The sequence below is a fragment of the Labrys miyagiensis genome (assembly GCF_030160835.1).
Classification (GTDB): domain Bacteria; phylum Pseudomonadota; class Alphaproteobacteria; order Rhizobiales; family Labraceae; genus Labrys; species Labrys miyagiensis.
This window is the reverse complement of the sequence record NZ_BSPC01000096.1, coordinates 56,341-167,114: the sequence shown is the minus strand read 5'-3', so window position 1 is coordinate 167,114 and position 110,774 is coordinate 56,341. Positions and strand designations below refer to the sequence as shown.

The 110,774-nt window shown below is 62.5% G+C and carries 111 protein-coding genes, 3 tRNA genes and 2 pseudogenes (2 of these 116 only partly in view); 26 read left to right on the top strand and 90 right to left on the bottom strand.

What is annotated here, in order from left to right:
* From QQL24_RS36045 to QQL24_RS35890, 32 genes are all read right to left on the bottom strand, one after another.
* Window positions 1-858, bottom strand: the 5' portion of a protein-coding gene (locus QQL24_RS36045) for a replication-associated recombination protein A (RefSeq protein WP_284317149.1). 453 nt of this gene lie to the left of the window's left edge; only the first 858 of its 1,311 coding nucleotides appear in the window; the start codon lies at window positions 856-858; the stop codon falls past the left edge of the window.
* 101 nt (window positions 859-959) lie between these two features.
* Entirely contained in the window at window positions 960-2,357 is a 1,398-nt protein-coding gene (locus QQL24_RS36040) for a Do family serine endopeptidase (protein WP_284317148.1), read from the bottom strand.
* 287 nt (window positions 2,358-2,644) lie between these two features.
* Complete coding sequence (gene rplQ, locus QQL24_RS36035) at window positions 2,645-3,058, bottom strand: 50S ribosomal protein L17 (RefSeq protein ID WP_284317147.1); 414 nt, start codon at window positions 3,056-3,058, stop codon at window positions 2,645-2,647.
* Between the two features lie 39 nt (window positions 3,059-3,097).
* Window positions 3,098-4,129, bottom strand: coding sequence for a DNA-directed RNA polymerase subunit alpha (locus QQL24_RS36030; RefSeq protein ID WP_284317146.1), 1,032 nt, complete (start codon window positions 4,127-4,129; stop codon window positions 3,098-3,100).
* 67 nt (window positions 4,130-4,196) lie between these two features.
* On the bottom strand, window positions 4,197-4,589 hold the full coding sequence (gene rpsK, locus QQL24_RS36025) for a 30S ribosomal protein S11 (protein ID WP_068292125.1): 393 nt from the start codon (window positions 4,587-4,589) through the stop codon (window positions 4,197-4,199).
* 60 nt (window positions 4,590-4,649) lie between these two features.
* Window positions 4,650-5,018, bottom strand: a complete 369-nt coding sequence (rpsM, locus tag QQL24_RS36020; protein ID WP_284317145.1) for a 30S ribosomal protein S13 — start codon at window positions 5,016-5,018, stop codon at window positions 4,650-4,652.
* Window positions 5,019-5,222: 204 nt separating this feature from the next.
* Entirely contained in the window at window positions 5,223-5,831 is a 609-nt protein-coding gene (locus QQL24_RS36015; protein WP_284317144.1) for an adenylate kinase, read from the bottom strand.
* Window positions 5,828-7,165: a preprotein translocase subunit SecY gene (secY, locus tag QQL24_RS36010; RefSeq protein ID WP_284317143.1), complete on the bottom strand. Its 1,338-nt coding sequence runs from the start codon at window positions 7,163-7,165 to the stop codon at window positions 5,828-5,830. The genes QQL24_RS36015 and secY overlap by 4 nt, the downstream gene beginning before the upstream one ends.
* 76 nt (window positions 7,166-7,241) lie before the next feature.
* A complete protein-coding gene (rplO, locus tag QQL24_RS36005) occupies window positions 7,242-7,721 on the bottom strand; it encodes a 50S ribosomal protein L15 (RefSeq protein WP_284317142.1) in 480 nt (159 codons plus the stop codon).
* Between the two features lie 11 nt (window positions 7,722-7,732).
* Entirely contained in the window at window positions 7,733-7,924 is a 192-nt protein-coding gene (gene rpmD / locus QQL24_RS36000) for a 50S ribosomal protein L30 (protein WP_284317141.1), read from the bottom strand.
* A 17-nt stretch (window positions 7,925-7,941) separates the two neighbouring features.
* Window positions 7,942-8,499: a 30S ribosomal protein S5 gene (gene rpsE / locus QQL24_RS35995; protein ID WP_284317140.1), complete on the bottom strand. Its 558-nt coding sequence runs from the start codon at window positions 8,497-8,499 to the stop codon at window positions 7,942-7,944.
* Window positions 8,500-8,511: 12 nt separating this feature from the next.
* On the bottom strand, window positions 8,512-8,874 hold the full coding sequence (gene rplR, locus QQL24_RS35990; protein WP_284317139.1) for a 50S ribosomal protein L18: 363 nt from the start codon (window positions 8,872-8,874) through the stop codon (window positions 8,512-8,514).
* Between the two features lie 12 nt (window positions 8,875-8,886).
* Window positions 8,887-9,420 carry a 50S ribosomal protein L6 gene (gene rplF, locus QQL24_RS35985; protein ID WP_284317138.1) on the bottom strand — a complete coding sequence of 178 codons (534 nt, stop codon included), beginning with the start codon at window positions 9,418-9,420 and terminating at the stop codon, window positions 8,887-8,889.
* A gap of 17 nt (window positions 9,421-9,437) precedes the next feature.
* A complete protein-coding gene (gene rpsH, locus QQL24_RS35980; RefSeq protein WP_284317137.1) occupies window positions 9,438-9,836 on the bottom strand; it encodes a 30S ribosomal protein S8 in 399 nt (132 codons plus the stop codon).
* Window positions 9,837-9,848: 12 nt separating this feature from the next.
* A complete protein-coding gene (gene rpsN, locus QQL24_RS35975) occupies window positions 9,849-10,154 on the bottom strand; it encodes a 30S ribosomal protein S14 (RefSeq protein WP_284317136.1) in 306 nt (101 codons plus the stop codon).
* 41 nt (window positions 10,155-10,195) lie between these two features.
* Window positions 10,196-10,780: a 50S ribosomal protein L5 gene (gene rplE, locus QQL24_RS35970; RefSeq protein ID WP_284317135.1), complete on the bottom strand. Its 585-nt coding sequence runs from the start codon at window positions 10,778-10,780 to the stop codon at window positions 10,196-10,198.
* Window positions 10,773-11,090, bottom strand: coding sequence for a 50S ribosomal protein L24 (rplX, locus tag QQL24_RS35965; RefSeq protein WP_284317134.1), 318 nt, complete (start codon window positions 11,088-11,090; stop codon window positions 10,773-10,775). The genes rplE and rplX overlap by 8 nt, the downstream gene beginning before the upstream one ends.
* Window position 11,091: 1 nt before the next feature.
* On the bottom strand, window positions 11,092-11,460 hold the full coding sequence (gene rplN, locus QQL24_RS35960; RefSeq protein WP_284317133.1) for a 50S ribosomal protein L14: 369 nt from the start codon (window positions 11,458-11,460) through the stop codon (window positions 11,092-11,094).
* 339 nt (window positions 11,461-11,799) lie between these two features.
* Entirely contained in the window at window positions 11,800-12,051 is a 252-nt protein-coding gene (gene rpsQ / locus QQL24_RS35955; protein ID WP_284317132.1) for a 30S ribosomal protein S17, read from the bottom strand.
* 11 nt (window positions 12,052-12,062) lie between these two features.
* Window positions 12,063-12,266, bottom strand: coding sequence for a 50S ribosomal protein L29 (rpmC, locus tag QQL24_RS35950; RefSeq protein ID WP_284317131.1), 204 nt, complete (start codon window positions 12,264-12,266; stop codon window positions 12,063-12,065).
* Between the two features lie 11 nt (window positions 12,267-12,277).
* The gene (gene rplP, locus QQL24_RS35945) at window positions 12,278-12,691 is read right to left on the bottom strand and encodes a 50S ribosomal protein L16 (RefSeq protein ID WP_284317130.1); all 414 of its coding nucleotides are present in this window, start codon (window positions 12,689-12,691) and stop codon (window positions 12,278-12,280) included.
* Window positions 12,692-12,722: 31 nt separating this feature from the next.
* A complete protein-coding gene (gene rpsC, locus QQL24_RS35940) occupies window positions 12,723-13,433 on the bottom strand; it encodes a 30S ribosomal protein S3 (RefSeq protein WP_284317129.1) in 711 nt (236 codons plus the stop codon).
* Between the two features lie 10 nt (window positions 13,434-13,443).
* Window positions 13,444-13,824, bottom strand: a complete 381-nt coding sequence (gene rplV / locus QQL24_RS35935) for a 50S ribosomal protein L22 (protein WP_284317128.1) — start codon at window positions 13,822-13,824, stop codon at window positions 13,444-13,446.
* Between the two features lie 3 nt (window positions 13,825-13,827).
* The gene (gene rpsS, locus QQL24_RS35930) at window positions 13,828-14,106 is read right to left on the bottom strand and encodes a 30S ribosomal protein S19 (protein WP_284317127.1); all 279 of its coding nucleotides are present in this window, start codon (window positions 14,104-14,106) and stop codon (window positions 13,828-13,830) included.
* An 11-nt stretch (window positions 14,107-14,117) separates the two neighbouring features.
* Entirely contained in the window at window positions 14,118-14,951 is an 834-nt protein-coding gene (gene rplB / locus QQL24_RS35925) for a 50S ribosomal protein L2 (RefSeq protein WP_284317126.1), read from the bottom strand.
* A gap of 28 nt (window positions 14,952-14,979) precedes the next feature.
* The gene (locus tag QQL24_RS35920) at window positions 14,980-15,276 is read right to left on the bottom strand and encodes a 50S ribosomal protein L23 (protein ID WP_284317125.1); all 297 of its coding nucleotides are present in this window, start codon (window positions 15,274-15,276) and stop codon (window positions 14,980-14,982) included.
* Window positions 15,273-15,893 (bottom strand): 50S ribosomal protein L4, encoded by a 621-nt coding sequence (rplD, locus tag QQL24_RS35915; protein ID WP_284317124.1) that lies wholly within the window; start codon window positions 15,891-15,893, stop codon window positions 15,273-15,275. The genes QQL24_RS35920 and rplD overlap by 4 nt, the downstream gene beginning before the upstream one ends.
* A gap of 10 nt (window positions 15,894-15,903) precedes the next feature.
* A complete protein-coding gene (gene rplC / locus QQL24_RS35910) occupies window positions 15,904-16,608 on the bottom strand; it encodes a 50S ribosomal protein L3 (protein WP_284317123.1) in 705 nt (234 codons plus the stop codon).
* 31 nt (window positions 16,609-16,639) lie between these two features.
* Window positions 16,640-16,948, bottom strand: coding sequence for a 30S ribosomal protein S10 (gene rpsJ, locus QQL24_RS35905; RefSeq protein ID WP_284317122.1), 309 nt, complete (start codon window positions 16,946-16,948; stop codon window positions 16,640-16,642).
* Between the two features lie 65 nt (window positions 16,949-17,013).
* Window positions 17,014-18,204, bottom strand: a complete 1,191-nt coding sequence (tuf, locus tag QQL24_RS35900; RefSeq protein WP_284317121.1) for an elongation factor Tu — start codon at window positions 18,202-18,204, stop codon at window positions 17,014-17,016.
* A gap of 140 nt (window positions 18,205-18,344) precedes the next feature.
* Window positions 18,345-18,418: transfer RNA gene (locus tag QQL24_RS35895), tRNA-Gly, on the bottom strand.
* 24 nt (window positions 18,419-18,442) lie between these two features.
* Window positions 18,443-18,527, bottom strand: a tRNA-Tyr gene (locus tag QQL24_RS35890).
* Window positions 18,528-18,740: 213 nt separating this feature from the next.
* Here QQL24_RS35890 and QQL24_RS35885 point away from each other — a divergent pair.
* Window positions 18,741-19,514: a TrmH family RNA methyltransferase gene (locus tag QQL24_RS35885; RefSeq protein ID WP_284317120.1), complete on the top strand. Its 774-nt coding sequence runs from the start codon at window positions 18,741-18,743 to the stop codon at window positions 19,512-19,514.
* A 205-nt stretch (window positions 19,515-19,719) separates the two neighbouring features.
* On the opposite strand, the gene QQL24_RS35880 is transcribed toward QQL24_RS35885, so the two are convergent.
* The 11 genes from QQL24_RS35880 to rpoZ form a co-directional block, all read right to left on the bottom strand.
* Window positions 19,720-20,241: a hypothetical protein gene (locus QQL24_RS35880; protein ID WP_284317119.1), complete on the bottom strand. Its 522-nt coding sequence runs from the start codon at window positions 20,239-20,241 to the stop codon at window positions 19,720-19,722.
* 66 nt (window positions 20,242-20,307) lie between these two features.
* The gene (recO, locus tag QQL24_RS35875) at window positions 20,308-21,039 is read right to left on the bottom strand and encodes a DNA repair protein RecO (RefSeq protein ID WP_284317118.1); all 732 of its coding nucleotides are present in this window, start codon (window positions 21,037-21,039) and stop codon (window positions 20,308-20,310) included.
* A gap of 18 nt (window positions 21,040-21,057) precedes the next feature.
* Window positions 21,058-21,972 (bottom strand): GTPase Era, encoded by a 915-nt coding sequence (gene era / locus QQL24_RS35870; RefSeq protein ID WP_284317117.1) that lies wholly within the window; start codon window positions 21,970-21,972, stop codon window positions 21,058-21,060.
* An 85-nt stretch (window positions 21,973-22,057) separates the two neighbouring features.
* Window positions 22,058-22,771, bottom strand: a complete 714-nt coding sequence (gene rnc / locus QQL24_RS35865; protein ID WP_284317116.1) for a ribonuclease III — start codon at window positions 22,769-22,771, stop codon at window positions 22,058-22,060.
* The gene (gene lepB, locus QQL24_RS35860; RefSeq protein WP_284317115.1) at window positions 22,768-23,427 is read right to left on the bottom strand and encodes a signal peptidase I; all 660 of its coding nucleotides are present in this window, start codon (window positions 23,425-23,427) and stop codon (window positions 22,768-22,770) included. The genes rnc and lepB (QQL24_RS35860) overlap by 4 nt, the downstream gene beginning before the upstream one ends.
* A 92-nt stretch (window positions 23,428-23,519) precedes the next feature.
* Entirely contained in the window at window positions 23,520-24,338 is an 819-nt protein-coding gene (lepB, locus tag QQL24_RS35855; RefSeq protein ID WP_284317113.1) for a signal peptidase I, read from the bottom strand.
* 113 nt (window positions 24,339-24,451) lie between these two features.
* Window positions 24,452-24,859, bottom strand: coding sequence for a holo-ACP synthase (acpS, locus tag QQL24_RS35850; RefSeq protein ID WP_284317112.1), 408 nt, complete (start codon window positions 24,857-24,859; stop codon window positions 24,452-24,454).
* Window positions 24,856-25,623: a pyridoxine 5'-phosphate synthase gene (locus QQL24_RS35845; RefSeq protein WP_284317111.1), complete on the bottom strand. Its 768-nt coding sequence runs from the start codon at window positions 25,621-25,623 to the stop codon at window positions 24,856-24,858. The genes acpS and QQL24_RS35845 overlap by 4 nt, the downstream gene beginning before the upstream one ends.
* Window positions 25,624-25,632: 9 nt before the next feature.
* Window positions 25,633-26,217, bottom strand: a complete 585-nt coding sequence (pyrE, locus tag QQL24_RS35840; RefSeq protein ID WP_284317110.1) for an orotate phosphoribosyltransferase — start codon at window positions 26,215-26,217, stop codon at window positions 25,633-25,635.
* A gap of 328 nt (window positions 26,218-26,545) precedes the next feature.
* Entirely contained in the window at window positions 26,546-28,738 is a 2,193-nt protein-coding gene (locus QQL24_RS35835) for a RelA/SpoT family protein (RefSeq protein WP_284317170.1), read from the bottom strand.
* A gap of 181 nt (window positions 28,739-28,919) precedes the next feature.
* On the bottom strand, window positions 28,920-29,297 hold the full coding sequence (gene rpoZ / locus QQL24_RS35830) for a DNA-directed RNA polymerase subunit omega (RefSeq protein WP_284317109.1): 378 nt from the start codon (window positions 29,295-29,297) through the stop codon (window positions 28,920-28,922).
* Between the two features lie 431 nt (window positions 29,298-29,728).
* Between rpoZ and QQL24_RS35825 the strand changes: the two genes are divergently transcribed.
* Complete coding sequence (locus tag QQL24_RS35825) at window positions 29,729-30,397, top strand: LabA-like NYN domain-containing protein (RefSeq protein WP_284317108.1); 669 nt, start codon at window positions 29,729-29,731, stop codon at window positions 30,395-30,397.
* A 48-nt stretch (window positions 30,398-30,445) separates the two neighbouring features.
* Here the strand turns inward: QQL24_RS35825 and QQL24_RS35820 are convergent, their stop codons facing one another.
* Window positions 30,446-31,312 carry an alpha-1,2-fucosyltransferase gene (locus tag QQL24_RS35820; protein ID WP_284317107.1) on the bottom strand — a complete coding sequence of 289 codons (867 nt, stop codon included), beginning with the start codon at window positions 31,310-31,312 and terminating at the stop codon, window positions 30,446-30,448.
* Window positions 31,313-31,494: 182 nt separating this feature from the next.
* Between QQL24_RS35820 and QQL24_RS35815 the strand changes: the two genes are divergently transcribed.
* Window positions 31,495-32,139 carry a uracil-DNA glycosylase gene (locus QQL24_RS35815; protein ID WP_284317106.1) on the top strand — a complete coding sequence of 215 codons (645 nt, stop codon included), beginning with the start codon at window positions 31,495-31,497 and terminating at the stop codon, window positions 32,137-32,139.
* Window positions 32,140-32,146: 7 nt separating this feature from the next.
* Here the strand turns inward: QQL24_RS35815 and QQL24_RS35810 are convergent, their stop codons facing one another.
* The 3 genes from QQL24_RS35810 to dapA all read right to left on the bottom strand — a co-directional run bounded on the left by QQL24_RS35810 (window position 32,147) and on the right by dapA (window position 35,112).
* Window positions 32,147-32,776, bottom strand: coding sequence for an FMN-binding negative transcriptional regulator (locus tag QQL24_RS35810; protein ID WP_284317105.1), 630 nt, complete (start codon window positions 32,774-32,776; stop codon window positions 32,147-32,149).
* Window positions 32,777-33,724: 948 nt separating this feature from the next.
* Window positions 33,725-34,195 (bottom strand): SsrA-binding protein SmpB, encoded by a 471-nt coding sequence (gene smpB / locus QQL24_RS35805; RefSeq protein WP_284317104.1) that lies wholly within the window; start codon window positions 34,193-34,195, stop codon window positions 33,725-33,727.
* A 29-nt stretch (window positions 34,196-34,224) separates the two neighbouring features.
* Entirely contained in the window at window positions 34,225-35,112 is an 888-nt protein-coding gene (gene dapA / locus QQL24_RS35800; RefSeq protein WP_431310814.1) for a 4-hydroxy-tetrahydrodipicolinate synthase, read from the bottom strand.
* Between the two features lie 446 nt (window positions 35,113-35,558).
* On the opposite strand from dapA, the gene QQL24_RS35795 reads away from it, so the two are divergent.
* Complete coding sequence (locus QQL24_RS35795; RefSeq protein WP_284317103.1) at window positions 35,559-37,628, top strand: lytic transglycosylase domain-containing protein; 2,070 nt, start codon at window positions 35,559-35,561, stop codon at window positions 37,626-37,628.
* 14 nt (window positions 37,629-37,642) lie between these two features.
* On the opposite strand, the gene QQL24_RS35790 is transcribed toward QQL24_RS35795, so the two are convergent.
* Together QQL24_RS35790 and QQL24_RS35785 are read right to left on the bottom strand one after the other, a co-directional pair.
* On the bottom strand, window positions 37,643-38,842 hold the full coding sequence (locus tag QQL24_RS35790; protein WP_284317102.1) for a porin: 1,200 nt from the start codon (window positions 38,840-38,842) through the stop codon (window positions 37,643-37,645).
* A gap of 331 nt (window positions 38,843-39,173) precedes the next feature.
* Window positions 39,174-40,289, bottom strand: a complete 1,116-nt coding sequence (locus QQL24_RS35785) for a PLP-dependent cysteine synthase family protein (RefSeq protein ID WP_284317101.1) — start codon at window positions 40,287-40,289, stop codon at window positions 39,174-39,176.
* 39 nt (window positions 40,290-40,328) lie between these two features.
* Here QQL24_RS35785 and QQL24_RS35780 point away from each other — a divergent pair, with 39 nt between their 5' ends.
* Complete coding sequence (locus tag QQL24_RS35780; RefSeq protein WP_284317100.1) at window positions 40,329-42,017, top strand: hypothetical protein; 1,689 nt, start codon at window positions 40,329-40,331, stop codon at window positions 42,015-42,017.
* A 328-nt stretch (window positions 42,018-42,345) separates the two neighbouring features.
* Here the strand turns inward: QQL24_RS35780 and QQL24_RS35775 are convergent, their stop codons facing one another.
* From QQL24_RS35775 to QQL24_RS35740, 8 genes are all read right to left on the bottom strand, one after another.
* Entirely contained in the window at window positions 42,346-43,737 is a 1,392-nt protein-coding gene (locus tag QQL24_RS35775; protein ID WP_284317099.1) for a porin, read from the bottom strand.
* Between the two features lie 1,155 nt (window positions 43,738-44,892).
* Window positions 44,893-46,230 (bottom strand): porin, encoded by a 1,338-nt coding sequence (locus tag QQL24_RS35770; protein ID WP_284317098.1) that lies wholly within the window; start codon window positions 46,228-46,230, stop codon window positions 44,893-44,895.
* Between the two features lie 512 nt (window positions 46,231-46,742).
* Window positions 46,743-47,624, bottom strand: a complete 882-nt coding sequence (locus tag QQL24_RS35765; protein WP_284317097.1) for a choline/ethanolamine kinase family protein — start codon at window positions 47,622-47,624, stop codon at window positions 46,743-46,745.
* Window positions 47,625-47,684: 60 nt separating this feature from the next.
* Window positions 47,685-48,851, bottom strand: a complete 1,167-nt coding sequence (locus tag QQL24_RS35760) for an iron-containing alcohol dehydrogenase (protein WP_284317096.1) — start codon at window positions 48,849-48,851, stop codon at window positions 47,685-47,687.
* Between the two features lie 88 nt (window positions 48,852-48,939).
* Window positions 48,940-50,325, bottom strand: coding sequence for an aldehyde dehydrogenase family protein (locus QQL24_RS35755; RefSeq protein ID WP_284317095.1), 1,386 nt, complete (start codon window positions 50,323-50,325; stop codon window positions 48,940-48,942).
* Window positions 50,326-50,472: 147 nt separating this feature from the next.
* A complete protein-coding gene (locus QQL24_RS35750; protein WP_284317094.1) occupies window positions 50,473-51,846 on the bottom strand; it encodes a glutamine synthetase family protein in 1,374 nt (457 codons plus the stop codon).
* A 93-nt stretch (window positions 51,847-51,939) separates the two neighbouring features.
* The gene (locus tag QQL24_RS35745; protein ID WP_284317093.1) at window positions 51,940-53,529 is read right to left on the bottom strand and encodes an amino acid permease; all 1,590 of its coding nucleotides are present in this window, start codon (window positions 53,527-53,529) and stop codon (window positions 51,940-51,942) included.
* A gap of 80 nt (window positions 53,530-53,609) precedes the next feature.
* On the bottom strand, window positions 53,610-54,380 hold the full coding sequence (locus QQL24_RS35740) for an N-formylglutamate amidohydrolase (RefSeq protein ID WP_284317092.1): 771 nt from the start codon (window positions 54,378-54,380) through the stop codon (window positions 53,610-53,612).
* A 120-nt stretch (window positions 54,381-54,500) separates the two neighbouring features.
* Here QQL24_RS35740 and QQL24_RS35735 point away from each other — a divergent pair, with 120 nt between their 5' ends.
* Window positions 54,501-55,373, top strand: a complete 873-nt coding sequence (locus QQL24_RS35735; protein WP_284317091.1) for a MurR/RpiR family transcriptional regulator — start codon at window positions 54,501-54,503, stop codon at window positions 55,371-55,373.
* 130 nt (window positions 55,374-55,503) lie between these two features.
* Here the strand turns inward: QQL24_RS35735 and pbpC are convergent, their stop codons facing one another.
* Window positions 55,504-57,621 (bottom strand): penicillin-binding protein 1C, encoded by a 2,118-nt coding sequence (gene pbpC, locus QQL24_RS35730; RefSeq protein WP_284317090.1) that lies wholly within the window; start codon window positions 57,619-57,621, stop codon window positions 55,504-55,506.
* 303 nt (window positions 57,622-57,924) lie between these two features.
* On the bottom strand, window positions 57,925-63,162 hold the full coding sequence (locus QQL24_RS35725; protein ID WP_284317089.1) for an alpha-2-macroglobulin: 5,238 nt from the start codon (window positions 63,160-63,162) through the stop codon (window positions 57,925-57,927).
* Between the two features lie 288 nt (window positions 63,163-63,450).
* On the opposite strand from QQL24_RS35725, the gene QQL24_RS35720 reads away from it, so the two are divergent.
* From QQL24_RS35720 to QQL24_RS35710, 3 genes are all read left to right on the top strand, one after another.
* Window positions 63,451-63,526 (top strand) — tRNA-Phe (locus QQL24_RS35720).
* A gap of 182 nt (window positions 63,527-63,708) precedes the next feature.
* Window positions 63,709-64,206, top strand: coding sequence for an integrase arm-type DNA-binding domain-containing protein (locus QQL24_RS35715; protein ID WP_284317088.1), 498 nt, complete (start codon window positions 63,709-63,711; stop codon window positions 64,204-64,206).
* A complete protein-coding gene (locus QQL24_RS35710; RefSeq protein ID WP_284317087.1) occupies window positions 64,097-64,864 on the top strand; it encodes a tyrosine-type recombinase/integrase in 768 nt (255 codons plus the stop codon). The genes QQL24_RS35715 and QQL24_RS35710 overlap by 110 nt, the downstream gene beginning before the upstream one ends.
* 94 nt (window positions 64,865-64,958) lie before the next feature.
* On the opposite strand, the gene QQL24_RS35705 is transcribed toward QQL24_RS35710, so the two are convergent.
* The 6 genes and pseudogenes from QQL24_RS35705 to QQL24_RS35680 form a co-directional block, all read right to left on the bottom strand.
* Window positions 64,959-65,513, bottom strand: a complete 555-nt coding sequence (locus QQL24_RS35705) for a hypothetical protein (protein WP_284317086.1) — start codon at window positions 65,511-65,513, stop codon at window positions 64,959-64,961.
* Window positions 65,514-65,628: 115 nt separating this feature from the next.
* Window positions 65,629-65,895: a hypothetical protein gene (locus QQL24_RS35700; protein ID WP_284317085.1), complete on the bottom strand. Its 267-nt coding sequence runs from the start codon at window positions 65,893-65,895 to the stop codon at window positions 65,629-65,631.
* Window positions 65,896-67,742: 1,847 nt separating this feature from the next.
* Complete coding sequence (locus QQL24_RS35695) at window positions 67,743-68,282, bottom strand: cytochrome b (protein ID WP_284317084.1); 540 nt, start codon at window positions 68,280-68,282, stop codon at window positions 67,743-67,745.
* A gap of 304 nt (window positions 68,283-68,586) precedes the next feature.
* Window positions 68,587-68,835: an ABC transporter permease subunit gene (locus QQL24_RS35690; protein ID WP_284317083.1), complete on the bottom strand. Its 249-nt coding sequence runs from the start codon at window positions 68,833-68,835 to the stop codon at window positions 68,587-68,589.
* Between the two features lie 10 nt (window positions 68,836-68,845).
* Window positions 68,846-69,598 carry an amino acid ABC transporter ATP-binding protein gene (locus tag QQL24_RS35685; RefSeq protein ID WP_284317082.1) on the bottom strand — a complete coding sequence of 251 codons (753 nt, stop codon included), beginning with the start codon at window positions 69,596-69,598 and terminating at the stop codon, window positions 68,846-68,848.
* A gap of 71 nt (window positions 69,599-69,669) precedes the next feature.
* A pseudogene (locus tag QQL24_RS35680) lies at window positions 69,670-70,293 on the bottom strand (substrate-binding periplasmic protein); the annotation flags it as partial.
* Between QQL24_RS35680 and QQL24_RS35675 the strand changes: the two are divergent.
* A pseudogene (locus QQL24_RS35675) lies at window positions 70,288-70,563 on the top strand (helix-turn-helix domain-containing protein); the annotation flags it as partial. The pseudogenes QQL24_RS35680 and QQL24_RS35675 overlap by 6 nt on opposite strands.
* 543 nt (window positions 70,564-71,106) lie before the next feature.
* The gene (locus QQL24_RS35670; protein WP_284317080.1) at window positions 71,107-71,475 is read left to right on the top strand and encodes a hypothetical protein; all 369 of its coding nucleotides are present in this window, start codon (window positions 71,107-71,109) and stop codon (window positions 71,473-71,475) included.
* Between the two features lie 414 nt (window positions 71,476-71,889).
* Here the strand turns inward: QQL24_RS35670 and QQL24_RS35665 are convergent, their stop codons facing one another.
* From QQL24_RS35665 to QQL24_RS35595, 15 genes are all read right to left on the bottom strand, one after another.
* Window positions 71,890-72,339 (bottom strand): CoA-binding protein, encoded by a 450-nt coding sequence (locus QQL24_RS35665; protein ID WP_284317079.1) that lies wholly within the window; start codon window positions 72,337-72,339, stop codon window positions 71,890-71,892.
* Entirely contained in the window at window positions 72,336-72,716 is a 381-nt protein-coding gene (locus QQL24_RS35660) for a 2Fe-2S iron-sulfur cluster-binding protein (RefSeq protein WP_284317078.1), read from the bottom strand. The genes QQL24_RS35665 and QQL24_RS35660 overlap by 4 nt, the downstream gene beginning before the upstream one ends.
* A gap of 4 nt (window positions 72,717-72,720) precedes the next feature.
* Window positions 72,721-74,124: a selenium-binding family protein gene (locus QQL24_RS35655; RefSeq protein WP_284317077.1), complete on the bottom strand. Its 1,404-nt coding sequence runs from the start codon at window positions 74,122-74,124 to the stop codon at window positions 72,721-72,723.
* Window positions 74,125-74,172: 48 nt separating this feature from the next.
* Entirely contained in the window at window positions 74,173-75,423 is a 1,251-nt protein-coding gene (locus QQL24_RS35650; protein ID WP_284317076.1) for an NAD(P)-binding domain-containing protein, read from the bottom strand.
* A gap of 25 nt (window positions 75,424-75,448) precedes the next feature.
* Complete coding sequence (locus tag QQL24_RS35645) at window positions 75,449-76,006, bottom strand: OsmC family protein (RefSeq protein ID WP_284317075.1); 558 nt, start codon at window positions 76,004-76,006, stop codon at window positions 75,449-75,451.
* A 595-nt stretch (window positions 76,007-76,601) separates the two neighbouring features.
* Complete coding sequence (locus QQL24_RS35640) at window positions 76,602-77,570, bottom strand: hypothetical protein (protein WP_284317074.1); 969 nt, start codon at window positions 77,568-77,570, stop codon at window positions 76,602-76,604.
* Between the two features lie 600 nt (window positions 77,571-78,170).
* The gene (locus QQL24_RS35635; RefSeq protein ID WP_284317073.1) at window positions 78,171-79,259 is read right to left on the bottom strand and encodes an ABC transporter ATP-binding protein; all 1,089 of its coding nucleotides are present in this window, start codon (window positions 79,257-79,259) and stop codon (window positions 78,171-78,173) included.
* Window positions 79,256-80,056, bottom strand: a complete 801-nt coding sequence (locus QQL24_RS35630) for an ABC transporter permease (protein WP_284317072.1) — start codon at window positions 80,054-80,056, stop codon at window positions 79,256-79,258. The genes QQL24_RS35635 and QQL24_RS35630 overlap by 4 nt, the downstream gene beginning before the upstream one ends.
* Window positions 80,057-80,959: an ABC transporter permease gene (locus tag QQL24_RS35625; protein WP_284317071.1), complete on the bottom strand. Its 903-nt coding sequence runs from the start codon at window positions 80,957-80,959 to the stop codon at window positions 80,057-80,059.
* A gap of 27 nt (window positions 80,960-80,986) precedes the next feature.
* Window positions 80,987-82,012 carry an ABC transporter substrate-binding protein gene (locus QQL24_RS35620; protein WP_284317070.1) on the bottom strand — a complete coding sequence of 342 codons (1,026 nt, stop codon included), beginning with the start codon at window positions 82,010-82,012 and terminating at the stop codon, window positions 80,987-80,989.
* A 61-nt stretch (window positions 82,013-82,073) separates the two neighbouring features.
* On the bottom strand, window positions 82,074-82,388 hold the full coding sequence (locus QQL24_RS35615; RefSeq protein WP_284317069.1) for an NIPSNAP family protein: 315 nt from the start codon (window positions 82,386-82,388) through the stop codon (window positions 82,074-82,076).
* 10 nt (window positions 82,389-82,398) lie between these two features.
* A complete protein-coding gene (locus QQL24_RS35610) occupies window positions 82,399-83,874 on the bottom strand; it encodes an aldehyde dehydrogenase (RefSeq protein ID WP_284317068.1) in 1,476 nt (491 codons plus the stop codon).
* A 12-nt stretch (window positions 83,875-83,886) separates the two neighbouring features.
* Window positions 83,887-84,921: an LLM class flavin-dependent oxidoreductase gene (locus QQL24_RS35605; RefSeq protein WP_284317067.1), complete on the bottom strand. Its 1,035-nt coding sequence runs from the start codon at window positions 84,919-84,921 to the stop codon at window positions 83,887-83,889.
* Window positions 84,918-86,678 (bottom strand): alpha/beta fold hydrolase, encoded by a 1,761-nt coding sequence (locus QQL24_RS35600; protein WP_284317066.1) that lies wholly within the window; start codon window positions 86,676-86,678, stop codon window positions 84,918-84,920. Before QQL24_RS35600 ends, QQL24_RS35605 begins: the two co-directional genes overlap by 4 nt.
* Window positions 86,671-87,261, bottom strand: coding sequence for an amino acid synthesis family protein (locus tag QQL24_RS35595; protein WP_284317065.1), 591 nt, complete (start codon window positions 87,259-87,261; stop codon window positions 86,671-86,673). Before QQL24_RS35595 ends, QQL24_RS35600 begins: the two co-directional genes overlap by 8 nt.
* Window positions 87,262-87,397: 136 nt before the next feature.
* Here QQL24_RS35595 and QQL24_RS35590 point away from each other — a divergent pair, with 136 nt between their 5' ends.
* A complete protein-coding gene (locus QQL24_RS35590) occupies window positions 87,398-88,105 on the top strand; it encodes a GntR family transcriptional regulator (RefSeq protein ID WP_284317064.1) in 708 nt (235 codons plus the stop codon).
* On the opposite strand, the gene QQL24_RS35585 is transcribed toward QQL24_RS35590, so the two are convergent.
* Window positions 88,062-88,865 (bottom strand): IclR family transcriptional regulator, encoded by an 804-nt coding sequence (locus QQL24_RS35585; RefSeq protein ID WP_284317063.1) that lies wholly within the window; start codon window positions 88,863-88,865, stop codon window positions 88,062-88,064. The two genes, QQL24_RS35590 and QQL24_RS35585, sit on opposite strands and share 44 nt — an antisense overlap.
* Window positions 88,866-89,057: 192 nt before the next feature.
* On the opposite strand from QQL24_RS35585, the gene QQL24_RS35580 reads away from it, so the two are divergent.
* The 7 genes from QQL24_RS35580 (at window position 89,058) to QQL24_RS35550 (ending at window position 96,009) form a co-directional block, all read left to right on the top strand.
* On the top strand, window positions 89,058-90,125 hold the full coding sequence (locus QQL24_RS35580; protein ID WP_284317062.1) for an ABC transporter substrate-binding protein: 1,068 nt from the start codon (window positions 89,058-89,060) through the stop codon (window positions 90,123-90,125).
* 30 nt (window positions 90,126-90,155) lie between these two features.
* Entirely contained in the window at window positions 90,156-91,664 is a 1,509-nt protein-coding gene (locus QQL24_RS35575; RefSeq protein WP_284317061.1) for a sugar ABC transporter ATP-binding protein, read from the top strand.
* Window positions 91,661-92,626 (top strand): ABC transporter permease, encoded by a 966-nt coding sequence (locus tag QQL24_RS35570; protein ID WP_284317060.1) that lies wholly within the window; start codon window positions 91,661-91,663, stop codon window positions 92,624-92,626. The genes QQL24_RS35575 and QQL24_RS35570 overlap by 4 nt, the downstream gene beginning before the upstream one ends.
* Entirely contained in the window at window positions 92,623-93,576 is a 954-nt protein-coding gene (locus QQL24_RS35565; RefSeq protein ID WP_284317059.1) for an ABC transporter permease, read from the top strand. Before QQL24_RS35570 ends, QQL24_RS35565 begins: the two co-directional genes overlap by 4 nt.
* Window positions 93,573-94,517: an amidohydrolase family protein gene (locus tag QQL24_RS35560; protein WP_284317058.1), complete on the top strand. Its 945-nt coding sequence runs from the start codon at window positions 93,573-93,575 to the stop codon at window positions 94,515-94,517. The genes QQL24_RS35565 and QQL24_RS35560 overlap by 4 nt, the downstream gene beginning before the upstream one ends.
* A 122-nt stretch (window positions 94,518-94,639) precedes the next feature.
* The gene (locus tag QQL24_RS35555) at window positions 94,640-94,984 is read left to right on the top strand and encodes a RidA family protein (RefSeq protein ID WP_284317057.1); all 345 of its coding nucleotides are present in this window, start codon (window positions 94,640-94,642) and stop codon (window positions 94,982-94,984) included.
* A 14-nt stretch (window positions 94,985-94,998) separates the two neighbouring features.
* Window positions 94,999-96,009 (top strand): succinylglutamate desuccinylase/aspartoacylase family protein, encoded by a 1,011-nt coding sequence (locus tag QQL24_RS35550; protein WP_284317056.1) that lies wholly within the window; start codon window positions 94,999-95,001, stop codon window positions 96,007-96,009.
* A 128-nt stretch (window positions 96,010-96,137) separates the two neighbouring features.
* Here QQL24_RS35550 and QQL24_RS35545 read toward each other — a convergent pair whose 3' ends face one another.
* From QQL24_RS35545 to QQL24_RS35535, 3 genes are all read right to left on the bottom strand, one after another.
* A complete protein-coding gene (locus QQL24_RS35545; RefSeq protein ID WP_284317055.1) occupies window positions 96,138-96,455 on the bottom strand; it encodes a hypothetical protein in 318 nt (105 codons plus the stop codon).
* A 72-nt stretch (window positions 96,456-96,527) separates the two neighbouring features.
* Window positions 96,528-96,716, bottom strand: coding sequence for a hypothetical protein (locus tag QQL24_RS35540; RefSeq protein ID WP_284317054.1), 189 nt, complete (start codon window positions 96,714-96,716; stop codon window positions 96,528-96,530).
* A gap of 123 nt (window positions 96,717-96,839) precedes the next feature.
* On the bottom strand, window positions 96,840-97,472 hold the full coding sequence (locus tag QQL24_RS35535) for a CDGSH iron-sulfur domain-containing protein (protein ID WP_284317053.1): 633 nt from the start codon (window positions 97,470-97,472) through the stop codon (window positions 96,840-96,842).
* 238 nt (window positions 97,473-97,710) lie between these two features.
* On the opposite strand from QQL24_RS35535, the gene QQL24_RS35530 reads away from it, so the two are divergent.
* Window positions 97,711-99,123, top strand: coding sequence for an MFS transporter (locus tag QQL24_RS35530; protein ID WP_284317052.1), 1,413 nt, complete (start codon window positions 97,711-97,713; stop codon window positions 99,121-99,123).
* Window positions 99,124-99,308: 185 nt separating this feature from the next.
* Window positions 99,309-99,620, top strand: coding sequence for a type II toxin-antitoxin system HicB family antitoxin (locus tag QQL24_RS35525; RefSeq protein WP_284317051.1), 312 nt, complete (start codon window positions 99,309-99,311; stop codon window positions 99,618-99,620).
* Between the two features lie 124 nt (window positions 99,621-99,744).
* On the opposite strand, the gene QQL24_RS35520 is transcribed toward QQL24_RS35525, so the two are convergent.
* Window positions 99,745-100,434 (bottom strand): outer membrane protein, encoded by a 690-nt coding sequence (locus tag QQL24_RS35520; protein ID WP_284317050.1) that lies wholly within the window; start codon window positions 100,432-100,434, stop codon window positions 99,745-99,747.
* 231 nt (window positions 100,435-100,665) lie between these two features.
* On the opposite strand from QQL24_RS35520, the gene QQL24_RS35515 reads away from it, so the two are divergent.
* Window positions 100,666-101,004: a Dabb family protein gene (locus QQL24_RS35515; RefSeq protein ID WP_284317049.1), complete on the top strand. Its 339-nt coding sequence runs from the start codon at window positions 100,666-100,668 to the stop codon at window positions 101,002-101,004.
* 157 nt (window positions 101,005-101,161) lie between these two features.
* Window positions 101,162-101,740, top strand: coding sequence for a hypothetical protein (locus QQL24_RS35510; RefSeq protein WP_284317048.1), 579 nt, complete (start codon window positions 101,162-101,164; stop codon window positions 101,738-101,740).
* Between the two features lie 189 nt (window positions 101,741-101,929).
* Here QQL24_RS35510 and QQL24_RS35505 read toward each other — a convergent pair whose 3' ends face one another.
* From QQL24_RS35505 to QQL24_RS35485, 5 genes are all read right to left on the bottom strand, one after another.
* Window positions 101,930-102,964: an NAD(P)-dependent alcohol dehydrogenase gene (locus QQL24_RS35505; protein ID WP_284317047.1), complete on the bottom strand. Its 1,035-nt coding sequence runs from the start codon at window positions 102,962-102,964 to the stop codon at window positions 101,930-101,932.
* Between the two features lie 267 nt (window positions 102,965-103,231).
* Entirely contained in the window at window positions 103,232-104,761 is a 1,530-nt protein-coding gene (locus QQL24_RS35500) for a sugar ABC transporter ATP-binding protein (protein ID WP_284317046.1), read from the bottom strand.
* Between the two features lie 3 nt (window positions 104,762-104,764).
* Window positions 104,765-105,724, bottom strand: a complete 960-nt coding sequence (locus tag QQL24_RS35495; RefSeq protein ID WP_284317045.1) for an ABC transporter permease — start codon at window positions 105,722-105,724, stop codon at window positions 104,765-104,767.
* The gene (locus QQL24_RS35490; protein WP_284317044.1) at window positions 105,724-106,743 is read right to left on the bottom strand and encodes an ABC transporter permease; all 1,020 of its coding nucleotides are present in this window, start codon (window positions 106,741-106,743) and stop codon (window positions 105,724-105,726) included. Before QQL24_RS35490 ends, QQL24_RS35495 begins: the two co-directional genes overlap by 1 nt.
* A 180-nt stretch (window positions 106,744-106,923) precedes the next feature.
* Window positions 106,924-107,949, bottom strand: a complete 1,026-nt coding sequence (locus tag QQL24_RS35485) for a sugar ABC transporter substrate-binding protein (RefSeq protein ID WP_284317043.1) — start codon at window positions 107,947-107,949, stop codon at window positions 106,924-106,926.
* Window positions 107,950-108,147: 198 nt separating this feature from the next.
* On the opposite strand from QQL24_RS35485, the gene QQL24_RS35480 reads away from it, so the two are divergent.
* The 3 genes in view from QQL24_RS35480 to QQL24_RS35470 are tightly spaced (at most 5 nt apart) and all read left to right on the top strand, a layout consistent with a single transcriptional unit that may run on beyond the window.
* Window positions 108,148-108,867 carry a GntR family transcriptional regulator gene (locus QQL24_RS35480; RefSeq protein WP_284317042.1) on the top strand — a complete coding sequence of 240 codons (720 nt, stop codon included), beginning with the start codon at window positions 108,148-108,150 and terminating at the stop codon, window positions 108,865-108,867.
* A 5-nt stretch (window positions 108,868-108,872) separates the two neighbouring features.
* Window positions 108,873-110,342 carry a mannitol dehydrogenase family protein gene (locus tag QQL24_RS35475; protein ID WP_284317041.1) on the top strand — a complete coding sequence of 490 codons (1,470 nt, stop codon included), beginning with the start codon at window positions 108,873-108,875 and terminating at the stop codon, window positions 110,340-110,342.
* On the top strand, window positions 110,339-110,774 hold the 5' portion of the coding sequence (locus QQL24_RS35470; RefSeq protein ID WP_348536520.1) for a zinc-binding alcohol dehydrogenase family protein. 473 nt of this gene lie beyond the right edge of the window; 436 of the gene's 909 nt are visible here — the first part of the coding sequence; its start codon is at window positions 110,339-110,341; the stop codon falls past the right edge of the window. The genes QQL24_RS35475 and QQL24_RS35470 overlap by 4 nt, the downstream gene beginning before the upstream one ends.

Here is a 110,774-nt window from a genome sequence, read left to right as displayed (position 1 = left end):
CCGGGCGATGAACAGCGGATCCTCGCCGGCATCGAACATGCGGGCGAGATAATAGAGCGAGGCATCGGGGTCCGACCCGCGCACCGATTTGTGCAGGGCCGAGATCAGATTGTAATGGCCGTCCGCCGACTTGTCGTAGATCGGCGCGCGGCGCTGCAACACCTGCTGGAGCACGGCGGCATCGAAGATCTCGCCGGGCTTGGCGGCGCGCCAGGCTTCCTCGGCCAGCGTGAGGCTGGCGCGGCCGTCGCCATCGGCCATGCGCACCAGCACCGCCCTCGCCTCCTCGTCGAGCGGCAGCTTCCTACCCTCGACCGCCTCGGCGTGGGCGAGCAGGCGCAGGATCGCCGCCTCGTCGAGAGCGTTGAACACCATGACGCGGGCGCGCGAAAGCAGCGCGGCGTTGAGCTCGAAGGAGGGGTTCTCGGTGGTGGCGCCGACCAGCGTCACCGTGCCGTCCTCCATCACCGGCAGGAAACTGTCCTGCTGGGCGCGATTGAAGCGATGGATCTCGTCGACGAAGAGCAGCGTGCCCCGGCCCATCATGCGGCGCGAGCGAGCGGCCTCGAACACTTTCTTCAGGTCGGCAACGCCGGTGAAAATCGCCGAGATCTGCTCGAAGGCAAGGTCCGTCTCGCCGGCCAGCAGGCGCGCCACCGTGGTCTTGCCGGTGCCCGGTGGGCCCCAGAAGATCAGGCTGCCCAGCGAGCCGGAGGCCAGCAGACGCGTCAGCGCCCCCTCGGGCCCGACGAGATGGTCCTGTCCGGCCACCTCGGCAAGCGTCTTCGGCCGCATGCGGTCCGCCAGCGGGCGCGGTGCGTCCTTGTCCAATCCTGCCGAGGAGAAGAGATCCGCCATCAGCACGTTCTACCTTCTGATCGAGCCGTCAAGAACCGCAAAATACGCTTGTGTTCGGCGCGTGAAGCGGGATGACCGTTGCGACTTGAACGCATTTTGCTCTAGCCACCCAGGATCGTCGAGATCTGCTGGCCGTCACGGTTGATCGTGATGCGCCAGAGGTGGCGCTGCTCCTGCGCCAGCTGGTTCAGCGTCTTGGGATCGGTCACCTTCTGGCCGTTGATGACCAGGATGATGTCCTTCTTCTGGAAGCCGAAATTGGCGGCGGCGCTGCCATCCTCGACGTCCGTCACGACCACGCCCGCGGAATCCATCGACATGCCGAGCGACTCGGCCACAGCCGGCGAGAGATTGGCGACCGTCGCGCCGGCCAGAGGGGAATCGCCCTCCAGCACGGTCTCGTCGCGCGGCGTCGTCTCCGGTGCCACAGTCAGCTTGACGGGAACGGTGACATGCTCGCCCTTGCGCAACACATCGAGCTGTGCCGTCCCGCCCAGCGCCTTGGTGGCGAAGCGGTAGCCGAACTCATCGGGATCGGAGACGGGCACGCCATCGACGCTCAGCACAACATCGCCGGTCGTGAGACCGCCATCGGCCGCCGGCCCGCCCTTGGCCACGTCGGTAACAAGAGCGCCGGTCGGCCGGTCCATCGAAAGGGATTCGGCGATCTCCGAGCTGACATTCTGCAGGCTGGCGCCAAGCCAGGGCCGGAGCACGCGGTCCGAGCCGGCCTGGGCTGAGGCAACCACCACCTTCACCATGGCAGCGGGAATGGCAAAGCCGATGCCGATATTGCCGCCCGAGCGCGAGACGATCGCGGTGTTGATGCCGACGAGCTTGCCGGACATGTCGACGAGGGCCCCACCCGAATTGCCTGGATTGATGGCGGCATCGGTCTGGATGAAGGACTGGAAGTCGGACTGGCCAACCTGGCTGCGCGCCAGCGCAGAAACGATACCGGAGGTCACGGTCTGGCCCACGCCGAAGGGATCGCCGACGGCGAGCACGAGGTCGCCCACCTGGACCTTGTCGGAATCGGCGATGTCGAGCGTGGACAGATCCCCCTTCACGCCCTTGAGCCTGAGCACGGCGAGATCGGCGCGCTGGTCCTTGAGGATGATGTCTGCATCGAACTCACGTTTGTCCGAGAGGGCAACGCGCACCTGCGTGGCATTGGCGATGACGTGGTAATTGGTGACGATCATGCCGTCCCTGGCCACGATCACGCCCGAGCCCAGCGAACGCTCCACCCTGTCGCGCGGGGCCCCGCCCCCGCCGCCAAAGAACTGGCGGAAGAAGGGGTCGTCGAACATCGGATTGGCCTGTTCCTTCTCGACATGGGTGGCGTAGACGTTGACCACCGCAGGCGTGACCGCCTTTACCACCGGCGCGAAGGAAAGCTTCACCTGCCCCGTGCTTTGCGGCACGGCGGCATCCTGCGCATGGGCCGGGACCAGGCCGGCAAGCAGGATGAGGGCGGCAGGGACGAGACGGCGCATGGGCAACTCCGGAAGAGACTGGTTTTGCGAAATCAGGAAGTCTTCTGGACCAGATCATGCGCAAAGCCAATGGTGCAAATGTGGTTGCTGGGAGCGCGGACTTCCAGTCCGCTCTTGAACCGCCTGTGCCTCCCGGGAAGTCGCGACCATTGTCGCGAGTGCAGGCAGCCGAGCCTTCTCATGAAACCGCTGTAGTTCAAGAGCGGACTGGAAGTCCGCGCTCCCAGTAAAAAAGGGCGGCGCTCGCGCACCGCCCTTTTCGAAAATCGTACCTGTAGCGAAACCGATCAGGCGGCTTCGGCCTGCTCCTGCACCGGGCCCGAATCCTGGCCCTTGGCCGAGACGTCGCGATCGACGAACTCGATCACGGCGACAGGCGCCGAATCGCCATGGCGGAAGCCGGCCTTGAGCACGCGGGTGTAGCCACCCTGGCGCGTCTTGTAGCGGCTCGCCAGCACGTCGAAGAGCTTCTTCACGATCACCTCGTCCTGAAGCGCAGCGAGAGCCTGACGGCGGGCGTGCAGGTCGCCGCGCTTGCCGAGGGTGACAAGCTTTTCGACGATCGGGCGAAGATCCTTCGCCTTAGGGAGCGTGGTGACGATCTGCTCATGCTTGATGAGCGAAGCCGCCATGTTCTCGAACATCGCCTTGCGGTGCTCGGCGGTCCGGTTGAATTTGCGATGAGCCTTGCCGTGACGCATTGCCCTGTTCCTTGTGCTTTGGCAGCGCGATGCGCCGGATCAATAATGTTCCTCGAAGCGCTTGGCGAGCTCTTCGATGTTTTCCGGCGGCCAGCCCGGCACTTCCATGCCGAGGTGGAGCCCCATCTGCGCCAGCACTTCCTTGATCTCGTTCAAGGACTTGCGGCCGAAATTCGGCGTGCGGAGCATCTCCGCTTCCGTCTTCTGGATGAGGTCGCCGATATAGACGATGTTGTCGTTCTTCAGGCAGTTTGCCGAACGGACCGACAGTTCCAGCTCGTCCACCTTCTTGAGGAGCGCCGGGTTGAAGGCCAGCTCCGGAATGGCCGGGGCCTCGGATTCCTTCTTGGGCTCTTCGAAGTTGACGAAGACTTCCAGCTGGTCCTGGATGATGCGAGCGGCGAAAGCCAGCGCGTCGTCCGGGGTGATCGAGCCATTGGTCTCGATCGTCAGCGTCAGCTTGTCATAGTCGAGGATCTGGCCCTCACGGGTGTTCTCGACCTTGAAAGCGACCTTCTTCACCGGCGAATAGAGGCTGTCGACCGGGATCAGGCCGATCGGCGCATCTTCCGGACGGTTGCGGTCAGCCGCAACATAGCCCTTGCCGGTGTTGACGGTGAATTCCATGCGGATCTCGGCACCCTCGTCCAGCGTGCAAAGCACGTGCTCGGGGTTGAGGATCTGGATGTCACCGACCGTCTGGATGTCGCCGGCGAAGACCTGGCCAGGACCCTGCTTCTTCAGCACGATGCGCTTGGGGCCTTCCGCCGACATCTTGACGGCGACTTCCTTGATGTTGAGGACGATATCGGTCACGTCCTCACGCACGCCGGGGATGGACGAGAACTCGTGCAACACGCCGTCGATATGTACGGACGTCACCGCTGCGCCCTGCAAGGACGACAGCAGAACGCGGCGCAACGCATTGCCCAAGGTCACGCCGAAGCCACGCTCCAGCGGCTCGGCAACGGCAGTTGCCTGGCTCTTCGGATCGTCTCCCGGAGTCACTTCGAGCTTTTGCGGCTTGATAAGTTCCTGCCAGTTCTTCTGAATCACGACGACACCCTTCAATCGGTCTCGGTGCTGCCAACAAGCCCGACACGCTCGAACAGCGGCCGGGCCATTTCAAATCGCGAAATTAGACGCGACGACGCTTGCGCGGGCGGCAACCATTGTGTGGAATTGGCGTCACGTCGCGGATCGACGTAATCGTGAAGCCCGACGCCTGCAAAGCGCGCAGGGCCGATTCACGACCGGAACCCGGACCGGAGACTTCAACTTCCAACGTACGCATGCCGTGCTCGCTCGCCTTGCGGCCAGCATCCTCGGCAGCCATCTGCGCGGCGTAGGGGGTCGACTTGCGCGAACCCTTGAAACCCATCGTGCCCGACGAGGACCAGGCAATCGTATTGCCCTGGGCGTCGGTGATGGTGATCATCGTGTTGTTGAAGCTCGAATTGACGTGTGCAACGCCAGAAACGATATTCTTGCGCTCGCGACGGCGAACGCGACCTGCGGCTTCCTTGGCCATGTATAAATCCTTCAAGCGCGCCCGTTGTACCAGGCGCTCGGGACAAAAAGAGAAAACGAATTACTTCTTCTTGCCGGCGATCGGCTTTGCCTTGCCCTTGCGGGTGCGGGCATTGGTATGCGTGCGCTGTCCGCGGACAGGCAGGCTGCGACGATGACGCAGGCCACGATAGCAACCAAGATCCATCAAACGCTTGATGTTCATGGCAACGTCACGGCGAAGATCACCCTCGACGATGTAGTCGCGATCGATCGTCTCGCGAATCTGCAAAACTTCCTGATCCGACAGCTGGTGGACACGGCGCTCAGGCGCGATGCCGACCTTGGCAACGATTTCCTTGGCTTTGGCCGCGCCAATGCCATGGATATATTGCAGCGCGATTTCGACGCGCTTGGCGGTGGGAATGTTGACACCAGCGATGCGGGCCAATTTCCGGTCTCCAAATCTTTGATCCGGCGAAGGGCCGAAGATCAGTCCAATCATGTCCGGCGAACCGGCAGCGCAAAAACGAGCCGTTCGCTCGAATGAGCGATCGGCCCGCGCGTCTTTGACGTGAGTGGCGCCTTGTAGAGATTCTCTGCGAAGACGTCAACTCGTAAAGACAAAGTTCATGCATAATCGGCCGAATGGCCGTTATGCGCTGGAAGCCGCCCCCAATTCAGGTGGCTCCAAGATATCATCGATCTCGGCGGTAACTTCCTCGATCGATTTCATCGCATCCACGGTGTAGAGATCCCCGCATTTGCGATAATAGTCCGAAAGGGGCGCCGTCTCGTTGCGATAGCTCTCGAGGCGGGCCTTGAGAGCTTCGGCATTGTCGTCCTTACGCGGCGTACCCCCGGCAGCGATGGTCTCGGCCACCCGCTTTTCGATACGCGACAGCAGGATGGATTCGTCGACCTGGAACTCGATCACGGCGTCGAGATGCATGCCCTTCTGGGCCAGCATCCTGTCGAGAGCTTCCGCCTGCGCGACCGTGCGCGGGAAACCATCCAGGATGAAGCCATTATGCGCATCCGGTTCCTCGATGCGATCAGCGACGATGCCGACGACGATGTCGTCGGACACCAGATTGCCAGCAGCCATCACCGCCTTGGCCTTCACCCCAACCGGCGTGCCGGCATTAACGGCCGCCCGCAGCATGTCGCCCGTCGACAGTTGAGGAATGCCATGCTTCTCAACCAATCGCACGGCCTGGGTACCCTTGCCCGCCCCCGGCGGACCCAGGAGAATGAGCTTCATCCGCGACGCCCTTTCAGCTTGGTCTTGCGCACCAGCCCCTCATATTGATGAGCGAGCAGATGTCCATGGATCTGGGCCAGCGTGTCCATTGCCACGCTCACCGTGATGAGCAGCGAGGTGCCGCCCAGGACGAACGGAACCGAGGGCACCAGGTAGTTCTGGATCTCCGGCACCATGCACACCAGGGCGATATAGACTGCACCGACCACCGTGATACGCGTCAGCACATAGTCGATGAACTTGGCGGTGTTCTCGCCCGGACGGATGCCCGGGATGAAGCCGCCATGCTTCTTCAGATTATCAGCCGTCTCGGTCGGATTGAACACGATGGCCGTGTAGAAGAAGCAGAAGAACACGATCAGGATCGCATAGAGCACCATGAACAGCGGCTTGCCGTGGTTCAGGTAGATGGCGACGTTGGCGAGCCAGGAATTCGGGTTGCCCGCGGCCACGAAGGTGGCAGCCGTGGTCGGCAGCAGCAGCAGCGAGGAAGCGAAGATCGGCGGAATGACGCCCGACGTGTTCAGCTTCAGCGGCAGATGCGAGGACTGGCCCTCATAGAGCCGGTTGCCGACCTGGCGCTTGGGATACTGGATCAGCAGGCGCCGCTGGGCACGCTCGAAGAACACGATCGCCAGCACCACGGCCACCGCGACGATCAGCGCCATGAACAGCGTGATCGGCGACATGCCGCCCGTGCGGGCCAGATCGAACATCTGGGCCAGGTGGGTCGGGAACTCGGCGACGATGCCGGCCTGGATGATCAGCGACGTACCATTGCCGATGCCGCGCGAGGTGATCTGCTCGCCCAGCCACAGCAGGAACATCGTGCCGCCGACCAGCGTGACGGTGGTCGAGAGCTTGAAGAACAGGCCGGGATCGGTGACGATGCCCTGGCCGCCTTCGAGGCCCACCGCGATACCCCAGGCCTGCGCCGTCGCCAGCACCACCGTGAGATAGCGGGTATACTGGTTCATGACCTTGCGGCCCTGCTCGCCCTCCTTCTTGAGAGCTTCGAGCTGGGGCACCACCGTCGTCAAAAGCTGAATGATGATCGAGGCGGAGATATAGGGCATGATCGCGAGCGCGAAGATCGCCATACGCGACACCGCACCGCCCGAGAACATGTTGAAAAGACCGAGAATACCGCCGGCCTGGCCGTTGAAGGCGCTCGCATAGGCCTCGGGATTGATGCCAGGCAAGGGAATATAGGTGCCCAACCGGTAGATGAGCAGCGCGCCCAGCGTAAACCAAATGCGCTTCTTAAGTTCGTCAGCCTTGGAGAACGAACTCCAATTGATGCTCGCAGCAAGCTGCTCCGCCGCCGATGCCATATCGTGCTCCGCCGTGTCGAAAGCGCGCCAATAAAGGTGCGGCCCGCCAGAACAGGCGGGCCGCTACTATATAATGTCAGGCCTCAGCCTTTGCAGAGGCGGTCAGGACTTTTACCGAACCGCCGGCCTTTTCGACAGCAGCCAGGGCGCCCTTGGTGGCGCCAGCGACTTCGAAGGCAACCTTGGCCTTGAGCTCACCCGAGCCGAGCAGCTTGACGCCGTCGAGAACGCGGCGGATCACGCCGGCCTTGACGAGGGCCTCGGCGTTCACCACGGCCTCGGCATCGAGCTTGCCTGCGTCGATCGCTGTCTGGATGCGGTCCACGTTCACTTCGGCGTAGTGCAGCGCGAAGATGTTGTGGAAGCCGCGCTTGGGCAGACGGCGATGCAGAGGCATCTGACCGCCTTCGAAGCCCTTCACGGCGACGCCGGTACGGGCCTTCTGACCCTTGACGCCACGGCCGCCGGTCTTGCCCTTGCCCGAGCCGATACCGCGTCCAACGCGGATACGGCTCTTGGTCGCGCCTTCATTGTCGCGAAGATCGTTGAGTTTCATCGTCGCGTCTCCTACTCGGCCCCGACCACGCGGACGAGGTGGCCGAGCTTGGCAATCATGCCCCGCACGGCCGGCGTATCTTCCAGCGTGCTCTGGCGGCGGATCTTGTTGAGGCCCAGGCCGACGAGAGTCGCGCGCTGGTCCCCGGTACGGCGGATCGGGCTGCCGATCTGCTCGACCGTCACGGTCTTGGTTTTAGCCATCGCTGTTCCCTTCCCGATCAGTCGGTCGACTCAGCGTCGATACCCTGACGCCGGCCCTGGATCTGGGATACCTTGAGGCTGCGGCGAGCCGCGACGGAGCGCGGGCTGTCCTCATGCTTCAAGGCGTCGAAAGTGGCGCGCACCAAATTGTAAGGGTTCGAGGAACCCAGCGACTTGGCGACGACGTCATGCATGCCGAGCGATTCGAACACGGCGCGCATCGGGCCGCCGGCGATGATGCCGGTACCGGCCGGAGCCGCGCGGAGCACGACCTTGCCGGCGCCATGACGGCCATTGACGTCATGATGCAGGGTGCGGCCTTCGCGCAGGGAAACCCGCACCAGGCCACGCTTGGCCTGGTCGGTCGCCTTGCGGATGGCTTCCGGCACTTCGCGGGCCTTGCCGTGGCCGAAGCCGACACGACCCTTCTGATCACCGACGACGACGAGTGCAGCAAAGCCGAAGCGCTTGCCGCCCTTCACCACCTTGGCGACGCGGTTGATGTGGACAAGGCGGTCCACGAACTCGCTGTCGCGCTCTTCGCGCTGACGGTCACGTTCACGTTCACGAGCCATAGAATCCGTTCCTTAGAAGTTGAGGCCGCTTTCGCGGGCAGCATCGGCGAGCGCTTTGACGCGCCCGTGGAAGATGTAGCCTCCACGATCGAAAAAGACGTCCTTGACGCCCTTGGCAACGGCGCGCTCACCCAGGAGCTTGCCGATTACCTTCGCGGCCTCGATGTCGGCACCCGTCTTCAAGCTGCCGCGCAGGTCCTTTTCGATCGACGAAGCGGCGACCAGGGTCTGGCCGTTCGCATCGTCGATGACCTGAGCGTAGATATGCTTGGAAGAGCGGAAAACCGAGAGGCGCGGCCGTCCGTTTGCCACCGCGCGAAGACTGCGGCGGACACGCGCCTTGCGGCGCTCAAGAGCTTGCCTTGCATTTGCCATTGATAGGCTCCGTTACTTCTTCTTGCCTTCCTTGCGGAAGATGAATTCGCCAGCGTACTTGACGCCCTTGCCCTTGTAGGGTTCGGGGCCACGATATTCGCGGATCTCAGCCGCGACCTGGCCGACCTTCTGCTTGTCGATGCCCGAAATCACGACTTCCGTCGGCTTCGGGGTGACGACGGTGATGCCTTCCGGGATCGGATAATCGACATCGTGCGAATAGCCGAGCGAGAGCTTGACGACCTTGCCAGCGACAGCGGCCTTGTAGCCGACGCCGTTGATTTCGAGCTTCTTTTCGAAGCCCTGGGTCACGCCGACGAAGATGTTCGAAACCATGGTGCGCGACATACCCCACTGGGAGCGTGCGAGCTTGGTTTCGTCTTTCGGGTCGACCTTGATGGCGCCGTCCTTGTGCTCAACCGAAATGAGGTCAGGAACCGTGAAGAACAATTCGCCCTTCGGGCCCTTGGCCTTGACGGTCTGGCCGTCCAGGCTGGCGGTGACGCCAGCAGGAACGGGAACCGGCTTCTTACCGATACGAGACATTGTGTTTCTCCTTCGGCTCAGAAGACGGTGCAGATCACTTCGCCGCCGACGTTGGCTTCACGGGCCTGATGATCGGCCATGACGCCACGCGGGGTCGAAACGATCGACACGCCAAGTCCATTGGCGACGCGGGGAATATTCTTGACGGACGCGTAAACGCGACGGCCAGGCTTCGAGACGCGAGCGATCTCACGGATCACCGGTGCGCCATCATAGTACTTCAGCTCGATTTCGAACTCGCTACGGCCATTGCCGTGATCGGTTACGGTGTAGCCGCGGATATAGCCTTCCGCCTGCAACACATCGAGAACCCGCGCACGCTGGCCGGAACCAGGCGTCGTAACGCTGGTCTTGCGGCGCATCTGCGAATTGCGGATACGGGTCAGCATATCGCCGACTGGATCATTGATCGCCATGACGATATCTCCTCACCAGCTCGATTTCACGAGGCCGGGAACCAGCCCCTTGGAACCGAGTTCGCGCAATGCGATACGCGACATCTTCAGCTTGCGGTAAACGGCGCGCGGACGGCCGGTCACTTCACAACGGTTGCGCACGCGCTCCTTGGCGGAGTTGCGCGGCAGTTCCGAGAGCTTCAGACGAGCGGTGAAGCGCTCTTCCATCGACAACGTTTCGTTGTTGGCGATGGCTTTCAAGCGGGCGCGCCGGCCAGCAAACTGCTTGGCAAGCTTCTCGCGGTGCTTGTTCTTTTCAATCGAACTTTTCTTGGCCATTTAGGTCTCCAACGTTCCGCGTTTGAGGGCGGATAACCGCCTCACTGCCGGAAGGGGAAGTTCATCAGTTTCAGAAGCGCACGCGCTTCGTCGTCGGTCTTGGCTGTGGTGCAGACGATGATGTCCATACCCCAGACCTGGTCGACCTTGTCGTAGTTGATTTCCGGGAACACGATGTGCTCCTTGAAGCCCATGGCGAAGTTGCCACGGCCATCGAAGCTGTTCGGGTTGAGGCCCCGGAAGTCGCGAACGCGCGGCAGCGCGATCGTCACCAGACGGTCGAAGAACTCATACATGCGGATCTTGCGGAGGGTGACCTTCGCGCCGATCGGCATGTTCTCACGCACCTTGAACTGCGCAATGGCCTTGCGTGAACGGGTCACGATCGGCTTCTGGCCCGCGATCAAAGCGAGGTCGGCAGCGGCGATCGCCACCTTCTTGGTGTCGGCGGTAGCTTCGCCAACACCCATGTTCAACACGATCTTGGAGATCGTCGGAACTTCCATCGGGTTCTTGTAGCCAAACTGCTCGATGAGCTGCGGGCGAACCACGTCGTTGTAATAGGCCTTCAGACGGGGCGAATACGCTTCGGTCTGCTCGGCCTTGGCCACAGGGGTCTTAGCCATCGATCTGCTCTCCCGAACGCTTGGCGACGCGAACCTTCTTGCCGCCTTCGAGAACCTTGAAACCGACGCGGGTCGGCTTGCCATCCTTGGGATCGGCAATAGCGACATTCGACAGGTTGATCGGCGCTTCCTTGGAAATCACGCCGCCCTCCTGGCTCGCCGTCTGGCGCTGGTGGCGGCGAACCATGTTCACGCCACGAACCAGAGCCCGGTTCTCTTCCGGGAAAACCCGGATCACTTCACCGACACGGCCCTTGGAGCTGCCGGTCATGACGACAACCTTGTCGCCCTTCTTGATCTTGGCGGCCATGTTACAATACCTCCGGCGCCAGAGAGATGATCTTCATGTGGTTCTTGGCGCGCAACTCGCGCGGAACCGGTCCGAAGATGCGGGAGCCGATCGGCTCCTTCTGGTTGTTGATCAGGACGGCCGCGTTGCGGTCGAAGCGGATCACCGAACCATCGGGGCGGCTGATCGCCTTGGCCGTACGAACGACCACGGCCTTCATCACATCGCCCTTCTTGACGCGCCCGCGCGGAATAGCCTCCTTGATCGAAACGACAATAATGTCGCCGACGGAAGCATATTTCCGCTTCGAGCCGCCCAAAACCTTGATGCACATCACGCGTCGCGCGCCAGAATTGTCCGCGACGTCGAGATTCGATTGCATCTGAATCATGACGTACCCTCTTATTCTTCGCAGGCTGGTATCCGCACGCGGCGGACCCGGCCCAACCTCGGGTTTAGCAGCAGGATTTTCACCCAACCGCCGTGAAGTTCGCTGCCTGCTCGGCTTTGAACCCACTTCGCCTGCCTTGCGACCGGCAAATCATTTTACAAGCACCAAAGCGCGGCCAAGGCGGCGGATCACTCCGCCCCTTTCGCCGACGCTCCGGGAAAGCGTGCCTTCTAGCGATTCCCAAGCCCAATCACAAGCAGAAAGCCGGCTTCCGCCGGCTTTATTTTCAGCGCGACTGGCAAAGGCGCTCCGGCCTTCCCTCTTGCGGGCCTGAACCGATCAGGCCTCGGCAGCTTCAGCAGCCTGGTCGACGACGACCCAGCGCTTCAGCTTGGACATCGGGCGACCTTCCTCGATCCACACGATATCACCCACCTTGTGGCCGTTGGCCTCGTCATGGGCATGGTAGTTCTTGGTGCGGCGCACCGTCTTCTTCAGCAGCGGATGGGTGAAGCGGCGCTCCACCTTCACCACAATCGTCTTGTCGTTCTTGTCAGAGACGACGACGCCTTGCAGGACGCGCTTGGGCATGGACTATCTCCTCAAGCCTTGGCTTTGGTCGCGGCCTTCTGGCTCTGAACCGTCTTGATCTTGGCAATGGTGCGACGAACAATGCGCACTTCCGCCGTGTTGCTCAACTGGCCGGTGGCCTTCTGGAAGCGCATGTTGAACTGCGACTTCTTCTGCTTGGCGAGTTCATCGGCAAGCTGGTCGTCGGACAGCACCTTGATATCTTCGATCTTCATGGGTGTCTTCCTCACTCAGCAATGCGCTGGATGAAACGGGTCTTGATGGGCAGCTTGGCCGCGCCGAGCGTCAGGGCAGAGCGGGCGATTTCCTCGCTCACGCCGTCCAGCTCGAACATGATGCGGCCAGGCTTGACGCGCGCGACCCAATGGTCGGGCGCGCCCTTGCCCTTACCCATGCGCACTTCGGCGGGCTTCGCCGAAACCGGCACGTCCGGGAACATGCGGATCCACACGCGGCCCTGGCGCTTCATTTCACGGGTGATCGCACGACGAGCGGCTTCGATCTGACGCGCGGTGATACGTTCGGGCTCCAGAGCCTTCAGGCCGAACTGGCCGAAGTTCAGGAGAGCGCCCGAAGAGGCCACACCGTGGATGCGGCCCTTGAACTGCTTACGGAATTTGGTGCGCTTGGGTTGCAACATGGTTTTCTTCTCTCAGATCCCCGTAAGCCGCTCAGGCAGCTTCGTGACGGGGGCGCGACGACGAGCGACCGGTCTCCGGCTCCGCCATGCGCTTGTCCTGGGCCATCGGATCGTGCTCGAGGATTTCACCCTTGAAGATCCAGACCTTGATGCCGCACGTGCCGAAGGTGGTGAAGGCCGTCGCCGTGCCGTAGTCGACATCGGCGCGCAGCGTGTGAAGCGGCACGCGGCCTTCGCGATACCATTCCAGACGTGCGATTTCGGCGCCACCCAGACGGCCCGAGCAATTGATACGAATGCCCTCGGCGCCCAGGCGCATGGCCGACTGAACGGCACGCTTCATGGCGCGGCGGAAAGCCACGCGACGCTCGAGCTGCTGAGCGATCGAGTCGGCGACCAGGGTCGCGTCAACTTCCGGCTTGCGCACTTCAACGATGTTGATGTGCACTTCAGAGGCGGTGAGCTTCGACACGGCCTTCTTCAGCTTGTCGATATCGGCGCCCTTCTTGCCGATCACGATACCCGGACGAGCCGAGTAGATGGTGACGCGGCACTTCTTGTGCGGACGCTCGATGACGATGCGCGAGACGGCGGCCTGCTTCAGGAGCTTCATCAGCGCCTGGCGGATCGCAATATCCTCGTGCAGCAGCTTGCCATATTCGCCCTTGGCGGCGAACCAGCGGGAATCCCAGGTCCGGTTGATACCCAGACGCAGGCCGATCGGATTGACTTTCTGTCCCATCGTTTGCTCCTTACGCCTTGGCTTCGACCTGGCGGACCACGACCGTCAGGTTCGAGAAGGGCTTTTCGATACGCCCTGCCCGGCCGCGGGCGCGGGCATGGAAACGCTTGATGACGAAGGCCTTGCCGACAAATGCCTCGGAGACGATCAGATCGTCCACGTCCAGGCCGTGATTGTTCTCGGCATTGGCAATGGCGCTCTGCAGCGTCTTCTTCACATCGGTCGCGATACGCTTGCGCGAGAAGGTCAGGTCGGCGAGAGCCGAGTCGACCTTCTTGCCGCGGATCATGGACGCGACGAGGTTGAGCTTCTGCGGCGAGACGCGCAGCATGCGCGCAACCGCCTTCGCCTCGTTGTCAGGCAGGGCCCGTTCGGACTTCGGCTTGCCCATCGCTTACTTCCTCTTCGCCTTCTTGTCCGCCGCGTGACCATAGAAGGTACGCGTCGGGGCAAATTCACCGAGCTTCATACCGACCATGTCTTCGTTCACCTGCACCGGAACGTGCTTCTGGCCGTTATAGACGCCAAAGGTCACGCCGATGAAGTGCGGCAGGATGGTGGAGCGGCGGCTCCAGGTCTTGATGACCTCGCTGCGGCCGGAGCCGCGCGCGGCATCCGCCTTTTTCAGGAGGTACCCGTCAACAAACGGGCCTTTCCAGACTGAGCGGGACACGTGTGGTCTCCTTACTTCTTCTTAGCGTGACGGGACGAGACGATGAACTTGTTCGTCGCCTTGTTCGAACGCGTCTTCTTGCCCTTGGTCGGCTTGCCCCAGGGCGTGACAGGGTGACGGCCACCCGAGGTACGGCCTTCGCCGCCACCATGGGGATGGTCGATCGGGTTCATGGCAACACCGCGGACCGACGGCTTGATGCCGAGCCAGCGCGAACGACCCGCCTTGCCGAGCGAGATGTTCATATGGTCCTGGTTCGAGACCGCGCCGACGGTGGCGAAGCAGCTCGACAGGATCAGGCGCTGCTCGCCCGAGTTCAGGCGCAGGATGACGTAAGCGCCATCGCGGCCTGCGATCTGGGCATAGCTGCCGGCGGAGCGGGCGATGGCACCGCCACGGCCGAGCTTGAGCTCGACATTGTGGACGATGGTGCCAACCGGCATCGCCGACATCGGCATGGCATTGCCCGGCTTCACGTCGGCCGAAGCCGAGGCGACCACCTTGTCGCCGACAGCCAGACGCTGCGGGGCAAGGATATAGGCCTGCTCACCGTCCGTATAGGAGATGAGCGCGATGAAAGCGGTGCGGTTCGGATCATACTCGATCCGCTCGACCGTACCCTCGACATCGAGCTTGCGGCGCTTGAAGTCGACGATGCGGTAGGCGCGCTTGTGGCCACCCGACTTGCGGAACGAGGTGATGCGGCCGGTGTTGTTGCGGCCGCCCGACTTGTTCAGGCCTTCGGTCAAGGTCTTGACCGGAGCGCCCTTGTACAAGGCGGAGCGGTCGACCAGCACAAGCTGGCGAAGGCCCGGCGTAACCGGCTTGAATTTCCTGAGAGCCATTGGTCTCTCTCCCTTTCCGGTCCGCGCCTCAGAGGCCCGTCGTCACGTCGATCGTGTGGCCTTCGGCCAAAGTCACGATCGCGCGCTTGACGTCGCTCTGGGTGCCCAAAATGCCCTTGAAACGCTTGGTCTTGCCCTTGCGAACGAGCGTGTTGACACCCGTCACCTTGACATTGAACAGCTTTTCAACGGCCGCCTTGATCTGCGGCTTGGTCGCATCGGGAGCGACCTTGAAAACCACCTGGTTGTGCTCGGAGTGAGCGGTCGCCTTCTCGGTGATCACCGGCGACACGATCACGTCGTAATGCCTGACATCGGTGCTCATTTGAAGCGCGCCTCCAGCGCATCGACAGCCGCCTTGGTCAGCACGAGGCTGTCACGGCGAAGGATGTCGTAAACGTTGATGCCCTGCACCGGCAGCACATCCACATTCGGGATGTTGCGGGCGGCCAGTGCGAAGTTCTGATCGACCTCTGCGCCATCGATGATGAGCACGTTGGCCAGGCCCCGCTTGCTGAAGGCTTCCTTCAGCGCTTTGGTCTTGACCTGCTCGACCGCCGCCTTGTCGACGATGATGAGCTGCTGCGTCTTCGCCTTGGACGAAAGCGCATGCTTCAGACCGAGCGCACGCACCTTCTTGGGCAGGTCATGCGCATGGGAGCGCACCACCGGACCGAAAGCGCGGCCGCCGCCACGGAACTGCGGAGCCGAGGCTGCACCGTGACGAGCGCCACCGGTGCCCTTCTGCTTGTACAGCTTCTTCTTCGTGCGGTTGATCTCCGAACGACCCAGCGTCTTATGGGTGCCGGCCTGGCGCTTGGCCAGCTGCCAGCGCACGACGCGCTGCAGGATATCCGTACGGGGCTCGAGACCGAAGATCTCGTCCGACAGCGTAACCGAGCCGGCGTCAGAGCCTTCGAGAGTGGTAATTGAGAGTTTCATCGGCTCCTCCTCACTCGCCAGCGGCTGCTTGAGCAGCTTCAGGCAAGCGGAACGCGCCGGGCTTCGGCGCCGCTTCCGGCAACTGCTTCTTCACGGCGTCACGCACCAGGATCCAGCCGCCCTTGGCGCCGGGAACGGCACCCTCGACCAGGATCAGGCCGCGCTCGACGTCGGTGCGCACAACCTTGAGATTCAAGGTGGTGACGCGCTCGTCGCCCATGTGACCGGCCATCTTCTTGCCGGCGAACGTCTTGCCCGGGTCCTGGCGCTGACCGGTCGAACCATGGGCACGATGCGTGATCGAGTTGCCGTGGCTGGCGCGGTGGCCGGCGAAGTTCCAGCGCTTCATCGAACCGGCAAAGCCCTTGCCGACCGACGTGCCCGTGACATCCACGAACTGGCCGGGGACGAAGTGGTCCGCGGTGATCGTGGCGCCAACCGGGATCATCTCGGCTTCCGGCACGCGGAATTCGACGATCTTGCGCTTGGGTTCTACGTTGGCGACGGCAAAGTGACCGCGCTGCGCGTTGGTCGTGTTCTTGACCTTGGCGAGGCCGGCACCGAGCTGAAGCGCGGTATAACCATTCTTATCGTTGGTCCTGTGGGCGACGACCTGACAGTCGTCGAGCCTGAGAACCGTGACCGGGACATGCTCGCCAGCGTCGTTGTAAACGCGGCTCATGCCGATCTTCTGTGCAATGACACCAGAACGCATGGCGTTCGTTCCTAACACTAGAGGAGCCTGATCAGAGCTTGATCTCGACGTCCACGCCGGCAGCGAGGTCGAGCTTCATGAGCGCGTCCACGGTCTGCGGGGTGGGGTCTACGATATCGAGCAGGCGCTTATGGGTGCGCATCTCGAACTGCTCACGCGATTTCTTGTCGACGTGCGGCGAGCGGTTCACCGTGTATTTTTCGATCCGCGTAGGAAGCGGAATCGGTCCGCGAACGGCGGCGCCAGTGCGCTTGGCCGTCGAAACGATCTCGCGGGTCGACGCATCGAGGATACGATGATCGAACGCCTTGAGACGGATGCGGATGTTCTGGCCGTTCATGCCCTGACTCCGAAAATAAGTGGCGCGCCGCCAAACACGGCGCGCCGGAAAGATGCGTTGAGCTCTTACTCGATGATGGCGGCGACGACGCCGGCGCCGACGGTGCGGCCGCCTTCACGGATGGCGAAGCGCAGCTTCTCTTCCATGGCGATCGGCACGATCAGGCTCACCGTCATGGCGATGTTGTCGCCCGGCATCACCATTTCCGTGCCTTCCGGCAGCGTCACGATGCCCGTCACGTCCGTGGTGCGGAAGTAGAACTGCGGACGGTAGTTGCCGAAGAACGGCGTGTGACGGCCACCCTCTTCCTTGGTCAGGATGTAGGCTTCGGCCTTGAACTTGGTGTGCGGCTTCACCGAGCCGGGCTTGCACAGCACCTGGCCGCGCTCCACGTCCTCGCGCTTGGTGCCGCGCAGCAGCGCGCCGATGTTGTCGCCAGCCTGGCCCTGGTCCAGCAGCTTGCGGAACATCTCAACGCCCGTCACCGTCGTCTTCTGCGTGGCGCGGATGCCGACGATCTCGACTTCCTCGCCAACCTTGACGATGCCGCGCTCGACGCGGCCGGTGACCACCGTGCCGCGGCCCGAGATCGAGAACACGTCCTCGACCGGCATCAGGAAGGGCTGGTCGATCGGGCGCTCGGGCTGCGGGATGTAGTCGTCAACCGTCTTCATCAGCGCCAGGATGGCGTCATGGCCGATCTCCGGCGACTTGTTCTCCAGCGCCATCAGCGCCGAGCCCTTGGTGATCGGAATGTCGTCGCCCGGGAACTCATACTTCGACAAAAGCTCGCGAACCTCGAGCTCGACCAGCTCCAGAAGCTCCGGATCGTCGACCATGTCGACCTTGTTCAGGAACACCACCAGCGCGGGAACGCCGACCTGGCGGGCCAGAAGGATGTGCTCGCGCGTCTGCGGCATCGGGCCGTCGGCCGCCGACACCACCAGGATCGCGCCGTCCATCTGCGCCGCACCCGTGATCATGTTCTTCACATAGTCGGCGTGGCCGGGGCAGTCGACATGCGCATAATGGCGGTTCTTCGTCTCGTACTCGACATGCGCCGTCGAGATCGTGATGCCGCGCGCCTTCTCTTCCGGAGCCTTGTCGATCTGGTCATACGCCGTGAACGTCGCACCGCCCGTCTCGGCTAGCACCTTCGTGATCGCTGCCGTCAGCGACGTCTTGCCATGGTCAACGTGACCAATCGTGCCGATGTTGCAGTGCGGCTTGTTGCGTTCAAATTTCTCTTTGGCCATAGCCCCGTTTCCAGCATTGGAGGATTGGGTATTTCGCCGGTGCGAAATATCGGGCGGGTCGATAGGGGTTTTTGGAGCGGCGCGCAAGAAAAGAATGGCGCCAAATCGTGTCCCCTGCTCGAAATCGGACCGGAAAGGGCTGGAGCGGGTGGAGGGAATCGAACCCTCGTATTCAGCTTGGAAGGCTGCTGCTCTACCATTGAGCTACACCCGCACTCCAAACAGATACAGTGGACGTTGGTGGAAGGGGTTGGATTCGAACCAACGTAGGCTGAGCCAACGGATTTACAGTCCGTCCCCTTTAACCACTCGGGCACCCTTCCAGCACGTCCTTCCGCAACGCTGTAAGGCCGTTGCGAAACCGCAGCGATCGAGTGGCGCGACCGCTTCGTTTGAGGGCGCCGTTATGGTGAGGGGAAACAGACCTGTCAACCCAAAAGGCGAAGTTTGCCGGTGACTTTCTGCACTTCGTGCATGACGGGGCTTTTTTTGCAGCGCCAGCCGTGCAATGGGCTCTCCTCGGTACGGAGAGAGAGATGAACGACAGGGATCGCAGGGGCCATCGCGGCCATCATCGGGGCTATGCGGAGCAGGCAACGCTGGACACGGTGGTGATCTATGGCTGGCATCCCGTGCGCGAGGCCCTGCAGAATCCCGCCCGCAAGCTCAAGCGCCTGCTCGCCACCGAGAACGCCGTGAAGCGGCTGGCCGACGAGAAGGTGCCGACCCGAATCAAGCCCGAGATCGTGCGTCCCTCGGAGATCGACCGCCTGCTGACGCCCGATTCGATCCATCAGGGGCTCTATCTCGAAACCGCGCCCCTGCCCGCCCCCGCCTTCGGCGATCTCGGCCCCAACGATATCGTGCTGGTGCTCGACCAGATTACCGATCCGCACAATGTCGGCGCCATCATCCGCTCGGCATCGGCTTTCAAAGTGGCGGCGATCATCACCACCGAACGCCATTCGCCGGCCGCCACCGGCGTGCTGGCGAAATCGGCCTCCGGCGGGCTCGAACACGTGCCTGTGGTCTCGGTGAAAAATCTCGGCGATACGCTGGACGAGATGGGCGAGAGCGGCGTGACCCGAATCGGCCTCGATTCCGAAGGCCCGGCTACGCTGGAGGGCACCGATTTCCGCGGCCCCCTGGCCCTGGTGCTCGGCGCCGAGGGCAAGGGTCTCAGGCAGCGCACGCGCTCGCTATGCGATGCCCTGGCTCGGCTGGACATGCCGGGCGCGATCAAGAGCCTGAACGTCTCCAATGCCGCCGCGCTGGCGCTCTATGTGGCGAGGACGAAAGTCCCGGCCTGAAGCCGCCCGGGATCGCAGGCATCCTTGCCTGCTCTTGGAAACGGCGCGTTGGGAGGAAGGGGCATTGCTTGGTGTGCCGGTCTTCAGACCGGCATCTTCCACCTAGACTAGGGTGAGGGCATGCCGGTCTGAAGACCGGCACACCGATGGAAGCCCTATGCCCTTGAGCGACGGGCAGGCAAGGATGCCTGCGATCCCAGGAATGCTATTTGCCAGCCGGCGCTGGTGCCGTCGGCGCTGGTACAGCCGCCGCCGCATCGAAATCCATGATCTCCAGATTCGGCCGCGGCACGGGGAGTGCCGTCGCCTCCTGTACGGGCGCGGGCTTGACGGCCGGCGGCACGGCCACCACCGTCCTCGGCTTCATCGGCGCCAGACGGCGCGGCTGACCGGGCACCACGACGACATTGCGCGGCGGGCGGATCACCCGCGGCCGCACGGCCGGCCCTCTGTCACCGGGACCGTAATAATCAGGCTCGTCGTAATAGGGGGCATAGGCCTGACGGCGGCCGGCCCAGGGGCGCTGGTCATAGCCGTAATCGGGCTGATACTCGTTGCGGTAGGCGGGACCGGGGCGATAGGCCCGAGCCGGCGGGTAGTAGTCGCCGCCCCAGCCATCGTCGGCGTAATAGGGGCCATCGCGCCAGCCGGCCAGGGCCGGCGCAGCCGGAAGCGCGGTAGCCAGAGCCAGGGATATCGCCAGAAGGCGCACGACAGGAACAGTCACGGGGTCCATCCTCTGGATGATCGTTTGACCGCTGGTAACCCACGATCTGGGCGGAATAAGGATTTCTTAACCCTTTTCCATCTGCGCCGACAAGGCTTCAACCAGCACGCGCCGCCCCTCGGGCATAACGAGACCCCGAGGCGCGAAGACATCGCGTTCGAGGAAATGGTGGGTAAGCCTGAGGGCATCGGCGATGTCGGCGGCATCGGGAATACCCTCCTCCCCACGCAGGAAGGCGGGCAGGGGCAGCAGCTTGTCATGCCAGGGCGCGCCGGCCTCCCGGCTCACGGCGCGCCCGGATTTGGGCGAGACATAGATGAGATCGTCCTGCCGGCCAGTGGCGGCGCAGATACTGAGATCGAGCCCGAAGCCAAGCTCGGAGAGGATTTCGAGTTCGAAGCGCGCGATCAAGGCGGGTGCCAGGTTGGCATCGGACAAGACCTCGATGACCTGGCCGAGCGCCTCGTGCAAGCCGGGATGGGGATCGCGCTCGGGCAGCAGCCGCACCAAGGCTGCGACATGGCTCATGGCGAACAGTGCCAGGCGCGAGGAGAGAAAGTCCGCCGCATGCAATGTGAGCCCCTCGACGGCGTAATTGCCGAGATGCCCGTCGATCCGTGCCCGCCAGACCAGTTGCACCGCGTTGCCGGGCTGCAGCACAGGTTGCAGCATGCGCGAGCGCCCGCCCCTCACCAGTCCGAGATGGCGGCCGTGATCCCGCGTCATCGCCTCGAGAATCACGCTGGATTCCCCGTGGCGCCTGACGCCGAGAATATAGCCGCTATCGGTCCATTCCATTTGAGATCAATGCGGCTTTCACCGCTTCTCGACCGGGAATTCCAGGCCCATCTCGCGATAGCGCTCGGGATCATCCGACCAGTTCTCGCGCACCTTGACGAACAGGAAGAGATGCACCGGCGCCTCCGCCATGGCGGAGATCTCCTTGCGGGCTGCCATCGAGATCGCCTTGATCGTCTCGCCGCCCTTGCCGATGACGATCTTCTTCTGGCCCTCGCGCGTGACATAGATGGTCTGCTCGATGCGGGCCGAGCCGTCGCTCATCGACTTCCAGTCGGTGGTCTCGACCGTTGATTCATAGGGCAGTTCGTCATGCAGGCGCAGGAAGAGCTTCTCGCGGGTGATCTCGGCGGCGAGCGAGCGCAGCGGTGCGTCGGAGATCTGGTCCTCCGGATAAAGCCAGGGGCCTATGGGCATGATGCCGGCAAGATGGTTGAGGAGATCCTCAACGCCGTTGCCGGTCAGCGCCGAGATCATGAAGGTAGCATCGAATTTCTGCTTGGCGTCGATGCGGGCCGCAAGGTCCAGCAGCGTCTCGCGCTTCACCGCGTCGATCTTGTTGAGGATGAGGATCTTGGTCTGCCTGGTGTCGGCGAGTTTTGCGAGGATGGCCTCGTTTCCCTCGTCGAGGCCGCGCTGGGCGTCGACCAGCAGGCAGATCGCGTCGGCATCGGCAGCCCCGCCCCAGGCGGTGGTGACCATGGCGCGGTCGAGCCGGCGCCTGGGCTGGAAGATGCCGGGCGTGTCGACGAAGATCAGCTGTGTCGTCCCGCTCAAGGCGATGCCGCGCACGATGGCGCGCGTGGTCTGCACCTTGTGTGTGACGATGGAGAGCTTGGCGCCAACGATGGCATTCATCAGCGTCGACTTGCCGGCATTGGGGGCGCCGATCAGTGCGACGAAGCCGCACCGGGTCTCAGAAATTTCGTTCATTGAATTTTCCATGAGCCGTCCCGATCGAATGCGGGAACGGCATTTTTCTCACTATAGCAGCGATTTGCGCGCTCGCGCGGGGAATTCAGGAGCCCTTCCCCTCGAAGCCGATGCCCTCGCGCGCCATGAAGGCGGTGGCGGCGGCCTGCTCGGCCAGGCGCTTCGACTTGCCCTCGCCTTCGGCCGGAACCTGCGTCTCCACATCGACGGCGATGACGAAGCGCGGATTGTGATCCGGACCGGAACGCGAAACCAGCCGGTAGGTCGGCGCCTTCAGCGCTCTTGCCTGCGCCCATTCCTGCAACGCAGTCTTGGCATCGCTCGGCGGGCGGATCGGGGCATGCAGGCGCTCCTGCCAGGCCCGCTCGACCATGGCGCGCGCGCTCTCATAGCCGGCATCGAGGAAGACGGCGCCGATCAGGGCCTCGCAGACATCGCCGAGCGTGGTCAGGCGCTTGCGCCCGCCCGACTGGGCCTCGCCCATGCCGAGCTTCACATGCGGGCCGACGCCCCAGTCAGCAGCCACGGCGGCGCAGGTTTCCTTGCGCACGAGATCTGACAGGCGGCGCGACATCGCCCCCTCCTCATCATCCGGGAAGGCGCGGAAGAGCATGTCCGCCACCGCCAGGCCAAGCACGCGGTCCCCCAGAAACTCCAGCCGCTGATAGCTGAGGAGGCGTCCCGGTCCCTCGAGAAAACTGATATGGGTCAGCGCCCGCTCCAGCAGGCCGCGATCGGCAAAGACATGGCCGATGGCGGTTTCCAGGCTCTCAAGCGGCGGCTTCTTCTTCACGCTCATTGGATCGGCTTGAACGTCCGTCCTGGTTCGCTACTGGTCGAATAGAGCACGGCCCAGGCCTTTGCGATGAAATTGTCGGCCGGCACGAAGCCGACACCCGAGGCTGTCATATCACGGGAATCTTCAGAATTGTCGCGATTATCGCCCATGGTGAAATACTGGCCGGGCGGCACGAGGAATTCTTGCGTATTGTCGTAGAAGCCGACGTCGCCCTGGATCTCGATGATGTCGTATTTCACGCCGTTGGGTAGGGTCTCGATATATTTCGGCACATCCTGTTTCCGGCCGAACATATCCTTTAGCGCATAGGTGCCGTCCTCCTGGCGTGGCACCATCGTGCCGTTGAGATAGAGGCGGCCTTCCTTCATCTGCACGCGATCGCCGGGCATGCCGATCACCCGCTTGACATAGATCACGCTGGGATCGTGAGGGAACAGAAAGAATGCGATGTCGCCCTGTTGCGGATCGCTGGCCAACAGGCGTCCTTTAAACAGGCCTGCTGGGAAGCCCAGCGAGCCCGCTGATACGCCATAGCTAAAACGTCCCGCCATGATCACGTCCCCCACGAGGAGCGTCGGGATATTGGAACCGGAGGGAATCGAAAACGCACGAGGCTGGGCCGCAGCGACCACAGCGGCCAGGACAAGAATTGCCATGAGAAATTTCTTCACGGACGAATCCCGATATCCCACCACTCCGACAGCTGCACATCGGGCTCCTCAGTCCGAGGTACGGGATAAGATTGATCTTAGTGGATGAGCGAGAACAGGCGGCTGCCGCGGACGGTCCAGGGCCACTGCCAGAAGGCGAGCACGGAGGCGCTCTTGTCTTCCGGACCATCGCCGACCGAGAAGAAGATGACCTGGGCCTTGCCGACGAAATTGTCGAGCGGCACATAGCCGACGCCGCTGTTGGTCATGTCGCGGGAATCGTCGGAATTGTCGCGGTTGTCGCCCATCATGAAGTAATGGCCTGCCGGCACCACGAATTCTTCCGTGTTGTCGTAATAGCCCGTATCGCCGCTGACTTCGATGATGCGATGCTTCACGCCATTGGGCAGCGTTTCGAGGTAAGTTGGCACGTCGACATCGCGGCCGAAGGAATCCTTCATCTGGAAGGGCTTGGCTGCCTCACGCGGCACTATGGTGCTGTTGATGTAGAGCCGGCCTTCCTTCATCTGGATATGGTCGCCCGGCAGGCCGATTACGCGCTTGATATAGTCGGTCGAATTGTCGCTGGGCAGCTTGAAGACGGCGACGTCCCCGCGCTGCGGCCCGTCGCCGGACCAGATGCGGCCCGCCGGCAGAATGTCCGAGATCAGGGGTACCGAGTAACGCGACCAGCCATAGCTGTATTTCGACACCATCACATAGTCACCCACAAGCAGCGTGGGGATCAACGAGCCTGAAGGAATATTGAAGGGTTGGAACAGGGCCGTACGCACCACAAGTGCGATGATCAGAGCATGAACAATGATCTTGATGAGTTCGACGATGCCACCGTCTTTAGTCTTCGTCACGGCGCCACTGGAGTTGGGCGTCTTGTTTGGTTCGCTGGCCACGCTCATCGATCTTCCATCTTTGGAGGCTGTCTTTCGGAACAACCCTGTCGCGGCTGCTATAACCTTTGGCGACTCCGGGCGCAACGACAGACCCGGTTTCTATGGCAGCAATGGGGCGTTCACCCTCGCGGACGGGCTTCTATGAGCACAAAAGCCTGCGCAAGCGGGTGCTCGTCGCTCAAAGTCAGGTGAATGACGGCCTCGTGCCCCGCCGGAACGAGGGTATCGAGCAGCGTCCGTGCCGCGCCGGTAAGGGTCAATGTCGGACGCCCGGCGCCATCATTGCCGACCTCCATGTCGTGCCAGTGGATGCCGTGCATGCCATTGACGCCGCTGCCCAGAGCCTTGGAGCAGGCCTCCTTGGCGGCGAAGCGCTTGGCCAGCGTACCGGCCTTGTCGGCCCGGCCGGCCGCCTTGGCCCGCTCGATCTGGGTAAAGCAGCGCTCCTCGAAACGGCGGCCGAAACGCTCCAGCGCCGTTTCGATCCGCTTGATGTCGCAGAGATCGTTGCCGATGCCGATGATCATACGGCCCGGCTCCGGCCCGCCGCCATGGCTGATTTCACCGTGCGGATGCTCTCGGCAAGCCCCACGAAGATCGCCTCGCCGATGAGGAAATGGCCGGTGTTGAATTCGGCGAATTGCGGCACGGCGGCCAGCGTCTCGGAGGTTTCGAAATCGAGCCCGTGGCCGGCATGCACTTCCAGGCCGAGGCCGGCAGCGATGCCCGCGCCAAGCTTCAGGCGCTCGAACTCGGCTGCGGCGTGACCGCCCTGCCCCCCCGTCACCGCTTCGCACCAGGTGCCGGTGTGCAATTCCACGATGTCGGCGCCGAGCGCCGCGCAAGCCTCCAGCACGGCCCTGTCCGGCTCGACGAAGAGCGACACGCGGATGCCGGCATCCTTGAAGCGGGGGATGGCATTACGCAGGTTCGCCTCGCCGCCGCGCACGTCGAGGCCGCCCTCGGTGGTGCGCTCCTCGCGTTTCTCGGGGACCAGGCAGACCGCATGAGGCTTCACCTTGAGGGCGATCTCCAGCATATCCGGCGTAACCGCCATTTCGAAATTGAGCGGCGCCGGCACCTCTGCCCGGATGCGATGGATATCCGCGTCGCGGATATGCCGCCGGTCCTCACGCAGATGCGCGGTGATACCGTCGGCGCCCGCCTCGATGGCAAGCTGGGCCGCCCGTACGGGGTCCGGCCATTTGCCGCCGCGCGCATTGCGCACGGTGGCGACATGGTCGACATTGAGGCCGAGGCGGATCTGGTTGGAACGCGTGTTACCGGACATGGGTGTCTCTCAACTGGAAAGCGCGCGGCTGCCGGGCTTGACCACGGGAAGCTTGGCAAGCTCTGGCGGCAGCTGGTCCGCTGGGAAGGCGGGAATGTCGAGGGTCGCAAGCGCCACCAGTGGCTTGCCGAGATCGGCCTTGCCACCGGAACGGTCGATCAGGCAGGCGGCGCCCACCACCTCGCCCGGGTGCTCGGCGATCGCCGCCAGGCATTCGCGCGAGGACAGGCCCGTGGTGACGATATCCTCGACCATGACGACACGGGCGCCAGCCGGAATCTGGAAGCCGCGTCGCAGCTGGAACTGGCCGTTCTCACGCTCGACGAACACCGCCTTGGCGCCAAGGGCACGCGCCGTCTCGTAGCCCGGCACAATGCCGCCGACCGCGGGCGAGACCACCATGTCGATCTTGCCGAAGCGTTCGGTGATCTTGGCGGCCAGGGCCTTGCACAGGCGCTCGGTGCGCACCGGATCCATGAAGATGAACATCTTCTGCAAGAACACCGGCGAATGCAGCCCGGAGGAAAGGATGAAATGCCCTTCGAGCAGGGCGCCCGCATCCTTGAACTCGGCCAGCACATCATCCTGCGTCATCATCGGCTCCTTGCGATTTTCCGGCTGTAGGGGCTACGCCGACCGGCAGCGCAGATCAATGGCCGATCCAGCCGTCGGTATCAAAATTTCGGAAGTGCAGCCTGCGGCGCCACAATGGGAGCACTCCCTTCACACGGGAGGGTTCGCAGGCTCGGCCAGGCTTTGAATTCGGGTTAACAAGGGCGCCACCGTCATTTCGGCTGTGGCCTATCCTCCCAAGCTTGGGCTTGGGAGTGGGAACGCCGGAATCCATGAACACAGTTCTTCGAAGGCTGTGTTCATGGATTCCGGGGTCTCACCATGTTCGCCCGGAATGACGATGCCGCGCTCACACGATGCGCGTGACCTCGCTCACCACCTTGCGAGCGCGCAGGCCGTCGATGATGGCGAGCAGATGCTTGAGGTCGTAGACCTCCAGATCGATGATCATCTCGGTCATATCGAAGGAGCGGCGCTGCATGGCGAGGTTGTCGATATTGCCGTCCGTCTCGGCGATGACCTGGGCGATCTGCGCCAGGGTGCCCGGCTCATTGATCGAGACGACCTGGATCCTCGCCGGGTAGCGCTCGGCCCGCGTCGCTTCGAGATCCCAGCGCACATCGAGCCAGAGTTCGGGACGATCCTCGAAATTGGCCAACGCCGGCGACTGGATGGGATAGATGGTGATCGCCTCGCCCGGGGTGAGGATTGCGACGATGCGGTCCCCCGGCACGGCGCCGCCGTCCGAGAAGCGCACCGGCAGATCGCCCATCAGGCCACGCACGGGAATGGCAGCCGAGGCGGGATCGCCCCCGCTCGGCAGCTTGAAGCGCAGGTTCTGGCCGCCTTGCAGGCCGAACCAGGTCTCGTCGAGGCCAGCGGCCGCGTGGCTCGATTGCTCGACCTTGAAATCCGGAAAGACGGCCCGCACCACGTCCTGCGAACGCATCTCGCCGCGGCCGACCGCTGTCAGCACGTCCTCGACGCTCTTGCGGGCGAGCCGCTTCAAAGCGCCCTGCAGGGCATCCGGCGAATAGGTCTTGTCGAGGCGCTCGAAGGCACGCTCGATGATGCGCTGCCCCAGCCCCGCATATTGGGCGCGCACGGCGCTGCGCGTCGCCTTGCGGATGGCGGCGCGGGCGCGGCCGGTGACGACCAGCGTCTCCCAGGCAGCGGGCGGCGTCTGCTCCTTGGCGGTGATGATGGCGACTTCGTCGCCGTTGTAGAGCTCGGACACCAGCGGCGCCGTGCGGCCGTTGACGCGGCAGCCCACCGCCGTATTGCCGACATCGGTGTGCACGGCATAGGCGAAGTCGATGGCATTGGCGCCGCGGGGCAGGGTGATCAGCTTGCCTTTGGGCGTGAAGCAGAAGACCTGGTCCTGGAAGAGCTCGAGCTTTGTATGCTCCAGGAACTCCTCGGGATTGTCGCCTTCCGCCAGCATGGCCATGGTGCGGCGCAGCCAGGCGAAGGCGCGGCTCTCGCCTTCGAGGCGCTGCGTGTCGCCTGCCTTGTTCTCCTTGTAGAGCGCATGGGCGGCGATGCCGAATTCGGCGATGCGGTGCATGTCATCGGTGCGGATCTGCAGTTCCACGCGCTGCTGGCCGGGCCCGATCACCGTTGTGTGCAGCGAGCGATAGTCATTCTGCTTGGGCGTCGAGATGTAGTCCTTGAAACGCCCCGGCACGAGCGGCCATTTGGTGTGGACGATGCCGAGCGCGCGATAGCAATCCTCCACCGTGCCAACCAGCACGCGGAAGGCGAAGATGTCGGAAAGCTGCTCGAAGGCGACCTGCTTCTGCTCGGTCTTCTTGAAGATCGAATAGGGTCGCTTCTCGCGGCCCTTGACGGTGGCCTCGATCCCCCGTTCGCGTAGTTGCTCACGCAGATCGTTCTCGATCTCGGCGATCAGCGCGCCGTTGCGGCGCTTCAGCCCCTCAAGGCGGCGAACGATGGTCTCGTAATGCGCGGGCTGCAGTTCGTGGAAGGACAGATCCTCCAACTCCTCGCGCATGTCCTGCATACCCATGCGACCGGCAAGCGGCGCATAGATGTCGAGCGTCTCCTGGGCGATGCGGGCGCGCTTCTCCGCCTTCATGAAATTGAGCGTGCGCATATTGTGCAGGCGATCGGCGAGCTTGACGAGAAGGACGCGCACGTCCTCCACGATGGCCAGCAGGAGCTTGCGCAGGTTCTCGGCCTGCTTGGCCTCCTTGGAGACGAGATCCAGCTTCTTGATCTTGGTCAGGCCGTCGACAAGGGCGGCGATCTCCTTGCCGAAACGCCGCTCGATCTCGCCGCGGGTGGCGTCCGTGTCCTCGATGGTGTCGTGCAGAAGCGCGGCCGCGATGGTGGCATCGTCAAGCTTGAGGTCGGTGAGGAGCGAGGCGACCTGGAGGGGATGGGAGAAATAGGGATCGCCGGAGGCGCGGAACTGCGCGCCATGTTTCTGCATGGCATAGACATAGGCGGCGTTCAGGAGATCCTCGTTCACGGCCGGATTATAGGCCCGGACCTTGTCGACGAGTTCATATTGCCGCATCAGGCGGAAAGGCGCCGTCACTCACATTCTCCCGCCGGGATGGTTTTCACCCCTGGCAAACTCAACGTTTCGCCGCCACGCTCCATGGCCAGCCACGGCCCTATTCAATACGGGCAGTGCACAAAAGAAAAGCGGGCCGGCATCGCCGACCCGCTTAATCTTGTCTGGAAGGGCGAAGAGCTTACTCTTCGTCGTCCGAACCGTTATTGGCCGGGGGCACCAGACCCTCCAGGCCGCGCAGCAGGTCCTCTTCGGACATGCGGTCGAAGGCGATGTTGTCGTCGGAATCGCTGGCGGCGAGCGCGGCAGGATCCGATTCGGGCTCGTCCACCTCGACATATTTCTGCATCGAGTGGATGAGGTCTTCCTTCAGATCATCCGGCGTGAGCGTCTCGTCCGCAATCTCGCGCAGAGCCACAACGGGATTTTTATCACGATCGCGCTCGATGGTCAGCGCCGCACCGCCCGCAATCATGCGCGCACGATGGCTGGCGAGCAGAACCAGCTCGAAGCGGTTCTCGACCTTGTCGATGCAATCTTCCACCGTGACGCGGGCCATGGCGAAGCCTTTCTGTACCGTGTTTTGGGATCAAGCGCGCCAACTACACCGAGCCGGAACTTTCTGCAACCCCTATCGCGGAACCATGATATGATTGTCACCATAAGCTTCACCGCACCGAGCAAGACTTTCGGAGGAGACAGCACAATAACGAGCCTTCACGTCTCGATATTGCAATAAACCAAACATGTTCCTGGCTGAAGAACGCCAATGTAGCGACACAGATCGCAGACTTGACTTTCTATACCGTCCTAGGCACAAGCGGATTGCGACAAGCTTAAGCTTGTCGTTGCTGGCTTTTCGTTGGGATTAGACACGAAGCACGCGCTTTATGTTATCTCGGCGCTCAATACTAAACTTAAATTTAGACACAAATTTTCGCTATGCTTCAGAAGCCGGCTTTAGCACAACGAACCCTGACTGGCAGAAGAATGAACAACATCCAGGAACGCATCGCCCTCTTTATCGATGGCGCCAACCTTTACGCCACAGCGAAAAGCTTGGGGTTTGATATCGACTATCGGAAGATGCTCAAGGAATACCATAGCCGCGGTTATCTCGTCCGAGCCTTCTATTACACCGCTTTGGTTGAGGATCAGGAGTACTCCTCCATCCGTCCGCTGATCGACTGGCTGGACTATAACGGTTATGCGGTCGTCACCAAGCCGACCAAGGAATTCGTGGATTCCACCGGCCGCCGCAAGGTCAAGGGCAACATGGATATCGAGCTAGCCATCGATGCGATGGAGCTGGCCGATCACATCTCGCACATGATCCTGTTCTCCGGTGACGGCGATTTCCGTTCGCTGGTGGAAGCCATGCAGCGCAAGGGTGTCCGCGTCTCGGTGGTCTCGACCGTCTCCACCCAGCCGCCCATGGTGGCCGACGAACTGCGCCGCCAGGCCGACGAATTCGTCGACCTCGTCACCTTGCAGAGCAAGATCGGCCGGGACCCCTCCGAACGGGCCGTGCGCAACCAGTCCGGCCCGAACTACCCCGCCGGCGCCGGCGCCCCGCGCCAGCCGGCACAGCAGGGCTTCGCCGGACAGACGCCCGGCTTCATGGCCGCGGGCGCCGGCAATCAGGGCGACGAGGAGTGAAGCGCCCTCGGGTGCACGTCGTGGGCTGACCGGATTGTCGGCCCTCCCTCACAGAAGAATCCACCCCTCGGGATGGAGATCACCGCAATAGGTCGAGAGCATCGTCTCCCGCGCGAACCAGTTGCGTGGCGCTACCGTCATGCCGCCCTCATGCTGGCCCAACCAGGCTCCCCACCAGCTGAAGGTGCTGTTGGCGATGACATGGTGCCGGCAATGCTGCATCAGATACATGTCCTCGAAATGAGAGGCCCCGCGCGCTATCTGCCATGGCCCCAATCCCTCCAGGACATTGCCGATGGCGGAGGGTTCGTCTGAGAAGACCAACAGGGGCACCCCAGGACAGGCGCGACGGATCAGCGAGATGGCGTTGCGGTAATAGGCGGCATCGAGGCGGCCATGAAGTGCAAGCGCCTCGGGATTCGACACGTAGTCTCCTCGCCTCACATGCACTGAGATGGCGTCGTTCGCTTCGAGCGTCGCGGCGCGGCTCCTGACGTCGTCTCCGACCAGCGGATCGAGGTCGAAGACCGCCCTGATCCTGTCCTCGATCCCGGAAAAATAACGCGGCGACTGGAAATAGCCGCGCAGCAACATCTCGCCCGACAAGGCCTCCACGGCTTGATCATAGTGAAAAACGGATTCGACAAAGCGTTTGCCTTGCCAATGCGGGTCGGCCGAAGGGAAAACGCCGACCTTCGCACCGTGGGGAAACCGGCTGAGCTCATATTGGCGCTGCCGGTCTCGGAGCAACTGAACGACATCGAAATGAAGCTCATTGCCGGCGCGGGCGGCGATTGCCATACCGGCGGCGGCTTGGAAAAGCTGATTGCCGAACCCTCCGTGGAGTTCGACATAGGTCGAGGCACGCGAAGCCACCAAGGCGTCCGGCTCTGTTGGTGACGTGGAGATCGACATGGACTGAGTGCCTCTGAAATCCGCCCAAAGAACTGCCCGCCGCACGCAAAGGTCCAAAGCGTTGGACACTGTTGCAAGGGCGGTTGAAAACACACTGACGCAGCCTTGTAATTCGCTCCGGTTTGGCGTTTCAACACATCAGTTGCAGTTCTTCCTACCTCATAACGCAAGATAAGTTTCCGATGCCTGTCCCATCGACAACCGAGCCTGGCCGAGACTGCCCGCTTTGCGACCGTCTCGTTGCCTTCCGCCTGCATTGGCGGGCCAAGGAGCCGGGCTGGCACAATGCCCCCGTGCCGAGCTTCGGTTCAATGACCGCGCGCCTGCTGATCGCGGGGCTAGCGCCCGGCCTGCAGGGAGCCAATCGCACCGGCCGTCCCTTCACGGGCGACTGGGCGGGCGACCTCCTCTATGAAACGCTGGGTGATTTCGGCTTTGCCACCGGCACCTATGACGAGCGGCCGGATGATGGGCTGGAACTCATCGATTGCCGCATCACCAATGCGGTGCGCTGCGTGCCCCCGGAAAACAAGCCTGTAGGCAGCGAGATTGCCGCCTGCCGGCCGTTCCTCACCCACACCATCGAGGAGATGGAGGGGCTCAAGGTCATCCTGGCGCTCGGCAAGATAGGCCATGACAGCGTGGTCACGGCCCTCGGCGAGAGACCGGCGCGCTACCGTTTCGCCCATCACGCCCAGCACAGGATCGGTAAGCTCATCCTCGTGGATAGCTATCACTGCTCACGCTACAACACGAACACCGGCCGGCTGACGACCCAGATGTTCAGGGACGTGTTCCAGACCATCCGGGGCCTCCTGCCCGCCTGAACGGCCGTCAGCCCTCCGAGGCGCGCTTCACCAGGTCCGCCATTGCCAGATCGCCCCGTTCCGACAGGCCGGCATGGACGCCGTCCCGGTCGGCCTCCGGCCGGTTCTGACTGACCTTCCACTTGCCCTCCAGGCTGGCGATCTCGATCTCCAGACCGACAATGCCCTTGATCTGCGCCTGCAGGAACGCCTCGGGCGCATCGTCGACATGCCAGGGCAGGAAGCGGCTCGCCTCTTGGGTGTTGGTGAGCGCGGTGATCTGCGCCCGCAGCCAGGCCGGATCGTCGAGGATCCTGAGCCGCCCATGCGCATGTACGGTGACGTAGTTCCAGGTCGGCACCACCTTGCCCGTCTCACGCTTGGTCTCATACCAGCTCGGCGTGATATAGCCCTCGACACCCTGGAAGATCACCAGCACCTCTGTCTCGGGGTCATGCTTGCGCGCCAGATCGTTGGCCCGCGCTATATGGGCGAGCAACGTGCCTTGCGGGCCCCGGTCAGCGTCCAGCAACATCGGAATGTGGTTGGCGTCGAGCCGGCCATCGGCCAGCGTCACCAGGGTCGCCAGCGGGTGGGTGCGCATGAGGGCATGCAGCACTTCCGGGCGTTCTTCGCGGAAATGAGGGGGCTGGTACATCGGCAGCTCCGTGAGAGAATCGAGTGATCGGCGCGTTTTACTCTCGAATCGAAGCGCAAGAACCAAAAATATAGTTGGCGCCAGCCAGCCAATCTGGGGATCCCTGGGATCGCAGGAGAGTGCCTCCGCCGAAGCGTCATACTCGTTGAAGTGCGGGGGAGAAAAAAGAACAAATATTGATTTTTGTTCCTTCCCGTGTTCTCATCCGTCTTGGAACGAGGCGTCAGCAGCCGGCGAAGGAACGACCCGGCTCCGAACCCTCCATCCACCCCGACAGCCTATCCTGAGCGATAGGCGCACGGCGGTCCTGCTTCTCTTGAAGCCGGCTTCCGGGGGGTGACGAGCGGGACAGACGGGATCGGCACACCATGGAAGTGCCTCGCGATGGCAGGACCACGCGATCAAAGATCCCGGGATGGAGCGGGACGGGCAACAGCCCGCCAACGCCTTCGTCCCATCTCCCGCCGATGCGGTGAAGACGGCTCATGCCTCCGTCCGGCCGGATGGAAACGCTAGGCCCCTTTGCCGAGCCGGCGTGCCTGGGTCCGGATGGTCCGTGCCATCCGCCTTGGCCCGCCTCCGCCTTCTCAGGCGGAAAAACAGGTGGCCTTGCGCGCCTTGTCAGCGTGCCCGGCAGCCGGAACAGGGCGATGGCGTCTGGCCGACAATGCGGCCTGCCATCTTCCATGATCTATGCTTTCACGGCTGCTCCGCAGCCGCCATCGCCCGGTTTCTCTTCATCAACCCAGCCTGACAAGGCGTGGGAACGAGAGCGTTTGCGTAGGGCGCCGAGAAGGCGGCGGATCGGCAAGCCGGTGTTCAGGGAACAGGAGAGGCACACAAGCATCGTGTTTGAAGAACTTGTTCCTTAAGATCCCTTAATACTTTGTTTTGTCTAGGATTTTTGTCAGGAAATTGCGAGACGCTTTTCCGGAATCTGCTCGGCGATCAGCCCTTGTCGCGCAGCAGGCGGCCTTTCTCGCGCTGCCAGTCGCGCTTCTTCTCGGTTTCGCGCTTGTCGCCCATGGTCTTGCCGCGGGCCAGGGCAAGCTCGATCTTCGCCCTGCCCTGCTCGTTGAAATAAAGCTTGGTCGGCACGATGGTAAGGCCGTCGCGCTGCACGGCCCCGATCAGCTTGGCGATCTGGCGCCGGTGCAGCAGCAATTTGCGCGGGCGCTTGCGCTCGTGGTTGAAGCGGTTGGCCTGCAGATATTCCGGGATGTCGGCATTGAACAGCAGCAGGTCGTCGCCCGACGGCCCGGCATAGGATTCGCCAATCGTCGCCTTGCCGAGACGCAGGGATTTGACCTCCGTCCCAGCCAGCACGATGCCAGCCTCGAAGGTATCGAGCAATTCGTAATGGAACCGCGCCTTGCGGTTATCGGCGACCATCTTCTGGGCGCCTTTCTTTTCGGACACGTGTCTCTCGCTTTCAGCTCAACAGAGCCTCAGTTCAGGAGGCCTGCATGGACCATGGCCTGCCGGATCTGGCCACGGGCACCCTCGGTGACCGGCAGCAGTGGCAGGCGGACTTCCTCCTTCACGCGGCCCAGAAGGGCCAAGCCGCATTTGGCGCCGGCGAGGCCGGGCTCGAGGAAGGTGGCACCATGAAGTGGGATCAACCGGTCCTGAATTTCAAGGGCCGCGGCATAATCGCCGCGCAGGGTGGCGTCCTGCAGCTGGGCGCACAGGCGCGGCGCAATGTTGGAGACCACGGAGATGCAGCCCTGTCCACCGGCGGCGTTGAAGGCGAGCGCCGTCATGTCCTCACCCGACAGCTGGATGAAATCCGGGCCAAGCTCACGGCGCTGTTGGGAGACGCGGGCGAGATTGCCGGTCGCGTCCTTGACGCCGACGATGTTCTTCAGCTCGAACAGGCGCTTCATCGTCTCCACCGACATGTCCACCACCGAGCGCGGGGGGATGTTGTAGATGAAGATCGGGATGTTGATGGCATCGTTCACCGCCTTGAAGTGCTGGTAGAGCCCTTCCTGGGTCGGCTTGTTGTAATAGGGCGTGACCACCAGCACCGCATCGGCGCCGGCCTTCTCGGCATGCCTGGCGAGGTCGATTGCCTCAACCGTGTTGTTGGAGCCGGCGCCGGCGATGACAGGAACCCGGCCCCTGGCCTGGGAGATGCAGATCTCGACCGCCCGGCGATGCTCGGCATGGCTCAGCGTCGGGCTCTCGCCCGTGGTGCCCACCGGCACGAGGCCGCTGGTGCCCTCGGCAATCTGCCAGTCAATCAGGTCGCGGAAGCCTTTCTCGTCCAGAGCGCCGTCACGAAACGGCGTCACCAGCGCGGTGAGCGAACCTCTGAACTTGGCCTTCGACATGATCTCAACTCCGCAACCGCCAGAGCAAAACGCGTTTTCGAGAAACGCTGTTTACTCTAACTCTCTGTTTCGACGCGTCTTTGCGATTCTTGACGATGCCGTCGAATCGCAAAAACGCTTTAGGTGACGGACAGCTTCGTCGCAACACCGTCGCTGGCCAGACATATACGAGCGTATCAGCCGCGAAAAGAGCGGGAGGGCGGATTCTCGGCTGAAAATACCCGGTTTCGAGCCCAGGATTTTCGCATCCATCTGGTTAATGAAGTGCGTCCGCCCTGAGAGCTGTAAAATTAGGCCGTGAATCGCGAATCCGCCGTTATCAGGTCATGAAAATCGCTATTTTCTCCCGCCTGTGTGATGGCGAGAGTGTGGCATTACGATGGAGTAATTCACGCTTCCTCAATGAGGAGACGCGAGAATAGCCAGTCTGGAATTCCTGGGTTGGCATGGCGGCAATGCTCGTGCGGTTTTTGAGTGGAACATCCCTGTTTGTTGCCGTGCTGACGGGGGCTGTCGCCGCCCCCCTCACCCCGCCCGGCGATGCGACGCTGAGCCGTTCGCCCGCCACGCTCATCAGCACCGACAGCGATATCACCGGCTCGATCGGCGCCGCTTCGCCCGTCGCACCACAGCTCCAGACGCTTCGTCAGGCCATCGATGCCTATGAACGCGGCGATCTTGCCGGCGGCGACGGTCTCGCCCACTCCCTGGACGATCCTGCCAGCCGCGCCACGGCGGAGTGGATTGCCCTCCGCAACACCTCGCGGCAGGTTGGCTTCCAGCGCATCAATGCTTTCCTGGCGGGCTATCCAAGCTGGCCCGGGAACGGACTGCTGCGCCGGCGCGCCGAGGAAGCACTCTACAATGATGGCGCCGATGCCGGCACGATCAGGGCCTTCTTCGCCTCCTCCCCGCCCGAGACCGACGAGGGCAAGGTGGTGCTCGCTTCCGTGCTGCTGCGCTCGGGCGACCAGGGTGGCGCCACGGCCCTGATCCGCGATGCCTACCGCAACAACGCGCTCTCCGGCCAGCTCGAATCCGACATCATCAGGACCTATGGCAACCTGCTCTCGCGTGCCGACCATAAATTCCGGGCCGACCGCCTGATCTATGACGGCAATTACAGTGACGGGCTGCGCGTGGCCGCCCGCGCGGGCAGCGATGTCGTGGCGCTCGCCAAGGTGCGTATCGCCGTAGCCAGGGGAGCCGGCAATGCCGGCACCCTGCTCGCTTCCAATGCATCGAGCGACCCCGCCTATGTCTTCGCCAAGGTGAGTTATCTGCGCCGCCTGGACAAGGACAAGGACGCGGCGGCGCTGCTGGGGCGCGCCCCGCGCGACGCTACGTCCCTGGTGCGGCCGGACGCATGGTGGACGGAACGGCGTCTGGTGGCACGCGCCCTGCTCGACCAGGGCGATTTCCGCACCGCCTATGCGGTGGTGGCCGGCTATACGGCCGAGAGCGACAACACGCGCATGGAAGCCGAATTCCACTGCGGCTGGATCGCCCTGCGTTTCCTGGGCGATGCCCGCACCGCAGCGCGCCATTTCTCCACTCTCAGCGCACAGTCGCAGCGGCCGATCAGCATCTCGCGCGGCGCCTATTGGCAAGGCCGCGCGGCCGAAGCGCTGGGGGACAAGGGCGCCGCCACGCGCTTCTACCAGCTCGCCGCGCGCTACCCGATCACCTACTACGGCCAGATCGCCCGGGCGCGTCTGGGCATACGAACACTGGATCTTCGCACCGTGCCGGAAGCCTCGGCGGCCACGCGGGCGGCCTTCAGCAACCTCACGGCCATACGCGCCATCACCCAGCTCTACGCCATGGACGAGCGCAATTATGCCCGTTCGCTCGTCAGCGACATGGGCAAGGGCCTGCAGGACACCCAGCAGCTCAGCCTGCTCGGCCAGCTCGCCCTCGCCAATCGTGACGCCAAGGCGGCGCTGGGCGTCGGCAAATCGGCAACGCAGCGCGGCCTGCCGCTCGACGCGATCGCCTTTCCGACCGGCGCCATTCCCGGCTACCAGGGCTCGGGCAATGTCGAACGCGCCGTGGTCTATGGCATCGCCCGGCAGGAAAGCGAATTCGGGCATGATGTCGTGAGCGGCGCCGGCGCCCGCGGCCTGATGCAGATGATGCCTTCCACCGCCAGGGCCACCGCCAAGGCCGCCGGCATGGCCTTCGACCCCAAGCGCCTCGCCACCGACCCGGCCTACAACGCCATGATCGGCGAGGCGCATCTGGGCGAACTGATCGACCGCTTCCGCGGCTCCTACATCATGACCTTCGCGGCCTATAATGCCGGTCCGTCCAAGGTCGCCGATTGGGTGAAAACCTATGGCGATCCGCGCGACCCCAAAGTCGATCCCATCGATTGGGTGGAGCGTATTCCCTATATGGAGACGCGCAATTATGTGCAGCGCGTGCTCGAGAATGTGCAGGTCTACCGCTCGAGGCTCGGCGACAAGAGCGCGCTGCTGATCGACTCGGACCTGCGCCGCGGCGAAGGGCGGTAACCGCCTGGCCCCCGTCAGAAGGTGCGCCGCACCCGCAGCACGCCCGTCCAGCCCTTCTGCTCCTCTTCAAAGGCGAAGAAGCCCTGGCCGCCCTTGCCGCGGTAGGAGGAGTAATAGGCCTCCGCCCCGAAAGAGAGGCCGCGTGTGACGGCATAGACGGCATTGCCGCCGGCCACCCAGCCCTGGATGTCGGGCGCCTGGGGAACGAAGATGCGCGTGTCGACACTCGCGGCGCTGTAGTCGAGATAGCTGCCGAGCAGGTTCACCGTAAGGGCGGGCGTCAAATTGAGACCGAACTCGCCCGTCGCCGTCCAGCCATTGCCGAGATCCGTCCTGTCGTTGAAGCGGTCGAAGGCCGCGTCGAGCTGCTGCCAACCGAGATAGGAGGACGCACCGTTCGCATAGGTGCCCTCGGCCACGATATGTCCGCCGGAAAGCACGGGTATGTTGAGGCCGAGCGCACCGCCGAAGGCGTAGCCATAATCGGAGCCGCCCAGGGGCTTGGACGGCGCCGGATAACGGATCTGGTGTGCAGCCGCGAACACGGAGGCCTCGCCCCAATCGGCGTCGTAGCGCAGATTGCCGACGATATCGGGCACCACGGATCCACCGGACGAAACCACATTGCTCGGAAAACCGAAGGTGTCGAACAGGCTGCTATGCGTGCCGCGGGCGTCCTCAATCGACAAGGTCGCCGAGAGGCCATTGCCGAATTCCAGCGTATAGGCAAGTAGATTGGTGGTCGCCGCATAGCCGAAATAGGGCTGCAGAAGATCATTGGCGTAGTCGAGATCGTAAATGCCGAAGTAGCTGTGCGCGTAGCCCGCCGTCAGGCCACCGATCTGCAGATAGGCCTTGTCGACCACGAAGCTCGTCGTCTGCCCGGGCCCGACATAGGCATCGAGCAGGAAATAGGAGCGCAGCAGGCCGTAATCGGTGTTGGTGCGCGCATCGAAGCCGACCTGCGCGCGCGTGAAAAAGCCGGTGGCATCGTCATTGCGGCTGGGCTGGTGCTGGAGCACGTAATCCGCCCTCACCTCGCCGCTGACCCGCAGGCAGGTATCGCTACCCGGCAACGCCCAGAAGCCGACACCCATCATGACACAGGCCTGCAGCTTCTCATCCGGCCCGGCCTTGCCCACAGGCAAACTCTGCGCCGCAGCGGCACAGGAGCCCATCAGCAAGACAGCAAGGCTGAAGATGCCTGCCTTCATTACTCCCCCTCGGCTGGGACTCAGAATTCCCGGACGTAGACGCCAACCTAGACTTGGCAGGATGAGGCAAAAATCGGTGTGACTCAATGGATGGCGGCAAAAACCGATCGAAACGGGGCATATTCACAGCCAGAGTTGCATAAAAGGCACGCAAACAAGGGCGGTGATGCCAGACTTGTCATAGGTCAAAATAGGTACGGCACTGACATTCGCTCGCCGACAACCTGGCCTGCGTTAATGGATCTGAGTCTTGAAGCTCGCCTGGCCCTGCTGATCTTCGTCAATGCTGCACGCCTGGTGGGAGGCTCGCTTTCACCGCACGCACCGTGCGCTACTCCCACAAACCGGAGATTGCCATGAGGCTTGCTTCGTCGGTTTGGATATAGGCTTCGATGTCGGCTGCCAAAGTCGGATTCTGCCGGCAGGCGGCTACATGAGCCGAATACTTGCCGCGGCCGTCCACGCCCAGCATGGCGACCTTGCAGGGCTGCTTCTGAAGAGACAGCCAGCGCAGGGCACCGGCCAAGACCCCGCAACTCGACAGGCCCAATGACAGGCCCGCACCCGCCTCGAGCAGGGAGTAGCAGGCAAGCGCCTGGCTGTCCGGGATCCTCAGCAATTGATAATCACCACTCTCCGGGACAAAGCTTGTCCGGCGCTTCGAACCCATACCGGGAACGAGCAATCGGCCCTCATTCATCGGCTTGGCAAGTATGTTCGAGGCAATGGAATCGACCACGATCAGTGGAAAGGACAGTTTCCGATCCCGCACATAGCGGGAGATCCCTGCTGCTGTTCCCCCCGATGACGCCGAGACAAACATTGCGTCGGGCAAGAAGGACTCAAAGGTCTCGGCTGCCGTCCATCGATAATGCGTGTTGGGGTTTCCCGGATTGTTGTACTGATCGAGAAAGGTCGCGCCCGTCTGAGCTGCAATCTCGCCTGCAAGCGCGATGCGCCCCTGATGCAGCGTCTCCCCTTGCACAGGTTCAGCGACATGAATTGATGCACCTGCGGCGCGGATGAGATCGACAGTCGCTGCAGGCGTCCCCGCCGAGACGACGATATCGACCTGCACATCGAGCATGCGGCCCAGCGATGCCAGCGCAATGCCGTAATTTCCCGACGAAGCATCGATCACGTGGCCATGCGGCCCAAGGGAACCGGAACCAATGGCTTCGGCAAGTAGCGCCCAGGCAACCCTGTCCTTGATGGATCCGAAGGCGTTCCGGTATTCCTCCTTGATTCGAATCTCGTGCTCCATTCCTCCCATGCTGACCCGTAGATGGCGCCAGGGCGTGTTCCCGATCGCAACGGGCGGTGCAAGCAGACGAGGGTGAGCAGGCCAATCCAAAATCAACGACTTCCTCTGAAGCGAGTCTTTCTGAAGCAGGATTCCTCGCTCAGCGAAGGGGGTAATGCAAGGAAACTTCTTGCTGCCCCACATGGGAATTCTTAAGAGTCCGGCCGATCAGGAGATATGTCGATGGGCGCAGAGCAATGGATGAACAGGGATGATGCGGTCGCATTGCATCGCAGCGGAGAAGTCGCGGCGGCAATCACCGCCTACAAGGGCTTGCTGATCAAGGATCCCGATGACGCCGACATCCTCGGGTTGCTGGGCGTGGCGACAGAGCAGAGCGGCGATCTTGCCGGAGCCGAGACGCTGCTGCGCCGCAGTCTGTCGAAGCCCACCACCACGGCCCTTCTTTATAGGAACTTCAACAATCTGGTCGGTCTTCTCATCGAGGCGGGGCGAGAAGAGGATGCTGGCGCGTTGGCTGCTGAGATCGAACTGCCCGACTGGCCATCGGCGCTCGTCCCGGATGCCGTACAGAGAGATACTATTGTAAGTACAGTCGAGGCATTGAAATCACTGGATGAACCAGCGAAAGCTTTACGCATTTCAAATTCAGCGGCTCCATTCTTCAGCGCAAACCTTGTATTCAGCACGCAGCGAGCAGAGTTGCTTCACGCGGACGGACAGTTGGAGAAGGCCCGCACCGAGTTGGCGCAGGACTTCGGGCCGGAAGAGGAAAGCCCGAACTTACACGCCCTTCGCGCGGCGCTTGCGTTCGAGGCACAGGACTACAAGACAAGTGCCAACTCGACGGCGAGGTTTGCGTCGACACTCCCCACCCTTCTGTCACCAAGGCAAGCCTCCCAGAAGTTCGTTCTAGCCATCTTGAACCCAGCTCCTGAAGTCATTCAAGAGCTGCGATCAACCGAATTTCTTCATTATAGTGGAAACTTTCCGTCACAACTGGCGACAGAGTTCGCAGATCGATATCGGTTTCTTTCCATCTATCCTGACTCTCCCACGGTCGCCGACGCCTTGAAAGACCTGCCGCGTCCGGCCTTGGCCCTGAACAATTTCGTCAATGCGGAGAAATTACTTGTTGAGGGTAAGTTCGCTGAAGTCTGCGCTCTGGTCGACCAACTCAGCGTTCCTGTCCTTAATCATCCGAAACTTGTGGCTCAGGTCACCCGCCAGAAAAACTCCGAGCGGTTTGCAAAGGTTGAAGGCATCATCGCGCCCCGGATCGTTCGCTATCAGAGTTCTAAGCCGCTGCGTGGTCTCCTGATTGACGACATCGAGTCTCGCTATGACTATCCTATGATCTTGCGCACAGTCTTCCAGCAGATGGGCAAGGGAACATGGCTCATTCATGATCGGAAAGAGTTGCACGAAGCGCTCGATGCGACCGATGAGCAACAAGTCTACCTGATCAACTACGTCGATCTACGTCATGAAAACGGCTTTTTTCGCCGGATACGCGCTGCATTCGTGAACAAGGTCTGGACGATCTTGCGCATCGACTACGACGGCTATTGGAATGTGAGAGGACGCAGAGAACATCACATCGTCGAGTTCTATCGCAACCATCCTGATTTGATGGAACTGTCCGACAGGATGACACTCGATCCCCAGGCCCTGCTGGACGCTTCGGCGCTCGCCAAGCTGGACGACATCGCAAAGATCATACCGTTGGACATCTTTGGCATGGATTTCGATATTACGGATGACGGCCAGATCGCAGTCTTCGAGGCCAACGCGACGATGAACCTTCTCAGCAATGCCGAAGGCGGATTGATTTATCCGCAAGAGGCTCAACGTCGTCTCACCCAAGCGTTGCATGCATTGTTCGAGAGAACGGCGGTCTCCCCGATTTGAGCATCGGGTCTGATTGCGAGCACTTGTCAGGTAGGTCCAAGCTTAACTTTATAAGCTGTCGCTACAATCTCAATCGGGGCCTCCTTTATTGAAGGACATCTCCGACCAATCCACATACGGCCTGTCAGATGCTTACAGCCCATACGGCTCGCGATAACTGAACAGAAGGCACCATAACCTCCATACTTTGACACCTCGCAGTCCAAGCACTGGTTTTTTTATACCGCGTAGGTTCTTCCACACCTCCACCATACGTAGAGGGTTTTTTGTTTGTAAAAAAAGGCCCGGCTTTCGCCGGGCCTTCCATGACTTTGCGATCGAGATTCGATCAGAAAGTGCGCTTCAGGCGGATACCAGCCTGCCAGATGTTGGACTTGATGTCGCGAAGAGCAGGAGTCGTCTCCGCCGCAGTAGGAGTCAGATTGGTCAGAGCATTCTTGGCTTCGACACGGGTGTAGGCAATTTCACCCGCAACCGTCAGCCCCTTCACAATCGTGTAGGTCAGGTTGCCGGCGACCGTGAACTCCTGGACCGTGAAGTTCGCGTTACCAAGGGTTACCGGATTGATGAAGGCATTGTCATACTTCGTGTCGATGTAGCTGGCGACCAGGTTGGCGTTCAACACCGGAGTAATGTTGCCACCGAGTTCGCCGACGATCGACCAACCCTTGCCCTTTTCAGACCGAAGGCCAGCCCCAGTGCCGATGAAGAGATCCGAACTGCCAAGAACAGTGTTGCCAGCACCAAGGTAGTCGGTCGCGGCGTCGGCATACTGACCTTCAACGATGAAGTGGCCACCGTCGATCACCGGGATCTTGATCAGTACGGTACCGCCAACGGCGAAGCCGTACGTATTCTCATGTGGGATGCCGCCGGCACCAGGGCCGACCACAACGCCACCCACGACCGTCTCGCCAGAGCGGTTCTGGTGACCGGCAGCCTGCAGCGCCAAGGATCCCCAATCGGCGTCATAGCGCAACTGACCGACGACGTCAGGAACCTGCTGGCCACCAGCAACAAAAGTGCCAGTACCAACTATACCGTCAAAGGCATCCGCGCGATGGTCGAGCCCATCTTCGATCGACAGCGTGGCGCTGAAGCCACCGCCGAACTGGGCGGTGTAGGCAATCAGGTTCACCGTGTTCGATTCAGCGTAGTACGGAGCCCAGATGGTGTCGCCATACTCGTTATCGTAGAAGCCGAAGAACGAGTGGGCGTAACCAGCCGTCAGGCCACCGAACTGGATGAAGGCCTTATCGATGGAGAAGGTGTTGCCATTGAAGGCGTTGCTGCGGCCGCCGGCGCTGATCGGATGGGAGTCAGCGTTGATCTGGAAGTAGGAACGCAGCAGACCCCAATCGGTCTGGGTGCGAGCGTCGAACCAGATGCGGCCCTGGGTGTTGAAAGCCGAACGGTTGTCATTGCGATTGAAAGAGTTCTTGGTAAAGAACGTACCGCCCGCTGTTCCCCCAGCCACCGGAGCTATAGTATAGAAACCAGGCCGATCGCCGCCGAAGACGCGATAATCAGCGCGGATTTCGCCGCCGATCTTGAGGCAGGTGTCGCTGCCGGGGATGTAGAAGAAGCCGGGGCCGAAGGTCGAGCAGACCTTAACATACTCGACAGCTTCGCCCTTGGTCATGGGCAGATCGGCAGCCTGGGCAGCGCCGATAGCAGCGATACCAGCAGCGGCGCCGAGGAGAAGAGACTTCATCGTCATTAGATGACCTCCAAGACAGTTATTATTTGATCGAGAGCGCCGCTTGGTGCTTCGACCGACTCGCGAGACCCCGATCACACTCAGAACTTGTAATCCGGACACGACGCATCATCTGTGTCGTTGGAGAAACATTGTCGGACTCTTCTCGGTTGCACAATAGAGATTGTGCTCGGCAACCCCGAGTAGAGGCATTTTGAAAAAGTTGTGTAGCAAAAAAGACACAGACGCCTTATTCGCAGATCTCAGCGTGAGGAAAGCCATATTTGGGGGATTTTCAGACAAATTCCGCCACAATTCCCGGCGGCGCAGGCCACTTGGAAGCTTTTGTCGGGAGTAGCCGACACGTCACTCGCACAAGGCATCCCGTGTGGAAGCGTCGCCCGATTGCGGCATCGAGTAGGGAAGCGGGGGCCGAATCTGTGGCACGTTCGAGAACAACATCGCCCACATTTCGGAAACGCGACGAGGAATCTGACCGGGTGAGGTGCTCGAATCGGCCTGCTTTGCCGGCGTGCAATCCGACAGCACTTGAAAGTGGCCGGCACACCCGACCGCCGCATCCTTCCAAGGCCAGGCACTGGTCTTGCGCTGCAACGGTGTGACCACCGAGGTCGCAAACTCAGCCGGCGCCATCCTGCGTCCGCCAGGGCAGTGATCCGCCAGGGCAGTGACATGGGCGGTCCAAAAAACGGAACAGATTTCACTCGTTTTGAAACGAAAAGACCGAGACGCCGGTCACCGCCGCTCTGACCTCGAGAGAGTCTGACAGACTCCCGACCGCCGGCCTCTCGGATCAGGAGATCTGGGTAGCTATCGGATCGTCAGAGCGCGGTTCGGGATCAGGGCAACAAGGCCTGCCATCACGCGGCCTCGGCTGGCATGGAGATTACTCCCGCACCAGCAGGTAGGGCCGACAGCCCCTTCGTCAATCGCGATCGATATCTCCCGACACTAAAGCAAAATACATTCAGGTAGGAGCGGATTCCAGATTAACTCGTTGGCCCCGAGTGCACTTTTATGTTCCTGGAGATTCGATTTGAAGGCTCAATGCCCTCGGTTATCGTTGCGGCCTCATGGAGAGCTTATTGCAGGGCACGCAATGAAAAGGCCCGGCTTTCGCCGGGCCTTCAATCTTTAGAGGTGGCTCAGACTAGATCAGAACACCCGCTTGAGGCGGATACCAGCCTGCCAGATGTTGGACTTGATGTCCCTAACGCCGAGAACCGGCGCTTCGGCAGTGCCAACGTTGGTCGCGGCGTTATCAGCCTGAACACGGGTATAAGACACTTCGCCAGCGACCGTCAGGCCCTTCACGATTGTATAAGTAAGGTTGCCCGCAATCGAGAACTCCTTGAGCGAGAAGTCCTGGCCCGCGACGAAGAGGTCGCTATATTTGGTGTCGATATAGCTGCCCACCAGGTTGGCATTCAGCACCGGCGTTATATTGCCGCCCAGTTCGCCGACGATCGACCACCCCTTGCCCTCCTCGAAGTTGGGAGTTGCGCCGGTCTTGATAAAGACATCCTGGGTTCCGAGCACGCTGTTGCCCGCACCGAGGTAATCGGTAGCGCCGTCAGCATACTGACCTTCAACGATGAAGTGGCCGCCGTCGATCACCGGGATCTTGATCAACACCGTGCCGCCAACCGCAAAGCCATACTTGTTGGCATGCGGCCCTGCGATCGTGTTGCCAAAAGCGTCGACAGCAACACCACTGCGGGACTGATGACCGGCAGCCTGAGCAGCGACAGAGCCCCAATCACCGTCATAACGCAGCTGACCGACGACGTCGGGAACCTGCTGGCCGCCATAGATGTAGCTGTTCAAGCCGAGGCTGGAACGATGATCGCGACCGTCTTCGATCGACAGCGTGGCGCTGAAGCCGCCGCCAAACTGAGCGGTGTAGGCGATCAGGTTGGTGGTGTTGGACTCAGCATAATAAGGAGCCCAGATGGTATCGCCGTACTCGTTGTCGTAGAAGCCGAAGAACGAGTGGGCATAACCAGCCGTCAGGCCGCCGAACTGGATGAAGGCCTTGTCGATGGTGAAGGTGTTGCCGTTATAGACGTTGCTGCGGCCGCCGGCGCTGATCGGATGCGAGTCAGCGTCGATCTGGAAATAGGAGCGCAGCAGGCCGTAATCGGTCTGCGTACGCGCATCGAACCAGATGCGGGCCTCAGTGTTGAACGCCGAACGGTTGTCATTGCGGTTGAAACCGTGCTTCTCGAGAAGAGTATCACCCGCCAGAGCGCCCGTCCCTGGGGTGAAAGCAGGCCGGTCGCCACCGAACGCGCGATAGTCAGCGCGGATTTCGCCGCCGATCTTGAGGCAGGTGTCGGTGCCGGGGATGTAGAAGAAGCCCGGGCCGAAGGCCGAGCAGACCTTCACATATTCAACGGCTTCGCCCTTGGTCATGGGCAGATCGGCGGCCTGGGCGGCGCCGATGGCGGCGATACCGGCGGCAGCGCCGAGAAGAAGTGACTTCATCGTCATGAGATGACCTCCAAGACATTTTACTGCGGCCGCGACATTTGCGTCTTCGACCGGTGCGCGAGACCCCGGCCCCAACCTCAGGTCGGCGGTCCGGATACGACCCATCGGGTGAATCGTTGGAGTGACACTGCTTCAGCCGCTTTTTTAACACAATGCAGATTCAGCGACGATGAATGTATTCGCATCGTTTTGCCAAAGACATGTCACCTAAAAGACACAACATCATCGTCGCTCACAGAGTTATTTTGGAATATAACAATCTATAATAGCAATAATAAAATTTGACAACTAAAGGTTTAGCTTGAAATACGCCACATTTGACTCCGATACACGCACAGGTATTACACGCAATGGTTTTGGTGCGCAATTAAAATTATATCAATACTTATGATTGCTCAATCAAATGAATACAACTTCTGATTCCCCCTGCCGGTCGAGAAGCGCATGACAACAGGCGCCGCGGGTTTGTGACCGGCAGCTTCTCGGCTCTGCAGCAAAGGAGGTTCCGTCCGTTACAGGCGGGCGATGGCGACCTTCACGCGGTCTTCGTTGATCCCGATATAGCCAACGAGATCGGTCTGTGACTGGTCGCCAGACCCTTCCTGGGCACTGTCCTGGGCATACCCCCAGAAGAGATCGCGCAGGGCCGCGGCAAGGCGCATCGCGGCGAAGGAAGCACGGTCCCGATCGTTTGCTGTACGCCCAAGCCAGAGCTCCAAGGCGGCGTTAGCGGCGTTCTCCGTCATCAGCGCGTTGTTGGCGAGGCTGGCGATGTCGGCCAGCGGCTGCCCCTGCCCCGCATATTCCCAATCGACCAGCCAGAGCCTGCTGCCGTCGTCGATCAGGTTGTCGCCATGGACGTCATTATGGGCGAAGCCTTGGGGAATGTCGGCAAGGCGGGGCGCCAGCATGGAAAGCAGCGGGCGATGGCTCTCGACAGCCCCGCGCCAGCGACCGGGTCCGCGGGTGAGTGCATCGGCGTAACGGACCAGGATTGTGATCAGGCGCCGATCCTGCTTCGGTCCTTCATAATACAATGGAAGTTTTCTGTAAGTATTTCGAAGCAAGTCGACCGTCTTGGACAGCGTATTCTTGTCTTCGAAATTCGCCCTGCCCAGCGTATGTCCGGCGACATGGCGCAGGACCATCAGGTCCGGTTCTGCCCAGAACAGCTCGGGGCAGAGGCCGGCCATCGCGGCGGCGCGGGTTGCCGCCTGCTCGGCGGAGCGATCGATGTCATGCGCCGCGTTGTCGCCGACGATGCGCACCACGAAGCGGCCCTGCGGCGCGCTGACCAACAGATTGCGGTTGGTCATGCCACCGGGCAGCGGCTCGATATGGACCGGCCCGGACCAGATCGGAAGAGCGGCGAGACGGACCTCGAGATCGTGCATCGCCGCTCCTGCGGGAGAAGGCACGGAGGGATCCCCTTCCGCGCCCCTCAGTCCCGAAGCTTACACCGTGCCTTCGAGCGTCTTGCGGTAGAGCTTGAGGGCACCGGCCTTGGTCAAGGTCACCGGATTGCCGCCGGCCGTCGGATCCTTCGGCGCCATCTTGGACATCAGGTCGAACTTCTGGTCATCCACCTTGAGGCCGGCCAGCGTATGCGGCACGCCGAGCTCCTCGCGCAGCGCCAGCGTCCAGTCGAGGAAGGCCGAGTAGCGTGGCTTGAGGCCGATAAAGGCGGCCAGGCGCTCGATCTTCTCCTTCACCGCCTTCTTGTTGAAGGCGATCACATAAGGCATGAACACCGCGTTGGTCAGGCCGTGATGAGTGTCGTAGAGCGCCCCGACGGGATGGGAGAGCGCGTGGATAGCCCCCAGCCCCTTCTGGAAGGCCGTGGCGCCGATTGCAGCGGCCGACATCATATGGGCGCGGGCTTCGAGGTCCGTGCCGTCCTTGTAGGCCCGTGGCAGATATTCCTTGACGAGGCGCATGCCTTCCACCGCCATGCCCTCGGCCATGGGATGGTAGAAGGGCGAGCAATAGGCCTCCAGGCAGTGGGCCAGCGCGTCGAGCCCGGTGCCGGCGGTGATGTGCTTGGGCATGCCTACCGTGAGTTCGGGGTCGCAGATCACCACTTTCGGCATCATCAGGGGATGGAAGATCACCTTCTTGGTGTGGCTCTTCTCCTGGGTGATCACGCCGGCGCGGCCGACTTCCGAGCCGGTGCCTGCCGTGGTCGGCACGGCGACGATCGGCACGATGCCCTTGGGATCGGCGCGGGTCCACCAGTCGCCGACATCCTCGAAGTCCCACATCGGCCGCTTCTGGCCGGCCATGAAGGCAATCACCTTGCCGGCATCGAGCCCGGAGCCGCCGCCGAAGGCCACCACGCCGTCATGCCCACCTTTCCGCAACACCTCGAGGCCGGCATAGACATTGGACTCGATCGGGTTGGGCTTCACATCCGAGAAGATGGCGGCATGCAGGCCGGCGGCCCTGAGGCTGTCGAGCGCATCCTTGGTCATCTTCTGGGTGGCGAGGAAAGGGTCCGTCACCAGGAGCGGCGCCGTGATGCCGGCGGTCTTGCAGGCGTCGGCGAGCTCGGAGATGCGGCCGGCGCCGAAGCGGATGGCGGTGGGGTAGCTCCAATTGGCGCGGGGGGACGTGGCGGTCATGGGCGGGTTCCGTTGGGGGGCGGGTCTTCAGACCCGCCTTCTTGATTGAGCGATACAAAGAGGCGGGTCCGAAGACCCGCCGCCCGATTCAGATCGTCCTCAGATGATAGCTCTTGGGCTGCGTCAGCGAGTCATAGCCCAGGCGCGAGAGACCCGTGCCGCGGCCGGTGTCCTTCACGCCCGTCCAGGTCAGGCCGGGATCGAGATAGTCGCAGCGGTTCATGAACACGGTGCCGGTCTCGATCTCGCCGCCGATGCGTTCCGCCGCATCGAGATCCTGCGTCCAGATCGCGGCGGTGAGGCCGTAGGGCGAGTCGTTCATCAGCTTGATCGCCTCCTCGTCGGAGGTCACCTTCATGATGCCGACGACCGGGCCGAAGCTCTCCTCCATCATCACCGACATCGAGTGATCGACATCGGTGAGCACCTGCGGGGCGAGATAGGCGGTGCTGCCGACATCGGCCGCGTACTTGGCGGTGTTGATATGAGCCTTGGCGCCCTTGGCGATCGCCTCGGCGGTCTGCTTCCTCACCCAATCGGCAAAGCGGACATTGGCCATCGGGCCGAGTGTGGTCTTCTCATCCAGCGGATTGCCCAGCACATATTGGCTGGTGAGTGCGGTGAAGCCATCGACGAAGCGGTCATAATGGCTCTCGTGCACATAGATGCGCTCGATGCCGCAGCAGCACTGGCCGGAATTAAAGAAGGCGCCTTCGACGAGATTCTCGATAGCATGCTCGACATTGGCATCCGCCCGCACATAGGCCGGATCCTTGCCGCCGAGTTCCAGGCCGAGCGACATGAAGCTCCCGGCCGCAGCGCGCTCGATTGCCTGCCCGCCAGCCACCGAGCCGGTGAAATTGGTATGATCGACCAACCCCTTGGAGAGGATGTCGCTGGTCTGGTCATGTGTCAGCACCAGGTTCTGGAACACGCCTTTGGGCAGGCCGGCCGCGTCCATCGCCTTCTGGAAGCGCTCGCCCACCAGGATCGTCTGCGCCGCATGCTTGAGGATCACGGCATTGCCGGCGATCAGGGCGGGCGCAACGGTGTTCACCGCCGTCATGAAGGGATAGTTCCAGGGCGCCACCACAAAGACCACGCCCAGTGCCTCGCGCTTGATCATGCGCTTGAAGCCGGGCCGGTCGTCATCCGGGGTGGTGGGCGCCAGACTGTCCCTGGCGATGCGCACCATGTAGCGCACGCGCTCCTCGAAGCCGCGGAACTCGCCGCCATAACGAACCGGACGGCCCATCTGCTGGGCAAGCTCGGGCACGACTTCCTGGTTCATGCCCAGCATGATGTCGAGGAATTTCAGCACGTAAGCGCTGCGCTCCTCGATGGAGAGCTTGCGCCACTCCTTCTGGGCCGTGCGGGCGGCCTTGAGCGCACTGTCGATCTCGGCGGCGCTGGCGGCCGGACGGCGGACCAGTTCCTTGCCATCGATGGGAGAAATACAGACGATATCGGACATGATTGGGAACCTCTGGCGGACTCCAGCCCAAACCAGGCCGGATTCGCCTTAGTGAATACGACGCTTCCTGTCAGGGACCTGGACACACGGTCCCCAGACGGCAGGTGAAAGCCTATACAACAAGCCACGGCATTTTGTGATCACATTTTATATGATCTCGAAATAGCGCTCCAGTTGCCAGTCGGAGATGGTACGGCGGAACTCGCGCTCCTCCCATTCGCGCGTGGCAGCGTAGTGCTCGACAAAGGCGTCGCCAAACAAGGAGCGCGCCGCCTTGGACGCCTTGAGGCGCTGGGCGGCTTCCCACAGGCTGCGCGGCAATTGGCGAACCTTGGGGAACTTCTTGTCATAGGCGGAACCCTGCACCGGCGCATCGGGCTCGATCCTGTTCTCGATGCCCCACAGGCCCGAGCCGATGGCCGCCGCCAGGGCGATATAGGGATTGATATCGGCCGCCGCCACGCGATACTCGACCCGCTGCGACTTTTCCGAGCCGGGAATGACGCGCAGCGCGCAGGTGCGGTTCTCCACACCCCAGCTCGCATCCGTCGGCGCCCAGAAGCCGGGGATGAGGCGGGTGTAGGAATTCACCGTGCAGGCGATCATCGCCAGCAATTCTGGCATCAGTGCCTGCTGGCCGCCAACATACCAGCGCATCTCGTCCGACATCTGGTGGGGCTTGGCTTTGTCGTAGAACGCGCCCTTGCCTGATTTGAGGCTGGTGAGAGAGGAGTGCAGATGGCCCGATTGTCCCGGCCAGTCATGCGACCACTTGGCCATGAAGGTCGTCATCCAGCCGCGCTTCTGGGCGAGGATCTTGGTGAAAGTCTTGAACAGGGCCGCCTTGTCGGCCATGGCCAGAGCCTCGTCCACCCTCAGGGCGGCCTCAAGCACGCCCGGGCCGGTTTCGGTATGGAGTCCTTCGATCTCCATGTCCATCTCGCGGCACATCTCCAGGAGATCCTGGTAGAAATCGGCGTGCACGCCGGCGCGCAGCATGGAATAGCCGAAGTAGCCCGGCGTGATGTTCTTGAGATTGCGGTAGCGCTTCTCTCGCACGCTGTCCGGCGTCTCGTCGAAGACGAAGAATTCGAACTCGGCCGCTGCCGAGACCTTGTAGCCCATGTCGGCGGCGCGGGAGAGCACGCGGCGCAGTGTGCCGCGCGGACAATAGGCCTCGGCCTCGCCGGCGAACTCGCCGATGAAGAGTGGAATGCCGTTCTCGAAGGGGATGGTGCGCATCGTCTCCGGCGCGAACCGAGCCTCCGCATCACGATAACCGTTGTGCCAGCCGGCGAAGGAGGTGTTGTCGTAAAGCTGGTCGTTGGAGTCCCAGCCGAGCACCACATTGCAGAAGCCGAAGCCTTTTTCGAGCGAGCTTTCGAACTTGTCGCGAGCCATGTATTTGCCGCGGAAGACACCGTCGATATCGAAGACGCCGACCTTTACGTCCGCAAAGCCCTTCTCACGCACATAGGCAATCGCTTCGGCTGCATTCTTGGGTCTCGCTGGGGCTGCCATGATCCGCTTGTTCCCGACTGTCTGGAGTGTTCTTGAAACTGCAATGAAAAGGCCGGCCCCGGTGCAAAGCGGAGCCGGCCTGTGTGTTTATCGTCAAGCCGTCTCGCCGACGGCCTTTTCGGCCTGCGCGATTTCGCTGGCACGCTGGGCGATAGCGGCCCCGATCGGCGGCCCCTTGAAACGCCGCGCCTCGATGCCGAACCATAGCACGAGGAGAAGCACCACGAGGCCGATGGCGTAGTTGATCAGGATGTCGAACGGCGGTTGAATGCCGGCATACATCAGGACCAGAACACCCAGCACCGCGATGATGCCGAGCGGCTTCGACCAGATGCCAAGGCGGAACGGACCGAACTCCGTCCAAGTCTTGCCTTCGGCGAGCAGGCCCGCCGCAATCGGCATGGCGTAGGAGACGTAGAGGAACAACGCGCACCCTGCCGCGAGCGCCGCGAAGGCCGGCGAGTAGAGCGTCGCCGCAACCGAGAGCACCGCGCCGAGCCAGATGGCGGCAACGGGCGTACGCCAGGTCGGGCTGACGCCCTTCCACAGCGAGGAACCCGGAAGCCCACCATCACGCGCAAAGGCATAGATCATGCGCGAGGTCGAGGTCAGTCCGGCCAAGGCGCAGATGAAGTTGGCAACCACGATACCGATGGCCAGGATATCCTTGAGGATGCCGGGCGCCGGCAGATTGCTGAAGAGGTTGAACCAGGCGGCGGCGCCATCCTTGGCCGTCTGAGCGAGATCCGGGCTGGCCATCACGAAGGAAACAGCCATCGCGAGACCGAAGACCAGCGACCAGAACACCGAGTGGATCATGCCGCGCGGCACCGCCACGCGGGCATTCTGCGTTTCCTCGGAAGTGTGAGCCGAAGCGTCGAAACCCGTGATCGTATAAAGCGGGTAGAGCAGGCCGATGAGGAAGGCAATGATCACGGGGCGCGGCGAGGGAACATAGCCACCGCCCGGATCACCCGTGGTGTTGACGAAAGTGGTGATGCGGGAGAAATCCCAGTGGCCGCCCCAGATCAGGAATGTCGCCGTCAGAAGCACGGCGATGACGAGGATGAGATAACCGGAGAAGTCGGTCAGCAGCGTGGTGAGCTTGATGCCGAAATGGTTGATCAGCGCCTGGGCAATGGTGATCAGGCTAACGGCAACGACCTGCGTGTAATAGGCCGAGCTGTTGATGGTTGCGGCCTGATCAGCGGTCATGCCGCTCGGCAGCGGATCGCTGACGGCCGTCCAGTTGGTGACGTCGACATGGAAGACGCCGGCGAGGACGAGATCCCGGAACAGCTGCCACACACCGACATTGACCGACGCGACGACGAAGATCAGGCCGAGCAGGTTGAACCAAGCCGTGGCCCAGCCCCACCCGCGTCCACCGAGAATCGAGGACCAGTGATAAAGGCCGCCGGCCGTGGGATAGGCCGAACCGATCTGGCCAAGACAGGCCGCGACGACGAGCGCGAAGACACCACCGACAACCCAGCCGATGGTAGCCTCGAAGCCGAGGCCCGTACCCATGGCGAGCGGGAACGACGTGATGCCGCCCGCCAGGATGCAGATGATGGAGAAGGAGATGGCGAAGTTGGAAAATCCGCCCATGCGGCGCGCCAACTCCTGTGCGTAGCCCATGGAATGGAGGACCCTTACGTCCTCGTCAGTCGATCCACTCATTGTAAGTCCCCCGACTTATCGCTTTGTGAGGATGGATAGTGCCTTTCAGATCGTTACGTCCCTGGCCGGTCGGCCAGCATTCATTCTTGAGGAGGTCCCTCCTGAAATGCGATGCCTTTGAGAATAGAGGCAAGTTTCGTGCCCCACCCAGCTTCCTGCTCCGGCGTCGTGAGGAGATCGTTGCGGATCTCCACCATGACGCTCGCCAGCCCCTGGCTTTGGCCGTGGCGATCGAGCGTGTGGTAGACCCGGTCGCCGGGACTGTAAGGCTCGTTGGCGCCGACGACGTTGGTTGCATCACGGCGCAGCGCCGCCAGCATCGGGGCAGACAGGCTCTCGTCGCGATCGAACAGGATGCCGATATGCCAGGGGCGCACCGCCCCATTATATACCGGAGTGAAACTGTGAATACCGATAACCGCGACAGGCCCCTTCGCCCGCTTGGCGGCCACCACGGCTGCGACACCGGCATGGAATGGCTCGTAGATCTCTCTCACGCGAGCCTGACGCTCCTCAGGCGAAAGCCCGGCATTGCCGGGAATGACTGTATCTTCGCTCTTGGCCGTGATGGCGTCAAATACGGAAGGATCGCGATTGCAGTCGATCAACAGGCGGCTGACGGCGCAGGACACCAGCGGCGAATCGAGCTCCCGCGCCAACATGCGGGCAACACCGAGCGCGCCGGGATCCCAGGCGATATGGCGCTGTAGTTCGGTCTCCGGCAAACCGAGATTGCCGAAGCGTGCCGGTATGAAGTTGGAAGCATGCTCGCAGATGATGACATAGGGGCCGGCCCCGTCGGCATTGTCGACGACGGCGATGGTGGCCATCTCAGCGAGTGAGTCTAACATTCATTACGTCCGGCCAAAAACTGGAACACTGTGTTATAGTGAGTACAGCATCGCCCGACTTGTCAATTACGAAAATAACCGCCACCCTCGGTTTCGTACCTTTTGAGACGGAGCCGCGCGATGATGACAGAGCCGGATCAGCCGACCACCACAGGCGATGAGACCCTCGCGACGCTGATCCGCAGCCGGCTGGGCGACCTCACGCCGACCGAGCGGCGAGCCGCTCACGTACTCTTGTCGAACTACCCCTTTGCAGGCCTTGAGACTGTTGCACAATTTGCCGCTCGGGCCGGCGTTTCAGCGCCCTCGATCCTGCGGTTCATCGCCCGTCTCGGCTTCGGCGCCTATGCCGACTTCCAGCGTCATCTGAAGGATGAACTGGAGGCGCAGTTGCAGTCTCCGCTGATGAAGCAATCGCAGGAGTCGGCCAGCACCACCCCGCTTTCGGGCTTCGCCGCGGCCGTGCTGACCAATGTCAAGCAGACTTTCGAATCGGTCGCGCCGGCTGAATTCGAAGCCATTCTTTCCATCATGACGGATACCAAGCGGCGGCTTCACATCGTGGGCGGCCGCCTCACCGAGGCAATCGCGCTCTATGCCGTCAGGCATCTGCGTGTGATCCGCCCCGAAGTGACGCTGGTCGAGGGCCAGGCCGCGACCTGGCGCGACCAGGTCATCGATTTCGGCAAGCGCGACGTGCTCATCGTCTTCGATATACGCCGCTACCAGGACGACATCATCCTGCTGGCGCAGGAGGCGGCCGAGCGCGGCGCCACCATCGTGCTCTTCACGGACCAGTGGCTCTCGCCCATCGCCCGCTTTGCCCGCCACGTGATCTCGACACGTACCGCGGTGCCCTCGAACTGGGATTCGAACGTCGCCATCCTGGCGGTGGTGGAAGCGCTCATCGCCGGGGCGACGAAGTCGCTGTGGGAGCTCTCGAAGGCGCGAATGGAGGCGCTGGAGATGCTCAGGAAGGGCGGGCCAAGGTAGCGCTGGGAGCGCGGACGTCCCGTCCGCTCTTGGAATCACCGGCGTTTCGAGACTCGTTCTGACGATCTGTACAGCGTGCTTCTGCTATGCTTGCGGTTCAAGAGCGGACAGGATGTCCGCGCTCCCAGCATCATTCCAGCCTGATCTGCACGCTGGCGGTATGCCCCTTGGCGTCGATCACCGACAGCCGCGCAAAGCCCTTGCCGGGATTGTCCCACACCGCCTCGCGCCGCTCCTCGCCGATGGCGATCGGCAGGCCGTCCGCGAGCCAGGTGAAGGGCGGTGCGCCGCCCATGGCCTTGAGGGCGAGCGTTGCGTCGGGCTCGTTCGAGGAGATGTCCACGCGGGCGCCGTCCGGCGGGAAGGATATCGCCAGCGGCGCGTCGCCTGGGCCGGAGGTCGCGACTTCCGGAAGGCTGCCGGGCCGGAAACGCTGCAGGGCCGGCGGCAGGTCGGCGGTACGGGCGAAGACCACGCCGGGCGGTGGCGGCAGCAGCGGCGTGCGCTTCTCGCTGATGCGCTGAAAGGCGTCGAACAGGATCGGCGCCGCAGCCTTGCGGCCGATTAGATCCGACACCGGCGCGCCATCCGGTCGGCCGACCCAGACGGCCACCGTATTGGCGCCGTCATAGCCCACCGCCCAGGCATCGCGGTAGCCATAGGACGTGCCGGTCTTGTAGGCGATCTTGCCCGCGATGGCGTTCTCCGGCGGCGGGGCGCCGATCAGCACATTCCCGACCTGCCAGGCGGCCGCCTTCTCGAACAGGCGATGCGGCTGGACAGCAAGGGCCCGGTCCTGCGGGCGCCAGATCAAGGGCAGCGCCTCGCCGTCGCGTGCCAGCGCGAGATAGAGAGTGGCGAGATCGGTGAGCTTCACCCCTGCCCCGCCGAGGCCCACGGCAAGGCCGGGCGCGGCGTCGAGGGGCAGTTCCGGCTCGGCGCCGGCATTCTTCAGGCGCGCGATCAGCCGGGTCGGCCCCACGGAATTCAGCAGCATCACCGCCGGCACGTTGAGCGACTGTTGCAGGGCGCGGCGCATGGTAACCGTGCCCTGGAAGGCATCGTCGAAATTCTCGGGCTTGTAAATGCCGAAGCGGGCCGGCCTGTCGTCGACCAGCGTCTCGGGGTGGGCGAGCCCATCCTCGAAGGCGAGGCCGTAGATGAAGGGTTTCAGCGTGGAACCCGGCGAGCGCAGGCTTTCGGCCAGATCGATTTGCCCGGCCCGCGCCTTGTCGAAATAGCCGACGCCGCCGACATGGGCGCGCACCTCGCCGGTGGCATTGTCGACGGCGATGATCGCGACCGAGACGCCGCCGCCGAGCGCCGTGGCGCGCTCGCGCGCCAGGTTCTCGAGCTGCTCCTGCAGGAAACGAGAGATCGTGGTGGTCTCCACGAGATTGGCCTTCTGGGGCATGCTCGGGTTCTGGGCCTGGTCCTGGCGGGCGAAGCGTTCCGCCACATGGGCGGCGAGGATCGGGAAGAGCCTGCGGCCCTGGGGTGCGGCTTCGAGGGACGCGGCCTTGGCCTGGTCGGTATTGATGATGCCCTTGCACGTAAGCAGGGTCAGCACGCGGTTGCGCGCCGCCTTGGCCGCCACCGGCGCCCGATCGGGCCGGCGCGTCTCGGGTGCCTGCGGCAACGCGACCAGCATGGCAGCCTCGGCCGTCGACAGACGCTTGGGCTCCTTGCCGAAATAGGCGAGCGAGGCGGCCCGCACGCCTTCGAGATTGCCGCCATAGGGCGCCAGCGCGAGATAAAGCTGCAGGATCTGTTCCTTGCTGAGCCGGTTCTCGATCTGCACCGCCCGGATCATCTCGGCCGCCTTGTCGGCGAAGGTGCGGCCGGGGCGCGGCTCCAGGAGGCGCGCAACCTGCATGGTCAGGGTCGAGCCGCCTGAAACGATATGGCCATGGCGCAATATCTGCCAGCTCGCGCGCAGCATGGCCACCGGATCGACGCCGTGATGGGAGTAGAAACGCTTGTCCTCATAGGCGACCAGCATCGAGATGTAGCGCCGATCCACCTCCTCGGGCTTGGCCGGCAGGCGCCAATAGCCGTCCGCCGTGGTGAAGGGGCGCAGCAGCTTGCCGTCTCGATCGACCACCAGGGGCGAATAGGTGATGGCCTCGCCCAGAGGCACAGGGCCGAGGCGGCGGATCGCCTCGGAGAGCGCAAAGCCGCCGGCATTCACCATGATGATCGCCGTGAAGAAGAGAGCGCAGAGGATATGGGTGCGGCGGGCGGTCATGGGGTGGTCCAAGCTCCCTGCATGCGAGATGAGCCCTCACAAGCAGGGACACGACGTCGAAGTCCCCTCGCCCCGTTCTTACGGGTGTCGTCCACTCCTTTGGAGTGGACTAGGGATAGAGGTGAGGGGCAGCACCGCCCTCTGTCATTATCACGCTGGGATTGGTTTACTTGCACGGATGCGGCTGCCTTCTCGTCCGATGTTGCGTAGCCCCTCACCTCTATCCTCTCCCCGTAAGAACGGGGCGAGGGGACACACACGACTCGCGCCGGTCTTCATCGCCTCATCTCGCTCAACCGGCCCTCACCTCTCCGTCACGGACATCGTCGTCGTCGCGAGCGTGGCGTTGCGGTCGGGCTGGTACATGTCCTCCACCGTGGTGCCGGGCAGCGTGTAGTGACCGGGCGCGATGGCGCGGACGATATAGGCAACCTTCATCGCCTGATCCGTGAACGCGGCGACAAAGCGGTCGTCGCGGAACTCGGAATGGGTCACGTCGGTGAGATCCTTCAGCCAGGACAGGCTGCCGGTCTCGCCCGTGGCGACCAGGTTCGGGTTCTCGATCTCGAAGCCGGCGGGCAGCCGGTCGACGAGAAGGAAATTGCCGGTCTGGTCGTCACCCGGGCGGCTGGCGCTCAGCACCACCACGAGTCGGGTGTTCTGCCGTACCTGGGTGGGATCCGCCGGCTTGCCGTCCAGCGTGAAGTAGTCGCGCGTCAGGTTCATGCCGTTGGAGGATTGCGGCTCCGGCACCGTCGGCGAACCGGAGACCGCCACCACCGCCTGCAGCTGGGTAGCGCCCGGATTCTTGACCGTATGGGGCGCCGCCAGCGCACCGCCGCGATAGACCTTGTAGAAAGCGCCTTGCTGGGCCGAGCCATCGACACTGAGTTCGATGGAACGGGCCTGGTCGACCACGGAACGCGCCGCCAGCACCATCCAGGTCATCTCCTGGGTCGAGCTGTAGCGCGTCTTGGCACGGGCGTCGGAGATGACCTGCAGCGCCGACTTGATCACCGGCACCCCTGCCCCGCTATCGCCAGCCAGCGCCACCATGGCGGCTGCATCGCGCAGCGGCGAGCCATAATTGCGATAGCCCGAGACAGTCCCTGCGGCTTCGGCCTGGAGGGCCTCGGCGGCCGAGGCGAAGGCCTCGTTGGCGCGCGGCTTGTCGCCGAGCATGCCGAGCGCGGCCGCGATCTGCGCCCGCGCCATGGCGGTGCCGAATTGACCGATCTTGGTGTCGGCGAAATATTTCAGATCACCCGCCGGCGCCCGGCCGGCGCGCGCCAGGGTGTAGAGCGCATAGGCGATATCCTCGCCCTTGCCCTCTTCCACCTCGGGCGCGTTGCCGACGCGGTTGCGCAGATAGTCGACTGCCTGGTTGAGGGCCTGCTCGGGCACGGCGAAGCCCTTCTCGCGGGCCCGCAGCAGGAAGTCGGTGACATAGGCGGAGAGCCAGAGCTCGCCGCTGTCGGCGCTCCACAGGCCGAAGGCGCCGTTGGAGTCCTGCCGGGCGAGCAGGCGCTGCACCGTATCGGCCAGGCGCTCCTTCACGGTGCCGTCGAGGTCGAGATTGTTGCCGCCGAGCTCGGTGAGATAGAGCAAGGGCAGCGCACGGCTGACGAGCTGTTCCGAGCAGCCATAGGGATAGCGGTCGAGATCGCGCATCAAGCTGGGCACGTCGAGCGCCGAATAGGGCCCGACCGAGAGCGAGACCGCCCCGGTGCCCTGCACCATCTCCGCCACCAGATCCGAGTTGACGGTGATGGCGCCGCCATTGGCCGCAACGTTCTGCACCACACGGCGCGTCACCGGCGGATTGGCCGGCAGCACACCCAGTGTGAAGCTCTGGTCGATCGCGACATTGCCCGGCCCGGCAAGCGAAGCCACGAGCCGCGCCGTGCCCACACCCGTGGCGGTGATCGGGATGTTCACCGGCGTGCGCGAGCCCACCGGCCCGATCTTCACCGTCTGGTAAAGAGCAGCCGGGGCAGCGCCGATGGGACCGTCGACATTGACGGCGAGCGTGTAGTCACCCGGCGCCGCCTCGGCATTGACGAGGTCGAGCCGGAAGCGCGACTGGTCGCCGGAGCCGAGGAAGCGCGGCAGCGTTCCCGATATCACCACAGGATCACGGGCGATGACATCCACCGAGGCGTGGCCGACCTTGGTCGGCGTCCAGGCCACGGCCATCACGCGAACGGAGCCGTTGAAGGCCGGGATATCGAAATTGACCGCGGCCGTGCCGTCGGAGGCGACTTCGACAATGCCCGAGAACAGGGCAAGCGGCGCCTGGGTGGGGGGCGGGCTGTTGAAATTGCCGCCCTGGTCGCCACCCGTGCGTATGTGCCCGCGCGTGCCCTCCATGCCGTCGATGAGCTGGCCATAGATGTCATGCAACTCGGCCGAGAGGCGCTTCTGGTTGTAGTAATAGCTCTCCGGTTCCGGCGGCTTGTAGCCGGTGAGGTTGAGGATGCCGACATCCACGGCCGCCAGGGTGACATAGGCCTTCTCGCCGCTCAGGCCCTCGATCTTCACCGGCACCTTGAGGGGTTGGCGCGGCTTCATCGTGTCGACCGGCGAGAGCGAGACCTTGAGGGTGCGCTCGTTACGGTCGATGCCGAACCAGGCGAGACCGATGGCGCGCGTGGGCATGCGCTTGGCTTCGACGTCCATCGGGCGGAAATGGGTGACCACGACATAGGCGCCGGTGCCCCAATCCTTGCCGACGGTGACGGGAACCGTCGTGCCGTTCGCCGGCACATCGATCAGTTGCGAGGACAGGAGCTTCTCGCCCACGACCTGCACCGAGGCCTTGCCGGCAAAGCGCGCATCGATCTTCACCTGCAGCGTATCGCCGGATTTCACGCTGGAGCGGTCGAGCGCCACCGGCAGCATGTCGGGCGTATCGGCCTTCTCGCTGGTGTAGTAGCCGGCGTAGAAGCTCGAGGAGGAGGATGCGAGTCCGTCGGCCGCGATCTCGAGGCGGTACTGGCCCCATTGCACCGGCGCGGTGATCTGCACCGGCTTGTCGGCAAGGAGATCGACCGTGCCGCCGCCCACCTTGCGGGCCGTGGTCACGGCTTCATAGTTCCAGCGATTGTCGGACTTGTACCATTGATAGGTCGTGCTCAGGCGCTTCAGCGTCCAGGTCGCGCCCTTGGCAGCCACCTGCTTGCCCTGCGGATCGACGGCGATGGTGTCGAACAGGGCCTGCTGGCCCTCCGGCACCGTGCCGTCGTCGAAGCGTGGCTTCAGGCCGAGCATCGAGCCAGCGGAGGCGATCGGCAGCGAGGTGGTGCGCACTACGCCGCGGCCGCCGCCTTCCTTCATGCGGATGGTGAAGTTGGCCTTCAAAGGCCGCGTCGTGGTCGGCAACTGAGGCAGCGGCACGGTGAAGTCGGCATGGCCCTTCTCGTCGGTCTGGGCGAGATCGTCGATGGTGTTCTGCACCGCGTCGACGTTCTCATCCGTGAGACCAAAGGCATAGTCCTTCCATTGCGGGAAAGGCTGGTCGTCGACGGAGACGGAGACATCGCCCTCGACATCGAGGCCGGCGGCCGGGGCGCCGAAGAGATAGCGCCCGTCCACCTTCAGGCTGGCGCCGCTGGTGCGGTCGATACGCGTGCCGTTGGCGGTGAGGTCGAACTCGATACGATCCGGCACATAGTCTTCCACCAGAAAGGTGGTCTCGCCCACCGGCGCGCCCTTAGGATCGGTATAGGCCTGCACGCGCCAGGTGCCGCTGGCGGCCGAGGAGATGATCGGGACATCCGACGTGCGCCCGCCGGCGCCCTGGTCATTCAGCACGGTGCGCGAATATTCGACGCCATCCGGACGCTGCACCACGAGCGTAACGGGGACATTGCCGAGCGAATTGGCGTTGCCGTCGCGCAGCAGCACGGCGGCATGCACCGTCTCGCCGCGGCGGTAGACCCCGCGCTCGACATAGACGAAGGCATCGGCCGCGCCGGGCGGATCACGCCCGGTGACGCCGCGATCCGTGAGGTCGAAAGCTTGCTGCGAGAGGTCGATGAAGGCGTAGTCCTGCTTGTCGTCGGAGGCGACGACCAGAGCCGGCTCCTGGCCGTCCGTGCCCTTGGTGAGGCCGGCGTCGAACCAGGCCGAGCCGTCGGCGCCCGTCTTCACCGTGCCGAGGATCTCGTTGTCACGGGCGATCAGGCGCACGGTGACATTGGCGAGCGCCTCGGCCGTCGCGATCGAGCGCAGAAAGACGTGCAATCCGTCCTTGCCCTTCAGCGTGGAGAGGCCGAGGTCGGAAACCACGAACCACTGGGTGGCGAGTTGGCCGGAATCCTCATCGTCCTTGTCGCTGCTCACCTCGCCCGCCTGGGCCGTCATCACATAGAGCCCCGGCTCGATCTTGCCGAGCGCCTCGTCCACCGGGAAGGCGGTGGTGACGTCCTCGTTCGGCGGGGTCGCCAGGTCCATGGTGCCTTCCCAGACCTTCTGCCCCTTGCTGCGGGCGAGCTCGCTGGCCTGCGAACCATAGATCTGGTCGAGGAAGCTCGAATCGGCCACGGCCGAGAGCAGGCTGCGGTCGCCCACACGATAGAGCTTCAGCTTGGCCTGCTTGGAGTTGACCGAAACCAGCGGGATGCCGTTCTGGCCGGTGCGTGGCAGCACATAGGACTTGCCGACGAACTGCACCGAAGGCGCGCGGTCGCGCACATAGAACTCGTAATCGGCATCCTTGAGGAGGCTCTCGTCCACCGCCGAGGGCAGGCCCTGGCGCACCGTGACCTTGTAGCTTCCGCCATGCTTGAGGCCTTCGACGCAGAGCTTGGTGCCATCGACCGTCACGGCCGAGACCAGACCGGGATCCTCAGTGAAATATTGAGCGAAATCGCTGACCGAGTTCGAGAGCGGATCGGAGAACTGGAAGCACACGCGCGGCTGCGGCGCATCGCTTTCCACCGTGTAGTCGGTGATGCGGAAGCCATGCTCCTTGCGCACCTGCTCGTAGGTATCGCGGATCGTGGCATCCTCGACGAGGTCGAGGCTGGCCCTGTAGGCGGTCAGGGCCGGACGCCAGTCCTCGCGCTTGACCAGGGCCTGCGCCACGTCGTTCAGGGCGGCAGCCTTGTCCTGCGTGGTCGAAGCGAGCTGATAGGCGCGGATCGACGCGCCAAGCGCCTTGTAGGGCAGCTCATAGCCATCCTGGTTGTTGAAGGGCTCGGCCACGAGGAGGAGATCGGCAAGCTGCTTCCAGGACGCGAACTCGTTGGGCCTGAGCGCCAGCACCTGCTCCACCGCGACGGCGGTATTGCGGGCATTGTCGGCCTGCTCCGCCGCCTGCAGCTCCTGCTGCACCTGCGGCAGCCCCTTCTTCATCGTCTTGGCGAGCTTGGCGAGCGTGTCCTTGTAGTTGTCGGCCGCATAGGCATAGCTGTCGGCCTGGAACGGCGGCGCTGCATGAGCCGGCATGGCGGTCTGCCAACTCAGCAAGGCGAGCACAATCATGAGTTGTACAAAATACCGAACGGCGCCGTTGATGCGCGCTGTCTCGCCAAGCATGCTGCCAATCCTCATTCACGCCAAAGCCTTGCCAATGCTAGCACCCTCGCGTGACACGCAAGCGGCACATTCAGGCTTGCAAGGCCCTCCCAAACGTCACACTAAGTGCGGGCCGGGCCGGCTGCAATGAGGATTTATCAAGTTTTTGCCACCTGTTCCGGCCGTAACACCTTGGCGCAGCAGCCACTTTGACCAGCACGTCACTTTTTTGGCGGCAGGGCTGGACAACCCCAGAACCCATGGCTATAAGCCGCCGTCTCGCGTCGGCCCCGGCTGACTCGACCAGATGCCTAGGTAGCTCAGTTGGTAGAGCATGCGACTGAAAATCGCAGTGTCGGTGGTTCGATTCCGCCCCTAGGCACCATCTCCAAGTTCAGCAACGTTTCTGGGCGTTCAAAATTCATATAAAATCAAATACTTAGCTACAACTTCCATTCGGTGCGGTCCGCCTTTGTGTGTCTGCAGCCACTCCACACGGTGGTAGGGATGGCGGTATCGGAGGCGGATTCTGCTAACATGTGGTGGTACTTCCACCCGGACGCCACCATGCCGCTGACAGACATCGAATGCCGAACGGCTCGAAACTTTGGCGGCAGGACTAGCGTTTCGCCGGCAAGCGCAAGCTTTCGGCGATCGGCCCCCTATCCGGCGATCACGCTGGTGGCGGCCCGCAAGGCCCGCGATGAAGCTCGCGCCCTGGTTGCCGGTGGCATCGATCCCTCCGAAGCCAGGCAGGAAGCCAAGGCTGCTCGCATTATGCAGGAAGCCGCCGCAGACAGCTTCAAGGCGGTGGCGGAAGGCTATGTCGCCAAGCTCAAGCGCAAGGGTCGCGCTCCCACGACTATGAAGAAGATCGAATGGCTGCTCGACTTCGCTTTGGCTGATCTCGGCAAATTCAAGATCGGTGAAATCAGTTCGGCCAGGGGTGCTTGCCGTGTTGCGCAAGGTGGAGGCACGCGAGGCCTATGTGAGCGCTCACCGCCTGCGCTCCACCATCGGCGCCGTTTTCCGCCATGGCATCGCCAGTGCCCTTTGCGAGAATGATCCGACACAGGCGCGCAAGGGCGCGCTGACGACGCCCACCGTCACGCCTCGCGCGGCTCTTCTCAAACCGGCCGCCTTCGGCGCGCTTCTCCGTTCGATCGAGGATTTCGACGGTCAGGCCACGACACAGGCCGCGCTGCGGCCGATGGCCTATCTGTTTCCTCGGCCGAGCGAGTTGTGCATGTCTGAATGGGCCGAATTCGACCTCGAAGCAGCAACCTGGGAGATCCCGGCGAGCCGCATGAAAATGCGCCGGCCGCATCGTATCCCGTTATCGCGGCAGGCTGTCCTCGTTCTAAGAGACCTCCAGGACATTACCGGAAGAGGCAAACTTCTGCTGCCCTGTGTCCGCACATTCGCTCGCCCCATCAGCGAAAACACGCTGAACGCTGCGCTGCGCCGACTCGACTATTCCAAGGAAGAGGTCACGGCGCACGGTTTCCGCGCCACGGCTTCGACATTGCTCAATGAAAGCGGGAAGTGGCGCGCCGACGCGATTGAGGCGGCCCTCGCCCATGTCGGAGCTGATGAGATTCGTCGCGCCTATTTGCGTTCGGATTTTTTGGGAAGAGCGCAAGGCGATGATGCAATGGTGGGCGGATTACGTGGACGCCCTTCGGGAGGGAGGCAAGGCAAGAAATCCCGGCTCATTTGGTGAGCCGGGGAAGGTTGGTCTTGTGTGAGGAATGGAATCCTAGTTGGCCGGAGATGGATTAACTCAGCCCGTCGGGCGTCGAGAGTTGTGCCAATGGTCAGATGGCATTGGAGATATCTGTCGCGAGGCCAGTCGCCCCACCACTGTAACCCGATATCGCCGTAGCAAGCGTTGGGTTCGTAGCGGCTAGCTTGGCGTTGATGGCCTGAATGATATCAGGAGAGAGTGGCTTGTTTGCAGCTGCCTTTAGGGCCGCAGCCACCTCCGCGGCCGTTGGAGCTGTAGTGCCTTGCGCGGGCGAAAGGTAGTTTTGCAGTAGGCCTGCATAGACGACCGCCACCTTGCCAATTTCGGACTTAGCCGATGCGTGCTTGAGCGCCGAGGGCGACGCATGCAAGAAGCCATTCAGCGAACCGAGGCTACTGGCCGAAAGTTGGGTTGTGCCCTGATCCGTATCGTCCTGCCTAGACGAACCGGCGGCCCCAGAGGCCGAGGCGTGGCCGTTGGCATGGGAACCACTATTGCCATTGCCGCCTCCATTTCCTCCTCCCTTGCCATTGTTTGCAAGGGTGGGAGAGGCGACAAGCGCAATACCCACCAAAACAGCGGAAGCATATTTGGTGACGGTGGTCATCTTAAGGGTGAGAAACATGAATCTCTCCTTTGAGCGCCCGAAGGCCGGGTTGCGGTCATCCCACCCGTTAATGACCACAGTGTGGCAAAAGGATACCGGAACAACCATTGGTAGAGCACGACCATGCCGGCGCTCACCCCATCCTCTCCACATCCGCTGGCGTCTCGCCGTAGCGTCCCAGGATATTGGCGCCATCGAAATCTCCGGTCGCCGGGTCGCCCGACCGCGAGAACGCAATGGTACCAACCACCGTTTCGGATCTCCTGACTTTCCCCACCATGTTGAACGCCCGGAAGTTGGCTCTGGCCGCGTCCGGCACCTCTTCCGGCCCGAGACCCAACAGTTCTCCATGATGATCGCGGGTAAAGGGAAGGACTAGGTAACGGGTGACGCGCGGCATGACCATAACCTATGTGCCAATGCATCAGCGTATCGCCCCGCTATTAGCTGTCTATTAGGTGTCCGCAGAGGGGCCGCGCAGACAGGATAAGTATTTGGCTGTAGTGGTGGTATGGTGGAAGGGTACCAGCAGGTGTAGGAATTTGGATAAGAAGAAGGCATGAGATGATGGGGTTGACAGAGGAAGCTAGACCTACCGGCGAGCGAGAAGGCGCGTGAGGATGAATTTCTGTAGCCTGCCGGCCTATTGTTGAGATAACCGCTCACGATTGCCTAGTAGATTGTGCTTACTGATCTACTGGGCGGCATACCGCGAAAGAGTGGTCCACCACGCCGGCCTTACCTGGATCGAAGACAACAGGTTGCCCGGTCATGCTCGGAGCCCGAACTCTGTATAGCCGGCGATACGTTCCGCCGGTGCCACGCTGCCGCCTAGGTGATGGCGCTCTCATGAAAATGGGTATTAGATCCATGTTGGCACAATGATACCTAATGGAGATGATGATGCGATTTTCGGTTAGAACGTTGCTTGCAATGGCTTTGCTGGCGATCGGATGGGCAATGGCGCCGGCGCCGTCCTCTGCCTTGCCAATCGCCCCCGTGGAGCATGCCGCACCATCGGGGACAGTCGGCAATCAGCCGCTGGCGCAGAAGGCCTACTACTACTATCACCACTATTACCGGCACCACTACTATTATCGGCCCTATTATCGACCCTATCATCGGTACTATCGGCGACACTACTATTACGCCCCACGCTATTATTACAGACCGTACTATCGGCCGCGATATTATTATCGTTACTGATCGTTGGCCATAACCATGTTTCGGCGAGGTTTGTGATGCGCCGCTTGCGCTCATGAGGCTGGCTTGTTGTTCCGGCTCACCGAAGCGCATTAACCCCTCGGGCTTTCGGGCCGGGGGGGCACTTTCAACGTGTTTGGGGCTATCTATCGGGGTGCGGCCGGAGCCCCCATGCCAGGCGGCGGCTGCAGATGGTCTGGCGTCTGCTTCTGAAAGTTCGCACACCCAGCCAGCGAAATAGCGATACCAAGTAGAATGACGAGCCTCATAGTGTCCTCCATCTACGAAGGCTGATAATGCACAAATCTGGTGGTTCTGCGCCTTTGTTCGCTTGAACCGACACTGCTCTCAGCCGAGCCGAACTCGGCGGCCTTCTCGCTCCCTTTTTTCACGAAGCGGGTGGCATGGTATTTCGCCTGCTCCCAACGCGCGGTATCTTGCCTCGGGTTCGCACTTCGCGGCTTATGGCGTGCCTCATCATAGGCCAAGTCCCTGCCTATCGTGGCCTCGCCGATTCCCTCAATTGCCCTAATCGAGATCGGGCACGCTCGCCTCATCTGCTGTCGCACAGCCCCGAGAACGATGCGTGCCGCTGGGTCTTGTCCCAGGTCCAACCGCGGGACTCGCTCTCGGCGAGCGTGAACGCCGAGGAACCTCTTCGTTCAGGTGGAATTCAATCCTCGAGGTGGCAACGTACCTTATGGCGGGCGGCTTCCGGATCGAGCCGACGCACAAGGCGCGGCGCCAGGCAGAGGAGCGTTTGAAAGCAGAGCATGGTCAAGCAAACGCTCGATAGGAGATGGCGGCGGGCCCGAAAGCCCGGATCACCTTGGGCTCGCATTTTCCTGGGCCAGCCGAAGGGGAGGCCCGGCTGGGGCTGGGGGCTTGAAGTGCCGGGCCTCCTGCTTCCCGGGACTCGATGTGATTGGGAAGCGCAACACCGTTCACACCCGTCTGAATTAGCCGAGCATTAGGAGCCGACCGTCAAACTCATCCTCGTACGAAAACACTTCGGCGCCAGCCTCTGAGATTTTGCCGACCATTTCAATCGGGACTGTTCGATCGAAGCGACGGTAGCATGCGCAAGAGGGTTCCGTCCTTGAAAATGAACTGATGCCACAAGGCCATCAATGCGTGCAGGCCAGCCAGTATAAGGATCGCATTGCCGCCGAGTTGATGGAGATCAGCCAAAAAGCCAGGAGGGCCATCGACGGCGATCGACGGGAGTTGAAAGCCGAGAAAGGAGACGGCCAAGCCCAGGCGGGAGGCTGCATACCATCCAGAGAGCGGTACGAACAAGATCAGCGCATAAAGCGCCCAATGGCCTGCCCTTGTAGCAAGCGCCAGCAACTCGCCATGACTATTGTCGGCTGGCGGCCCTCCTTGAACAAGCCGCGAGATGAAGCGCGGGACGAACAGCGCCAAGACGGACATGCCAAGCCAGAAATGGAGTGTTGGCGGATTGGTTCGCACATGAGGCCCTCCCTCGGAAGTCAGGTATGCAGCAAGGATAAGCAAGGCCATGGCCCAGTGAAGCGCAATGACGACCGATGGATATCGGCGCATCAGAATTTCCTTTTTCAAGAAGCCCCGCCTCCACATTGTTTCGTAAAGCTATTCTTTCCGGTAACGCCAAAATTGCCAGAATAAACAAATAGCCTGCGTACGCTGAGAGACTACACACACTGAGCCCGGCGATGCCCCCGATTCCGATGGCTACAAGGCTGCGAGAGCGGCGCACCAAGCGCACAACTCTCGCCTTGCGGTCACGGCTTTGGTCTCTCCAATGACCGCGGCTTTCGCTGGCTCTGCCCGTACGACGGCACCAGCAAACGAGGTATTAAAGAAGAAGCCGAAGCACCACCTTAAAGGCGCCGGCCCGGCATTGTCACGACAGCCGGAACCCGATGCTGGCCAGCCCGAAATAGAGGATGAAGAGGTGGGTCAGCGCCGGAATGTTGCGCATAATCTCGCAATAGGCGTCGATCAGGGCATGGAGCACTTGGTTATTTCCGTACTGCCGCATGAGGGCGAGAAGGAAACCGAGGGAAACGCTGAGGAGAAGCGAAGCTAGCGTAACGGCTACGGTGGCGCCGACGCCAGCGATCGGGCCTTCCAGGATCATGGTGAAGGTCATGGCGCGCCTCTCAATGCCGGGTCTGCCGGAGGAAGGCCTGCGTGCGTGCCTCGCGCGGCGACAGGATCAGCTGGCGCGCTGGTCCCTGTTCGACGATCCGGCCACCATCGAGAAACATCACGCGGTCGGCGACGTCCCGCGCAAAGGCGATTTCATGCGTCACGATCAGCATGGTGCGTCCTTCCGCGGCGAGCTCCTCCATCACCTTCAGCACCTCGTGAACCAGTTCCGGATCGAGCGCCGATGTTGGCTCGTCAAACAGCATCAGCTTGGGCTTTTGGGCGAGCGCCCGGGCGATCGCCACCCGTTGCTGCTGGCCGCCGGACAATTCCAGCGGTGAGGCGTCGGCGCGGTGTGTCATGCGCACCTTCGCCAGCATCTCCAGGGCGAGCTCGCGCGCCTCCTTCGCCGGTAGGCCGCGTACCTTGCGCGCGGCGATCGCGACATTCTCGGTCACCGAAAGATGCGGCCAGAGATTGAAGAGTTGGAAGACCAAGCCCATTTCGGACCGTTGCGGGGCGAGCTGCCGGTCGCTCATCGTCCGACCGAGGCGAACGCCGATCCGCTCGCCATCAAGGTGGATCTCCCCGCCACTTGGCTTTTCCAGAAAATTGAGACACCGCAGGCAGGTCGATTTGCCTGACCCGGAGGGGCCGATGAGAGCGATCTTTTCGCCTGCGGCGACCTCGAAATCGATACCCTTCAGGACCTCGACCGTGCCGTAGCTCTTGTTGAGGCCCGTCACGTTCAGGAGCGGGTTCATGGCGTTTCCCTTTGATGTGCTTGTTTATCGGACGATGCGAGGTGGCCGACAAAGCGCCGCCCCGGCCTGCATCAGCCGCCGCTGGCGCAGGCGGGCAGTTTGTAGTCCGCCGGGCGGTCGATACCGGCGCGGAAATTCTTGCCCGCCGGCGTGTACCAAACATCGGCGGAAAGACCGTAGCGCGTACCGCTCGCCTTCATCTCGCAGTTCCTCCACATTTCCGCGAGGATGGCGTCTACCTTCTGGCGTAGGTCGTCGTTCTTCTTGTTGAAGCCGTAGACGACCTGTCCGAGACCCGTGAGCAGCGGGAAATCGGGATTGGTGTCGGTGAACGCAAGAAAGTGCATGTTCCAGTCGGGATTCTGCTTGATCGCGTAGGCGACGACCGGCGGATCGCCGATGACGGCATCGATGCGGCCGGCGATCAGGTCGCGCACCGCGGCGTCAGAGGTGTCATAGAGCGAGAGCTGCAGTTCCTTGATCTTCTTGAGCTCTGGCACGCAGGAGAAGCCGGTGATCGTACCAACCTTCTTGCCTTCAAGGTCGGATAGCTTTTCCCAGTTCGTTTTCGACGGCTGCATGATGCCGTTCTTGAAGTAGTGGATCGGCTCCGACAGCGTCATGATTTTAGTGCGCTGCTCGGTCCAGCCCATTGTGCCGAGCATCACGTCGACGCGGCCCGCCTGGACCGAGGCCGCGACGTATCCCTCAACAAGATCGCCACCACCATCGGCCTGTCACCCCGCCAGTTCACGCGCCTGTTCCAGGCGCATATCGGCATGACGCCGAAGCATTTCATCCTGGAAACCCGCCTGCGCTACGTGCGCTTCCTGCTCGACAACAGCGTGCTCTCCGTCACCGCGATCGCCCAAGAAACGGGCTTTTCCGATTCTGCTCATCTCGCGACGGCCTTCCGCAAGAAGTATCAAAGCTCACCGAGTGAGTTCCGCCACAGGCGCAACTAAACGAAGGCATGCTTCCATGTCCTGCTCTATTCTCACCCTCTTCGGCGACCAAAATAAGCAGTTTATGACTTGCCTCTATCACAATGGCCACTTCGCGCCGTACCATATCCACGACGATAGTCCCGTAGGTGCAGCCCTCACGCCAGCTCCAGTCATCGGTGCCTGCGACGCGAGCCGTCGTCATTGTGCCGCGAGATTGTGTCGTCGCTGACAAATATGTCCACGCGCTTCAACAGTCATTCTCCGGGCAGGCCACCAGCGACATCATCAGGAAGGGTGCCCGAATTCAGCGGTCCGATGAGTCCGCCTGGCCCTCGAGCGCAACCTTATTTCGTTTGCATGCCTGTGGATATTTACGGGCACGCTCCCGTTCCAGCTACGCAGCACGAAAAGCGACGAAACCCGATTAAATAGCTTCTCTCAAATTGCCTGTTTTCGCTTAACCCGTTGATATCGCACAGGTCGGATTCTCGCCGCTAGATGTCCTCCGATACTGATTGTGATAGTCTGCGTTCAGTGGGGTAAGGCAATGGAGCAAGACCGATGTCATACCGTTTGCTGACTCTTGCAGCGTTGCTGATGCTCCTGCCGGCCGCCGCACGCGCGGGCTGTCTCTACAAGCCTTTCGACTTCCACCCTGAGAAGAATGACGGCGTGGTAGTCGACGTGATCGTCGATGGCGGTTCGTCCTGCACGCATAATTTTGGCGAGGGCCCAGGCTACGCCTTTACGGGCCTCAGAGTCGAGCGCGAACCAGAGAACGGAAAACTGATAAAGACCGGCGCCAATCGGTTCCTATACACGCCCGATAAGGGCTTCATCGGCAAGGACGCCTACATTCTCAAGATCTGCGCCAGCAAGGGCGCACGAAGGGGCTGCTCGACAGTCGCATTTGTCTCGCAGGTGAAGTAGACGAGGAGCAGTCAGCTAGAGCAAAATGCGTTTGGGTGAAAACGCTATTTTTCTCTAACTCTTTGTTTCGACGCGTCTTTGCGATTCTTGCCGATTCCGTCAAATCGCAAAACGCTTTAGGCGCTGTCAAACTAACTCCAAGCGGTCTCCGCCGGGTGCACGAAGGCCAATTCGAGCCTCGGTTGGGCCGCGCGCTCCACTCGGCTAGGGCGGCCGAGCGTCTCTGCTTGTAGATTTCCCCGCCGACGAGGTGGCGCTCCGAATTAAAGTGGTTGTGGATCTGGCGGTGGACGGCAACGAACTTTTGAAGTGCCTTCGTCCTGCGGAATTCGAGCACCGCCGCCTCTCGTCGTCGAAACGGTTGATGGGAATTCTCGGCCCAGAGAATCCATCATTGCAAACGGCGCCAACAAGTCAGATCGGCAGATCAAGCCGAGGCTTCCAGAATGGCCTAAACAGCTCGATCTTCGGGCAGCGGTTCATCACAACCTTCAAATCGGCGGCCTCCGCCAGTCGCGCGGCCTCATCGTTGCGAACGCCGATCTGCATCCAGACCACCTTGGCGCCGATTTTTATGGCCTCCTCGGTGACGGCATAGGCCGCTTCCGAGGTGCGGAATATCTCCACCATATCCACCGGCCGGTCGATCGCGCTGAGCGAGGCGTAGACTGGCAGGCCACGGATTAGGCTGCCGGCTTCGTTCGGGTTTACCGGGATCATGTCATATCCGGTCTCGTGAAGAACCCGCAGAACGCCGTAACTGAACTTCGTCGGGTCCGAGCTGGCACCGACCATCGCGATGGTCTTCACAGACTTGAGAATGCCGGCAAGATACTCCGGCGAGTAGGCTTCGTCATGGTTCATGGCCGGTCCTCCATGCATCCCGGCTGCCTGCGAAGGTCAGGCTTCAATTCGTCAGGCCTGAGGGGGCTTTGGAACGGATTTCTATAGAGCTTGTCATGGCTTTCAACGCCGACATCGAACGTGCAATCGCTTCTGGGGCGGGCGATGCAAAGCAACACATAGCCATCCGCGAGTTGCCGGCCATTCAGCGCGACGCCGGCACGCTGATCGACCGCGCCTGACAACAGCTTGGCGGCGCAGGAAATGCAGCCGCCATAGCGGCAGCCATAGGGCAGCGAAACGCCCTGCCCTTCCAGGCTGTCGAGCAGCGGCTTTCGCCGATCGACCGCAAAAATCTGCCCATTCCGGTTTGCCAGCGTTATCTCGACGGTGTCCACGCGCCTATGTCCATATGTCCGAGGTACAGTCACCTCCCGGATAGCGAGTCTCGTGGCAGCGCGCCGGGCCTCCCGGCTCCTTGCCGAAATCAACAAAGAATTCCTTATTGATCGACATGCCGCCATTTTCCGCGTCGCAGTCGACCATCAGCATGCAGCCACCGTTCTGGCGGATTTCGGGATAGAACTGGTTGTCCCAGGTCGAGAACAGCGAGGTGGTCACATAGAGCCGCCTACCGTCGAGCGACAGCTGGATCATCTGCGGCCCTCCGGTGATAGTCCGGCCATTGACCTGCGGCGCCTCGCCGAGCAGGCCGCCCATCCAGACCTGGCCGGTGAGAATCGGGTTGGACGGATCGGAAATGTCATACTGGCGCAAGTCGCCATGCAGCCAGTTTGACAGGTAGAGAAAGCGGTCATCCATCGACACGAGGATCACGCTGATAAGGCCGGGCACCGGAATCGGCCAGTCCGGGTGGCGCCGGTTCTCGATGTCGATGATCTTCTCGACGACCCACTCGCCTTCTTTCTTGTACCAGTGGATGATGTTCGAGGAGAGCGCGGCGCCGACAAAGCCGTGGCTGCTGTCGGGGTTGTGGTGGAAGCGCACCTCCAGCGGGATCAGGCCATCCTCTCCCAGATAGACCGTCTTCACGACGCTCTTCTCGGCAAAGTCCCAGAAGTGGATTTCTCGGCCGTATTTGAGGAGGCCGACCTCCTCGAGATCGAAGCCCGGCATGAAGGTGTTCGGCGCCGCCCACTCGCTGGAGACCATGACGTTGTGGCGGGGCTGGTACCAGAAGTCATAATTGAACTTCATGCCGGCCAGGTCATTCTCCCAGCGGCCGACAATGTTGAAGTCCTGATCGAGATGCAGGAACCCGCCGGGCGCTTCGCCCTTCGCATCGCCGAGCATCGAGATGATGATGTCCGAGCCGAGGCAATGCACCGTATGCGGCGCCGACAGGTTGGTCTTGGCCTTGATCTCCCTGCCCTCGATCACCTTGTACAGGCTAGGGTTTTTGGGGTCGGTCGCGCAGTCGACGATGTGGAGATTGGAGCTGCGGACCCCGGGCACGATTAGATACCGCCGTTCGCGGGTGACGTCGCCATGGCAGGACGCACAAGCGTTCCATCCCATGTGGTGCAGCTCATCACCGATGCCTGGCATCTCCAGGCGGCTGACAACCTTACTGTAAGTCGGGCTCTCGGGATCTGCGTCGATCGTCGCCAGGTAATCTGGCTTCTGGATGCCGGTGCCAATGTAGAGGGCCACCGTATACAGCAACAACTCACGCGGCGCCTTCATCGCCTCCGCCGGCGACGCATAGCCGGGACCGCTGCGCTCCGGTGTGCAACACTCGGCCATGGAGTCTCCTCCCGTTTGTGCTCTGGGGCACCAAGCCATCCTACGCCGGGCTTGATGCGTCCGCGATAGGATTTCCTCGTTCTCCCATCAGGCTGAATTTTGCCTCAGGTACGATGCCAGATGGTCGCTGAGATCCCGTGCATCGTCGCCAGCGCCGTCGATTAGGGCAGACTTGCGACGGCGCAGAAACTGCATCCCCATCAGGTATAGGCCAGGATGCTCGGTGACCCCGCCGTCGTGACGGATCTGACCCTTGCGATCGAGAACCGGTATCTGAAGCCAGGAGTAGTCCGGACTGTAGCCGGTGGCCCAAACGATCGTCCTGATCCGCCCGGTGGTGAGATCCATGCTGAGGGGCGGCGCGCTCTCCACCTCGGTTGGGGCGAGGCGGTGCGGCGCATCGACCTCGCCGTCAAGGCCATTCGCGGTTGCCCATTCGTCGATCGTGCCCAGGAGCCGGTTCATCTTGAGGTCGGCCATCGTGCAATTGTTGAGCAGCGAACCCGAGAATTGCGCCTTGCCGTCAATAATGCCGGCGATTCGGCCGACCAGTCTAACGCCGATGCCGGTCAGCGCGTTGAGGTCCAAGGTCCTGCGCTCGGGCGAGCCGGCCAATTGGAGGGAGGGCACCCGCCGCGCCCGGCCAATGTCGTCGACCTCGTCATAGCGTTCGTCGTGCACGCCGGCGACGTCCATCCACCACTCGATATCTTTGCCCCGGTAGAGCCGTGGTGCCCGCACATGCTCGCCCACGGCGAGGATAACCGGACGGCCCGAGCGGTGAATCTCGTCGGCAAGCTGGGTTCCGGTTGCTGACGCACCGACGACCAGCACGCCGCCGTCCTCCAGTTGACCGGGGTTGCGGTAATCCATCGAGGTGATGGTGGCGATCCCCGACGGCACCGCTGCGGCGATGGCGGGAACCCGAGCGACATTGCAGGCGCCGGTTGCAAGTACGACGGTTCGGCAGCGCCAGCTGCCCTGGTCGGCGGCCACGACGAAGCCGCTTTCCGCCGCAGACAGCGACGTCACCTTGGTATTGGTCTGGACCGGTGCCGAGATCACGCCCGCGTAACGGGTGAGAAAATCGATGACCTCCGGCATCGTTCGGTAGCCATCGGGATCGTCGCCGTCATAGCCAAAGCCTGGCAACCGGCTTTGCCAGTTAGGCGTCAGCAGTCGAAGCGAGTCCCATCGCTCTGTTCGCCACGAATTGGCGACCTCGCCGCGCTCGATCACCACATGGTCGATCGAGCGGTCGGTGAGGCACCGGCTCATCGCCAACCCGGCGTGGCCGGCACCGATCACAACAGTTGTTATGGTGCGAAAACTAGCCAACGCACTGATCGCGCAAAAGCATCAGTCAGTTCACTGTGACGCTGACGTTGGTCGGGTTGGTGACGATATCATAGACGGCAGAGCGTTTCTGCGATTGGGCCACCAGTGCCTTGATTTCATCCTCGCTCGCGTCCGCATCGATTTTGAAGGCAACCTTGATGCCGTCAAAGCCGTTCCGGACGTCCTTGTCGATGCCGAGGATGCCTTGGATATTCATTCCACCTTCCAGCGTCGCCGTGACCGAGCGCAGCTGAATTTGCCGCAGCTGGGCAACCGAAGCCACACCGGCTGTCAGGCAACTGGCGAGACCGACGAGCACCATCTCGACCGGTGTGGCGCCCTTGTCGTCCGAGGCAAAAATCTCGGGGTGGTCTGCGTCGAAAGTGAAGGTGGTCTTGTGCTTTTGCTCCTGGCCAAGCCCGTAAAAACCCTCGACGGTCGAGCGGCTATGCGTGCCGTTCTTCCATGTGCAGGTAGCCCGCCAAGTGAAATTGGCGGCCTCCGGAGCATCGGTCAGCGCCGTACGGGCGGCGAGCAGGGCAGCTACGTTGACGCCATTGTTGGTTTGAACCTCTGAGGCCATTGGTCTTCTCCCTGTTTTGCGCTTTGAAGCAAAGCGTCTTCATTTTCAGCGATCTTACCGCCGATCGCTGACGGGTGGTATGCGCACCCAGGCATTTCTCCGTACTCTTTTAGGCTGATCCACGTGGAATATAGTAGTCCAACGAAAGTCTCACATTAGGTACAAATTTGTGGACTAACTGCAAGCCTAAATCTTTGATTTCGTTAGTTCTCAGATAAGTTGTCCTTATCTAACTTCTTTCCCGGATTGAGAGGATTTTCTCGGATTATCTGTTTTCCGTCAACTCGTTGATATCGCTTCATTCGGATTCTCACAGCTAGATGTCTTCTGACGGCCACCATGCTTAAGACACTGCGCCAAGAGAGGCAGCCTGCCGTTGTTCATGGCCGTACATCGCATTTGTCTTGACGGGGATAATGGCCTGGCGCCCCTCCGGCTATCAAGCGCGCCAACGCGCCGCTGGCCGCTGCCTGGCGATCAATTGCTAAGGCGCTTCGGCCCGCCGCTTTGCAAGCAGGCAGCGATGATCGTGAGCGCATCGATCGATGCAGGAGCGAGCTCCAACCACCGTGCGCGGTCGCGCCAAGGCAGCCCATCAGGGTGCGATGAGGCGAAACACCGCCTGCTTGGAGAAGAACTCGTAAGTCTGCGCGAACTTCTTCGCTATGGAAAGAGACTTACCGCGTGGATCCCCGTCGGCGAAATCGAAATAGAAGTGTCCCATCTCATGAAGCTGCATGAGCTGCAGCGTCGCCGGAGCCATTCCGATGAACAGCGGGGTCTGCGTGGCATCCACGTCGCGATAGCGCGGATTGAAGAACATGCCTGCCGGCGGATCGCTCACGGCTGGCGGCACACTGACGCTGCCATCGGCGGCGGTCGTAACATTGGCCGGGAAACGGGCGACGAACCCGGCAAAGTCGATGCCCTTCTGATCTCGCGGCAGATTGGGCAACTGCTTTTGAAATTCCTCATATTGACGCGCCATGGTCTCGATGACGACGATATCAGGGGTGAACGACATGCCGCAAAAACGCCGCAGCGCATCGAGAACCAGCGGGTTGTTGGCCTCGAAGTTCAGCAGCTTTCCAGGATCTTCGTTGCGCTCCCGTGTGGCCTCCAGCAGTTGGCGCAGCAACTCGAGGGATTTCGCGACGATGCGCGTAACGGCTGGTCGCTCCCGGCTGAGGACTCCAAGAATCCTCGCTGGCTCATCGGGGCCAAAGGGGTTCGAGCTATGCTTGTGGCCTAGGAGGTCGTCATCGAGCCGCTCGATGGTCATCCTTCCCACTATGGCATCGGCGCTTGCCTGGTAGCTTGCATTGATAATCTTCCGTGTTCGCTTGTAGCTAAGCACAGCGTCCTGCGTGCTCTGTTGAAAGGTTTGGCCTTTCAGTTCTCTCGGGTCGATGTTCGCCTTGTCGATGGTAAGGAGCGCCATCTGGATGGCGAAGACGTAGTCGCCTGTATCGCCAAACTTCACATGGTCCGTGTCGTTGTGCAGGCAGCCTTGCAACCGAGTATTATTCTTGAACAAGGGGTGTTCGAGCGCTGCTTTTACCATGTTGACATCACCTTGCCTGCGCTATCGGAAGTGTTGGTCGAGCTAAAGGTCCCCGCTGGATCGGGGACATTACCGGCAAACTTGCATTCGCCGGATGACGGTCTCTCCGACGCATAGGCTGTTGCCTTCGATAGTTTTTTGCAAGTCTGATACCCGCCAACTCAAATATTGACCTGTGCCGATTGATCGGAATCGCATTGGATCGTTGGCGAGTAAAAGCCATGCGCCTTGGCATGCATCGAGGATCTGGTTGTAGGAGTTCCAGACGTTGCGCAAAGTTTGTTCCGGCACAGACAGGCCCAGATATGCTTCATGGGATTGAGTTCTAAAGCGTTTTGCGATTTGACGGCATCGGCAAGAATCGCAAAGACGCGTCGAAACAAAGAGTGAGAGCAAAGCAGCGTTTGCGCCTAAACGCGCTTTGCTCTAGACAACAAGGCGGCCGGGGCAACAAAGGGATGTTGTCAGCGACCACCAGCCAGCCCCCTTGCCCGAGAAGCGCCGCGCCACCTCCATCCGCAGATCCACACAGCGCCAACGAACCACGCCGTGGCGTTCAGGATCGGGTGCTGCCAGCGCCAAATCGAGCAGTTCTGCCGTTTATTCCGGATGGGGGCGGAAGGCTCGCAGATTGCCGCAGTTCACCTTCAGCCGAAGGGACTCGCCCTGTTGCGGCATCGGAGAACCGTCCTGGCGCAGGCGTACGTCGACATCCTCCCCCCAGGGCGTGCGCGTTGCGAGGTGGATGATGTCACCGAGATAGGTCGCACCCTTTACGGTAACCGCAATGCTATGCGGCTCGGCGCTTCCACCGGGCAAAGGAAGGGCAAAGGCGTCCGGCCGTATCATCACCGTGACGGCGGCGTCGTGTGCCGGCTGCTCAAGGCCGGCTGCCGGCAGAAGGGTACCGTCAGGCAGGCGCACGGCCGGCGTGCCGTTCCGCCCGAAGGCGGACACGCCAGAAATGAAATTCGAATGCCCGATAAAGCTTGCGACGAAGCGGCTCGCGGGCGCCTCATAAAGATCGCGTCCGCTGCCGACTTGTTCGACACGGCCGTTGTTGAACAGGGCAATGCGATCAGACAGGCGCAACGCCTCCTCCTGGTCATGCGTCACATAGAGGATCGTCACCCCGGTTTCGAGGTGCACCCGTTTGATTTCATATTGGATCTCCTCACGCAGCTTTTTGTCGAGAGCGGCGAGCGGTTCATCCATCAGAAGGATGGGCGGGTCATAAGCGAGTGCCCGCGCCAGAGCCACGCGCTGCTGTTGGCCGCCGGAAAGCTGCGATGGCATGCGGTTTGCGTACGCCTCCAGGCGCACCAATTCCAGCATGGCCTTCACCTTCGCATCGATGTCGGCGCGTGAACGACGTCGAACGCGAAGCGGAAAGGCAACATTCTCGGCCACGGTGAGATGGGGAAACAGCGTATAGCGTTGGAAGACCATGCCGATATTGCGCTCGTTCGGCGGCACGCGGAGCATGGAACTGCCTTTGAGCAGCACGTCCCCGGCCGAGGGATCCTGCAAGCCGGCGATCACGTAGAGCGTGGTGCTCTTGCCGGAGCCCGATGGGCCGAGAAACGTTACGAATTCGCCTTCCGCGATGTCGAGCGAAACCTCGTCGACCGCCGTTACGCTTCCGTATTTCTTGGCAAGACCGCGAATGGCGAGAAACGGTTCGGTCATACTGGATTATCCTTTCGCAGAAGCGTGGCGAGCAGGAGCAGGAGCGCCGAAAAGCCCACAAAAAGGGCCGAGACTGCGGCGATGACAGGCGAGAGGTCCTGCCGCAGCGTGGTGTAGATGCGGACCGGCAAAGTCTGCAGGTCCGGGCTCGCCATGAAGATGGCGATCACGACTTCGTCCCAGGAGGCGAGGAAGGAGAAGATGGCGGCCCCGAACAGGCCTAACCGGATGGCGGGAACGGTCACCCGGAGCCTCGCTTCGAGCGGCGTTGCGCCACACAGGATGGCGGCATTCTCTATGGCGACATCGAAGCGTTCCAGCGCGTTCGAGATCGAGATAATCGCGAAAGGCAGCGCGACCACGAGATGGGCCATCACGAAACCGATGAAGGTGCCGTTGAGGTGGAGACGCAAGAAGAAGGCATAGAGCGCCACCGCCATCACCACCACCGGCATGACCATAGGCGTCAGAAACAGCGCCCGAAGGATTTCCCGGCCGGGAAAACGCCCGCGTGTCAGCGCCAGCGAGGCCAGGAAGCCCAACACGACAGACAGCACGGTCACAGTTACCGCGATCTCCAGGCTGGCCAGTAGGGATGCAAACCAGTCCGGATCGGCAAACAAAGCGCGGTACCATTTCAGCGTCCAGGATGGCGGCGGGAATTGCAGCCACTGCGAAGAGCCGAAGGAAAGCGCCACGATGAGCAGGATCGGCAGAAGCAGGAAAAGGCCGACCAGCACGCTCACGACGACCAGCACCCAGCGCAGCCAGCCAAGGCGGGAGAAGTCGAGCAGCATCTAGTGCCTCCCTCCTTGCACGCCGAAGCCGAACCAGCGGATCTGCACGGCGTAGAGGCCGAGCGTCACCACCAGCAGCACGGTGGCGGCGGCGCCGGCCAAGCCCCAGTTCAGCAGCGACTGCACCAGCTGGGCGATCAGCTCGGCCAGCATCATGTTGGAGGTGCCACCGAGAAAGGAAGGCGTGACGAAGTAGCCGAGCGACATCACGAACACCATCAGCACGCCAGCGCCGACACCCGAGGCGACCAGCGGCAGGAAGACCCTGGTGAAGACCTGCCAGCGGTTCGCCCCGCACAGCGATGCCGCCTGCAGCACGGATGGGTCGAGCGTGCGTATGGTGGCGTGCAGCGGCAGAATCATGAAGGGCAGCATGATATAGGTCATGCCGATGGTGACGCCGACGAGGTTGTTGATCAGAGGCAAGGGCTGCGAGATCAGGCCGATCTCCATCAGGGTGCGGTTGATCACGCCGGTTCGCTGCAGCAGCACCATCCAGGCATAGGTCCGGGCGAGCAGGTTGGTCCACATCGACAGGACGATGATTCCGAACAGCAGGTCTGCCCAGCGCCGCGGCGCCATCGCCATCAGCCAGGCTACCGGAAAGGCGAGCATCAGCGTCACGGTGGTCACGACGCCCGCCACCAGGAAGGTATTGGCAAAGACGCGGATATAGGTGGTCGAGCCGAAAACCTCGGCATAGTTCTGCAAGCCGAACTGTGGCTCGAGAATGCTGCGCAACAGCAGCGCGACCACCGGAAGGACGAAAAACAGCAGGATGACGGCGAGCGCCGGGGAGAGCTGGCCCAGGCCCGACACCAGGCGTCGCCGCTCCAGCGCGGAGCTGTCTTGCCTCGGGCCGGTTTCCGTCGGCCCGCCTTCGAGGCGTGGGATCGCCGTCATGGTGTCACCGTCGCTCCGCCGAGGGCCTTATTTGGCCTGCCAGTCGTACCAGCGCTTGCCGATCTCGTCGCGATGCTCGGCCCAGTAGGACATGTCGAGATTGATTTGCGACGAGGTGAATTTGTCGGGTAGGCCGGCGGCTGCCTTGGCGTCCATCATGGCCGCCGATTTGAGGTTGGTCGGCGCGTAGTTTGTGGCGCCCGCCAAGTCGGCCTGGCCCTTGGCACTGGTCGCCTCCGCCAGGAATTTCATGGCCGCTGCCTTGTTTTTGGTGCCCTTCGGCACCACGAGCACGTCGGCGGCCGTCAGATTCTGTGCCCAGGATATGCCGATGTTCGGATTGTCGCCTTGCAGCGCGAAGATGCGGCCGTTCCAGAACATGCCGATGGGAGCCTCGCCCGAGGCGAGCAATTGCTGCGATTGGGCGCCGCCGGTCCACCAGACGATGTCGGCCTTGATGGTATCGAGCTTCTTGAAGGCGCGGTCGAGATCGAGCGGGTAGAGCTTGTCCGGCGACACGCCATCGGCGAGCAGGGCGATCTCGATGACACCGGGCGCCGACCATTTGTAGAAGGTGCGCTTGCCTGGGAAGTTGGTGGTGTCGAACAGATCCGCCCAGCTCTTGGGCTCCTTGCCGGCAAGGGCATCCTTGTTGAAGCCGAGCACGAAGGAATAATAGAAACTCCCGACCGAGTGATCGGTAACGAATCGCGGATCGAGGTCCGCCTTGTTGACGACCGTGAAATCGATGGGCTCGAGCATGCCGGCCTTGGCGGCGGCGATGGCGAAATCACCCTCGACATCGACCACGTCCCAATCGACATTGCCGCTGTCGACCATGGCCTTGAGCTTGCCATAGTCCGTGGGTCCGTCCTGCTTCACGCTGATGCCGCTGGCGGCTGTGAAGGGCTGGGCCCATGCCTCCTTCTGCGCGTCCTGCGTCGTGCCGCCCCAACTGGTGAACACCATGCTGTCGGCATGGGCAAGACCCGCGTTCAAGGCGAGGAGGGAGAGAGCGGCAAAGCCGGCCGCGGCGAAACGGAAACGTGTCATGCTATGGTTCCCTATGTTGCTCGGATGGTCGTCTTGTTCTGATAGGCGGTCTCCCTCGGCCTCAGGCCAGGGGAGAGAAACTGGTCGGCTTCAGGATCTTGTTTTCCATGGTCTCGATGAGAGCCTGGATCTTGGGCAGGAAATCCTGCCAGGCTGGGTCAGCCGCGAGCGCTGCTCGGCGGTTCTCGCGATCGTTGAGGTCGGCATAGGCCCAGATGTGGACGATCTCGTTGAGCACACCGATTTCGGAAAAGAAGTAGCCGACGAGCTGGCCCAGATGCCCCCTCTGGATGGCGATCCCCTCTTCATCCACCAGCTTGAGATAGGCCGGCACCGTGCCGGTCCTCAGCCGATAGGTGCGCAATTCGTAGATCATCGCCCCCTCCTCAACGCATCACGAAGGGATCGGGGATCGGATCGTCGCTGGTGCGGATCCACACGGATTTGGTGCGGGTGTAGTCGAGGACCGACTCGCGGCCCCCCTCGCGCCCAAGCCCCGAGAGCCCGTAGCCGCCAAAGGGCACGATGGGCGAGACCGCCCTGTAGGTGTTGACCCAGACAATACCGGCCCTGAGGCTTCGTATGAGACGATGGGCGCGGGTCAGGCTCGCGGTGAACACGCCTGACGCGAGGCCGTAGCGAGTGTCGTTGGCAAGGCCGATGGCCTCTGCCTCCGTGTCGAAGGCGACGACGCTCAGCACCGGGCCAAACAATTCCTCGCTCACGCAGGCCACCGCGTTGTCCCGCGCCCTCACAATCGTGGGCTCGAAGAACCAGCCTTCGTTTCGCCCGGCAGGCCGCTTGCCGCCGCAGACGAGCTCGGCTCCCGCTTCAAGACTGGCGGCCAGGACCTTCTCGATGCGATCGCGCTGCTGGCGCGTGGCCAGTGGCCCCATCTCGGTGCTGGCATCCTGGGGATCGCCGATGCGGATGGCCGCGGCCTTTTGCTTGAGAATGGAGAGAAGGCGCTCCTGCGCCGGGCGCTCGACATAGAGGCGCGAACCGGCGACGCAGCTCTGGCCGCTCGCGGCGAAGATGCCGGCGACCACGGCATTGGCGGCGCTTTCGAGGTCCGCGTCGCCGAAGACCAGCACGGGCGACTTGCCGCCGAGTTCGAGGGTCGTGTGGGCGAGATTCTCCGCCGTGTTGCGCACGATGTGTCTCGCGGTCGCGGGACCGCCGGTGAAGGCGACGCGCGCCACCAGCGGATGGCTGGTAAGCGCCCTTCCCGCCGGCTCGCCAAAGCCGGTGATGATGTTCACCACGCCCTCGGGAAAACCGGCCTCATGCACCAGCCTTGCGAATTCGAGCAGGGGCGCCGGCCCTTCCTCCGAGGCCTTGAGCACCACGGTACAACCGGCGGCCAAGGCCGGTCCGAGCTTCACGGCCGAAAGGAAGAGCTGCGAATTCCACGGCACGATGGCGGCGACGACGCCGATGGGCTCCCGCCGCAGATAGACTTCCATCTCCGCCTTGTCGATCGGCAGATGCGCGCCCTCGACCTTGTCGGCGAGGCCGCCAAAATAGCGGTAATATTCGGCAACGTAACCGATCTGCGCCTTTGTCTCGCGAATGATCTTGCCGGTGTCTCGCGTTTCGAGTTCGGCCAGGCGGCCCGCGTGCTGGGCGACGAGATCACCCAGCTTCACCAGGAGCCTGCCGCGCTGGCTCGCCGTCAAACTGGCCCAGGCCGGATCGAGAAAGGCGCGATGCGCGGCCTTTACCGCGCGATCGACGTCTTCCTCACTGGCCGCCGGCATATCCGCCCAGGTTTTCTCCGTCGAGGGATCGAGGCTCTCGAAGCTTGCGGCCGCGTCGACGAAGGCACCGTCGATGTAGAGCTGGAAACGAGGCCGAGACATGGCGTTCCTCCCTCAGGCGAAGGCCGGCATCACATGCCGGATGAAGAGATCGAGGGACTTCTTCTTCCGCTCATGCGCGATCCCGGAATCGATCCAGATCGAGAACTGATCGAAGCCAAGCACCTCATAGCCCTTGAGCCGCGCGATCACCTCATCAGGCTCCCCGATCACCAGGTTCTTGCGCACAGCCTGCGGTGAATATTGCGGCATGGCAGCCATTTCTTCCGGCGTGAGCGGCTCCATGATGCCTTGCCGAATGGGCCGCTTGTTGAGGAACCACGCGCCGAAGAGACAATAGAAACGGCTGAGATCGTTCGAGAGCCGTTCGCTCTCCTCCGGCGAGTCGGCCACGAATGTGTGCTGCAGCAGCATGATCTTGGGACGCGGCACTTCCGGATGATTGGCGACGGCGGTCTGGAAGCGCTCCATCAGGCTCGAGACCTCGCCATCGCCGGCGGCGAGCGGCGTGACCTGGACATTGCAGCCGGCGGCCACGGCGAAATCGTGGCTGTTGGGATCGCGCGCCGCGATCCAGACCGGAAGATCCGCCTGGATGGGCTTGGGCGAGGCCGTGGTGCTCGGGAAAGTCCAGTATTCTCCCTGATGGGCATAGTCGCCGGCCCAGAGTTTCTTCACCGCCGGCACGAGTTCGCGCATGCGCAGGCCCGCGCCCATGGCGTCGAGCCCAGGCATCAGACGCTCATACTCGAACATGTAGGCTCCGCGCGCGACCCCGAGATCAAGCCGGCCATTGCTGGCGACATCCGTCATCGCCGCCTCACCGGCCAGCTTGATCGGATGCCAGAAGGGGGCGATGACATTGCCGGTCCCGAGCCTGATACGTGAGGTCCGCGCGGCGAGATAGGCGAGCTGGATGAAAGGATTCGGCGCGATGGTGAATTCCATGCCGTGATGTTCGCCGATCCACACCGTCTCGAAGCCGGCCTCTTCAGCGATGCCAGCCAGCTCCCCCAATTCGTCGAAGAGCTCACAGTGCGGCTTCGTCAGATCGGCTCGCTCCATATGGACGAAGAGGGAGAATTTCATGCCGGGCTCCTCGCGCTGAATGGCCTGCCGGATTTGCCGACGCGATGAACGGTGCCTTCATCGGCATTGCCGACATAGACACCGAACTCGTTCTCCTCTCGCTCGCGCACGAAACGGCGCAGCATCGAGCGGACGGCATCGTCCCGCAGGCCAGCCCAGGGAATGTCGTCGAAGGCGAACAGCCGCGCTTGGCCGGGTGCTTCCGGCATGGCCACGATCGAACCGCGATAGTAGATGCGCTGCAGATTGGCCTCGCCCGGCTCCTCGAACACCGCGAAAAGAAAGCCGAGCTCCGCGACGAGACCGAGTTTGGCCAGCACTCCGCGCAGCGACGAGGGGTCGCCACATGGCTCGAGGCTGTGGCCCTCGGGGAGGTCGTAGTGCCCCCCGCCGCGATCGAGGAGAAGCACCGCGCCGTCAGTTTCAAGGATCGCGCCGACATTCGCGCGGCCGCCTGTCGCGGCCAGGGCCTTTTGCGACAGGGCGAAATCGACATAGGCGCCGCGGCAATAGCCGAGTGGATTGCTTTCGCTGCCACCGAAGGCGGCGACCTCACCGATCAGAATGATATGATCGCCGGCATCGACGACATTGTGCGAGCGGCAATCGAACCATGCAGCGGCTTCGTCGATCACCGGACTGCCCGTCGCCTCGCGACGCCATTGCGAGTCCTTGAACTTGTCGGCGGCCTTGGAGGCGAAGAGGCGCGAGACGTCCTTCTGGTGCTCAGCCAATATCGAAACAGCAAAGTGACGCGTATCGGAAAAGACAGGGTAGCTCGAAGCCGTGCGGGCAATGCAGACCAGGATCAGCGGTGGATCGAGTGAGACCGAGCTGAAGGAATTGGCGGTGAAGCCGCGCGGGGTCCCATCCGGTTGAACGGTGGAGACGACGGTGACTCCGGTGGGAAAGGCCCCGAGAGCCCGGCGGAATGCGACAGGATCCGTCGTCGGCCGGGTCAGAAAATCAACCAGGACCTCGTTCACGCGCTTCGGACTGACAAAGGCCATGATGTGACGCTCGCCCGCCAGCACCTCGACGCGCCCGCGCGCCGCTTCCGCCGCCATGCGCTGCGACATGGCGGGCGACGAATTGGCATCGTGTTCGCCCGTAATAAAGAGCGAGGGCATGCGCAGCTGGCCCAGGCGCCCCTCATGAGCCCGGTCCGAGGTCGCGAACAGGCGGTAGGTGCGGGCATAGCCGGTTGGATTGACGCGCCCAAGCAGGTCGCGGACGGCCTGAGCCTGAGGCTCCAGCGCCGAAGGCACGGGTGAGCCAAACCAGCGTTCGATCGCGGCCTCGTTGGAGGCCGGCTCGCTCGCCGCCTCGAAGGCGCGGGCACGTTGCTCGACGCCGGCACGCTCGGCCCGCGTGCGGCAATAGACGGCATTCAGCGCCGTGAGCGAACGACAGCGCTCGGGATGGGTGAGAGCAAATTCGAGGGCTACTAGCGCACCCATGGAATGGCCGACGATATGGGCCTTGTCTATGCCGAACTTGTCGAGCAGCTGGCGCGCCTGCTCGGCATAGTCGGCCAAAGCCGGCTCGGCCGGGGGCAGCGAGGAGCCACCATGACCGAGCATGTCGTAGGCGATCACATCAAACCGGTCACGAAGCGCCTCGAATTGCGGGGTCCAGATCGAGGCATCGAGGCCAACGCCGTGAATCAACAGGACGGGCTCGCCCCTGCCCGAACGGAGAACGCGGGTGACGCCCTCACCCCCGCGGAGTTCATGGGCGAGGCGCCCCTCAAGCATTGTCCGTCGCTCCGAGCTCCTTGAGGTCCTGGTAGCGATCGCCAATCCGGTGGTGCGGACGACCTCCGATCGAGCCTCCGAGCGCCACCACGATTTCGTCTGGCCCCGGTGCGTCAAGGATGGAGAACTGGATCGTCAGATAATGGGAGCGGCGCCCCTCATCGAGCTTGTCCATCATCGGGATGACCACCGGACAGTTCGGTCCTCCGCGCGTGTTGGTGAAGCTGAGATAGCTCTTGGCGCCGACGGCCTTTCGAAAGTGATTGCCGAACCGCAATGTGTGGATCAGCGCCGAGGCGTGTTCGAGTTCCCCCGAAGTCCCCACCACCGCTGCCTTGCCATAGGCCTCGATGGCATCGCCCGAACCGGCGAGCGCCACCATTTGCTGCGTGAGCAATTCGCCGAGATGAGGAGCGATGCGATGGATCGCTGGCTTGAGATCTTCAACGAAGCCCTGTCCTGCCCACGGATTCGAGATGACGGCAGCGGCGGCGAAAAGGCGGAAGGGGCCTGGTACCGCGCGAACACCCTCCAGCTTCACCTCTTCGGCATAGGTCACGATCTTGCGCACGCTGCCTTCCATCCTGCCACCTCAACCAAGGAAATGGACCGCGCTGGCCCTTGTGTGTATGATGGTATACCATAATATCGTCATGTCAAATCAGCTTCCCTTCAACGCGACGATGTGATCCAAACAGCCCTGCAACCGGAACCTTTCGATGAGCGCCGCCGACAGACTAACTCTCCGACAAGAGTCGGACGCCGTTGATGACATGCGCATTGAACGGCCAGGCAAAACCCTGCGGGAATTGACGCTTGAGAAGATGCGCGACGCGATCCTCGATGGTCGCTTCAGGCCGGGCGAAAGGCTGGTGGAACGGAACCTGTGCGAGCGGCTTGCCGTCAGCCGGACCGTGGTGCGGGAAGTCCTGAGGCATCTCGAGACAGAAGGACTGGTCGAAATATTGCCGCAGCAGGGGCCTGCCGTGGCAAGGCCCGATCCCAAAAAGGCGGCGCAGATCTACGAGATCCGAGGCTTGCTGGAAGGAGAGGCAGCGCGGACCTACGCGCCGATCTCCACAGCGGAAGGCGTGGCGCGCCTGGCGGCGTGCATCGACAGGAACGAAGCAGCCTTCGCCGAGGACAACACGAGCCTGGTTCTGAAAGGGACCAACGAGTTCTACGAGGCGTTATTTCATCTGGCGGGCAAGGATGTCGCCTGGTCGATCGTCCAGTCGCTCAACATGCGCATCAATCACTTGCGCGCGTTGACAATCTCCGAGCCGGGCCGAGGCAAGAATGCGATAGCTGAGATGCGAGCTATCCTTGCGGCCATCTCCTCGCATGATGCAGAAGGCGCCTACAGAGCTAGTATCGAACACATCAAATCTGTGGCCGCGCTGGCAGCTCGAAAACTCCAAGTTTAATTCCATGGAGCGACTGAGCTGCGGTCTTGAGGCATTGGAGATAATGCTCGCGATTCCTGATGCCGTCCTCACGGGGCGACACGAGGCAGAGTGTCGCGGCGCAGCGCCCATCGTCCCCCCTGACAGGGACGGCGAAGCAATGCGTGAAACTGTCTACAATGCTGTTGAACGTGAACTCGCCTGCCCTGCCCGCCTGGTGCACTTCCGCAGTGAAACGCTGCGGATCGAGCATTTCCCCATTTGGCAGGCGGAAATCCTCGCGGGGAATAAAGTCTAGGATTTCCTCTTCGCTCATGTCCGAGAGGAGCAGGCGTCCCGATGCTGTCCACGGAATCGGCACGGCGCGGCCAACATCCGACGAGATCCGAAAAGGCCGGACGCCCTCCTTCATGCGCACGACAGTGTATTTGTTGCCGTCGAGCATGCAGAGCTGGGCTGTCTCGCGCGTTTCCTCGGCGATGCGGGCCAGCACCTTGTCGCATTCGCGCATGAAGTCGAAATGATCCTCATAGGCTGCGCCGAGGAAATAGAGCTTGCGGCCGAGATAGACCCGTCCTTCGCCATCCGCATATTCGAGGATGCCGTTGCGCAGCAAAAGGTTCACCAATTCATAAACCGACGATCGCGGCGCACCGATGCGTGCGGCGATCTCGTTGGGCTTGGTCGGCTCGCGTTTCATGCGCAGGAAATCCAGGATCTCGAAGGCACGGTCGAGGCCCCTGGTTCGTCTGGCAATGCCTTCGTCGCTGATTGCGTCCATTCCCTGTCCTACCACACTGCCGCACCGGCATGTTGTGCTGCTTTCCAAAATTTTGATCGAGGCTTGTCAACCCCAAAAATCGGCATATAGTTCGCCATGTCCAGTATTACGACCACATGTCCAATATACCGTACATTAGTTAACGGCCAAAAAAGTGACAAGGCGGTGGTCTCAAAAAAGGGGAACGACACGATGAGAATCTCATTCTTGCAGAGCTTGACGAGCCGCCGCGCCCTGATTGCCGGCGTGGGTGTTGCTGCCATGGCGCTGATGGCCGTCACGGGTTCGGCGCTCGCCGCGTCCAATTGCGTCAAGGGCGATCGCAAGGCGCCTTACCGGGTCGGCTGGGCCAATATCTATTCGGTGCCGACCTGGATGAAGCAGACCGAAGGCACGATCACCGACGAGGTCGCGGCGCTGAAAAGGGAAGGCCTGGTCAAGGACCTGATGATCACCGACGCGCAGGGGAACGCCCAGACGCAGATCCAGCAGATCCAGTCGATGATCGATGCCAATCTGGACGCCATCATCGTCGAAGCCGGCTCCTCCACCGCCCTCGATCGCGTTGTCTCGGATGCCTGCGCCAAGGGCATTGCCGTCGTCAATTTCGACAGCCTCGTCGACACCAACAAACTGACCGCCAAGATCAACACCGACTCCCTCGAGTGGGGCAAGCGCGCCGCCGAATGGATGGTCGGCCAGTTGAAGGGCAAGGGCAAGATCATCATCATGAACGGCCCCGCCGGCGTCTCCGTCAGCGATGACCGTCGCAAGGGCGCCCAGCCGGTGCTCGACGCCAACAAGGGTCTCGAAGTCATTACCGAGACCAACACCGAATACAATGTGGCGCCCGCCCAGGAAGCCATGACGAGCCTGCTCTTCGCGAACCCGCAGATCGACGGCGTCCTTTCGCTGGGCGGCGCCCTGTCGGCCGGCTCCATCCTCGCCTTCGATCGCCAGGGCCGTGACCAGGTGCCGACCAGCGGCGAGAATGCGCGCCAGTTCCTCGAGTTGTGGAAGCAGAAGGGCCTGAAGGGCTGGGCCACGATGCAGCCGAACTGGCTCGGTGCCCTCTCCGTCTATGCCGCCGTGCAGGCCCTGCAGGGGAAGACCATCCCCGCCGTCGTCAAGGTGCCCTTGCCTGTCATCGACGACAGCAACATCGATACCTATCTCGCGCGGGCCGACAAGTTCCCGGCGGATGGTTACATCTATTCCGACTACGACAGGGCCCTCTTCGATAAGCTGCTGGCACAGTGATTACGCCGGCAAGCCGAAGAGAGACTGCCGATGGCCGACCGTCCGCCTTTGCTGGAAGCCCGACAGGTATCGAAGGGCTTCTATGGCAATCCTGTGCTGAAGGGCGTGAGCATCGCCCTTCAGCCAGGCCGGATCCATGCCCTCCTGGGCGAAAACGGGGCGGGTAAGTCCACCCTGATCAACCTGCTGTCCGGTGCCTTGGCCCCGGATGGCGGCGAGATCGTGCTCGACGGCAAGCCGGTACACCGCTTCAGCCCTGCCCTGGCGCGCGCCGCCGGCATCGCCGTCGTTCAGCAGGAACTGAGCCTGACCCCGGAACTCTCGATCGCCGAGAATATCGGGCTGGGCGCCTATCCGCGTCGCTTTGGCCTCATCGACTACAAGGCCCTGGAACGGCGTGTCCGGGATGTCTGCGCCCTTGTGGGATTGACCGAGCCGCTTGACGCACCGGTGGGAGACCTGGCACTTGGCCGGCGCCAGATGGTGGAAATCGCCAAGGCGCTCTTCCGCAAGCCGCGAGTGCTCATCCTCGACGAGCCGACCTCCTCCCTTTCCGGTCATGAGGCCGGAATTTTATCCGCCCTCATCATGAGGCTGCGGGACGAGGGCATCGCACTCCTCTACATTTCCCATCGTCTCGACGAAGTCCGCGCGCTCTGTTCGCATGTGACCGTGCTGAAGGACGGCGTGGTTACGGCCGACCAGCCTCTCGCCGGCGTCGATGCCAAGGGGCTGGTGCGCCTGATGGTCGGACGCGATGCAGGCGATCTGTTCCCTGCCTGGACGGTGCCGACACCGGGCGACGTGCGCATCGATGTCAAGGGCCTTGCCGCCGGCATGGTGCACGATGTCGATTTCGTCGCCCGTTCCGGGGAGATCGTCGGCATTGGTGGCCTCGTCGGGCAAGGCCAGGAGGATTTCCTACTCGGCCTCTATGGCGCCATTCCGGCCTCGGCGGTGAGTGCGACCCTCTGCGGCAAGCCGGGCCTGTTCGCCCATGTCGGTGCCGCCAATGCGGCGGGCCTGGCCTATGTGCCCGCCGACCGCAAGAGAGAAGGCCTGATCCTCCCCCACACCATCGCCTCCAATCTGCTGCTGCCGTCCCTGGACCGGCAGACGCGGCGAGGTTTCAGGGATCGCTTGCGCGAACGCTCGCTCGTCGCCGATCTCGCCCGAAGGCTGACCATACGCGGCGACACCGGCCGCGCCGTGCGGGCCCTGTCGGGCGGCAACCAGCAGAAGGTCGCGCTAGCGAAATGGCTGCCTCTGGAGCCGTCGGTCCTGCTCCTCAACGACCCGACACGCGGCGTCGATATCGAGACAAAGCGTGAGATCTACCTGATGCTGAAGGCCTTCGCCGCCGAGGGCAAACTGGTGATCCTGCTCAGCTCCGACACGCCGGAACTCGTGCATCTCTGCGACCGGGTGCTCGTATTCAGCGAGGGACGCGCGGTCGCCACGCTGGAACGCGATACGATCTCCGAAGAGGCCATTGTCGGCACTGCGATGGGCGTGTCCACGAAAGGAGTCGCGGCATGACGGACAGCGCGCTTTCCTCCAACCTCTATGCCGCGATCCAGCGCCGCCGCAATCGCGGCCTGGGCGGGCTCTACCTGGTCGTGGCGGCTTTCCTGCTTCTCTATGTCTGGCTGTTTCCCGGCATATTGAGTCTCGGCGGCTTTTCGAAATTCACGCAGAACTGGTTTCCCCTGGCGCTGGTCACCATGGCGCAGGCCTTGCTGATGCTGAACGGCGGCATCACCCTGGCGGTTGGCCCCCTGGTCAGCCTGGGCGCCGTGATTGCGGCAACCATGATGGGCGGCCCGGCAGGAACCGCGGGCGGCATTCTTGCGGTTGCGGTCGCGGGGCTGGCCATCGGCAGCCTAACAGGCATGATCGTCGCCTATCTGCGCCTGCCGGCCATCATCGTCACGCTGGCCGGTTCCTTCATCATCACGGGCATCGCCCTGCTGATCCTGCCGCGGCCGGGCGGCTTCATACCCGTCTGGTTCTCGGATCTCCTCGCCGGCGACCAGCCGGTCGCCTTCCTCCTGCTGATCCTGGTGCTGATCGCCTGGAAGCTCTTCCTCGCGACCCCGACCGGGCTCGGCATCTACGCCGCCGGTGACAATCCGGTGGGTGCCTATCATTCGGGCGTGCCGGTCGAGAAGGTCAAGGTCGCCGCCTTCGCCATTTCAGGGCTGCTGGCTGTCCTGGCTGGGCTCTTCGTCGCGGCGCAGACCGGTTCCGGTGACCCGGTGATCGGCAATCCCTTCACGTTAAATTCGATCGCGGGCGCCGTGCTCGGCGGTGTGGGCTTTCTCGGCGGCAAGGGCACCATGCGCGGCGCGATCTGTGGCAGCCTCCTGCTCTCGGTGATGATCAACGTGATGTTCTTCCTCGGCTTTCCGCCGGTCGCCCAATATGTCGCCCAGGGCCTGATCATCGTGGGTGCCGTTGCCATTCCCGAACTCACGGCCCGGTGGAGGCAAAAAAAATGAACGCCGTTTCCTCCGCCTTCAGGGATCTGTTCCGCCATCCTGCGCTGCTGACGCTGATCCTTGTCGCGCTTGTCTGGGTTGTGGCGAGCGTCATGCTCCGGGGCTTCGGCGCCTATGGCCACCTGCGCTACCTGCTTGAGCTCGCCGCCGTGATCGGCATCGCGGCTGCGGGGCAGACGCTCGTCATCATCATGGGCGGCATCGATCTTTCGGTCGGCGCCGTCATCACCGTCACGGCCATCCTGCTGCCGTTGATCTCGCCGGGCTGGGATTCGACAGGCCTTGTCGGTATTTTCCTTGCGCTGGCGATCGCCGCGGGCATCGGTTTGCTGAACGGCGCAGGCGCAGCCTACCTAGGCGTGCCACCGATCATCATGACCTTGGCAATGGCGACCTTCCTGCAGGGCCTACTGGTGATTATTGCCGGAGGCAGTGCCGTCTCCGTGACCAACGGCGCCGTAATCTGGCTCGGCTCAGCAAGGCCCTTCGGCGTACCGGCCGGGATCATATTGTGGGTCATTGTCTCGATCGTCGTGCTCGTCCTGCTGCATCGCATGCCGATGGGCGCCCGCTTTCTCGCACTTGGCGCCAATCCAATCGCCGCGCATCTGTCGGGCGTGAGCATCACCCGCAACATGCTCCTGCTCTATGCCTTGTCCGGCCTGTTCGCCGGAGTTGCCGGCACGTTGATCCTCGGCATGAACAGGCAGGGTTACGTCGGCATCGGCGATCCCTATCTCCTGACCTCCATCGCGGCGGTCGTCCTGGGCGGAACCTCGATCCTGGGTGGCAAGGGCACCTATGCGGGAACGATACCGGGTGCCATCCTCCTGGTGACGACGACTGCGCTGATCACCGTCGTCAATGCCTCGCCCGGCTGGCGTTCGATCATGTTCGGCTCCCTCATTCTGGCCCTGCTGCTCGTGTCCGGCCGCGAGGCCCGCCGATGAGCGGTCTCTATCGCGGGCCGATCATCGATCCGCATCATCATTTGTGGCATTTGGAGATGGGGCGCCACCCCTGGCTCCAGAAGCCATCGGCACCGCACGAGGAGATGATATTCGGCAGCATCGAGCCGATCCGGCGCAATTACGGCGTGGCGGACTACCTTGCCGATACGGCCGGGCAGAACATTGTTGCTACAGTCCATATCGAAGCAGGTTGGTCAGACGACCATCCCCTGGAGGAAAGCCGCTGGATCGACAGCCTCGAGAAGAGCCGAGGCGTCGCGCGGCGAAGTGTTGCGCATGTCGCGCTCGATCGGCCGGATGCCGCCTCGCTTCTGGAAGCGGAGGCCGCAAATGAAGGCGTCGTCGGCATCCGGGATATCGTCAGCTGGCACCCGGAGCCAGCCAAGTCCTTTGCCCGATCCGCAACTCTCATGAGTGATCCCCACTGGCGAAGCGGGCTCGAGGTCGCGACAAGGCTTGGACTGGTTTTCGACCTCATGCTGTTTCCCTGGCAGATGCCGGAGGCCCTCCGTCTCGTCGAAGATTTTCCCAATACCACTTTCGTCCTCAACCACTGCGGCAGTCCCGCGGATCGCAGCCCCGAGGGCATGGCACTCTGGCGCCGCGGGCTAAAGGCCCTCGGACGAGCCGATAATATGCTCATCAAGATTTCAGACCTCGTGGCGTACGACAATGACTGGTCTCTCGAGAGCCTGAGGCAGGTCATCGACCATTGCCTTGCCTGCTTCGGGCCGAAGCGCGCGATGTTCGCAAGCGATTTTCCAGTCGCGAGCCTGCACGCCAGCTTCAGTGAAATCTATGACGGATTCCGCGCCGTGGCCTCGCCGCTAAGTCGGACCGAGCAGCGCGACCTTTTCTTTTCAACGGCCAACCGGACCTACCGGCTCGGCCTGGATGCTCGTGGCGACGGCGAGGATTGATCATGTCAAACCTCCTTCTTTCTTCCGGCTTGATCGACGATCGCGGGCGCGCCTTGCCTGCCGGGCGAGCACGCCTTCCTCTCGACCGTTGATAGTCTTGTCTTTCATCAAGGAATCGATGCATGATCATGCGTTACCAGAAGAGCTTGCGGATGAGCCAGGCGGTCAGCTATGGCGGGCTTGTCTATATTGCCGGCCAGGTCGCGGAGAATCGCAAGGCCGGCGTCGAAGGCCAGACGCAGGATGTGCTGGACAAGATTGGATCCCTGCTCAAGGAAGCCGGCACCGACAAGTCGCGATTGCTGGCGGTCAATATCTTCCTACCGGCTATCGTCGACTTTGACGCCATGAACAGCGTCTACGATGCCTGGATCGACCCTGCCAATCCGCCTGCGAGAGCTTGCGTCGAAGCGCGCCTCGCAGATCCGGACCTGCGTGTTGAGATGACCGCAATCGCCGCGATCTGAGCGCGGAGGGAAAGATGCATACGGGCCTCGTTCATGCCATCGACTTCACCGCCCATGGCCGCCAGAGCGGATATTTGAGCATTCCCTATTCGATCGACCGTTCGCCCTACTATCAGATCAAGGTGCCGTTTCTGCGGGTCAAGAACGGCTCGGGACCAAGCCTCTTGCTGATGGCGGGAAATCATGGTGACGAATATGAGGGTGAGCTTCAGCTTGGCCGGCTGATGCGTCGCCTCGATCCGGCGGTGATCCAAGGCACCGTCACGGTGCTGCCGGCCGCGAACTTGCCGGCGGTCATGGCAGCCAAACGCTGCTCGCCTTTCGACGGTGGCAACCTCAATCGCGCCTTTCCTGGGGATCCGTCGGGAACCCCGACTGCACGGCTGGCGCATTTCCTCGAACACGAACTCTTTCCCCGCCACGATGTCCTGCTGGATATCCATTCCGGCGGCACCTCCATGGCCCATCTCCTGTGCACCCTGATCGAACGCCCGGAAGACGAAGCCCGCTTCGCGCGAGCAAACGAGTTGATGCGGGCCATGGCGCCAAGCCACGCTTTCATCGCCGATAACGGACCGGCGTCGCCAACCTCGATGGGAGCCGCCACGCGGACCGGCATCATAGGCCTCAGCGGCGAATTCGGTGGTGGCGGCACGGTGACGCCCGCGAGCATGGCCTTCACGGCGCGAGCCATCGACAACCTCATGCTGGCTTTGGAAATTGTCGACAAGCCGCTGCTCGGCAGTCTCCCGACGGAACAGCCTGCCTTGCAATTGCTTTCGCTTTCGCGCCACAGCCAGGGCATCTACGCCACCCGCCGAGGCTGGTTCGAGCCGGCGGTGGAACTCGGCGCCCCTGTCGATGCAGGAGGCCTCGCCGGCTGGTACCACGATCTCGAACGCCTGGGGGCGCCCGAGGAGCCGCTGCAATTTGCCGAAGGCGGCATCGTGATCTCACACAGGCTGCACTGCGACAGCCAGGCCGGCGACTGCCTCATGCAGGTGGCTGAGCCGATTAAACTCTAGCATATGGTTCAACGACGGACGGCTCGATGACGATACCATCGTAGCATCGGCGTCGGACCACGGCGGCTTCCGGCACTATTACGGAAAACCGGTAAACGAGGGCACAGTATAGTGCGAATATGCCTCTGCTAATACCGATAAACCGGGCCATAATAGCGCGGCCGATAGTAATAGCGTGGTCTATAATTGTACCGGGGCGGAGCATAATAGACAGGTGGCGGCTCGGCATAATATTCCGGCGCGTAGCGGTATCTCGGCATGCCATAAGGTGCGCTGTTCGGGATGCAGCGGCCGTAGCTCATGTAATAGCCGCGGGCGCAGCCATCCTCGATCGTCTGGACAAGACCGTTATTGGTGGAACCGCCCGGCGCAACGGGCATTGCCAGAGCCGGGCCGCCAGCCAGACCCACGGATGCAACAAAAACAGCAGTAGCAAGGGATTTCATCGCGTACTCCTCTAGGCGGACACACGCACTTTAACACGTTTAGCGTGTATTCGTTCCGGCTTCTGCCGCACCCTATTCGGCCGCGGCGCTCAAATAGGGCCGAACCTGATGCCTGATCGCGTCCAATGTTTCCTGGCTGATCATGCCGTCGGACAGGTAGAAGGAAGCCATCCGGGCGTAGTGGGTAGCGGATGCCGCCGAGGGAGAAGCCTCGAAAAGCTCCCGGGCTTCGTCGAGGGTGCTTGGCACATCATCCGGCATAGGACCTCCGATCGGCTGGACATCTGCCCGTCCATAGGCAGCCTCATGGCACGCGCCAACGATGCCAGGCCCCGGGCTTGGCTGCAATATGTCCGTGCTGTCTTCACGCGAATGCATTTTTTTCTAGGGCGCCTCGAAACCCACTTTCTTGTGCGTCCCGTCGCAATAGGGCTTGTTGCCGGAATGGCCGCAGCGGCAGAGAGCCGTCTGGGTCACGCGATTGGTGTTGCGTCCGGTGCCCGAGGAGATCTCCAGCGCCCCCTTCACACCGAGCGGCCCGTTCGGAAAGGGCGTGATCTCGACCGGGCCCACCAGATCGATGATCTGAAGCGTGCTCTCCAGCGCGGCCGGCTCGCCGCTGGCGATGAAATTACCGGCATGGCTGCCGTCGCAATAGGGCTTGTTCTGCGATAGCCCGCAGCGGCAAAGCGTGGCCCGGAACTGGGCCGGTTCACCCTTGATATGGAGATCGGCATGCACGGCGAGCGGCCCGTTCTCCCGGATCAGGATCCGGTTGGCGCGCGGCGCGGCCTCCTGCGGGCCGGCCTTGCGTATAACCTCAATGGCGCCGGAAGGACAGCTGAGGGCGACATCCATCGCCTCCTCGGCGCTCGCCGCATCGGGGTGGATCCACGCACCCTCGGCATTGGCGCGGAAGACGCCCGGCTGCGTCATGACGCAGCGCCTGGCATGGATGCACCTGCTGCCATCGAACCGGATCGTCACCTCCCTGCCCTCGACAATCTCGATCGCCATCCCCGTTCTCCTCGATGACTTTGCCCGCCCACCAGCAGCGAGCTAGTGTTGCGCGAAAACAGCGCCCGCACCAGTGGAAGAAGCAGCCATCCGCCCTGCAAGACCCGGCGATGACAAAAATGGAAAGACGCCTTGACCTCAACTGCACTTGAAGTTGTAGCCCCGGTATTGGGAAGGCAATCGTGCTTGCCTTCATCGCCTATCTCGGGATGTTTGTGCGCAGGGGCTGGAGAGTTTCATGGAAGGGCAGGCAACGATCGATGCGCGCTGGCAGGAAATGCTGGCGCCGGGTTATGCCGCGGCAACGGCGACATTGTGCCTGGGCGTGGCGCTGTTCGCCTTCAATGGCTTCCTCGTCTCGACCGCCCTGCCCTCCGCCATCGACGAACTCTGCGGAGCGGCCCTGATTTCCTGGTCGTTCAGCCTCTATCTGCTCTTCGCGATTGTCGGCGGCGCCATTGCCGCGTTGGTCAAGGCCCGATTCGGGGCACGAATTGGCCTGCAGGCCGCGGCCCTGCTGTTCACTCTCGGCACCTTGCTGGCGGGCCTAGCGCCCACCATGCCGGTTCTGCTGGCCGGGCGTGTTTTCCAGGGCTTCGGCGAGGGCCTGATCGCGGCGATCTGCTATGCGCTAATTCCGGAGATCTTCCCTTCGCGGCTGGTGCCGAAAGTCTTCGGCGCCGAGGCGATGGTCTGGGCGTGCTCGGCCTTCGGAGGGCCGGTGATTGCCGGAGTGATCAGCGAGACCATCTCCTGGCGGGTGGCCTTCCTGGTCAACGTGCCGCTTTCGCTCCTCTTCATGGGGCTGGTCTTCAAGGTCGTTCCCCGAGCCCGGGATAGGCTCGCCGGCGAGGCCGTGCCTTTCGCCCAACTCGGCGCGATCACCGCCGGCATGCTGCTGGTCATGGTCGCTGATCTCGCGGGCGGCGTCCTCGCCGCGGCGGGGCTGCTCGCCCTCGCGGCGCTCTTCTATACTGGAGCCGTGTGGAGCGACCGGCGGGCAACCACCAGGCTGTTCCCGGCCGGCGCCTTCCGGCTAAGTGGGCCGGCGGGCTTCGGCCTGTGGGTGATCCTGCTGATGCCGATGGCCCAGTCGGCCCCTTCCGTCTATCTGGTCTATCTCATCCAGCATCTGTGGGGCTATGGGCCGACCCTGGCCGGTGCCCTCAATGCCCTCATGGCGATCGCATGGAGCATCACCGCCATCGTGGTGGCCGGCAAGGCATCCTACGCGTTGCGGCGGCGGCTGGTCTGGCTCGGGCCGCTGCTGCTGGTCAGCGGCCTTGCCGCCATCCTTGCGGCGCTGGAATTCGATGTGATCGCCCTTCTGGCGACCGGCCAGGTCCTCATCGGAGTCGGCTTCGGCACGAGCTGGGGCTATCTCTGCCAGGGACTGATGGAGGCAGCGCCGGAAGAAGACCGCAGCCGCACCTCCACGCTGCTGCCCACCCTGCAATCGGCTGCCTATGCCATCGGGGCGGCCTTGCTGGGGCTGGTCGCGAATATGGCCGGCGCGGCCTCCGCAACCTCGCCGGAGGGCCTGCGGCAGGCCATGCTGGTGGTCTTCGTCATCGCGATCGCAATCGCCATTCCCGGCTTCCTCGCAGGCCTGCGTCTGTCGCCCTTGCTCTTCCGCACCCGGCCCAATTAGGGCGCCAGGGGACGGGACCTTGCGTCGGTTCGGCCTCAAACGACAGCCTCGGGCAGCCCATCCGGCTCGACTCTCAGCGCCCTCTCTTCAGGGTGCCGAATTAAATCTGCGTCATGTAGCCGGCTATGCCGACACCTCCCCGCGCGACGGTGTATAGTGCGGCCGCCATCATGGAGGAGGCGTCCATGACACATTATGTTGCTCTGATTGCCGGACAGAATGGCGCGTATGATGTCACCTTCCCGGACTGCCCGGGATGCATTGCCCACGGCCGCACCATTGACGAGGCCCACCGCCGGGCGAGTGCCGAGCTGAGCCGCTGGCTGCGCGACCGGGATGCCAGTCACATCATCAGGCCGGTCGCGCGCTCGCAGGCGACGCTGCTTGCCAATCTGGACTTCGCGGACGCGGTGGCCGATGGCGCGCTGCTGATGAGCGTGGGGGCGAGTGCGCTGCAGAATCCCGCCGTCCACCGGCCGGAGATACGCCAGCAGTAACGCAGCTGCTTCCTGAAGCTACCTTGGCGCGGGGGCATTGCGCCCGCTCGCCACGGACCAGCCCGCGTTGAGGCAATTTGCAGCTTCCATCCGGGACACCCGGCACCGAGCCCGGGTATCCTCCTTAGAACTTGTAGCTGACGCCGGCGGTGGCCGAGGTCTGGTTCCAGTCGGCATTCACCGGCCCGTCTGGCGTCTGATAGCTCTTCTTCTCGAAATCGCTGTAACGCAGCTCGGCCCGGCCGATCCAGCTCGGTGTAAAGGCATATTCAGCGCCGGTACCGATCGTCCAGCCCAGATGGGTGTTCTTGTCGCTGACGCCGCCCACGCTCAGCTTGCCATCGGCAACGGCGAGACCACCGGTGGCATAGAGCAGCACATTGTCGATGGCGTAGCCGGCCCGCAGACGCGCGGAGCCCTGCACATCGCTCTTCAGCCTGAGCACGCCCGTGACGGCGCCACCCTCATAGCTGAAATGGGAGCTGCCCTTCATGCCCGTCGCATCGAGATCCGCCTCGGCACCGAGGACGAATTGATTGATCTGGTAGTTGTAGCCGGCATGCGCGCCGCCGACGAAGCCCTGGAGATTGAACCTGTCGCTGCTGCTACTGCTGCTGGACGCTGGGAAAAGCCTGCTCTGGTCGTCGTCTTCCCGCCCCCAGGCATAGCCGGCATGAAGGCCGAGATAGGGACCGCTCCAGTTGAAAGGCAAAGCGACCGGCGCGGCAGGCTCCGCCGTCTGCGGCGCAAGATCGGCGCCATGGGCGATCGATGCGGCCACGACAAACGAAGTAGCGAGAACAAGTTTCTTCATACTGCTCAACCCTGCCAACGAGCGGACACTAGACAATAGAGGCAGGCATGGCTGTAACTGAAACGCCACAAAGGCGTGAATTCGACCCGGAGAACTTTCCAGATTAATGATACAAGGCAGCCCGTTGCCACCGTGCGGCGAGGTTTGGCCGGCTTGTTTCGGCGAGTGCCGCATTCTCGCCGAAGCTACAGGGAAAGATCGCGGCGGGCCTCGGGCGGCCTCTCTCATGTTTTGGAAATTGCAGATGCAAAGGAGGCACCGATGATCCGTCATTGCGTGTTCTTGCGGTTCAAGAACGACATAGCTGAAGAGACGATTGATGAACTGCTCGCAGATTTTGCCCTGATGAAGAATGTCGTTCCCGGTTTGTCAGCGGTCGTCGCCGGGAAGAACAACAGCCGGGAAGGTCTCGACCGAGGCTTCCGGCATGGTTTCACCATGGATCTCGACAATGAGGCATCGCGGGAGGCCTATCTCAGCCATCCGGCCCGCGCTGCCCTGGCCGAGCGGCTGCTTCCCTGCCTCGATGGCGGCCTGGACGGTGTGATGGTTGCTGATTTCACCTTGTAACCGGGCGAGACGATGCCCGGGAGCAATCGCTGCTTAATGCTTTGTTTCGCTCGATGATCTATGGAGAAGGGCACGCCTTTACGATCACATCCCTGCGGATTCCCGTATGCGCAAAAGACTGCTCGCTGCTTGCGCCTTATTTATCGCTGGCTTGGCGATGCCCGCCCATGCGGAGCCGAGCTTGCCGGGCTTTGCCAATGAGGTGCTCGGCAACCGGGTTGTCAGCGGCAAGGCGTTGAAGAAGGCGCCGGTCAAGACAGTCAAGGCCGGCGATCTCGAAGTGAAGCCGGAGATCACCACCCTCACCGTCATCGCGGCCAAGTTCGGCGGCATGATCCAGCACCATGGCGATGCCGGCGATTCCACCTATTGGCTGTGCTACCTGGTGCCCGGCAAGGAGGCCGTGGCGATCACCTTCGCTTCGGGCGAGATCGGCGGTGACGAGCACGCCGTCACCGTGATCAGCATCGAGAACAGCGCGGCCAGCAGCATCGAGGGATGCAGCGCGGCGCCGGCCGGCCTCACAGGCCTCGATTTCGGTATCCCCGGCCTCGGCAGCAAGCTCGGCGCGATCACCAGGGCGCTCGGCCGCGAAAAGCCCGACACCGCGAACCGCCTGAAATACAACAGCACCACCGCCAGCGCCGACGAAGGCTCGAAGTTGCAGACGCTGACCTACCGGCTGCAAAACGATGTCGCGACAGGTGTCGCGTTCACGCAAGCTTCGACAGACTGAAAAGGAACCATTCCCGCTCTTTTGAGGCATCGAACGGACACGTCGCGTCATCCCGGCCGAAGAGCCGGGATCCATGAACACCATCTTTCCAAGGTTGAGTTCCTGGATTCCGGCTCTTCGCTTTGCTACGGCCGGAATGACGGTGCAGTCTATGCCAACCCAACGATTTCGTCGAAACGAGAACGATTTCTAATCCATCAGGATCTGCAGCTTCACATCGGTCGGCAGCGCCTTGGCGGCGCGTTCGAAGGCGGCGATGCTGTCCCTGAAGGCATAGGTGCCGGTGATCAGCGGCTTCAGGTCCACCTTGCCGGAGGCGATCAGGGCGATGGCGCGATCGTAGATGTTGGCATAGCGGAACACCGTCTCGATGCGCACTTCCTTCGAGATGGCCCCGGGTACGTCGAAGGTCACCGGCTCGACCGGCAGGCCAACGAGCACCAGCGCGCCGCCAGGGCGCACGAGGTCGAAGATGCCGTTATAGGCCTTCGAACTGCCGCTCGCCTCGAACACCACGTCTGCGCCCCAGTCCGCGGTCTCGCGCGCGATGGCGCTGGCATAGCTTCCCTTGCCGAGGTCGACCGGGATGATGCCGTCATAGCGCCCGGCGATCTCGAGCTTCTCCTTGCTGAAGTCGGAGATCAGCACCTTGCTGCAGCCGCCGGCCAGGGCGGCGAGCGCGACCATGATGCCGATGGGGCCTGCGCCGATCACCGCGCCGACATCGCCGGGTGCGATATGGGCACGTGCCGCCGCCTGCATGCCGACGGCGAAGGGCTCCACCATGGCGCCTTCGGCGAAGGAGACATTGTCGGGCAGCTTGTAGGTGAAGGCGGCCGGATGCACGACCTGGGGCGTGAGCACGCCATGCACCGGCGGCGTCGCCCAGAACACCACGGACGGGTCGACATTGTAGATGCCGAGCTTCGAGGCACGCGAAGACAGGTTGGGGATGCCGGGCTCCATGCAGACACGGTCGCCCGCCTTCAGTGTCTTCACATTCGAGCCGACCTCGACCACCGTGCCGGCAGCCTCATGGCCGAGCACCATCGGCTCCTTCACGACAAAGCTGCCGATGCGGCCATGGGTGTAATAATGCACGTCGCTGCCGCAGACCCCCACGGTATGCAGCGTGATCTTCACGTCATCAGGCCCGACCTGCAGCGGCAGGTCGATCTCGCGCATGGACAATTCGTGTTGGCGTTCGAGAACAAGGGCGAGCATGGCTACCTCCTGACAGGGGCGCCGATCACAAGTCGGCACGTTTCGTCTGACTTTAGGGCGGGTTGCAGGGCGAGTTCAACTCCTGGGAATCGCAGGCGGCAGCCGGAACCGGTGTGCCGGTCTTCTCAGCCACATCGACTAGAAGTCGATGTGGCGGGAACGGCATGCCCTGGACATATGTGGAAAGATGCCGGTCTGAAGACCGGCACACCAAAGGCGCCTTCTTCAGCACACGCCTCGCTTCCGAGAGCGGGCCGTCCCGGCAATCTAGGCCGCGTCCACCTTGTGGATCAGGTTCATGATGCCCTCGCTCACCGCCGCATAATCGCGCGTGTTCGGCACGTCGCCGGCCAGCCGGTAGCCGTTCATCACGACGATGCGGTCGGCCAGGGTGATCATCTCGGGCATGTCGCTGGTGATCAGCAGCACCGCCGTGCCGGTATCCGACAATTCGCGCAGCAATTCATGCAGATAGGCCTTGGTCTTGATGTCGATTCCGACCGACGGCTCGTCGACGATCAGCAGGCGAACGCCGGCGGCCAGCCATTTGGCCACGCTGATCTTCTGCTGGTTGCCGCCGGAGAGATTGCCGACGATCTGGCCGAGCGATGGCGTGCGCACTTCGAGCTTGCGGATATAGGGCTCGGCCGTGTTGCGCACGGTGCGATCGGTGAGGAAACCGCCATATCGAGCCAATTTGCGCCAGAGGGTGATGCCGGCATTGTCGAGCACCGAATGGAGGAGGATCAACCCCTCCTGCTTGCGGTCCTCGCTGACATAGCCGAGCTTGTGGATGTGGATGGCGTCGCCCACACTGCCAATGGTGACGGGCTTGCCGTCGAGCCTGATCGTGCCCGCTATGGCCGGGTACTGGCCCATGATCGACTTGGCGAGCTCCGTCCGCCCTGCCCCGACCAGCCCGTAAAGGCCGACGATCTCGCCGCGCTTTACCGTGAGGTTGATGTCGCGATGGCCGAGCGGCGTCGCAACGCCCTCGAGTTCCAGCACGGGCGAAGCGGCGGAGTAGTCGCGCGGCTGCCAGTCGGGGATCTGCTCGCTACGGCCGATCATCAGCCGCACCAGATCCTGGCGGCCGAGGCCTTTCATGGACTGGCTTTCGCAGGCGTTCCGGCCGTCACGCAGCACCGTGACTTGATCGCAGATCTCCTGAACCTCCTCCAGCTTGTGGCTGACGAAGATCATGCTGACTCCCTCGTCCCTCAGTTTCTTGAGGAGGGCGAACAGGGCCACCGTCTCATGCGGCGTGAGGGAGGCCGTCGGCTCGTCGAGCAGCAACACCCGCGAGCGTAGCGACAATGCCTTGGCGATCTCGACAAGCTGCATCTTGGCGACGCTGAGCCGGGATACAGGCATGGACGGGTCGAGATCGAGGCCGAGCACGTCGAGCCAGCGCTTGGCCTCTTTGTTGATCTCGGCATAGTCGATGGGCTTGAGCAGCCGGCCGCTGAGACGCTCCAGCATGATGTTCTCGCCCACCGAAAAGCGCGGGATAAGATTGCGTTCCTGATGCACCACGCCGATGCCGGTGGCGATGGCATCGCGGGTGGAGGTGAAATGCACCGGCTTGCCGTCGACGAAGAGCTCGCCCTCGTCCGGGCGGAGCACGCCGGTGATCAGCTTGATCAAGGTGGACTTGCCGGCGCCGTTCTCGCCCAGCAAGGCATGGATGGAGCCCTTGGCCAGCGTGATCGAAACGCCTTCCAGCGCCTTGACGCCCGGGAAGAACTTGCTGACGCCGCGCGCCAGGAACACCGGATCCGAAGTCAGGTCCGCCATGGCTCAGATCCTCTTCAGGCCGCGCTGGAGGCGGACTTCGCGCCAGCGGTTCATGCCCACGGCCCAGAGGATGAGGGCGCCGAGGACCACCTGCACCAGGAAGGGGTCGATGTGGAAGAGCACCAGCGCCTGCGTGATGATGGCCACGATGGCGACGCCGAGCAGCGTGGCGAAGGCCGAGACATGGCCGCCGGCGAGCACAGCGCCGCCGATCACCGGCGCGGCGAAGGAGAGGATCAGCCAATCATCGCCGATGGTGGGCTGGCCGATGCCGAGCCGGGCCACCCAGGCGATGCCCGCCAGCGCCGCCAGCAGGCCTGACAGAGCATGCGCCATCACGATGGTGCGTGAGACCGAGATGCCGGAAAGCTGGGCGGAATGGGCATTGCCGCCGATCGCCAGGATGAAGCGGCCGAGCGGCAGGCGGTTGAGCAGATACCACATCAGCACGAACACGATGGCCGCCGGGATCACCAGCCAGGGGAGCGGTCCGAAGAAATTGGTGTTGCCGAAATCCTTGACGCTCTGCGGCACGCCGTAGAAGGGCTGCGCCCGCGTGATGGCGAGGTTGATGCCCTTGAAGACGGAGAGCGTCGCCAGGGTGATGACGAAGGCCGAGATGCCGGTGGCCGCAATGAAGGCGCCGTTGACGAGGCCGGCGGCAAGGCCGATCGCAGCCGCGAGCAGCGCAGCCAGCGGTGCCGGCAGGCCCCAGACTTGCATCATCCCGGCAAAGCAGATGGCCGCCAGCCCGCCGATCGCGCCGACCGCGAGGTTCATCTGGCCGATGGCGATGATGATCATCTGCGAGAAGGCGATCAGCATGTTCGCCGTGATGGCAAGGAGCAGGACCTGGATATTCAGCGTCGACAGAAAGCCCGGGTTGAACGGGGTGATGATGACGACCGCCAGGACAATGATGGCGAGGGGACCGAACCAGTCGGCCTGCAGGATCTGCCGCATCACACCATCCTCCGGTGGGCGAGATAGGAGCGCCGTGCGAGATCGATCAGCACGGCGATGAGCAGGAGCACGCCGAGGCAGGCCTGCACCCAGAATTCGCCGATCTGCAGGAGCAGCAGCCCGTTGGACAGCATCGTCACCAGGATGGCGCCGAGCAGCGTACCGATCACCGATACGCGTCCACCACCGAGAAGCGTGCCCCCCAGCACCGGGCCTAGGAAGGCGAGCAGCAGCCAGTCCTGGCCGAGTTGCCCGGCCATGGTGGGCAAAGCCGCGGCGTTGCGGGCCACCACGACCAGCGCCGCCACACCCGCCAGCGCACCGGACAGCATGTGACAGAGGATGAAGATGCGGCCGACCCGGACGCCGGAAAGCTCCGCTGCCTCAGGCCGGGCGCCCGCGGCGAGCATCTCGCGGCCGACCACCGTGTAGCGGTAGAGGATGATAAGAAGCAGGCCGACAGCGATGGCGATAAGCAGCACCGGCGAGACGAGGCCGAACAGGCGCGTGCTGGACAGGCTGGAAAAGCTCGGGGGAATGGATCGGAAGGACTGGCCCTGCGTCAGATAGGTCATCGCGCCGAAGAAGATGCTCATGCTGGCGAGCGTGATGATGAAGCTGTGCAGGCCGGAGCGCACGATCACGACGCCGTTGATCCAGCCAAGGACCAGGCCGGTGCCGATGGCAGCGACGGCTGCGAGAGGCCAGGGCAGGCCCCCCAGCTCGACGACGAAGCCGAACACCATCGCCGCACAGACGCCGATCGCTCCGACGGCGAGATTGAGCCCGCCGGTGACGATCACCACCATCATGGCAAAGCCCACCATGATGTTGATGGCGGCGACACGGCCAAGGGCGAACTGGTTGAAGCTGGAGAAGAACCGGCCCTCGGTCAGCAGGCCGAAGAGACAGGCGAAAAGGGCAATCAGGACGACGAGGCCGAATTCGTTGGTCAGGTAGAAGCGCAACGAACCGCTGCGCATCGGCTGGTCGACCGCGCTCGAGGCCAATGTTGCCATGGGCGTTTCGTCACCTGTCATGGGCGATACTGCACTTCTAGAAAAGGATGAACCGCTGCAGGAAGCGATTCAGGATATTCAACCAAACCATTGGCGGAATGATGGTTCCGGGCAATGCCGGGTCCGCAGCACTTGGCCTTCCCCGGCAGGCGGGGAAGGCCAACACCTCATCAGCAGGGCTTACTTGCAGTCCAGATAGGTCTTCTGGAAGTCCGCCAGCAGGGTCTTGGTGATACCCTGCATCGCGCTGACATAATTGTCGACACCCGAGGCATCGACGAAGACGGTGCCGGAATCGATGAAGCGGCTGGTCAGCGCGTTGGTGGTGAACGGCGCAGCGGCCTTCACCGTGCAGCCATTGCGCAGCTTGTCGGCAGCAAAGGAGCCGATATAGGCCTGCCCATAGGGGTTCTGCAGCATGGTTCCAGCCAGGTAGCCGTCCTTGATCGCCTTCAGCACCACTTCGTCATGGTCGATGCCGACCATCTTGATGCGCTTGTCGCCGATCTTGCGCAGGGCATTGGCGGCCACCACTGAGGGGACCCAGGCGGTGGTGACGATCCCGTCGATCTCGCCGGCGTGGGCCGCCAGATAGGCGTTGATCTTCTCTTCGGCCGGTTCAGGCGCATCGATATCGGCGATGACCTGGACAACCGTTCCGCCCTCCTCCTTGGCCGCTTTCTCGACGGCGTCGATGCGAAGCTGGGTGTTCGGATCGACCAGGAAGCCGGTGAAATGGGCTATACGCTTCTTGCCGCCCATGGCCTTGAACAGTTGCTTGGTGCCGAGATAGGCCGACTTGCTGACATCCGTGCCGAGGCAGAAGGCGGCCTTGGACGGATCCTTCAGGCAGCCTGCCAAAGCGATAACCGGCGCGCCGGTATCGGCCAGTTCATTGGCCGTGGAGACCGAACCGACGGGATCGCCGGGGAAGATCAGGAAGGCGTTGTAGCCCTGCGTCACCAGGCTCTCGAGCAGCTCGTTCTGGGTACTGAGATCCCATTTCTGGGGAACCTTATAGTCGGCGGCACCGAGGCCGTAATCCTTGGCGGCATCCTTGCTCGCCTGCTCCCAGGCGCCGAAATAAGGATGCGGGCCGCCGGGCACTGCGGCGACTTTGGTGTCGTTGGCGGCCAGAGCCGGCACCATTCCGGCGAACAGGGCCATTGCGGCGGCGCAGGCAAAAAGCTTATGTCGGGCAAACATGCGTTTCCACTCCCATTGGCATCTTGGTGCGAGCCCTTGTTGCTTTTCTCGGCCCGCCTGACGATTGGATACTAGGATCCAAGTTCGAAACATGCAATAGTGTTTGTGGGGCAAGGATGGAAATCGTACCTGCTGGTGCGATTCAAGACAAAGCGCTATCCACCTGCCGGCATTGGTTTTTTTGGAGGAGATGGCGCAATGTCTTCCGAGACACTCAAGGAGAGCGAGGAAGACGGTCTGGGCTTTGCTGTCGAGATCGACCGCAAACATCCCGTCGCCGACCAGATCTATGACGCCCTCAAGCGTGCGATCATTACAACGCGCCTGCTGCCCGGCACCTCGATCAGCGAAAATCGCATCTGTCGCCATTTCGGCGTCTCACGTACGCCGGTGCGCTCGGCCGTCACGCGGCTGAGCGAAGAGGGCCTGATCGACGTCTATCCCCAGCAGGGCAGCTTCGTCTCGCCGATCCGGCTCGGGGAGGTCCGCGACAGTCATTTCGTGCGCAAGAACCTCGAACTTGCCTTGCTGCGCGAGGCCGCCGCCAAATGGAGTCCGGCCCTGAGCGCGCAGGCCCGCGCCATCGTCGAAGTGCAGCGCCAGGCACTGGCTGCCGGCGACATCGACCGGTTCTTCGAAGAGGATGAGAATTTCCACCAGGCGTTCGCGGCCTTCGCTGCGCGCGAGGGTGTCTGGTCCACCGTGTTGCAGGCCAAGAGCCGCCTTGCCCGCTTCGTGCGCCTGTTCGGCACCCCTTCCCGCCTGCCCGTCGTTCTCGACGAGCACCTTATCGTGCTCGACGCGCTCGACGCCGGGAGGATCGGCGAAGCGGCTCAATGCATGGAAGAACATCTCGACATGATCTTCCACATCCTCGAACAATTGCCGGAAGAATACAGTCCTTACGTCGTCGAGTGAGATGCATGCGCCTTTGCAATGCCACCCTGCCCCAGCTCAAATCTGCTATCGCCAAGCCAGCCTATGACCGTTCAAAGGTGACGCCAGGCATCCTGCATCTGGGCACCGGCGCCTTCCACCGGGCGCATCAGGCCGTCTATGTCGACGACTGCCTGGCACGCGGCGAGACCGACTGGGGCATTATCGGCTCCTCCCTGCGCAGTCCGGAGACGCGCGACGCCCTCGACCCACAGGACGGCCTCTACACCCTTGCCATTCGAGACAGCGGCCGCGAGGAACTGCGCGTCATCGGCTCCATCTCCGGTGTGATCGTCGCGCCCGAAAATCCCGGCACGCTGCTGGCCCAGCTCAGCGATGCCGCCATCCGCATCGTCACGCTCACCATCACCGAGAAGGGCTATGTGGTGGATTTGGGCACCGGTGGCCTCAGGCAAGACAATGCGGATATCGCGCATGACCTCACCAATCCCGCCACACCACGCTCGGCCCTCGGCTTCCTGGCCGAGGCGATCGAGCGGCGCCGCAGGGCCGGTATCCGCCCTTTCACGCTGCTCTCCTGCGACAACCTTCCCCATAATGGCCGCACGCTGCAGCGTGTGCTCACCGAATTTGCGGCCCTGCGCGACAAGGACCTTGCCGCCTACATCACCGGCGAGATCACCTTCCCCTCCTCGATGGTCGACCGCATCGTGCCCTCGACCACCGATGCCGACCGCACCTCCATCGATGCAGTCCTCGGCCTTACCGATGCCTGGCCCGTGCTGGGCGAACCCTTCACGCAATGGGTGATCGAGGATCGCTTCGCCTCCGGCCGTCCCAGGCTGGAGGAGAGCGGCGTCGAGTTCGCTGACAACGTCGAGCCCTTCGAGCATATGAAGCTGCGCCTGCTCAACGGCACGCATTCCACCATCGCGGCGGTGGGGCGGTTGTCGGGCCATGAATTGGTGTCACAGGCGATCGGCGATCCCATCATCCGTGGCCTGATCGAACGCTATTGGCAATGCGTGATCCCCACCCTCGCCATTCCGGCCGACAAGGCCTTCGACTACACGCGCAAGCTGCTCGCCCGCTACGAGAACATCTCGCTGCATCACCGCACGGCGCAGATCGCCAGCGACGCCTCGCAGAAGCTGCCGCAGCGCATCCTGTCCCCGATCCGCGACTGCCTCGCCAAGAGCCTCGCCTGCGATCCGCAGATCTTCGCCGTGGCCGCCTGGATCCGCTCCTGCGGCGGTGCCGACGACAAGGGCGGTCCTCTGCCCCTCAACGATCCGACCTTCCAGGCCTGGACGAGCCAGCCCGACCAGCGCGGGACGCCGCCGGACGCCGTGGTCGACGCCTTCCTCGGCCTCTCCGCCGTGTTCGGCGAGGAGCTGCCGCGCAATTCCGGCTTCACGGCCAGGCTGAAGCAAGCCTATCGCGCCATCGCTTCCGAGGGCGTGCTGAATGCCATTCGATCCGGAGGCCTGGCATGAGAGCCCTGAGTTGCGAAGAGCCTGGGCGGCTGCGCATCATCCAACGCGATGAACCTGTCCCGGGCGAGGGCGACGTTCTGGTGCGCATCCGCCATGTCGGCGTGTGCGGCACGGACTACCACATCTTCCACGGCAACCAGCCCTATCTCTCCTATCCGCGCGTGATCGGCCACGAACTTGGCGGCGAGGTGGTGACGGCGCCGGCAAGCTCGTCCCTGCGACCGGGCCAGATCGTCTCGATCATGCCGACGCTCTATTGCGGCCAGTGCAGGGCCTGCCGCGCCGGCAAGACCAATTGCTGTCAGCGCCTCGAAGTGCTCGGCGTGCATCGCGACGGTGGCGCCTGCGACTACATCGCCGTGCCCGAGGCCAATGTCATTCCCGCCGACGGGTTGACCGCGAGCCAGGCGGCCATGGTGGAATTCCTCGCCA

What these genes read in the sequence shown, in the direction of transcription:
- QQL24_RS36040 (WP_284317148.1), bottom strand. Translation starts at nt 2,357, where the DNA reads ATGCGCCGTCTCGTCCCTGCCGCCCTCATCCTGCTTGCCGGCCTGGTC.
- rplQ (WP_284317147.1), bottom strand. Translation starts at nt 3,058, where the DNA reads ATGCGTCACGGCAAGGCTCATCGCAAATTCAACCGGACCGCCGAGCAC.
- rpsK (WP_068292125.1), bottom strand. Translation starts at nt 4,589, where the DNA reads ATGGCCAAGGAAGCCGCAGGTCGCGTTCGCCGTCGCGAGCGCAAGAAT.
- QQL24_RS36015 (WP_284317144.1), bottom strand. Translation starts at nt 5,831, where the DNA reads ATGAAGCTCATTCTCCTGGGTCCGCCGGGGGCGGGCAAGGGTACCCAG.
- secY (WP_284317143.1), bottom strand. Translation starts at nt 7,165, where the DNA reads ATGGCATCGGCGGCGGAGCAGCTTGCTGCGAGCATCAATTGGAGTTCG.
- rplO (WP_284317142.1), bottom strand. Translation starts at nt 7,721, where the DNA reads ATGAAACTCAACGATCTTCGCGACAATGAAGGCGCGACCAAGAGCCGT.
- rpmD (WP_284317141.1), bottom strand. Translation starts at nt 7,924, where the DNA reads ATGGCTAAAACCAAGACCGTGACGGTCGAGCAGATCGGCAGCCCGATC.
- rpsE (WP_284317140.1), bottom strand. Translation starts at nt 8,499, where the DNA reads ATGGCTCGTGAACGTGAACGTGACCGTCAGCGCGAAGAGCGCGACAGC.
- rplR (WP_284317139.1), bottom strand. Translation starts at nt 8,874, where the DNA reads ATGGCAAATGCAAGGCAAGCTCTTGAGCGCCGCAAGGCGCGTGTCCGC.
- rplF (WP_284317138.1), bottom strand. Translation starts at nt 9,420, where the DNA reads ATGTCTCGTATCGGTAAGAAGCCGGTTCCCGTTCCTGCTGGCGTCACC.
- rpsH (WP_284317137.1), bottom strand. Translation starts at nt 9,836, where the DNA reads ATGGCGATCAATGATCCAGTCGGCGATATGCTGACCCGTATCCGCAAT.
- rpsN (WP_284317136.1), bottom strand. Translation starts at nt 10,154, where the DNA reads ATGGCCAAGAAAAGTTCGATTGAAAAGAACAAGCACCGCGAGAAGCTT.
- rplE (WP_284317135.1), bottom strand. Translation starts at nt 10,780, where the DNA reads ATGGCTAAGACCCCTGTGGCCAAGGCCGAGCAGACCGAAGCGTATTCG.
- rplX (WP_284317134.1), bottom strand. Translation starts at nt 11,090, where the DNA reads ATGGCCGCCAAGATCAAGAAGGGCGACAAGGTTGTCGTCATGACCGGC.
- rplN (WP_284317133.1), bottom strand. Translation starts at nt 11,460, where the DNA reads ATGATTCAGATGCAATCGAATCTCGACGTCGCGGACAATTCTGGCGCG.
- rpsQ (WP_284317132.1), bottom strand. Translation starts at nt 12,051, where the DNA reads ATGCCCAAGCGCGTCCTGCAAGGCGTCGTCGTCTCTGACAAGAACGAC.
- rpmC (WP_284317131.1), bottom strand. Translation starts at nt 12,266, where the DNA reads ATGAAGATCGAAGATATCAAGGTGCTGTCCGACGACCAGCTTGCCGAT.
- rplP (WP_284317130.1), bottom strand. Translation starts at nt 12,691, where the DNA reads ATGTTGCAACCCAAGCGCACCAAATTCCGTAAGCAGTTCAAGGGCCGC.
- rpsC (WP_284317129.1), bottom strand. Translation starts at nt 13,433, where the DNA reads ATGGGACAGAAAGTCAATCCGATCGGCCTGCGTCTGGGTATCAACCGG.
- rplV (WP_284317128.1), bottom strand. Translation starts at nt 13,824, where the DNA reads ATGGGCAAGCCGAAGTCCGAACGGGCCCTGCCTGACAACGAGGCGAAG.
- rplB (WP_284317126.1), bottom strand. Translation starts at nt 14,951, where the DNA reads ATGGCTCTCAGGAAATTCAAGCCGGTTACGCCGGGCCTTCGCCAGCTT.
- QQL24_RS35920 (WP_284317125.1), bottom strand. Translation starts at nt 15,276, where the DNA reads ATGAGCACCGATGTCAGGCATTACGACGTGATCGTGTCGCCGGTGATC.
- rplD (WP_284317124.1), bottom strand. Translation starts at nt 15,893, where the DNA reads ATGAAACTCTCAATTACCACTCTCGAAGGCTCTGACGCCGGCTCGGTT.
- rplC (WP_284317123.1), bottom strand. Translation starts at nt 16,608, where the DNA reads ATGCGTTCTGGTGTCATTGCACAGAAGATCGGCATGAGCCGCGTTTAC.
- rpsJ (WP_284317122.1), bottom strand. Translation starts at nt 16,948, where the DNA reads ATGAACGGCCAGAACATCCGCATCCGTCTCAAGGCGTTCGATCATCGT.
- tuf (WP_284317121.1), bottom strand. Translation starts at nt 18,204, where the DNA reads ATGGCCAAAGAGAAATTTGAACGCAACAAGCCGCACTGCAACATCGGC.
- QQL24_RS35885 (WP_284317120.1), top strand. Translation starts at nt 18,741, where the DNA reads ATGAACGACAGGGATCGCAGGGGCCATCGCGGCCATCATCGGGGCTAT.
- recO (WP_284317118.1), bottom strand. Translation starts at nt 21,039, where the DNA reads ATGGAATGGACCGATAGCGGCTATATTCTCGGCGTCAGGCGCCACGGG.
- era (WP_284317117.1), bottom strand. Translation starts at nt 21,972, where the DNA reads ATGAACGAAATTTCTGAGACCCGGTGCGGCTTCGTCGCACTGATCGGC.
- rnc (WP_284317116.1), bottom strand. Translation starts at nt 22,771, where the DNA reads ATGAGCGTGAAGAAGAAGCCGCCGCTTGAGAGCCTGGAAACCGCCATC.
- lepB (WP_284317115.1), bottom strand. Translation starts at nt 23,427, where the DNA reads ATGGCAATTCTTGTCCTGGCCGCTGTGGTCGCTGCGGCCCAGCCTCGT.
- lepB (WP_284317113.1), bottom strand. Translation starts at nt 24,338, where the DNA reads ATGAGCGTGGCCAGCGAACCAAACAAGACGCCCAACTCCAGTGGCGCC.
- acpS (WP_284317112.1), bottom strand. Translation starts at nt 24,859, where the DNA reads ATGATCATCGGCATCGGCAACGATCTCTGCGACATCAAGCGGATCGAA.
- QQL24_RS35845 (WP_284317111.1), bottom strand. Translation starts at nt 25,623, where the DNA reads ATGTCCGGTAACACGCGTTCCAACCAGATCCGCCTCGGCCTCAATGTC.
- pyrE (WP_284317110.1), bottom strand. Translation starts at nt 26,217, where the DNA reads ATGACGCAGGATGATGTGCTGGCCGAGTTCAAGGATGCGGGCGCCCTG.
- QQL24_RS35835 (WP_284317170.1), bottom strand. Translation starts at nt 28,738, where the DNA reads ATGCGGCAATATGAACTCGTCGACAAGGTCCGGGCCTATAATCCGGCC.
- rpoZ (WP_284317109.1), bottom strand. Translation starts at nt 29,297, where the DNA reads ATGGCCCGCGTCACGGTGGAAGATTGCATCGACAAGGTCGAGAACCGC.
- QQL24_RS35825 (WP_284317108.1), top strand. Translation starts at nt 29,729, where the DNA reads ATGAACAACATCCAGGAACGCATCGCCCTCTTTATCGATGGCGCCAAC.
- QQL24_RS35820 (WP_284317107.1), bottom strand. Translation starts at nt 31,312, where the DNA reads ATGTCGATCTCCACGTCACCAACAGAGCCGGACGCCTTGGTGGCTTCG.
- QQL24_RS35815 (WP_284317106.1), top strand. Translation starts at nt 31,495, where the DNA reads ATGCCTGTCCCATCGACAACCGAGCCTGGCCGAGACTGCCCGCTTTGC.
- QQL24_RS35810 (WP_284317105.1), bottom strand. Translation starts at nt 32,776, where the DNA reads ATGTACCAGCCCCCTCATTTCCGCGAAGAACGCCCGGAAGTGCTGCAT.
- dapA (WP_431310814.1), bottom strand. Translation starts at nt 35,112, where the DNA reads ATGTCGAAGGCCAAGTTCAGAGGTTCGCTCACCGCGCTGGTGACGCCG.
- QQL24_RS35795 (WP_284317103.1), top strand. Translation starts at nt 35,559, where the DNA reads ATGGCGGCAATGCTCGTGCGGTTTTTGAGTGGAACATCCCTGTTTGTT.
- QQL24_RS35790 (WP_284317102.1), bottom strand. Translation starts at nt 38,842, where the DNA reads ATGAAGGCAGGCATCTTCAGCCTTGCTGTCTTGCTGATGGGCTCCTGT.
- QQL24_RS35785 (WP_284317101.1), bottom strand. Translation starts at nt 40,289, where the DNA reads ATGTGGGGCAGCAAGAAGTTTCCTTGCATTACCCCCTTCGCTGAGCGA.
- QQL24_RS35780 (WP_284317100.1), top strand. Translation starts at nt 40,329, where the DNA reads ATGGGCGCAGAGCAATGGATGAACAGGGATGATGCGGTCGCATTGCAT.
- QQL24_RS35775 (WP_284317099.1), bottom strand. Translation starts at nt 43,737, where the DNA reads ATGACGATGAAGTCTCTTCTCCTCGGCGCCGCTGCTGGTATCGCTGCT.
- QQL24_RS35770 (WP_284317098.1), bottom strand. Translation starts at nt 46,230, where the DNA reads ATGACGATGAAGTCACTTCTTCTCGGCGCTGCCGCCGGTATCGCCGCC.
- QQL24_RS35765 (WP_284317097.1), bottom strand. Translation starts at nt 47,624, where the DNA reads ATGCACGATCTCGAGGTCCGTCTCGCCGCTCTTCCGATCTGGTCCGGG.
- QQL24_RS35760 (WP_284317096.1), bottom strand. Translation starts at nt 48,851, where the DNA reads ATGACCGCCACGTCCCCCCGCGCCAATTGGAGCTACCCCACCGCCATC.
- QQL24_RS35755 (WP_284317095.1), bottom strand. Translation starts at nt 50,325, where the DNA reads ATGTCCGATATCGTCTGTATTTCTCCCATCGATGGCAAGGAACTGGTC.
- QQL24_RS35750 (WP_284317094.1), bottom strand. Translation starts at nt 51,846, where the DNA reads ATGGCAGCCCCAGCGAGACCCAAGAATGCAGCCGAAGCGATTGCCTAT.
- QQL24_RS35745 (WP_284317093.1), bottom strand. Translation starts at nt 53,529, where the DNA reads ATGAGTGGATCGACTGACGAGGACGTAAGGGTCCTCCATTCCATGGGC.
- QQL24_RS35740 (WP_284317092.1), bottom strand. Translation starts at nt 54,380, where the DNA reads ATGTTAGACTCACTCGCTGAGATGGCCACCATCGCCGTCGTCGACAAT.
- QQL24_RS35735 (WP_284317091.1), top strand. Translation starts at nt 54,501, where the DNA reads ATGATGACAGAGCCGGATCAGCCGACCACCACAGGCGATGAGACCCTC.
- pbpC (WP_284317090.1), bottom strand. Translation starts at nt 57,621, where the DNA reads ATGACCGCCCGCCGCACCCATATCCTCTGCGCTCTCTTCTTCACGGCG.
- QQL24_RS35725 (WP_284317089.1), bottom strand. Translation starts at nt 63,162, where the DNA reads ATGCTTGGCGAGACAGCGCGCATCAACGGCGCCGTTCGGTATTTTGTA.
- QQL24_RS35715 (WP_284317088.1), top strand. Translation starts at nt 63,709, where the DNA reads ATGCCGCTGACAGACATCGAATGCCGAACGGCTCGAAACTTTGGCGGC.
- QQL24_RS35705 (WP_284317086.1), bottom strand. Translation starts at nt 65,513, where the DNA reads ATGTTTCTCACCCTTAAGATGACCACCGTCACCAAATATGCTTCCGCT.
- QQL24_RS35700 (WP_284317085.1), bottom strand. Translation starts at nt 65,895, where the DNA reads ATGCCGCGCGTCACCCGTTACCTAGTCCTTCCCTTTACCCGCGATCAT.
- QQL24_RS35690 (WP_284317083.1), bottom strand. Translation starts at nt 68,835, where the DNA reads ATGACCTTCACCATGATCCTGGAAGGCCCGATCGCTGGCGTCGGCGCC.
- QQL24_RS35685 (WP_284317082.1), bottom strand. Translation starts at nt 69,598, where the DNA reads ATGAACCCGCTCCTGAACGTGACGGGCCTCAACAAGAGCTACGGCACG.
- QQL24_RS35670 (WP_284317080.1), top strand. Translation starts at nt 71,107, where the DNA reads ATGTCATACCGTTTGCTGACTCTTGCAGCGTTGCTGATGCTCCTGCCG.
- QQL24_RS35665 (WP_284317079.1), bottom strand. Translation starts at nt 72,339, where the DNA reads ATGAACCATGACGAAGCCTACTCGCCGGAGTATCTTGCCGGCATTCTC.
- QQL24_RS35655 (WP_284317077.1), bottom strand. Translation starts at nt 74,124, where the DNA reads ATGGCTTGGTGCCCCAGAGCACAAACGGGAGGAGACTCCATGGCCGAG.
- QQL24_RS35645 (WP_284317075.1), bottom strand. Translation starts at nt 76,006, where the DNA reads ATGGCCTCAGAGGTTCAAACCAACAATGGCGTCAACGTAGCTGCCCTG.
- QQL24_RS35640 (WP_284317074.1), bottom strand. Translation starts at nt 77,570, where the DNA reads ATGGTAAAAGCAGCGCTCGAACACCCCTTGTTCAAGAATAATACTCGG.
- QQL24_RS35635 (WP_284317073.1), bottom strand. Translation starts at nt 79,259, where the DNA reads ATGACCGAACCGTTTCTCGCCATTCGCGGTCTTGCCAAGAAATACGGA.
- QQL24_RS35630 (WP_284317072.1), bottom strand. Translation starts at nt 80,056, where the DNA reads ATGCTGCTCGACTTCTCCCGCCTTGGCTGGCTGCGCTGGGTGCTGGTC.
- QQL24_RS35625 (WP_284317071.1), bottom strand. Translation starts at nt 80,959, where the DNA reads ATGACGGCGATCCCACGCCTCGAAGGCGGGCCGACGGAAACCGGCCCG.
- QQL24_RS35620 (WP_284317070.1), bottom strand. Translation starts at nt 82,012, where the DNA reads ATGACACGTTTCCGTTTCGCCGCGGCCGGCTTTGCCGCTCTCTCCCTC.
- QQL24_RS35615 (WP_284317069.1), bottom strand. Translation starts at nt 82,388, where the DNA reads ATGATCTACGAATTGCGCACCTATCGGCTGAGGACCGGCACGGTGCCG.
- QQL24_RS35610 (WP_284317068.1), bottom strand. Translation starts at nt 83,874, where the DNA reads ATGTCTCGGCCTCGTTTCCAGCTCTACATCGACGGTGCCTTCGTCGAC.
- QQL24_RS35605 (WP_284317067.1), bottom strand. Translation starts at nt 84,921, where the DNA reads ATGAAATTCTCCCTCTTCGTCCATATGGAGCGAGCCGATCTGACGAAG.
- QQL24_RS35600 (WP_284317066.1), bottom strand. Translation starts at nt 86,678, where the DNA reads ATGCTTGAGGGGCGCCTCGCCCATGAACTCCGCGGGGGTGAGGGCGTC.
- QQL24_RS35595 (WP_284317065.1), bottom strand. Translation starts at nt 87,261, where the DNA reads ATGGAAGGCAGCGTGCGCAAGATCGTGACCTATGCCGAAGAGGTGAAG.
- QQL24_RS35590 (WP_284317064.1), top strand. Translation starts at nt 87,398, where the DNA reads ATGAGCGCCGCCGACAGACTAACTCTCCGACAAGAGTCGGACGCCGTT.
- QQL24_RS35585 (WP_284317063.1), bottom strand. Translation starts at nt 88,865, where the DNA reads ATGGACGCAATCAGCGACGAAGGCATTGCCAGACGAACCAGGGGCCTC.
- QQL24_RS35580 (WP_284317062.1), top strand. Translation starts at nt 89,058, where the DNA reads ATGAGAATCTCATTCTTGCAGAGCTTGACGAGCCGCCGCGCCCTGATT.
- QQL24_RS35575 (WP_284317061.1), top strand. Translation starts at nt 90,156, where the DNA reads ATGGCCGACCGTCCGCCTTTGCTGGAAGCCCGACAGGTATCGAAGGGC.
- QQL24_RS35570 (WP_284317060.1), top strand. Translation starts at nt 91,661, where the DNA reads ATGACGGACAGCGCGCTTTCCTCCAACCTCTATGCCGCGATCCAGCGC.
- QQL24_RS35565 (WP_284317059.1), top strand. Translation starts at nt 92,623, where the DNA reads ATGAACGCCGTTTCCTCCGCCTTCAGGGATCTGTTCCGCCATCCTGCG.
- QQL24_RS35560 (WP_284317058.1), top strand. Translation starts at nt 93,573, where the DNA reads ATGAGCGGTCTCTATCGCGGGCCGATCATCGATCCGCATCATCATTTG.
- QQL24_RS35555 (WP_284317057.1), top strand. Translation starts at nt 94,640, where the DNA reads ATGATCATGCGTTACCAGAAGAGCTTGCGGATGAGCCAGGCGGTCAGC.
- QQL24_RS35550 (WP_284317056.1), top strand. Translation starts at nt 94,999, where the DNA reads ATGCATACGGGCCTCGTTCATGCCATCGACTTCACCGCCCATGGCCGC.
- QQL24_RS35545 (WP_284317055.1), bottom strand. Translation starts at nt 96,455, where the DNA reads ATGAAATCCCTTGCTACTGCTGTTTTTGTTGCATCCGTGGGTCTGGCT.
- QQL24_RS35540 (WP_284317054.1), bottom strand. Translation starts at nt 96,716, where the DNA reads ATGCCGGATGATGTGCCAAGCACCCTCGACGAAGCCCGGGAGCTTTTC.
- QQL24_RS35535 (WP_284317053.1), bottom strand. Translation starts at nt 97,472, where the DNA reads ATGGCGATCGAGATTGTCGAGGGCAGGGAGGTGACGATCCGGTTCGAT.
- QQL24_RS35530 (WP_284317052.1), top strand. Translation starts at nt 97,711, where the DNA reads ATGGAAGGGCAGGCAACGATCGATGCGCGCTGGCAGGAAATGCTGGCG.
- QQL24_RS35525 (WP_284317051.1), top strand. Translation starts at nt 99,309, where the DNA reads ATGACACATTATGTTGCTCTGATTGCCGGACAGAATGGCGCGTATGAT.
- QQL24_RS35520 (WP_284317050.1), bottom strand. Translation starts at nt 100,434, where the DNA reads ATGAAGAAACTTGTTCTCGCTACTTCGTTTGTCGTGGCCGCATCGATC.
- QQL24_RS35510 (WP_284317048.1), top strand. Translation starts at nt 101,162, where the DNA reads ATGCCCGCCCATGCGGAGCCGAGCTTGCCGGGCTTTGCCAATGAGGTG.
- QQL24_RS35505 (WP_284317047.1), bottom strand. Translation starts at nt 102,964, where the DNA reads ATGCTCGCCCTTGTTCTCGAACGCCAACACGAATTGTCCATGCGCGAG.
- QQL24_RS35500 (WP_284317046.1), bottom strand. Translation starts at nt 104,761, where the DNA reads ATGGCGGACCTGACTTCGGATCCGGTGTTCCTGGCGCGCGGCGTCAGC.
- QQL24_RS35495 (WP_284317045.1), bottom strand. Translation starts at nt 105,724, where the DNA reads ATGCGGCAGATCCTGCAGGCCGACTGGTTCGGTCCCCTCGCCATCATT.
- QQL24_RS35490 (WP_284317044.1), bottom strand. Translation starts at nt 106,743, where the DNA reads ATGGCAACATTGGCCTCGAGCGCGGTCGACCAGCCGATGCGCAGCGGT.
- QQL24_RS35485 (WP_284317043.1), bottom strand. Translation starts at nt 107,949, where the DNA reads ATGTTTGCCCGACATAAGCTTTTTGCCTGCGCCGCCGCAATGGCCCTG.
- QQL24_RS35480 (WP_284317042.1), top strand. Translation starts at nt 108,148, where the DNA reads ATGTCTTCCGAGACACTCAAGGAGAGCGAGGAAGACGGTCTGGGCTTT.
- QQL24_RS35475 (WP_284317041.1), top strand. Translation starts at nt 108,873, where the DNA reads ATGCGCCTTTGCAATGCCACCCTGCCCCAGCTCAAATCTGCTATCGCC.